The 112376-nt window shown below is 57.1% G+C and carries 110 protein-coding genes, 1 other RNA gene and 1 riboswitch (2 of these 112 only partly in view); of the genes, 63 read left to right on the top strand and 48 right to left on the bottom strand.

Annotated features, from left to right (window positions below; translation table 11 throughout):
• Together QOL67_RS10095 and QOL67_RS10100 are read right to left on the bottom strand one after the other, a co-directional pair.
• Positions 1 to 1000, bottom strand: the 5' portion of a protein-coding gene (locus QOL67_RS10095; protein WP_283425838.1) for a valine--tRNA ligase. The gene continues 2156 nt to the left of window position 1, outside the view; only the first 1000 of its 3156 coding nucleotides appear in the window; its start codon is at positions 998 to 1000; its stop codon lies off the left edge, out of view.
• Between the two features lie 321 nt (positions 1001 to 1321).
• Entirely contained in the window at positions 1322 to 1759 is a 438-nt protein-coding gene (locus QOL67_RS10100; protein WP_283425839.1) for an Lrp/AsnC family transcriptional regulator, read from the bottom strand.
• Positions 1760 to 1866: 107 nt separating this feature from the next.
• On the opposite strand from QOL67_RS10100, the gene QOL67_RS10105 reads away from it, so the two are divergent.
• From QOL67_RS10105 to QOL67_RS10115, 3 genes are all read left to right on the top strand, one after another.
• Positions 1867 to 2997 (top strand): type III PLP-dependent enzyme, encoded by a 1131-nt coding sequence (locus QOL67_RS10105; RefSeq protein WP_283425840.1) that lies wholly within the window; start codon positions 1867 to 1869, stop codon positions 2995 to 2997.
• A gap of 78 nt (positions 2998 to 3075) precedes the next feature.
• Positions 3076 to 5373, top strand: coding sequence for a xanthine dehydrogenase family protein molybdopterin-binding subunit (locus QOL67_RS10110; RefSeq protein ID WP_283425841.1), 2298 nt, complete (start codon positions 3076 to 3078; stop codon positions 5371 to 5373).
• Entirely contained in the window at positions 5360 to 6418 is a 1059-nt protein-coding gene (locus tag QOL67_RS10115; protein ID WP_430458949.1) for a T6SS phospholipase effector Tle1-like catalytic domain-containing protein, read from the top strand. Before QOL67_RS10110 ends, QOL67_RS10115 begins: the two co-directional genes overlap by 14 nt.
• Before the next feature lie 6 nt (positions 6419 to 6424).
• Here QOL67_RS10115 and QOL67_RS10120 read toward each other — a convergent pair whose 3' ends face one another.
• The 7 genes from QOL67_RS10120 to QOL67_RS10150 form a co-directional block, all read right to left on the bottom strand.
• The gene (locus QOL67_RS10120; protein WP_283425842.1) at positions 6425 to 7096 is read right to left on the bottom strand and encodes a nitroreductase; all 672 of its coding nucleotides are present in this window, start codon (positions 7094 to 7096) and stop codon (positions 6425 to 6427) included.
• Between the two features lie 18 nt (positions 7097 to 7114).
• Positions 7115 to 8221 (bottom strand): TFIIB-type zinc finger domain-containing protein, encoded by a 1107-nt coding sequence (locus QOL67_RS10125; protein ID WP_283425843.1) that lies wholly within the window; start codon positions 8219 to 8221, stop codon positions 7115 to 7117.
• Between the two features lie 72 nt (positions 8222 to 8293).
• Positions 8294 to 9424: an SPFH domain-containing protein gene (locus QOL67_RS10130; protein ID WP_283425844.1), complete on the bottom strand. Its 1131-nt coding sequence runs from the start codon at positions 9422 to 9424 to the stop codon at positions 8294 to 8296.
• A gap of 36 nt (positions 9425 to 9460) precedes the next feature.
• Positions 9461 to 10357, bottom strand: coding sequence for a DUF2927 domain-containing protein (locus QOL67_RS10135; protein WP_283425845.1), 897 nt, complete (start codon positions 10355 to 10357; stop codon positions 9461 to 9463).
• Between the two features lie 20 nt (positions 10358 to 10377).
• Positions 10378 to 11574 (bottom strand): toxic anion resistance protein, encoded by a 1197-nt coding sequence (locus tag QOL67_RS10140; protein WP_283425846.1) that lies wholly within the window; start codon positions 11572 to 11574, stop codon positions 10378 to 10380.
• A gap of 35 nt (positions 11575 to 11609) precedes the next feature.
• A complete protein-coding gene (locus QOL67_RS10145; RefSeq protein WP_283425847.1) occupies positions 11610 to 12491 on the bottom strand; it encodes a 5-bromo-4-chloroindolyl phosphate hydrolysis family protein in 882 nt (293 codons plus the stop codon).
• Positions 12492 to 12689: 198 nt separating this feature from the next.
• The gene (locus tag QOL67_RS10150) at positions 12690 to 13568 is read right to left on the bottom strand and encodes a pseudouridine synthase (protein ID WP_283425848.1); all 879 of its coding nucleotides are present in this window, start codon (positions 13566 to 13568) and stop codon (positions 12690 to 12692) included.
• Positions 13569 to 13630: 62 nt separating this feature from the next.
• Here QOL67_RS10150 and QOL67_RS10155 point away from each other — a divergent pair, with 62 nt between their 5' ends.
• Positions 13631 to 14080: a nucleoside deaminase gene (locus QOL67_RS10155; protein WP_283425849.1), complete on the top strand. Its 450-nt coding sequence runs from the start codon at positions 13631 to 13633 to the stop codon at positions 14078 to 14080.
• 4 nt (positions 14081 to 14084) lie between these two features.
• On the opposite strand, the gene QOL67_RS10160 is transcribed toward QOL67_RS10155, so the two are convergent.
• On the bottom strand, positions 14085 to 14777 hold the full coding sequence (locus QOL67_RS10160) for a metal-dependent hydrolase (RefSeq protein WP_283425850.1): 693 nt from the start codon (positions 14775 to 14777) through the stop codon (positions 14085 to 14087).
• Positions 14778 to 14967: 190 nt separating this feature from the next.
• Here QOL67_RS10160 and gatC point away from each other — a divergent pair, with 190 nt between their 5' ends.
• The 9 genes from gatC to QOL67_RS10205 all read left to right on the top strand — a co-directional run bounded on the left by gatC (position 14968) and on the right by QOL67_RS10205 (position 22197).
• Positions 14968 to 15255 (top strand): Asp-tRNA(Asn)/Glu-tRNA(Gln) amidotransferase subunit GatC, encoded by a 288-nt coding sequence (gene gatC, locus QOL67_RS10165; protein ID WP_283425851.1) that lies wholly within the window; start codon positions 14968 to 14970, stop codon positions 15253 to 15255.
• Positions 15256 to 15318: 63 nt separating this feature from the next.
• The gene (gene gatA / locus QOL67_RS10170; RefSeq protein WP_283425852.1) at positions 15319 to 16806 is read left to right on the top strand and encodes an Asp-tRNA(Asn)/Glu-tRNA(Gln) amidotransferase subunit GatA; all 1488 of its coding nucleotides are present in this window, start codon (positions 15319 to 15321) and stop codon (positions 16804 to 16806) included.
• Between the two features lie 35 nt (positions 16807 to 16841).
• Positions 16842 to 17663 carry a hypothetical protein gene (locus tag QOL67_RS10175; RefSeq protein ID WP_283425853.1) on the top strand — a complete coding sequence of 274 codons (822 nt, stop codon included), beginning with the start codon at positions 16842 to 16844 and terminating at the stop codon, positions 17661 to 17663.
• A gap of 3 nt (positions 17664 to 17666) precedes the next feature.
• A complete protein-coding gene (locus QOL67_RS10180; RefSeq protein WP_283425854.1) occupies positions 17667 to 18332 on the top strand; it encodes an N-acetylmuramoyl-L-alanine amidase in 666 nt (221 codons plus the stop codon).
• A 33-nt stretch (positions 18333 to 18365) separates the two neighbouring features.
• Positions 18366 to 18743, top strand: an RNA gene (gene rnpB, locus QOL67_RS10185) — RNase P RNA component class A.
• A gap of 72 nt (positions 18744 to 18815) precedes the next feature.
• Positions 18816 to 19490: a lysoplasmalogenase gene (locus QOL67_RS10190; protein ID WP_283425855.1), complete on the top strand. Its 675-nt coding sequence runs from the start codon at positions 18816 to 18818 to the stop codon at positions 19488 to 19490.
• Positions 19491 to 19538: 48 nt separating this feature from the next.
• Entirely contained in the window at positions 19539 to 20633 is a 1095-nt protein-coding gene (ftsY, locus tag QOL67_RS10195) for a signal recognition particle-docking protein FtsY (RefSeq protein ID WP_283425856.1), read from the top strand.
• A 28-nt stretch (positions 20634 to 20661) separates the two neighbouring features.
• On the top strand, positions 20662 to 21567 hold the full coding sequence (locus QOL67_RS10200) for a DMT family transporter (protein WP_283425857.1): 906 nt from the start codon (positions 20662 to 20664) through the stop codon (positions 21565 to 21567).
• Positions 21568 to 21576: 9 nt separating this feature from the next.
• A complete protein-coding gene (locus tag QOL67_RS10205) occupies positions 21577 to 22197 on the top strand; it encodes an inner membrane-spanning protein YciB (RefSeq protein ID WP_283425858.1) in 621 nt (206 codons plus the stop codon).
• A 75-nt stretch (positions 22198 to 22272) separates the two neighbouring features.
• On the opposite strand, the gene QOL67_RS10210 is transcribed toward QOL67_RS10205, so the two are convergent.
• Together QOL67_RS10210 and QOL67_RS10215 are read right to left on the bottom strand one after the other, a co-directional pair.
• On the bottom strand, positions 22273 to 22956 hold the full coding sequence (locus QOL67_RS10210; RefSeq protein WP_283425859.1) for a glutathione S-transferase N-terminal domain-containing protein: 684 nt from the start codon (positions 22954 to 22956) through the stop codon (positions 22273 to 22275).
• 38 nt (positions 22957 to 22994) lie between these two features.
• Positions 22995 to 23906 carry an alpha/beta fold hydrolase gene (locus QOL67_RS10215; RefSeq protein ID WP_283425860.1) on the bottom strand — a complete coding sequence of 304 codons (912 nt, stop codon included), beginning with the start codon at positions 23904 to 23906 and terminating at the stop codon, positions 22995 to 22997.
• Positions 23907 to 24025: 119 nt separating this feature from the next.
• Positions 24026 to 24103, top strand: a riboswitch (SAM riboswitch).
• A gap of 65 nt (positions 24104 to 24168) precedes the next feature.
• On the opposite strand from QOL67_RS10215, the gene metZ reads away from it, so the two are divergent.
• The 4 genes from metZ (at position 24169) to QOL67_RS10235 (ending at position 29853) form a co-directional block, all read left to right on the top strand.
• Entirely contained in the window at positions 24169 to 25356 is a 1188-nt protein-coding gene (gene metZ, locus QOL67_RS10220) for an O-succinylhomoserine sulfhydrylase (protein ID WP_283425861.1), read from the top strand.
• A gap of 181 nt (positions 25357 to 25537) precedes the next feature.
• Positions 25538 to 26638, top strand: a complete 1101-nt coding sequence (folE2, locus tag QOL67_RS10225) for a GTP cyclohydrolase FolE2 (RefSeq protein WP_283425862.1) — start codon at positions 25538 to 25540, stop codon at positions 26636 to 26638.
• 126 nt (positions 26639 to 26764) lie between these two features.
• Positions 26765 to 28213 (top strand): TrkH family potassium uptake protein, encoded by a 1449-nt coding sequence (locus tag QOL67_RS10230; RefSeq protein WP_283425977.1) that lies wholly within the window; start codon positions 26765 to 26767, stop codon positions 28211 to 28213.
• Positions 28213 to 29853 carry a thiamine pyrophosphate-binding protein gene (locus tag QOL67_RS10235; protein WP_283425863.1) on the top strand — a complete coding sequence of 547 codons (1641 nt, stop codon included), beginning with the start codon at positions 28213 to 28215 and terminating at the stop codon, positions 29851 to 29853. Before QOL67_RS10230 ends, QOL67_RS10235 begins: the two co-directional genes overlap by 1 nt.
• A 74-nt stretch (positions 29854 to 29927) precedes the next feature.
• Here the strand turns inward: QOL67_RS10235 and QOL67_RS10240 are convergent, their stop codons facing one another.
• Positions 29928 to 31712 carry a trypsin-like peptidase domain-containing protein gene (locus QOL67_RS10240; RefSeq protein WP_283425864.1) on the bottom strand — a complete coding sequence of 595 codons (1785 nt, stop codon included), beginning with the start codon at positions 31710 to 31712 and terminating at the stop codon, positions 29928 to 29930.
• Positions 31713 to 31877: 165 nt separating this feature from the next.
• On the opposite strand from QOL67_RS10240, the gene QOL67_RS10245 reads away from it, so the two are divergent.
• The gene (locus tag QOL67_RS10245; RefSeq protein WP_283425865.1) at positions 31878 to 32807 is read left to right on the top strand and encodes a glycine--tRNA ligase subunit alpha; all 930 of its coding nucleotides are present in this window, start codon (positions 31878 to 31880) and stop codon (positions 32805 to 32807) included.
• A 5-nt stretch (positions 32808 to 32812) separates the two neighbouring features.
• Here the strand turns inward: QOL67_RS10245 and QOL67_RS10250 are convergent, their stop codons facing one another.
• Entirely contained in the window at positions 32813 to 33451 is a 639-nt protein-coding gene (locus QOL67_RS10250) for a MarC family protein (protein ID WP_283425866.1), read from the bottom strand.
• A 107-nt stretch (positions 33452 to 33558) separates the two neighbouring features.
• Here QOL67_RS10250 and QOL67_RS10255 point away from each other — a divergent pair, with 107 nt between their 5' ends.
• The 8 genes from QOL67_RS10255 to glmM all read left to right on the top strand — a co-directional run bounded on the left by QOL67_RS10255 (position 33559) and on the right by glmM (position 44416).
• The gene (locus QOL67_RS10255; protein ID WP_283425867.1) at positions 33559 to 34086 is read left to right on the top strand and encodes a DUF6446 family protein; all 528 of its coding nucleotides are present in this window, start codon (positions 33559 to 33561) and stop codon (positions 34084 to 34086) included.
• Positions 34087 to 34090: 4 nt separating this feature from the next.
• Entirely contained in the window at positions 34091 to 35302 is a 1212-nt protein-coding gene (gene gltS / locus QOL67_RS10260; RefSeq protein WP_283425868.1) for a sodium/glutamate symporter, read from the top strand.
• Between the two features lie 9 nt (positions 35303 to 35311).
• Positions 35312 to 37537 carry a glycine--tRNA ligase subunit beta gene (gene glyS / locus QOL67_RS10265; protein WP_283425869.1) on the top strand — a complete coding sequence of 742 codons (2226 nt, stop codon included), beginning with the start codon at positions 35312 to 35314 and terminating at the stop codon, positions 37535 to 37537.
• 137 nt (positions 37538 to 37674) lie between these two features.
• Positions 37675 to 40167 (top strand): putative PEP-binding protein, encoded by a 2493-nt coding sequence (locus QOL67_RS10270; RefSeq protein WP_283425978.1) that lies wholly within the window; start codon positions 37675 to 37677, stop codon positions 40165 to 40167.
• Between the two features lie 15 nt (positions 40168 to 40182).
• Entirely contained in the window at positions 40183 to 40956 is a 774-nt protein-coding gene (locus QOL67_RS10275) for a cell wall hydrolase (RefSeq protein WP_430458947.1), read from the top strand.
• A 127-nt stretch (positions 40957 to 41083) separates the two neighbouring features.
• Positions 41084 to 42022 carry a dihydroneopterin aldolase gene (locus tag QOL67_RS10280; protein ID WP_283425870.1) on the top strand — a complete coding sequence of 313 codons (939 nt, stop codon included), beginning with the start codon at positions 41084 to 41086 and terminating at the stop codon, positions 42020 to 42022.
• Between the two features lie 38 nt (positions 42023 to 42060).
• Complete coding sequence (gene folP, locus QOL67_RS10285; protein WP_283425871.1) at positions 42061 to 43080, top strand: dihydropteroate synthase; 1020 nt, start codon at positions 42061 to 42063, stop codon at positions 43078 to 43080.
• Entirely contained in the window at positions 43070 to 44416 is a 1347-nt protein-coding gene (gene glmM / locus QOL67_RS10290; protein ID WP_283425872.1) for a phosphoglucosamine mutase, read from the top strand. The genes folP and glmM overlap by 11 nt, the downstream gene beginning before the upstream one ends.
• Before the next feature lie 16 nt (positions 44417 to 44432).
• Here the strand turns inward: glmM and QOL67_RS10295 are convergent, their stop codons facing one another.
• The 3 genes from QOL67_RS10295 to ilvC all read right to left on the bottom strand — a co-directional run bounded on the left by QOL67_RS10295 (position 44433) and on the right by ilvC (position 46847).
• Complete coding sequence (locus QOL67_RS10295; protein ID WP_283425873.1) at positions 44433 to 45341, bottom strand: DMT family transporter; 909 nt, start codon at positions 45339 to 45341, stop codon at positions 44433 to 44435.
• The gene (locus QOL67_RS10300) at positions 45338 to 45691 is read right to left on the bottom strand and encodes a hypothetical protein (protein WP_283425874.1); all 354 of its coding nucleotides are present in this window, start codon (positions 45689 to 45691) and stop codon (positions 45338 to 45340) included. The genes QOL67_RS10295 and QOL67_RS10300 overlap by 4 nt, the downstream gene beginning before the upstream one ends.
• 133 nt (positions 45692 to 45824) lie before the next feature.
• Positions 45825 to 46847 carry a ketol-acid reductoisomerase gene (gene ilvC, locus QOL67_RS10305; protein WP_283425875.1) on the bottom strand — a complete coding sequence of 341 codons (1023 nt, stop codon included), beginning with the start codon at positions 46845 to 46847 and terminating at the stop codon, positions 45825 to 45827.
• Positions 46848 to 46978: 131 nt separating this feature from the next.
• Here ilvC and QOL67_RS10310 point away from each other — a divergent pair, with 131 nt between their 5' ends.
• From QOL67_RS10310 to QOL67_RS10320, 3 genes are all read left to right on the top strand, one after another.
• Positions 46979 to 47434, top strand: a complete 456-nt coding sequence (locus tag QOL67_RS10310) for an Lrp/AsnC family transcriptional regulator (protein ID WP_283425876.1) — start codon at positions 46979 to 46981, stop codon at positions 47432 to 47434.
• Positions 47431 to 47886 (top strand): Lrp/AsnC family transcriptional regulator, encoded by a 456-nt coding sequence (locus QOL67_RS10315; RefSeq protein WP_283425877.1) that lies wholly within the window; start codon positions 47431 to 47433, stop codon positions 47884 to 47886. The genes QOL67_RS10310 and QOL67_RS10315 overlap by 4 nt, the downstream gene beginning before the upstream one ends.
• Before the next feature lie 99 nt (positions 47887 to 47985).
• Positions 47986 to 49104: an aminotransferase class V-fold PLP-dependent enzyme gene (locus tag QOL67_RS10320; protein WP_283425878.1), complete on the top strand. Its 1119-nt coding sequence runs from the start codon at positions 47986 to 47988 to the stop codon at positions 49102 to 49104.
• Between the two features lie 106 nt (positions 49105 to 49210).
• Here the strand turns inward: QOL67_RS10320 and QOL67_RS10325 are convergent, their stop codons facing one another.
• From QOL67_RS10325 to QOL67_RS10340, 4 genes are all read right to left on the bottom strand, one after another.
• Positions 49211 to 49909 (bottom strand): M50 family metallopeptidase, encoded by a 699-nt coding sequence (locus QOL67_RS10325; RefSeq protein ID WP_283425879.1) that lies wholly within the window; start codon positions 49907 to 49909, stop codon positions 49211 to 49213.
• 3 nt (positions 49910 to 49912) lie between these two features.
• Positions 49913 to 51115, bottom strand: a complete 1203-nt coding sequence (locus QOL67_RS10330) for a UbiH/UbiF family hydroxylase (RefSeq protein ID WP_283425880.1) — start codon at positions 51113 to 51115, stop codon at positions 49913 to 49915.
• 62 nt (positions 51116 to 51177) lie between these two features.
• Entirely contained in the window at positions 51178 to 51384 is a 207-nt protein-coding gene (locus QOL67_RS10335) for a hypothetical protein (protein WP_283425881.1), read from the bottom strand.
• Positions 51385 to 51600: 216 nt separating this feature from the next.
• Positions 51601 to 52245, bottom strand: coding sequence for a pyrimidine 5'-nucleotidase (locus QOL67_RS10340; RefSeq protein ID WP_283425882.1), 645 nt, complete (start codon positions 52243 to 52245; stop codon positions 51601 to 51603).
• Between the two features lie 126 nt (positions 52246 to 52371).
• Between QOL67_RS10340 and QOL67_RS10345 the strand changes: the two genes are divergently transcribed.
• On the top strand, positions 52372 to 53010 hold the full coding sequence (locus QOL67_RS10345) for a GntR family transcriptional regulator (RefSeq protein WP_283425883.1): 639 nt from the start codon (positions 52372 to 52374) through the stop codon (positions 53008 to 53010).
• A gap of 1 nt (position 53011) precedes the next feature.
• On the opposite strand, the gene QOL67_RS10350 is transcribed toward QOL67_RS10345, so the two are convergent.
• Together QOL67_RS10350 and carA are read right to left on the bottom strand one after the other, a co-directional pair.
• Positions 53012 to 54979, bottom strand: a complete 1968-nt coding sequence (locus QOL67_RS10350) for a glycosyltransferase family 2 protein (protein ID WP_283425884.1) — start codon at positions 54977 to 54979, stop codon at positions 53012 to 53014.
• Between the two features lie 110 nt (positions 54980 to 55089).
• Positions 55090 to 56244: a glutamine-hydrolyzing carbamoyl-phosphate synthase small subunit gene (gene carA / locus QOL67_RS10355; protein WP_283425885.1), complete on the bottom strand. Its 1155-nt coding sequence runs from the start codon at positions 56242 to 56244 to the stop codon at positions 55090 to 55092.
• Positions 56245 to 56426: 182 nt separating this feature from the next.
• Here carA and QOL67_RS10360 point away from each other — a divergent pair, with 182 nt between their 5' ends.
• A complete protein-coding gene (locus QOL67_RS10360; protein WP_283425886.1) occupies positions 56427 to 56894 on the top strand; it encodes a GatB/YqeY domain-containing protein in 468 nt (155 codons plus the stop codon).
• Between the two features lie 64 nt (positions 56895 to 56958).
• Here the strand turns inward: QOL67_RS10360 and QOL67_RS10365 are convergent, their stop codons facing one another.
• The 5 genes from QOL67_RS10365 to QOL67_RS10385 form a co-directional block, all read right to left on the bottom strand.
• The gene (locus tag QOL67_RS10365; protein ID WP_283425887.1) at positions 56959 to 57495 is read right to left on the bottom strand and encodes an invasion associated locus B family protein; all 537 of its coding nucleotides are present in this window, start codon (positions 57493 to 57495) and stop codon (positions 56959 to 56961) included.
• A 44-nt stretch (positions 57496 to 57539) separates the two neighbouring features.
• Positions 57540 to 58130: a hypothetical protein gene (locus QOL67_RS10370; protein ID WP_283425888.1), complete on the bottom strand. Its 591-nt coding sequence runs from the start codon at positions 58128 to 58130 to the stop codon at positions 57540 to 57542.
• A gap of 87 nt (positions 58131 to 58217) precedes the next feature.
• Positions 58218 to 59018: a phytanoyl-CoA dioxygenase family protein gene (locus tag QOL67_RS10375; protein ID WP_283425889.1), complete on the bottom strand. Its 801-nt coding sequence runs from the start codon at positions 59016 to 59018 to the stop codon at positions 58218 to 58220.
• A gap of 64 nt (positions 59019 to 59082) precedes the next feature.
• Positions 59083 to 59907 carry an IclR family transcriptional regulator gene (locus QOL67_RS10380; RefSeq protein WP_283425890.1) on the bottom strand — a complete coding sequence of 275 codons (825 nt, stop codon included), beginning with the start codon at positions 59905 to 59907 and terminating at the stop codon, positions 59083 to 59085.
• 40 nt (positions 59908 to 59947) lie between these two features.
• On the bottom strand, positions 59948 to 61600 hold the full coding sequence (locus QOL67_RS10385) for a long-chain-fatty-acid--CoA ligase (RefSeq protein ID WP_283425891.1): 1653 nt from the start codon (positions 61598 to 61600) through the stop codon (positions 59948 to 59950).
• 190 nt (positions 61601 to 61790) lie between these two features.
• Here QOL67_RS10385 and QOL67_RS10390 point away from each other — a divergent pair, with 190 nt between their 5' ends.
• Genes QOL67_RS10390 through QOL67_RS10400 form a run of 3 tightly spaced genes read left to right on the top strand, consistent with a single transcriptional unit; the run spans position 61791 to position 66140 of the window.
• Positions 61791 to 63875, top strand: coding sequence for a 3-hydroxyacyl-CoA dehydrogenase NAD-binding domain-containing protein (locus QOL67_RS10390; RefSeq protein WP_283425892.1), 2085 nt, complete (start codon positions 61791 to 61793; stop codon positions 63873 to 63875).
• Between the two features lie 4 nt (positions 63876 to 63879).
• Complete coding sequence (locus QOL67_RS10395; RefSeq protein ID WP_283425893.1) at positions 63880 to 65067, top strand: acyl-CoA dehydrogenase family protein; 1188 nt, start codon at positions 63880 to 63882, stop codon at positions 65065 to 65067.
• A gap of 2 nt (positions 65068 to 65069) precedes the next feature.
• Positions 65070 to 66140 (top strand): acyl-CoA dehydrogenase family protein, encoded by a 1071-nt coding sequence (locus QOL67_RS10400; RefSeq protein ID WP_283425894.1) that lies wholly within the window; start codon positions 65070 to 65072, stop codon positions 66138 to 66140.
• A 53-nt stretch (positions 66141 to 66193) separates the two neighbouring features.
• On the opposite strand, the gene QOL67_RS10405 is transcribed toward QOL67_RS10400, so the two are convergent.
• Positions 66194 to 66643, bottom strand: coding sequence for a hypothetical protein (locus QOL67_RS10405; protein WP_283425895.1), 450 nt, complete (start codon positions 66641 to 66643; stop codon positions 66194 to 66196).
• A 69-nt stretch (positions 66644 to 66712) separates the two neighbouring features.
• Here QOL67_RS10405 and QOL67_RS10410 point away from each other — a divergent pair, with 69 nt between their 5' ends.
• A complete protein-coding gene (locus QOL67_RS10410) occupies positions 66713 to 67156 on the top strand; it encodes a MarR family winged helix-turn-helix transcriptional regulator (protein ID WP_283425896.1) in 444 nt (147 codons plus the stop codon).
• Here QOL67_RS10410 and QOL67_RS10415 read toward each other — a convergent pair.
• Positions 67153 to 67608 carry a YHS domain-containing (seleno)protein gene (locus QOL67_RS10415; RefSeq protein WP_283425897.1) on the bottom strand — a complete coding sequence of 152 codons (456 nt, stop codon included), beginning with the start codon at positions 67606 to 67608 and terminating at the stop codon, positions 67153 to 67155. The genes QOL67_RS10410 and QOL67_RS10415 overlap by 4 nt on opposite strands.
• A gap of 255 nt (positions 67609 to 67863) precedes the next feature.
• Here QOL67_RS10415 and QOL67_RS10420 point away from each other — a divergent pair, with 255 nt between their 5' ends.
• Positions 67864 to 68619: a substrate-binding periplasmic protein gene (locus QOL67_RS10420; RefSeq protein WP_283425898.1), complete on the top strand. Its 756-nt coding sequence runs from the start codon at positions 67864 to 67866 to the stop codon at positions 68617 to 68619.
• A gap of 71 nt (positions 68620 to 68690) precedes the next feature.
• Here the strand turns inward: QOL67_RS10420 and QOL67_RS10425 are convergent, their stop codons facing one another.
• The 3 genes from QOL67_RS10425 to QOL67_RS10435 all read right to left on the bottom strand — a co-directional run bounded on the left by QOL67_RS10425 (position 68691) and on the right by QOL67_RS10435 (position 71662).
• On the bottom strand, positions 68691 to 69893 hold the full coding sequence (locus QOL67_RS10425) for an acetyl-CoA C-acyltransferase (protein WP_283425899.1): 1203 nt from the start codon (positions 69891 to 69893) through the stop codon (positions 68691 to 68693).
• 76 nt (positions 69894 to 69969) lie between these two features.
• Positions 69970 to 70452: a MaoC family dehydratase gene (locus QOL67_RS10430; RefSeq protein ID WP_283425900.1), complete on the bottom strand. Its 483-nt coding sequence runs from the start codon at positions 70450 to 70452 to the stop codon at positions 69970 to 69972.
• A 196-nt stretch (positions 70453 to 70648) separates the two neighbouring features.
• Positions 70649 to 71662, bottom strand: a complete 1014-nt coding sequence (locus tag QOL67_RS10435) for an adenylate/guanylate cyclase domain-containing protein (RefSeq protein ID WP_283425901.1) — start codon at positions 71660 to 71662, stop codon at positions 70649 to 70651.
• A 216-nt stretch (positions 71663 to 71878) separates the two neighbouring features.
• Here QOL67_RS10435 and QOL67_RS10440 point away from each other — a divergent pair, with 216 nt between their 5' ends.
• From QOL67_RS10440 to uvrC, 7 genes are all read left to right on the top strand, one after another.
• Complete coding sequence (locus QOL67_RS10440) at positions 71879 to 72415, top strand: SRPBCC family protein (RefSeq protein ID WP_283425902.1); 537 nt, start codon at positions 71879 to 71881, stop codon at positions 72413 to 72415.
• A 162-nt stretch (positions 72416 to 72577) separates the two neighbouring features.
• Positions 72578 to 73501: an ABC transporter ATP-binding protein gene (locus QOL67_RS10445; protein ID WP_283425903.1), complete on the top strand. Its 924-nt coding sequence runs from the start codon at positions 72578 to 72580 to the stop codon at positions 73499 to 73501.
• Positions 73498 to 74259 carry an ABC transporter permease gene (locus tag QOL67_RS10450; protein WP_283425904.1) on the top strand — a complete coding sequence of 254 codons (762 nt, stop codon included), beginning with the start codon at positions 73498 to 73500 and terminating at the stop codon, positions 74257 to 74259. Before QOL67_RS10445 ends, QOL67_RS10450 begins: the two co-directional genes overlap by 4 nt.
• Before the next feature lie 114 nt (positions 74260 to 74373).
• Entirely contained in the window at positions 74374 to 75171 is a 798-nt protein-coding gene (locus QOL67_RS10455) for a S49 family peptidase (protein ID WP_283425905.1), read from the top strand.
• A 172-nt stretch (positions 75172 to 75343) separates the two neighbouring features.
• Complete coding sequence (locus QOL67_RS10460; RefSeq protein ID WP_283425906.1) at positions 75344 to 76294, top strand: calcium/sodium antiporter; 951 nt, start codon at positions 75344 to 75346, stop codon at positions 76292 to 76294.
• Between the two features lie 17 nt (positions 76295 to 76311).
• Positions 76312 to 77064: an SDR family oxidoreductase gene (locus tag QOL67_RS10465; protein ID WP_283425907.1), complete on the top strand. Its 753-nt coding sequence runs from the start codon at positions 76312 to 76314 to the stop codon at positions 77062 to 77064.
• 361 nt (positions 77065 to 77425) lie between these two features.
• Complete coding sequence (gene uvrC / locus QOL67_RS10470) at positions 77426 to 79300, top strand: excinuclease ABC subunit UvrC (RefSeq protein WP_283425908.1); 1875 nt, start codon at positions 77426 to 77428, stop codon at positions 79298 to 79300.
• 23 nt (positions 79301 to 79323) lie between these two features.
• Here the strand turns inward: uvrC and QOL67_RS10475 are convergent, their stop codons facing one another.
• Positions 79324 to 79653 carry a hypothetical protein gene (locus QOL67_RS10475; protein ID WP_283425909.1) on the bottom strand — a complete coding sequence of 110 codons (330 nt, stop codon included), beginning with the start codon at positions 79651 to 79653 and terminating at the stop codon, positions 79324 to 79326.
• Between the two features lie 153 nt (positions 79654 to 79806).
• Between QOL67_RS10475 and pgsA the strand changes: the two genes are divergently transcribed.
• Genes pgsA through QOL67_RS10490 form a run of 3 tightly spaced genes read left to right on the top strand, consistent with a single transcriptional unit; the run spans position 79807 to position 81173 of the window.
• Positions 79807 to 80466, top strand: coding sequence for a CDP-diacylglycerol--glycerol-3-phosphate 3-phosphatidyltransferase (gene pgsA, locus QOL67_RS10480; protein WP_283425910.1), 660 nt, complete (start codon positions 79807 to 79809; stop codon positions 80464 to 80466).
• Between the two features lie 5 nt (positions 80467 to 80471).
• Positions 80472 to 80717 (top strand): molybdopterin converting factor subunit 1, encoded by a 246-nt coding sequence (moaD, locus tag QOL67_RS10485; protein ID WP_283425911.1) that lies wholly within the window; start codon positions 80472 to 80474, stop codon positions 80715 to 80717.
• A gap of 12 nt (positions 80718 to 80729) precedes the next feature.
• Positions 80730 to 81173, top strand: coding sequence for a molybdenum cofactor biosynthesis protein MoaE (locus tag QOL67_RS10490; protein WP_283425912.1), 444 nt, complete (start codon positions 80730 to 80732; stop codon positions 81171 to 81173).
• A 138-nt stretch (positions 81174 to 81311) separates the two neighbouring features.
• Here the strand turns inward: QOL67_RS10490 and QOL67_RS10495 are convergent, their stop codons facing one another.
• Positions 81312 to 82694: a pyridoxal phosphate-dependent decarboxylase family protein gene (locus QOL67_RS10495; protein WP_283425913.1), complete on the bottom strand. Its 1383-nt coding sequence runs from the start codon at positions 82692 to 82694 to the stop codon at positions 81312 to 81314.
• A 72-nt stretch (positions 82695 to 82766) separates the two neighbouring features.
• On the opposite strand from QOL67_RS10495, the gene QOL67_RS10500 reads away from it, so the two are divergent.
• Positions 82767 to 83072: an ArsR/SmtB family transcription factor gene (locus QOL67_RS10500; protein ID WP_283425914.1), complete on the top strand. Its 306-nt coding sequence runs from the start codon at positions 82767 to 82769 to the stop codon at positions 83070 to 83072.
• 80 nt (positions 83073 to 83152) lie between these two features.
• On the opposite strand, the gene QOL67_RS10505 is transcribed toward QOL67_RS10500, so the two are convergent.
• The 3 genes from QOL67_RS10505 to ubiA all read right to left on the bottom strand — a co-directional run bounded on the left by QOL67_RS10505 (position 83153) and on the right by ubiA (position 86649).
• Positions 83153 to 83479, bottom strand: a complete 327-nt coding sequence (locus QOL67_RS10505) for a hypothetical protein (RefSeq protein WP_283425915.1) — start codon at positions 83477 to 83479, stop codon at positions 83153 to 83155.
• On the bottom strand, positions 83466 to 85622 hold the full coding sequence (locus QOL67_RS10510) for an OmpA family protein (RefSeq protein WP_283425916.1): 2157 nt from the start codon (positions 85620 to 85622) through the stop codon (positions 83466 to 83468). Before QOL67_RS10510 ends, QOL67_RS10505 begins: the two co-directional genes overlap by 14 nt.
• Positions 85623 to 85683: 61 nt before the next feature.
• Entirely contained in the window at positions 85684 to 86649 is a 966-nt protein-coding gene (ubiA, locus tag QOL67_RS10515) for a 4-hydroxybenzoate octaprenyltransferase (protein ID WP_283425917.1), read from the bottom strand.
• A 12-nt stretch (positions 86650 to 86661) separates the two neighbouring features.
• Between ubiA and QOL67_RS10520 the strand changes: the two genes are divergently transcribed.
• From QOL67_RS10520 to QOL67_RS10535, 4 genes are all read left to right on the top strand, one after another.
• Positions 86662 to 87480 carry a 16S rRNA (uracil(1498)-N(3))-methyltransferase gene (locus QOL67_RS10520; RefSeq protein ID WP_283425918.1) on the top strand — a complete coding sequence of 273 codons (819 nt, stop codon included), beginning with the start codon at positions 86662 to 86664 and terminating at the stop codon, positions 87478 to 87480.
• Positions 87477 to 88328 (top strand): GNAT family N-acetyltransferase, encoded by an 852-nt coding sequence (locus QOL67_RS10525; RefSeq protein WP_283425919.1) that lies wholly within the window; start codon positions 87477 to 87479, stop codon positions 88326 to 88328. The genes QOL67_RS10520 and QOL67_RS10525 overlap by 4 nt, the downstream gene beginning before the upstream one ends.
• Before the next feature lie 171 nt (positions 88329 to 88499).
• Positions 88500 to 89009: a hypothetical protein gene (locus tag QOL67_RS10530; RefSeq protein ID WP_283425920.1), complete on the top strand. Its 510-nt coding sequence runs from the start codon at positions 88500 to 88502 to the stop codon at positions 89007 to 89009.
• Positions 89010 to 89072: 63 nt separating this feature from the next.
• The gene (locus QOL67_RS10535) at positions 89073 to 90443 is read left to right on the top strand and encodes a glutamate--cysteine ligase (protein WP_283425921.1); all 1371 of its coding nucleotides are present in this window, start codon (positions 89073 to 89075) and stop codon (positions 90441 to 90443) included.
• A 28-nt stretch (positions 90444 to 90471) separates the two neighbouring features.
• Here the strand turns inward: QOL67_RS10535 and QOL67_RS10540 are convergent, their stop codons facing one another.
• From QOL67_RS10540 to QOL67_RS10580, 9 genes are all read right to left on the bottom strand, one after another.
• Entirely contained in the window at positions 90472 to 90912 is a 441-nt protein-coding gene (locus tag QOL67_RS10540; RefSeq protein WP_283425922.1) for a hypothetical protein, read from the bottom strand.
• A gap of 66 nt (positions 90913 to 90978) precedes the next feature.
• The gene (locus tag QOL67_RS10545) at positions 90979 to 91233 is read right to left on the bottom strand and encodes a hypothetical protein (protein ID WP_283425923.1); all 255 of its coding nucleotides are present in this window, start codon (positions 91231 to 91233) and stop codon (positions 90979 to 90981) included.
• Positions 91234 to 91306: 73 nt separating this feature from the next.
• Positions 91307 to 91747, bottom strand: coding sequence for a hypothetical protein (locus QOL67_RS10550; RefSeq protein ID WP_283425924.1), 441 nt, complete (start codon positions 91745 to 91747; stop codon positions 91307 to 91309).
• 114 nt (positions 91748 to 91861) lie between these two features.
• Positions 91862 to 92308 (bottom strand): hypothetical protein, encoded by a 447-nt coding sequence (locus tag QOL67_RS10555; RefSeq protein ID WP_283425925.1) that lies wholly within the window; start codon positions 92306 to 92308, stop codon positions 91862 to 91864.
• Between the two features lie 90 nt (positions 92309 to 92398).
• Entirely contained in the window at positions 92399 to 92854 is a 456-nt protein-coding gene (locus QOL67_RS10560; protein ID WP_283425926.1) for a hypothetical protein, read from the bottom strand.
• A gap of 115 nt (positions 92855 to 92969) precedes the next feature.
• Complete coding sequence (locus QOL67_RS10565) at positions 92970 to 93425, bottom strand: hypothetical protein (protein ID WP_283425927.1); 456 nt, start codon at positions 93423 to 93425, stop codon at positions 92970 to 92972.
• A gap of 167 nt (positions 93426 to 93592) precedes the next feature.
• Positions 93593 to 94033 (bottom strand): hypothetical protein, encoded by a 441-nt coding sequence (locus QOL67_RS10570; protein ID WP_283425928.1) that lies wholly within the window; start codon positions 94031 to 94033, stop codon positions 93593 to 93595.
• A gap of 108 nt (positions 94034 to 94141) precedes the next feature.
• A complete protein-coding gene (locus QOL67_RS10575; RefSeq protein WP_283425929.1) occupies positions 94142 to 96514 on the bottom strand; it encodes a 1-deoxy-D-xylulose-5-phosphate synthase N-terminal domain-containing protein in 2373 nt (790 codons plus the stop codon).
• 69 nt (positions 96515 to 96583) lie between these two features.
• The gene (locus tag QOL67_RS10580; protein ID WP_283425930.1) at positions 96584 to 97798 is read right to left on the bottom strand and encodes a methionine gamma-lyase; all 1215 of its coding nucleotides are present in this window, start codon (positions 97796 to 97798) and stop codon (positions 96584 to 96586) included.
• A 118-nt stretch (positions 97799 to 97916) separates the two neighbouring features.
• On the opposite strand from QOL67_RS10580, the gene QOL67_RS10585 reads away from it, so the two are divergent.
• On the top strand, positions 97917 to 98372 hold the full coding sequence (locus QOL67_RS10585) for an Lrp/AsnC family transcriptional regulator (protein ID WP_283425931.1): 456 nt from the start codon (positions 97917 to 97919) through the stop codon (positions 98370 to 98372).
• On the opposite strand, the gene uxuA is transcribed toward QOL67_RS10585, so the two are convergent.
• A complete protein-coding gene (gene uxuA, locus QOL67_RS10590) occupies positions 98367 to 99572 on the bottom strand; it encodes a mannonate dehydratase (protein ID WP_283425932.1) in 1206 nt (401 codons plus the stop codon). The two genes, QOL67_RS10585 and uxuA, sit on opposite strands and share 6 nt — an antisense overlap.
• A gap of 663 nt (positions 99573 to 100235) precedes the next feature.
• Here uxuA and uxaC point away from each other — a divergent pair.
• The 11 genes from uxaC to QOL67_RS10645 form a co-directional block, all read left to right on the top strand.
• Positions 100236 to 101651 (top strand): glucuronate isomerase, encoded by a 1416-nt coding sequence (gene uxaC, locus QOL67_RS10595; protein ID WP_283425933.1) that lies wholly within the window; start codon positions 100236 to 100238, stop codon positions 101649 to 101651.
• A gap of 783 nt (positions 101652 to 102434) precedes the next feature.
• A complete protein-coding gene (locus QOL67_RS10600; RefSeq protein WP_283425934.1) occupies positions 102435 to 103583 on the top strand; it encodes a polysaccharide biosynthesis/export family protein in 1149 nt (382 codons plus the stop codon).
• A gap of 46 nt (positions 103584 to 103629) precedes the next feature.
• Complete coding sequence (locus QOL67_RS10605; RefSeq protein ID WP_283425935.1) at positions 103630 to 104331, top strand: IspD/TarI family cytidylyltransferase; 702 nt, start codon at positions 103630 to 103632, stop codon at positions 104329 to 104331.
• Positions 104324 to 105028, top strand: coding sequence for an SDR family NAD(P)-dependent oxidoreductase (locus tag QOL67_RS10610; RefSeq protein WP_283425936.1), 705 nt, complete (start codon positions 104324 to 104326; stop codon positions 105026 to 105028). The genes QOL67_RS10605 and QOL67_RS10610 overlap by 8 nt, the downstream gene beginning before the upstream one ends.
• A 4-nt stretch (positions 105029 to 105032) precedes the next feature.
• Entirely contained in the window at positions 105033 to 106319 is a 1287-nt protein-coding gene (locus QOL67_RS10615) for a hypothetical protein (protein WP_283425937.1), read from the top strand.
• A 179-nt stretch (positions 106320 to 106498) separates the two neighbouring features.
• Positions 106499 to 107692, top strand: coding sequence for a KpsE/RkpR family capsule polysaccharide export protein (locus QOL67_RS10620; protein ID WP_283425938.1), 1194 nt, complete (start codon positions 106499 to 106501; stop codon positions 107690 to 107692).
• A gap of 10 nt (positions 107693 to 107702) precedes the next feature.
• Positions 107703 to 108470: an ABC transporter permease gene (locus QOL67_RS10625; protein WP_283425939.1), complete on the top strand. Its 768-nt coding sequence runs from the start codon at positions 107703 to 107705 to the stop codon at positions 108468 to 108470.
• A 2-nt stretch (positions 108471 to 108472) separates the two neighbouring features.
• A complete protein-coding gene (locus QOL67_RS10630; protein ID WP_283425940.1) occupies positions 108473 to 109123 on the top strand; it encodes an ABC transporter ATP-binding protein in 651 nt (216 codons plus the stop codon).
• Complete coding sequence (locus QOL67_RS10635) at positions 109123 to 109980, top strand: endonuclease/exonuclease/phosphatase family protein (protein WP_283425941.1); 858 nt, start codon at positions 109123 to 109125, stop codon at positions 109978 to 109980. The genes QOL67_RS10630 and QOL67_RS10635 overlap by 1 nt, the downstream gene beginning before the upstream one ends.
• A 197-nt stretch (positions 109981 to 110177) precedes the next feature.
• Complete coding sequence (locus tag QOL67_RS10640; protein ID WP_283425942.1) at positions 110178 to 111176, top strand: aldose epimerase family protein; 999 nt, start codon at positions 110178 to 110180, stop codon at positions 111174 to 111176.
• Positions 111173 to 112376 carry the 5' portion of an NAD-dependent succinate-semialdehyde dehydrogenase gene (locus tag QOL67_RS10645; protein ID WP_283425943.1) on the top strand. It continues 245 nt past the right edge of the window, so the window shows 1204 of its 1449 coding nt (coding positions 1-1204); the start codon lies at positions 111173 to 111175; the stop codon falls past the right edge of the window. Before QOL67_RS10640 ends, QOL67_RS10645 begins: the two co-directional genes overlap by 4 nt.

Below are 112376 nucleotides of genomic sequence, written 5' to 3' on the forward strand. Positions count from 1 at the left end.
CCATCAGGCGGTACATTGGGATGCCGCCGCGCTTGGCGACTTGGTAGTCGTTGAAGTCATGCGCACCGGTGATTTTCACCGCACCGGAGCCGAAGTCTTTGTCCGGGTATTCGTCGGTGATGATCGGGATCAGGCGGCGGTGCTCTTTCGGGCCCACCGGGATTTCGCAGAGTTTGCCTACGATGGGCGCGTAACGTTCATCAGAGGGGTGCACAGCCACGGCGCCGTCGCCCAGCATGGTTTCCGGGCGGGTGGTCGCGATGGAGATGTAGTCGCGCTCTTCTTCGAGGATGACGTTGCCGTCTTCGTCTTTCTCGACATAGGTGTAGGTTGCGCCACCCGCCAGCGGGTATTTGAAGTGCCACATGTGGCCCGCAACTTCGATGTTTTCCACTTCCAGGTCGGAAATTGCGGTTTCAAAATGTGGGTCCCAGTTTACCAGGCGCTTGCCGCGATAAATGAGACCTTTGTTGTACATCTCAACAAAGACCTTCAGCACGGCGTCGTGAAAATTGCCGCCAGCCACGTCGTCAGGGGCACCGGGGGCGCCGGACATGGTGAAAGCTTCGCGGGAGAAGTCACAGGAGGCACCAAGGCGCTTGAGCTGGTTGATGATGGTGCCGCCGCTTTCGGCCTTCCAGTCCCAGATTTTCTCAAGGAATTTCTCGCGGCCGAGTTCAGCACGGGAGGGCTGTTGGGTTTCGGCCAGCTTGCGCTCTACAACCATTTGGGTGGCGATGCCCGCGTGGTCGGTGCCTGGCTGCCAGAGGGTGTCAAAGCCCTGCATACGTTTCCAGCGGATCAGGATGTCTTGCAGCGTGTTGTTGAAGGCGTGGCCCATGTGCAGAACGCCTGTGACGTTGGGCGGTGGGATCATGATGCAGTAGGTGGAGGCACCTGGTTTTGCGTTTGCGCCTGCAGTGAAGCAGCCCGCTTTTTCCCATGCGTCAAACAGCCGGCCTTCGGCCTCGGCTGCGTTGAAGGTTTTTTCCATCGCCATTGGTGTGATCCCTTGTGTCGGTTCGCGCCCGTTATCAATCGGAGTTGTCTCTATCGAATGCGGAAACAAAGGGGAAGCGGGAAGAGATTGTTTAGCAAGGTGGAGAAATCTTAAATTTATTCACTCAAGTTGGAAAAATTCAAAAAAGATATGGTTTGTTAAGGTTCTGTTAACGCTTTTGGCGGCATAAGCTGGATGTGGCGCAAGACGCCTCCACGCTAGAAAGCGATGAGATGTACATCCTGCGTGCCAGAACGGCACGCAAATCATCCCCCCAATTCCCGACAATGAAATAGGTTTTAGCGGCTCTTATGAGTGCAGTCAGCCGCGTGGACGGTCCAGCTTGGTGGATAGGTGAATCAGGCTTTCGGAGCTTTTCACACCTTTGGCCTCACCGATGTTGTCAAGCGTGTCGTCCAGCTCCGAGGTGCTGTCGGCGGCCAGTTGCACAATCAGGTCAAATCGCCCGGAGCAGGTGTTTACGCTCTCCACGGCAGGCAGCGACTTGAGGCGGTCCAGCACTATGGGACCGCTGCGCAATTCGATGGACAAGAGTGCCGTGGCGCGCAGTCTTGGGCGGGCAGCATCGCCGAGACGCAGAGTGTAGCCGGCGATTGCGCCGGAGGTCTCCAAGCGGTCAATGCGGGCTTGTACAGTGGTGCGTGCCAAGCCCAATTTGCGCGCCAAAGTGGCCACAGGCGCGCGGGCGTTTTCGCTGAGCAGGGCCAAGAGTTGTGTGTCGGTTTCGTCAAGTTGCATGGTTTTGCCGCCTATTTGCCGAGTTTCTCATGCATTTCTACCAGAGTGCCACGTGGAATCGACCGGGAACTCCCTCAAACTGAGAAAAAACAGGATTGAGGTAGGAAATGCGCAACGATCCGGCCCTGTGGCCGTCCCCTTCTTGGCATCTGACGAAGTTTTCGCCAGACGCGCCGGTTTTGTATTTTGCCCCTGAGGTGCTGCAAGCCACGGCGCGGCGGTTTATTGATGGCTTTGCTGGGCTGGTGACCTATGCGGTGAAAGCCAATGACGATGAGGCGGTGTTGACCAATTTGGTGAGCGCTGGGCTTACCGCGTTTGATGTGGCTTCACCGTTGGAAATGGTGCGGGTGCGGCGGGTGGCGCCGGATGCGGTGCTGCATTACCACAATCCGGTACGGTCTGTGGCGGAGATCACCGAGGCGGTGGGACATGGGATCGCCAGCTGGTCTGTTGACTGTCCGCGCGAGTTGCAGAAGCTGGCAGATGTGCCGCGTGCGGGGACGGAAATCGCCGTGCGGCTGCGGTTGCCTGTCGCTGGTGCGGCCTATGACTTTGGCGAGAAATTTGGTGCGGACCCCGATCAGGCGGTGGCCCTGTTGCAGCAGGCGCGGGAGATGGGGTTTGAGACCTCGTTGACGTTCCATCCCGGCACACAATGTGCCGATCCGCAGGCTTGGGCGGTTTACATTGTTGAGGCAGCGGATGTGGCGCGGCGGGCTGGTGTGACGCTGAAACGGCTGAATGTCGGTGGAGGCTTTGCCGCGCATCGTAGTGGGGCTGCGCCTGACTTGGAGGCGATTTTTGATCGCATCGCGGCAGAAACTGTGCGGGTTTTTGGTGATGAGGCGCCTGCGCTGGTCTGTGAACCGGGCCGTGCGATGGTGGCCGAAGCGTTCACTTTGGCGGTGCGGGTGAAAACCGTGCGGGACACGGCGGTATTTCTGAATGACGGAATTTATGGCGCACTGACCGAACTGCGTGACATTGGCGTGCCGGATCGGATTTCCGTGCTGCGGCCTGATGGGACCGTTGTGGATGGGGAGATGGCGCGTAAGGTGGTTTACGGACCGACCTGTGATAGTCTCGATCGATTGCCGGATCCGGTGGCCTTGCCTGCGCAAATTGCTGAGGCCGATTTTGTGATGATCAAGGCCATGGGCGCCTATTCATCGTCCCTGTCCACCGGGTTCAACGGCTATGGACTACAAGAAATGGTAACTGTCGCCACGTTGTAAGCCGCAACAGGCTCTGGACACCCTCGGAATGCGCGATAGAGTTGCTCTTCGGAGCGACGCGCAGGAGAGCCAGTAGCCATGGATAAGTTTGGAAAAAGCCAACCGGTCAAACGGGTTGAAGACACGCGGTTTTTGACCGGCAAAGGCCAATACGTGGACGATATTGCGCCAAAAAATGCGCTGCATGCCTTTTTTTTGCGCTCCCCGGTTGCGCATGGCGTTGTGACCGAGCTGGATGTTTCGGACGCGCGTGAGGCGGATGGCGTGGCCTGCGTTCTGACCCAGGCGGATTTGCTGTCGGCGGGGCTTGAGGCCAACTTGCCAGGCACGCAGGTGGACAATCGCGACGGCAGCAAAGGGGCCAAACCGGAACGTCCGCTGCTGGCGGCCGAACGGGTGCGCTACGTCGGTGAGCCGATTGCTGTGATTGTGGCGGAGAGCATGGATCAGGCGCGGGATGCGGCCGAGATGATCCTGTTCGACTATGACGATCTGGACGCACATTTGGCCTTGGCACGGGGCGGCGAGCAGCTGCACGGCGAAGCGCCTGAGAACCTTGCGTTTGATTGGGGCTTAGGGGACGAGGCGGCGACGGAGGCGGCCTTTAAAGCGGCGGCGCATGTGGTGAGCCTTGAGGTTGGCGACAACCGGGTGATTGTAAACGCGATGGAGCCACGCGGCGCTTATGCGGAATGGGATGGCAGCCGGTTGCATGTCGCTAGCAATGGTCAGGGCGTTTGGGGCACCAAAGGGCAAGTGGCACGTGTTCTGAAGATGAGCGAAGACGATGTGCGCGTGACCAACCCGGACACTGGCGGTGGCTTTGGCATGAAGGCGATGATCTATCAGGAGCCGCTGATTGTGGCTTATGCCGCCAAGATGCTCGGCAAGCCGGTGCGGTGGATTGCGGATCGCACCGAGTCGATGTTGTCAGACAATGCGGGACGCGATCTGGTGTCGCTGGCTGAGCTGGCGTTTGACGAGAACTTCAAGGCGACGGCCTATCGAGTGAAGTCTGTGGCCAACATGGGCGCGTATAACTCGCAGTTTGCCCAGGCGATCCAGACGCAGCTGTTCAGCCGTGTGTTGATGGGCGTGTATGATGTGCAGACCACGTGGTTGCAGGTGGATGGCATCTACACAAACACCACGCCGGTGGATGCCTATCGTGGTGCAGGGCGGCCGGAGGCGATTTATGTGCTGGAGCGCCTGATGGATCGTGCGGCGCGGGAGTTGGGCGTCAGTGGCTATGAGCTGCGGCGGCGGAACTTTATTCCGACCGAGGTATTTCCCTATAAGTCGGCGACGGATGAGACCTACGACGTTGGCGACTTTGATCGGGTGTTGAGCCGGGTGGAAGAGTTTGGCGATGTGGCAGGGTTTTCAGCGCGCAAGGTTGCGAGCGCCAAGGCAGGCAAGCTGCGCGGGGCGGGGCTGTGCTACTACATCGAGAGTATTCTTGGCGATCCCAGTGAAAGTACGCGGGTGGAGTTCAATGACGATGGCACCGTGTCGATTTATGTGGGAACGCAGTCCAACGGGCAGGGGCACGAGACAGTCTATGCGCAGTTCTTGAGTGACCAGACCGGCATTCCAACCGAAATGATTGAGGTGGTGCAGGGCGACAGTGATCGCATCAAACAAGGCGGTGGCACCGGTGGGTCGCGCTCTGTGACGGTGCAGAACACCGCCACTTTGGCGACTGTGGAAACGATGATTAAAGCCTTTATCCCTTATCTTGCAGAGAAGATGGGCGTGGATGCCGCGGATGTGAGCTTTGATGATGAGCAATTCCGGTCGGAAGGCTCTAACTTACATCCTACCTTCCTGGAAGCCGCGGAAATGGCGCGCGCGGATGGGCGGACGGATTTGATGGTGCATGAGGAGCGCACCACGTTGCCAGCGCGCAGCTTTCCAAACGGGGCGCATCTGGCGGAGGTTGAAGTGGACCCAGAGACGGGACAGGTCACATTGGAGAAATACACCGTGGTGGATGATTTTGGCAATCTGATCAACCCGATGCTCGCTGAAGGGCAGGTGCATGGTGGCGTGGCGCAGGGCATTGGGCAGGCGCTGATGGAACATGTGGTGTTTGATGACGATGGCCAGCTGTTGACCGCGACCTTCATGGATTACGCGATGCCACGAGCCAGTGATATGCCGATGATTGGATTCACGACTGAAGCCGTGCCGTCCACGGCGAATATCATGGGCATGAAAGGCTGTGGCGAAGCCGGCACCGTTGGGGCCATGGCAGCTGCGTCCAATGCCGTACAAGACGCACTTTGGGAGGCTGGTGTGCGTCAGGCGGACATGCCGTTCACGCCCCATCGCGTGTGGCAAATGTTGAAAGAGGCAAAACATACGGCTGCATAGACGCATATCAGAGTGGCTGACTGGGAAGTTCACCAGCAGCCATACTCCGGCGGTTCCGCGCCGGGGCGCGGTCACCCACGTGATTATTCTGGATGGCACGATGTCCTCGCTCGCGCCGGGGCAAGAGACCAATGCCGGACAGACCTATCTGTTGCTGCGCGAGATTGGTGCGGAGGTGTCGGTTTACTATGAGGCGGGTGTGCAATGGCGGTCTTGGCGGCAGACCCTAGACGTGCTGATGGGGCGCGGGATAAATCGGCAGATCCGGCGGGCCTATGGTTATTTGGCGAGCCGGTATCGGCCTGGCGACAAAATTATCTTGATGGGCTATTCGCGTGGGGCTTTTGCGGTGCGATCACTCGCTGGGGTGATCGACCGTGTCGGCTTGCTCAGGTCGGAATGCGCGACGGAGCGTAATATCCGCACTGCTTATCGGCATTATGAACTGACGCCTGACAGTGATGCGGCACAGGCATTTGCAGCAGCGCATTGTTACGACACTACTGAAATAGAGATGGTTGGTGTTTGGGACACAGTGAAGGCGCTGGGCGCGCGAGTTCCGGTGTTGTGGCGCATCACCGAGAGACGCCATGCGTTCCACAACCATCAGCTTGCTCCAGTGGTGCGGCATGGGTTTCATGCTTTGGCGCTGGATGAAACTAGGCAGGTGTTTGAGCCGGAGCTGTGGCGCTGCCCCGATGATTGGGATGGCCGGGTAGAGCAGGTGTGGTTTCGCGGCGCGCACAGTGATGTGGGCGGGCAACTGGTGGGATTTGAAGAGGCGCGGCCGTTGGCCAATGTGTCTCTTGTATGGATGTTGGAACGCTTAGAGATCTGTGGCGTGAACTTGCCGGAAAGGTGGCGGGATCGGTATGTCACCGATCCGGATGCGCCGATGGTTGGCACCTGGCGGGCGCTGGGCAAGTATTTCCTTTTCCGCGCCCCGCGGGTGGTCTGTGCAGATCGATCTGAGAGTATTCATCCAACGGCCTTACCCTATGTGACTGCCGGGGACATCAAGGGGCAGGTGCTGCAACAGTCTTAAGGTGCGTCAGTCGCGCCAATCCACAAATTCGTCCAGCGCTGCGCGGTCGGTGCGGAAAGTGTTGATTGGCGCCTCGTCTTCTGGAAAGCCAAAGGAGATGGCGGCGAGCACATTGCGATCTTCGGGGATGTCAAAGTGCGTGCGGATCGTGTCGGAAAAAAGTGATAAGGCCGCTTGGGGCACGGTGCCGATGCCTTGCGCCTTGGCAGAAAGGCAGAAGGCGGTGATAAAACCGCCGCAGTCGAGCACGCCGTAGGGGCCAAGCTCTTTGGGGCAGGTGATCACCGCGACATGTGGTGCGCCAAAGAGTGTGTAATTTTCGCGCATTTGGCGGGCGCGGCCTTCGCGGTCTCCACGCCCGATGCCTACAGCTTCATAGAGCTGAAAGCCGCAAGTGCGACGGCGTTCAAGATGAGCGCCGGTGTAGGTGGCCGGAAAAGGGTAGTCGGGCGCGGGGGCGCCTTTGTCAAAGGCTGAGGCCATGGCTTCGCGAAAGGTCTCCGTCTGAGTACCCGAAGTGACAATGACCTTCCAGGGCTGTGCGTTGCACCAAGACGGGGCTCGACCGGCGTCATGGAGAATGTGTGAAATCACATCGTGTGGCACGGCATCGGATTTGAAAGCCCGACAGGAGTGACGAGTATGCAGAAGTTCTTGCAGCGCAGCGTGATGAGACATCGCGGATTTCCCCAATTCTTATTGGTTTTGGGCGATGATATAGCCAATCACGCCCGCTGCAATAGCGGCGAGCAGCACGGCGAAAGCGATTTTCCACTTGGAGTAAGGACGCTCGCCCTGTACGCGGCCGGTTTGTCCATTCACAACAAAGCGATAAGACTTGCCGCGATATTTATAAGCGGCCATCCAGACCGGCAGCAGGATGTGTTTGAACGTCACGTCGCTGACTGCTGTTGAGATGTTGTGGATGCGCTGGCGGTCGCCGCCGATGTCAAAGGCCACGTCGCGGCGGATCACACGGTCCATGTGATCGCGGGCCTCGTCATAGCCTTCTTCGAGCTTGATGGAATACCCCTCAGCCTGAAAGCCAGCGAGGAATTCAGGCGTATAAGGCTCAAGCGCGGAGAGATCCCAAGGCTGAAGGTTATCGGTGTATTTTTTTGGCAGGGCTTTGGAACCGAGCACCAGAATATCGTCAAACCAACGCTTTACGCGGCCTGACGCCGGAGACCAGCGAATTTTTTGCACCTGTCGCTGTTCCCGCTTGCCGTCCACCACGACGGTTTCAGTCACGTAATAGATGGTGCCACGCTCGCCGAGGTAGGAGGATTTTGTATCGGCGTCATAGGTCCAATATGGGACATAGATGCCGTCCATCTTGCGGCCCTTCTTGGCGTACTCCTGCAAGCCATTGGGCGCAAACCAGAGTTTGCCCAGCCAGTCATTCATAGATTGGTGGGCAACCTTTTCGGCAATTTGGAACGGCAAAACGGCACGCGGTTTGATCAGGCGATGTGTGCCTGTGTCGACCACCACCGGCGTGGCGCAGAATGGACATTCGGTGGCGTGAGTGTCGCCTTCAAACACCACATGCGCGGCGCAATTGGGACAAGAGGTGGTGCGGGCCTCGACCATTTCGGCGGCCGGGAGCTGTTCCGCAAGCGCGGATTTGAAATCCAATTCTGCTATGGCGGCAGTGCGGTCGCCCTGCTCAGTGGCCTCTTCATGGCCACAGTGATCACAGATCAGTTTGCCTTCGTTAGGGGCAAAACGATAGTCGGCGCCGCATTGAGCGCAGGGGAAACGGGTGGTCTCTTTGGGCGCAGGCGGTGGAGTGGCTGACATGAGAGGCTGCTTGCTTTGAAATGGCTTGGGAAAAACAGGTGAAGCCCCGGCCTGAAAGCCGGAGCAAGAGAGTTAAGCGCCCGGAGGAGGTGGCGGCAGGATGGTGAAGAGCTGGGCCAGTTCGGCCACATCTTCAGCGTGTTTCCAGCCGTCCTGACCGGCGGTCCAGACATGGGTTTCGCGGGTGATTTCCCCAGCGGTGGCCATGCGGCCGAGCGCAGCCTTGGAGAATGGGCCTTTGGTTTGGCCGTTTTCAGCGATGTGCCAGACGTGCTCGACAGGTGGGGGCGGAGGTGGTGCGGCGGCGGCTTGTGGGGCAGGTGCCGCCTGTGGCGCCTGGGCAGCGCCCCATGGGCCGGTTTGCGACATCTGTTGGGCCATCGCCATGCCCATACCCATGCCCATACCGGCGCCCATGCCGGAGTTTGGCGTTTGCGCGGCGGCGGTCATGGCTTCGGCGGCAGAGAACTGCGTATATTTGCCCAAATCGCCGACAATGCCCATGGAGGTGCGCTTGTCCATGGCGGCCTCGACCGCGGGGGGCAGCGAGATGTTTTCGATATAGAGTTCAGGGATCGCGAGGCCGTATTCTGCGATGGTGCCGGAAATTTCGGCGGCGACCAGCTTGCCCAGATCGGCGGTGTTGGCCGCCATGTCGAGCACTGGAATGCCAGAGCCTGCGACCACGCGAGAGAATTCCTGCACGATGATATTGCGGATCTGGAAGGAGATCTCATCCATGGTGAACTCGCCGTCGGTCCCAACGATCTCCGTAAGGAAGCGTGCAGGGTCCACAACGCGGATTGCGTAGGTGCCATAGGCGCGCAGACGCACGGGGCCAAACTCGGGGTCCCGCACCATAATTGGGTTTTTGGTACCCCATTTCAGATCGGCAAAGCGCGTGGTGTTGACGTAGTAGATTTCGGATTTGAACGGGCTTTTGAAACCGTGATCCCAGTGCTGCAACGTGGTCATCACCGGCATGTTGTTGGTTTCCAACATGTAGAGACCGGGAGTGAAGACGTCGGCCAATTGGCCTTCGTGCACAAACACGGCTGCTTGGCCCTCGCGCACGGTCAGCTTGGCACCGTATTTGATCTCATGTCCTTCGCGTTCAAACCGGAACACCAGCGTGTCGCGGGTGTCGTCAACCCAATGGATGACGTCGATAAATTCGCCGGTGAGAAAATCAAAAATACCCATGAAGTGGTCCTTTCAAAAGGCTGGTCTCGAGGCTGCTCAGAAGTTCTGAGCGGTCTGCTCGCGGGCCAGAATGTAAACAATGGGGCGGGCTTCGCCCACGCTCATACCGGTGCTGAGCCGGTCGTCGTAGAGCATGGAGAGCAGTTTTTCGTCATGCGTAGTAAGGAGTGCAAACTCCTCGTCGTCGTTGAAGATCGAGGGGCGGGCTTCGGGGCTATCATTGGCCAAACCGAGGCCCTGAGCGATCTCTTCGTGAAAGCAGGATTTGCGCAGCAGATCAGGGTGTTCCGCACGTACAAGGGCAACGGCGGACGTGTAAACGTTGGGATTGCTGTCTGAGGCCAGCGCCACCACGAAGCAATAGATATTGCGTGGTGGGTTGGCGAACAGCGCACGGGTTTTGGGGGAGGCGTTTGGTAACAAGCTGTCGAGGCGGCTGTTGACAGTGTTGCGGTCGTCCGCGCCCATAACCAACACATGGAAGTTTGGCTTGCTGCCGCTTTGGCGAACGGCGTGACCGGTGGTATTTGCAAGACGCGGCACATAAGCGGCCACGGTTGCGCGGTCTACGGCCCTTTGTTCCTCAGGAACGGAAGGGCCAAACTCAACGTTTATCTTTATGGGCCCATTCCAGCGGCGTAGCTGACCCGCTTGACCTGATGACCTCTCCAACCCTCCGCCACTGCTATATTCATCGTAAAAGGCGATGCGTTCGAAGTTTCGGGCGAGAATGTCCGGTGTGAAGGGCGTGTCGGGGCCACCGCCGTCAGTGCGCAGCAATCCACGCGTCAAAAGGTCAGCCTGAACTTTACTGTAGTAAGAGCGTAGAGCAGCGCTGGCTTCAGATGGGGGGGCAGGCGTTGGTTTTAGAGCCGGCGGCTTGGTGATGCCGCCGGTGTCTCCACAGGCTGCCAAGGTGATCAGCAGTGCCAAACCTATGCCTGCAAACTGCCTCACGTTGTGGGCACTGCGGTGGCGGTGGTGTCGCCGAGGCCGTCCTTGCGCGCTTTGGCGGAGGCCAATGTGTCGCGCAGGTCAGCCTCCATTTTCTTCATGTCATCCTCAGCCGCGGCACGTTTGGCTTTGCCTTCGTCGGCAATTTGCAGTGACTCGTTGATAGTGGCGATCAGCTCGGCGTTGGCGGTTTTCACAGCCTCGATGTCGAACACACCGCGTTCCATTTCGGTTCGTACCACACGGTTGGTTTCCCGCAGGTTTTTAGCGTTGGCGGTCAGCAGCTCGTTGGTCAGATCATTGGCGTCACGTACTGCGGCGGCGGCCTCTGCGGAGCGTTGGATGGTGACGGCCTGCGCCAGTTGGGTTTCCCAGAGCGGTACAGTGTTGACTAAGGTCGAGTTGATCTTGGTAACCAGAGACTTGTCGTTTTCCTGCACCAAACGTATGGACGGCAGCGACTGCATGGTAACCTGGCGGGTGAGTTTCAGGTCGTGCACACGGCGTTCCAAATCGTCGCGCGCAGCGCGTAGGTCGCGCAACTCTTGCGCCTTCATGACCTGAGCGTCTTCATCCGCTGCAGAAACCTCAGCTTCTTTAGCGGGGATGTCGTTGGCATCTAGATCGGCAATCTTGGCTTCACCAGCGGCGATGTAGAGCGCGAGTTCGTCGTAGAAAGCCAGAGTCTTTTCGTAGAGCACATCCAGAGACTTGATGTCTTTCAGAAGTTTGTGCTCATGGCCTAGGAGATCGTCGGTGACACGGTCGATCTGATCCTGCACGTCTTCAAAGCGGGCAGTGAACTTGGCAAATGGCGCGGCCTTGCCAAACAGTTTCTCCCAGAAGCTGCGCTCCCGGCGGACATCCAGTTCGGAGACCGAAAACCCACGGATCGTGGTGACGATGTCACGCAGGCTGTCGCCCGCTGGGCCGACGTCCTTGTTGCGCACATCCTGCAACATGGCTTGGGAAATAGTCTGTAGTTCTGCCTGAGCACCGGAGCCAAAGGACACAATCGAGTTGGTGTTGGCCATGTCCAACTCGGCCATGCGTTTGGTGATCTCTGCAGACACTGGTGCGTCTGCTTCGGTCAGAGGTACAATGGCGTTGGCTTCAACCGGTTCGGGAAGCGCAACGGTGGCTTCGGTGATTTCCGCCAATGCCGCTTCGGCTTTTTGTTTTACAATCTCAGACATTTAAATCCACCCTTCCCGGTAGGTCACATGTGTTATCAGCTGTCGCGGCGCAGGCCTTCGCGCTCCAGGCGCTCGCGTAGCACGTCAATTTCGATGGTCAGGTCGCCGCGGTCCTCAAGCAGGAGCTTCTGCGTGCGCGCGGCAAAGTTTTCTTCCAAGTCATCCAACAGAGTGAGGTAATCAGCGCGGGCTTGGCTGTCTTGGGTGCGGCTGTAGATGTCGGCAAACTTCACGGTCGCGTCTTTGGCACCTAGCAAATAGACGCTGAGGTAGCGACGCGCTGCGGTCAGGTCGCGCGGATCCTCTTCGACTGTGCGAAACAAGTCGCGGGCGGTGGTTTGGAACGATTGAACACGACGCTCCACATCGCGGTCACCAGCGCGTGTTACGGCATCACTCATGGCGCGCAGATGTTCTTCGGCTTCTTCTACGGCACGGGCAACGCGGTCGGTTTGGTGGCGGTTGGTGCCTTCCATGCCTTTGTCCGACATCGGGTCGAGACCAAAGGCAAAGCTGTGCAACAGCCCGCCAACAGCGGCAAAGATGCCGGCTCCTATTAGGCCATGGCTCGCAAGACCTGCAATTGCCAGACCGAGGCCCGTTAGAACAGATCCGAGCAGTTTGCGCGGTAGGGCGGGGCGACGGGCCACTTTGCGCGCGTCAAAGGCCTCTTGGGCAAACATGCCCTCGCGGGTCATCCAAGCGGCTAGAAGCAGGGTACCAAGGGCCGCCAAATACTGTGCCATCACAATCGGCTCAGAGGTGAAGGCTTTCCAGATCAGAGGCAGCGGGGCGATGAAAAGCAGATTGATGCGGCCCCCAGCGCGACTGCGTTTTGCATTGCGAAAGCCGTCGTCGGATGCGGAGGAAGATTGCCCACCGCCTGGGCTATATTTGCCACCAAATTTCTGAGCCATCACACACCTCCCGTGAAAGAGACGTAGAAGATCAACAGAACCAATAGGCCGAAGGCCAGCTTCTGCAAACCAGTTGATGACATAATGGCTCCACCCTGCGCTAAGTTATGGAGAAATCTAAGAACTCTACCGCAAGATGGCTAGGGGGAAGTTTTGGTAAAGCGGTGCATCGCCGAGGCAGGAAACCTGCGCAATTGCTTAGTTGCGGCGGCGGACCGGTTTGCGACGTTTTTCTTCGGGCACTGCGCCTTCGAGGCCCAATTGATCTCGTACAACACGACGGCGCACTTCTTCAACTTCACCGGATTTCAGCTGGCCAAGCTGAAATGGGCCATAAGACACACGGATCAGACGGTTCACTGTCAGGTTGATGGCCTCCATGGCGCGGCGAATTTCGCGGTTTTTGCCTTCGCGCAAGCCGATGGTCACCCAAGCGTTGGCGCCTTGTTGGCGATCCAAAGTGATCTCCATCGGTTGAAACCGCTCTCCCTCCGCCACGATGCCTTTGCGCAAGGGCGCAAACGTCTCTTCCGTCGGGCGACCGTTGATTCGTACGCGGTATTTGCGCAGCCAACCTGTGCTCGGCAATTCCAGCTTACGTTTCAAGTCACCGTCGTTGGTGAGCAGCAGGAGGCCTTCGGAATTGAGATCGAGCCGTCCAACAGTCATCACGCGCGGCAGATTTTCAGGCAAGTGATCAAAGATTGTCTCGCGACCTTTTTCGTCACGGTTTGTTGACACAAGGCCTGTTGGCTTATGGTAGAGCCAGATGCGTTCCGGATCAGGCTCGCCAATGGGTTTACCGTCCACGGTGATGCGGTCTTTTGCCGTTACGTTAAGGGCCGGGCTGTCGAGTTTATTCCCGTTCACCGATACGCGCCCTGCTTCGATCATACGCTCTGCATCACGGCGTGAAGCTACCCCTGCGCGTGCCAGCACTTTGGCGATGCGATCGCCTTCGCGTTTGGGCGCGTCGGATGCCGGTTTTGCAGTTGTGCTACGCGGCTTGGGCGGGCGCGATTTGGACGCGTTTGGTTTCGCAGATGGGCGACGGGAGGAGGGAGGCTTTTGTGACATGTCCCCGTGTACCTGCGAAACGGGGATTGCGAAAGGGGGCTTGGCAGGGCAAATCATACAACATGATGTTCACAACCCACATGGATCTGGCGCTTGAGGAAGCGCGGGCGGCCGCGAGCCGGGGGGAGGTGCCGGTGGGGGCTGTGATTGTAGGGCCGAATGGGGCTGTATTGGCAACGGCGGGCAATCGGACACGAGAGGATTGTGACCCGACGGGGCACGCGGAAATCCTGGCGATGCGAGCGGCTTGTGCCAGAATCGGCAGTGAGCGGCTTGTCGGCTGTGATCTCTACGTGACGCTGGAGCCGTGCCCGATGTGTGCCAGCGCGATCAGTCAGGCGCGGATCGCGCGGGTATACTACGGCGCGTCTGATCCGAAATCCGGCGGGGTGGCGCAGGGGCCTCGGGTGTTTGCACATCCGCAAAGCCATCACGTGCCGGAGGTCTATGACGGCATTGCGTCGGTAGAGTGCAAGGCCTTGTTGAAGGCGTTTTTTGCAGAACGTCGGTGACGCTTTAGAGGTCGATGGAGTGCATTACCTCGGGTTCGACTACGTCGACGTTGGGAAGTGCTTGGATTAAAACATCGGCGGATTGCTCGAGCATCGGAAACGTCTTGTAGTGACAGGGAATCACCGTTTTGAAGTTGAAGAACTTGTTGGCAGCGTAGGCGGCCCGTCGCATGTCCATGGTGAAGTATCCGCCGCAAGACAGCAGGCCGATGTCTGGACTGTGAAGGTCGTTGAAGATTTCCATGTCGGCCATCACATCCGTGTCACCGCTGACATAGATGGTCTTGCCTTCGCCGGAGATCATAAAGCCGGCTTCGACGCCAACGTAGTGGCGTTGGCCGTCTTTATGTGTGGAGGAAGAATGCACGGCATTCACCAAAGTAACCTCAACTCTGCCCAGTCGAATAGTACCGCCTTTTCCAAAGCCAATCCCGGTTAGTCCATGGGATTTCTCCATCCACTCCGCCAATTCATAGACACCAGCCACCGGTGCGCCGGTTGCGGAGGCAATGGCGGGAATGTCTTCGATATGGTCCGAGTGTCCATGCGTCATGAGGATTGCAGTGGTTCCTTGGATAGCGCGCTCACGTTCTTCATCTGGAAAAGAAGGGTTGTTTGAAAGCCAAGGATCGATCAGCAACACTTGGTCTTCGATTTCGATGCGAAATCCAGAGTGTCCGAGCCAGATAATCTTCATAGTCAAACTCCATTTGCAATGAAGCGACCCTAGCGATGTGGCCAAAATTGGTAAATGCAGGAGATGCGCCACCTACTTTCATATGCGGGACGAAAGTTTGTGAGTCTCGATTCCACGTCGCGTGGCTTGCACCATATTCCCGTGCACGATAAAGGCTGAGAGCACGTCCGCAACGAGAGAGTCTTGCCCCATGTCGATTGACGAAAGCACCGCCGCCAAAGTGGCCAAACTGGCCCGTATCAAGGTTGAAGAAGATGCCCTGCCTGCGCTGGCACAGGAATTCAATGCCGTGCTGGGTTTCATTGAGCAACTGAATGAAGTTGACGTGGAGGGTGTGGAGCCGATGGTGTCTGTCACCCCGATGCGTTTGAAGCGTCGCAAGGACGTGGTGACTGATGGTGATCAGCAAGACAAAATTCTGAGTAACGCGCCAGATGCGCGCGAAGGCTTCTTTGCTGTTCCCAAAGTGGTGGAGTGATCCGGCCCCTGTGCCGTTGATCCCCTGACAATAGAATTTGCCCCACATAGAGAGGCGCCCGATATGACTGATCTGACCAAACTCACTCTGGCCGAAGCCCGTGACAAGCTGCGCGCCGGTGACGTGACTTCCGTTGAACTGACTGAGACCTTTCTGAAGGCGATAGATGACGCGGACGCGTTGAACGCCTTTGTGCATAAGACACCTGAGCTTGCGCTGGAACGTGCCAAAGCGGCGGATGTGCGGATTGCTCAAGGCGATGCACCCGATATGTGTGGTCTGCCAATTGGCATCAAAGACCTGTTCTGCACCAAAGGTGTGCCGAGCCAGGCCGCCAGTGCCATTCTGGAAGGCTTTAAGCCGGAGTATGAGAGCACGATCTCGCAGAAGCTGGAAGACTCCGGCGCAGTTATGCTTGGCAAGCTCAACATGGATGAGTTCGCGATGGGGTCGTCCAACGAGACGTCGGTTTACGGCAATGCCATCAACCCCTGGCGTCGTGGCAACGACGATGCGGCGCTGACACCGGGTGGCTCGTCGGGCGGTTCAGCTTCGGCTGTGGCGGCTGATCTGTGCCTCGCGGCAACTGGTACTGATACTGGTGGGTCTATCCGCCAACCTGCCGCGTTTACTGGCATCACCGGCATCAAGCCAACCTATGGGCGCTGTTCCCGCTGGGGCGTGGTGGCGTTTGCGTCCTCGCTGGATCAGGCGGGTCCAATGACCAAAGACGTGCGCGATGCGGCGATCATGCTCGAAGCAATGTGTGGTCACGACGAGAAAGACAGCACCAGCGTTGATCTTGCGGTGCCAAATTTTGAAGCCATGCTGACTGGCGATATTCGTGGCAAGAAAATTGGTATTCCAAAAGAGTACCGTATGGACGGCATGCCAGCGGAAATCGAAAAGCTCTGGGCAGACGGCACAGAGATGCTGAAAGCGGCCGGGGCGGAGATTGTTGATATCTCCCTGCCGCACACCAAATACGCGTTGCCAGCATATTATGTGATTGCGCCTGCGGAGGCCTCTTCGAACCTCGCGCGTTATGACGGTGTGCGTTACGGCCACCGCGCCACTTTGGCGGCGGGTGATGGCATCACTGAGATGTATGAAAAGACCCGCGCCGAAGGCTTTGGCCATGAGGTTCAGCGTCGTGTGATGGTGGGCACCTATGTGTTGTCCGCTGGTTTCTATGACGCGTACTATAACCGCGCACGCCGTGTGCGGACGCTGATCAAGCAGGACTTTGAGAACGTCTTTGCTCAAGGCATCGATGCGATCCTGACGCCGGCAACGCCATCTGCCGCCTTTGGTCTGGGCGAAATGACCGACGCAGATCCGATCCAGATGTATCTGAATGACGTGTTCACCGTGACTGTGAACCTTGCTGGCCTGCCGGGTATTTCGGTGCCCACTGGGGTTGACAGCCAGGGATTGCCGCTAGGTTTGCAGCTGATTGGCAGGCCATGGGAAGAGGGCGATTTGCTAAACACCGCCTACGCGTTGGAACAGGCCGCAGGATTTGTGGCCAAACCAGGCAAATGGTGGTAAAGCTGCTGCAAAACTAAGAGCAGTTAAGGCAAATCATGAAACGTAGCATTGGGGCCATTTGTGCGCTGGTAACGCTTAGCGCGTGCCAGCCGCCCGTACCGGACAGCGCCGCAGGCGTATTTTATGACGAGGTAACGGGGGAGCATCGAAATACCGCGTTACCTCCGGCAAAAGCAGTGTCTCAAGAAACCATTCCGGACGCGCCGCAAGTGGCGACAATTCAGCCTGTGGTCCCCGTCCAAACAACGACTGCCACGCCGCTGACAACCACAACGACAGCAAAGCCGCGCCCCACTGCAGCGGTGAATGCAGTGCCGCCTACCGGCTCCGTACCTGCTATAAACAGTGACGCCGCCAGTATTGCCAGCGAAACCACAGCTGCGCTGGCAGCGGCATCTGCCAATTCTGGCGAGCTACCGCTGGATGCAAGCCCAAGCAACCCTGCGCCGCAGGTGTTTTCCAACCCCGGCATCTCGGATGAGAATGACTTTGCTGCTGTGGATGGACGTCGGACGATTGAAGCGGATGCGGCGCGGCGTCAGCAGAACAAAGCCAATTACACGGTGATTCAACCAACTGCCGTGCCGGTGCGCACAGGGGACGCCGGGCCAAATATCGTGGCCTATGCACTGGACACCAAACACCCACGTGGGACCAAGATGCACAGCCGCCTGAAAATTGGCGGTGCGTCACGCTACGACAAAGCTTGTGCCAAGTTTTCCAGTGACGAAGCCGCGCAACGGGCATTCTTAGAAAAAGGCGGACCGAAGAAAGACCGTCTTGGCGTCGATCCGGATGGTGACGGCTATGCCTGCAAGTGGGATCCAAGCCCGTTCCGCGTGGCGGCTGGCAACTAATCAATGCCCCCAATTTTGGACATGTCGCATCAGCCCTCGCCGAACTTTGGCGAGCGGCGCGATGGCCAGCGGCCTGAGTTGATTGTGATCCACTACACCGCGATGGACTGCGCCCAGGCGGCCATTGATTGGCTGTGCAATCCAGAGGCGGAAGTGTCGGCGCACTACGTGATTGCACCGGATGGGCAGGTGACGCAGCTGGTGGCGGAAGACATGCGGGCGTGGCATGCGGGTGTTGGAAGCTGGCTAGGCCGCGACGATGTTAACTCGCGTAGTATTGGTATTGAGCTGTCAAACAAGGGTGACCATCCGTTTGCTGCAAAGCAGATGGCTGCGCTGGAAACTCTTTTGGAAGGTATCATGCAGCGCTGGGACATTGGCCCGGACGGTGTGATTGGGCACTCTGATATGTCGCCGGGACGCAAGATTGATCCGGGTCCGAAGTTTGACTGGTTGCGTTTGGCACGTCAGGGACTGGCGGTTTGGCCAGATCAAAAAGCGGAGAACGCAGATTGGGCGAGTTGTGCGGCGCAATTTGGTTATGATCTTGAGAACCCGAATTGTTTTGACGCATTTCGGGCGCGGTTCCGACCTTGGGCCAACGGGCCTCGTGACGCTGAGGACAGCCGTATCGCCGCGCGGTTGGTGCAGCTGTCACGCAGTGATTGACCCGGTTGCGCCAAGCGCTTATTGCGGGCTTGCGCAGAGAGCTGGATGGCCGCGGGGGCGTATGCTCGCGAGGAAAGTCCGGACTCCACAAAGCAACGGTGCCGGGTAACGCCCGGCCGGGGAAACCCGAGGGAAAGCGCCACAGAAAACAGACCGCTCTCGCTTGCGGGAGTAAGGGTGAAACGGTGGGGTAAGAGCCCACCGCGCGGCTGGCAACAGCGGCGGCACGGCAAGCCCCACCGGGAGCAATGCCAAATAGGGACCGCGTGTGCGCAAGCACAGGAGCGCTTTGCTCCGAGCAGGTCCGGGTTGGCAGCTTGAGACGTCTGGTAACAGGCGTCCTAGATGAATGGTCATTGAACCGCAGGCGACTGCGGGGAACAAAATCCGGCTTATAGGCTCTCTGCGCGTCACCTTCCCATTTTGCACAAGACAAACAGCGACTTGCCGCCTTAGGGTGTGGGCGAAACGGAAGAGGCCGCCATGAGTATTGTCGAAGAAATTGCCCTGCGTCAGAGCATCCGGCTGGGTTTGCTTGTCGTTGGGATTTTGGCGGCGTTGATTTATGCGGTGGCCTTTTGTCACCGGCCGCCAAGTGTATGGAAAACGGTGGTGAAAACCATCCCGATGCCCGCCTTTGCGGTGGCCGTGGCGGTGAGTTTTGGCTCCTGGGCGGTGGTGGTGGCGCTGTTGCTGTCTGCGCTTGGAGATTTGGCCCTATCGCGGGACGGTGAGAAAGCCTTTTTGGTCGGCTTGATCTCTTTTGCGGCGGCGCACGTGGCGTATGTCGTCTACTTTTGGGACATTGGTGCGGGACCGCTAGCGATGCCTGTGTTGTTGGCGGCACTGGTGGTGTTTGCACTGTCGACTGAGCGCTGGTTGAGCCCATTTACGGGTGATCTACGGTGGCCGGTGAGAGCCTATGTGGTGATCATCTGCGCTATGGGGGCGACAGCTTTGGGGTTGGTGGATCGTCCATTGGCTGTAGCGGGGGCTGTGGCTTTCATGGCGTCTGATACGTTGTTGGCGATCCAACTGTTTCGCATGAAACCGGATGCGGCTCTGCAACGCATGGTGTCCGTTGCGCTATGGGTGCTTTATGCGGGCGGACAGTTTCTGATTGTGGCGGGCGTGGGCTGGGCGACCCCGCTCTTTTAAATCCCGCAAAATCAGACTAACTGGAAGCAAGCAGTTCCGGAGGCCACTATGGCGTTTTTCTCAAAGCTCAAAGACAAGTTGTTCAAATCGTCGTCCAAACTGGACGAGGGGCTTGAGGCGATTGTCGAAGATGGCGGCGAGGAGACCGCTGCGGTTGCGGTTGAGAGCGTTGCAGTTGAGCAGCCCGTGCCTGCAGTGGTTGAAGTGGAAGCTGCACCGGTCGCTGAGGACAAAGCCCCTGTCGAGGCTCCCAAGTCCGGCATCTTTGCGCGCCTGACTGGTCAGAACCAGAGCGGTCCAGTTGTAAAACGTGTGCTGGATGATGACATGCTCGAGCAGCTCGAAGAGTTGCTGATTGCCTCAGATATGGGCGTTGATACCGCGCTGCGCGTGACCGCGAATATCGCAGAGGGCCGTTTGGGCCGCCGGGTTTCGTCACAAGAGATCAAGGAAATTCTGGCCACGGAAGTGGCGCGGATCATGGAAACCGTGGCGCGCCCGATGCCGTTGTATCCATCCAAGCCACAGGTTGTGCTGGTAGTGGGCGTAAATGGCTCCGGCAAGACCACCACCATTGGTAAGCTGGCAAGTCAGTTTCGGTCTGCAGGTAAGTCCGTGGTGATTGCAGCGGGAGATACGTTCCGCGCAGCAGCGGTGGAGCAGCTGCAAGTATGGGGCGAACGCGCTGGTGTGCCGGTTCTGACGGCACCAGAAGGCTCGGATCCGGCAAGCCTGGCGTATGATGCAATGACCAAGGCGGAAGCTGAAGGCGCGGACTTGTTGATGATCGACACAGCAGGGCGTTTGCAAAACCGACAGGATCTGATGGAAGAATTGTCGAAAATTGTGCGCGTGATCCGCAAGAAAAACCCGGATGCGCCGCACAACACTTTGTTGGTGTTGGATGCGACCACTGGGCAGAATGCGATCAGCCAAGTTGAAACTTTCCAGAAGCTGGCTGATGTGTCTGGGTTGGTGATGACCAAGCTCGATGGCACCGCCAAGGGTGGTATTCTCGTGAGCCTTGCGGACAAAATTGGCCTGCCTATTCATGCGATTGGTGTGGGGGAACAGATTGACGATCTGCAACCGTTTGACCCAGAAGAGTTTGCCGCGGCCTTGATCGGCCTGGATCAAAAGTGAGCTTGCACCGCTCCTGTGAGGGCATGACGTGAGCGCCTGGCTGGTCTCCTTAGAGGGCACAGCGTCTGGGCAGCAATTGGCCTTAACGTTGGCCTTACTCGCCGCTTTCTTACATGCGGTGTTTGGTGCGCTACAGAAAGGGCGGCATGATCCCTGGCTGACTCGCGGCGCGATTGATTTCAGCTATGCAGCTATGGCTGCGCCGTTTGCGCTGTTTGTTGTGCCTTGGCCGGAGCCACATATGTGGCTGATTTTTGCGGGCGCGTTTGTGATCCACACTGGGTACAAGCTGCTGCAAAGTTGGGCCTACACCAAAGGCGCGTTCACCGTTGTCTACCCGGTGGTGCGCGGAGTGGGGCCGTTTTTTACGGTCATTGGCGCCTATCTGATTTTTGGCGAAACCTTCAGCGGTCTGCAATGGTTTGGCGTGGCGGTGTTGATGGCCGGCATTCTCGGCCTGGCGATCTACAACATGGTGTTTATGACCGACGGGCGTGAAACCTTGGTGGCGGCGATGGTCATCGCAGTCTTCACCGGCTTTTTTGTGGCGCTCTATACCACGTATGACGCTTATGGCATTCGTGCGACAGCGGACCCGTTTACTTTTCTCGCGTGGTTTTTCCTCGTCGACGGGCTGGTGTTCCCGGTGTTGGCGGCGTTGCGCTACCGCGCCATGGTCAATCCGCCCACACTTGGTCCGTTGATGACGCGTGGGTTTATTGGCGGGTTGGTGGCTTTTGCGAGCTTTGGCTCTGTGATGTTGGCCACTCGATTGGACAACGTGGGGGAGGCGGCCGTGTTGCGGGAAACCTCACCCGTTTTTGCCGCACTGATTGGCTGGCTGGTCCTCAAAGAAACCGTTGGCCCGCGCAGGATCGCCTTGATGGCATTGATTGCGCTGGGAGCTGTGATAGTGGAAGTGGGCAGGCAATAGGAACGCGACATGGCTGAGACAACTTCTGAGAAAAAAATCAATCCGATGCTCAAGATGGGTTTGGAGCTGGGACCCATTGTGGTGTTTTTTGTCGCTTATCTACGGCTACGAGACCAAACCATTGAGATCGGTGGCACCGCCTATGACGGTTTTATTGTCGCGACAGCCGGGTTTATTCCGCTGTTGATCCTGACCACGGGTATTCTGTGGAAGCTGACCGGCAAGCTCTCAAAGATGCAGGTGGCCACTTTGGTGTTGGTGATAATTTTTGGCGGCCTATCGGTGTGGCTCAACGATGAGCGGTTCTTCAAAATGAAACCTACCATGATCTATCTGTTGTTTGGCGGTGCGCTGGGCGTGGGCTTGTTGCGGGGGCAAAGCTATTTGAAGATTGTCATGGAAGAGATGATGCCTCTTAAAGAAGAGGGCTGGTTGTTGCTCACGAAGCGGTTGACGGCCTTTTTCATTGGGCTTGCGGTGCTCAACGAAATTATTTGGCGCACCCAGAGCACGGACACCTGGGTATATTTCAAGACTTTTGGTCTGACCGCAGCGGTTTTCGTTTTCTTCATGACGCAGGGCAAAATTTTTCAGGACTATGCTTTGGAAGAAGAAACCGAAGAAGGCTAGAGGATCTACTCCCGCCGTCGTTCGGGGAGTCTTCTCTGGAGTATTCTTTAAATGAGAAAATGGCGATTTGAGGAATCACACCCCAAACAAGTCATTTTGAACCCATGTGTCGGAACGGTCGGCGCGTAGGTCGGCGTGCAGCGCACGTCCGCGTCTAAGCGCGGGCCGATCCCAAAGAGCTTTGAGCCAACGGGCCATGTGAGGTTTGTCGTCGAGAGTTTGCTCCTGGCCTTGCCAAAGGGACGACCATCCCCATGCAGCCATGTCTGCAATCGAATAGAAATCTCCGGCGAGATATTCGTTTTCAGCTAGGCGGCGATCTAGAACGCCATATAGGCGGGCAGTTTCGTCGCGATAGCGCGCCTTGGCGTAAGTAATGTCTTCGGGTGCGTACTTCAGAAAATGGTGGTTCTGCCCTGCCATGGGACCAAGCCCGCCCATTTGCCACATGAGCCATTCTTCGACGGCGACGCGATCCTGCTCTGTTGTGCCCAGAAACTGGTCGGTTTTGCGGGCGAGGTAGAGCAGGATTGCGCCGCTTTCAAATACGGAAATCGGTTTTCCGTCTGGCCCGTGCGGATCGACAATTGCCGGCATCCGGTTGTTGGGGGCAATCTTCAGGAAGGCTTCGGCAAATTGGTCGCCTTTGCCGATGTTGATTAAGTGAGTGCTGTAAGGCAGCGCCATCTCCTCCAGTGCGATGGAGACTTTCCAGCCGTTTGGTGTCGGCCAGTAGTAGAGATCAATGGGCTGTTGCATGGTTGGTCCTCAAAGTGCGAGCAGCCATGATGCCGGTTTCAAGCTGTGCTGCAAGAGGGTGCGTTGGAGCTCGGGCGCACGGCTGCCAAATAGGTGCGCGGTGTCAGCTGTGCTTGGAGTGTATGTAGTGGTAACGCCGCGGGGTTGCGCAGCAGTTCCGCGTAAAACGCCATGGCACCGGGGCGCAGGTAGGGCGACCAGTGGCAGAGCCAATGTGCAGGCGGGTCAATGACATGCCCAAGGGCTGCAAGCCGTTTCAGGCCCGGTCGGTCGTCCAGCCGAATGGTCAGCGCGTTTGGCGCGTCAAAGCCACGCCCGATTGTGCGGTCATGTGCGCGACTGCGCCCGAGGAGTTGTTCAAAGAGGATGTCGTAAAACGCGTTTTCGCCGCTGACCACGTTGAAGAGTTCGGCACCATGCCCGGCGTCCGTGCGCAGGGCAGCGGCGACGGATGGGCGAAAGACCGCGCCGTTCAAAAGGATGATACGGCCTATGTCACCCACCGTGAGGCGATGCAGAGCTTGAAGCGCAACGTAGGCGCCCATTGAGTGGGCCACCACATTCACTGGTCTGTGCGGGTCTTGCATACGGAGCTGTTGGACCAGCGTCGCCAGCGCATGAGACGCGCGAATCGCAGAGCGCAGGGCTTGTTTCAGGGAACCTCGTGCATTCCAACCAAAGGCAACCCCGACACCGCAGTTGGAGGTTGGGGAAAGGTATCCCAGACGTTTGGGCCAGCTCACGACTTTGGAACTGGAGGCGTCCAGCGGCGCAAAGATATGCGCGTGGGGGCAGCGGCCGAGATCATACGGGCGGAATTTGTACCCATGCAACATGACGGTGATGGGGCCATCTGTGTCTAGTGCACGGTTGAGCACAGGTAAAAGTGGGGCATCAGTACCGTGTAGTACCGGTCTGCGGCCATCTGCGTTGATCCGAATGAGCGCCATTGCTGCTCTCCCCTTCACCTTCAGACAGTGTTGCGCAAAAATGTGCAGATTGGGTAAAGCAGGCGTAACCGAGTAGCGAATGGGCCCGCGTGGCTTGACGTTTTGGGCGTTGCGGCGTAATTCGCATCTGTGGCGATTTGTTACCGGATTGCGGGCCACGTTAAAGATACCGCTAAAGAGGTCAGGACGAAGGAGCCCCTTCCGCTTGGCCGGAACGGGGCTTTTTATTTGGGTCGATCAAGTGTGACCCGGGAGAGATGACATGAGCGATTGGAACAAGCGCACAAAGCTGGTGCATGGCGGGACACGGCGCAGCCAGTACAACGAGGTGAGCGAGGCGATTTTCCTCACACAGGGCTTTGTGTACGAGAGTGCGGAACAGGCTGAAGCACGCTTTATCGAGACCGGTGAAGATGAGTTTATCTACGCGCGCTACGGCAACCCAACTGTGGCAATGTTCGAAGAACGTATTGCGGCGTTGGAAGGCGCAGAGGATGCCTTCGCCACGGCCAGCGGTATGGCGGCGGTCAGTGGCGCGTTGACCTCGATGCTAAAAGCTGGTGATCATGTTGTTTCCGCCAAGGCGTTGTTTGGTTCTTGTATTTACGTACTGCAGGATGTTCTGGGCCGCTACGGCGTGGAAGTGACCTTTGTGGATGGCACTGATTTAGCGGCCTGGAAAGCAGCGATGCGTCCGGATACCAAGGCGGTGTTCTTTGAAAGCATGTCCAACCCGACGTTGGAGGTGATCAACATCACAGCCGTGGCGCAAATCGCCCACGAAGTTGGCGCGACAGTTCTGGTAGACAATGTATTTTCCACGCCAGTGTTTAGCGAAGCGATTTCGCAAGGTGCCGATGTGGTGATCTACTCGGCGACCAAACACATTGACGGTCAAGGCCGCGCGCTGGGCGGAGTGGTCCTGGGCACCAAAGACTTCATCCGTGGCACACTTGAGCCTTACATGAAGCACACCGGTGGCAGCATGAGCCCGTTTAATGCCTGGGTGATGCTGAAAGGTCTTGAGACTATTGATCTGCGCGTACGAGCGCAGGCTGAGAGCGCGTTGGCGATTGCCGCGGCTTTGGAAGGACACTCAGCATTGGAGCGCACGATTTATCCTGGATTGGATAGTCACGCACAGGCCGCTTTGGTGAAAAAACAGCTTGGTGGTAGAGGCGGCACTGTGCTGTCTCTGGATATTAAGGGCGGTCGCGAGGCGGCGTTCAAGTTTTTGAATGCATTGAAAATTGCCGTGATTTCTAACAACCTTGGAGACGCGAAATCGATCGCAACTCATCCGGCGACCACCACCCACCAACGTCTCCCTGACGACGTGAAAACGGACTTGGGTATTACGTTGGGATTGGTGCGTTTTTCTGTTGGATTGGAAGACACCAACGATCTGATCGCAGATATTCAACAGGCTGTAGAGGCCTCGCAAGCTTAAATCCTCAGTTTGACAACGAGTGTACTGCGAGGCGCCCGGCAAATTGACCGGGCGCCTTTTGCGTCTCTCGAGAAGAGTTTGACCCAAGGTGTCGTTTTTCACGTACAGGTTAACGATATTAGCATTTTGTCGACGGACTGACTAAGTTAGTTTTGCGACAACAGGGAAAAGGCGCTTGGCCATGAACGTTCAAACTTCCAAGACCCAAACACAATTGACACGGAAAGACGCTAAAGAGGCGCTCTCGCGGTTGCGGGCTTGGGCGCAAACGGCGTCTGTCACCGAGATTGCGGAACTTGACCCGGTTGTTGCACGGTTGCTGCCCGATCAGCCCTTGGCAAACTATCCGGAATTGTCACGCCAGTACCCCGAGGATTTTGAGGCGACGCCAGAGTATCGGGCAACCCTGCCAGATTTGCAAAACGGTCCTGAGAGCCTGATCAAAGGCGAGAAGCAGCAGATTCAGCACGTCGGAATCTCGAATTTCCGCCTGCCAATTCGATTCCACACTCGTGACAATGGTGACATCGCGCTGGAAACCAGTGTGACAGGAACAGTGAGCCTAGAGGCCGACAAAAAGGGCATCAACATGTCCAGAATTATGCGGTCGTTTTACAAGCACGCCGAGAAGACGTTTAGTTTCAGTGTGATGGAAGCCGCTTTGGCGGATTATATCACGGATCTGGAAAGCTTTGATGCCCGGCTTCAAATGCGGTTTTCTTACCCGATGAAGATCAAATCTCTGCGCTCTGGGCTCGAAGGATATCAATATTATGACATAGCGTTGGAAAAGGTGCAGCAAGGCGGCGTGACACACAAGATCATGCACTTGGATTATGTTTATTCGTCAACGTGTCCGTGTTCGTTGGAGCTGAGCGAACACGCACGCATGTCTCGTGGTCAATTGGCTACACCACACTCTCAACGGTCCGTGGCACGGATTTCAGCAGAAATAGTCGACCGTCCCCGTGTCTGGTTTGAAGACCTGATTGACCTTGCGCGGGAAGCCGTACCCACTGAGACACAAGTCATGGTTAAGCGCGAAGATGAGCAGGCTTTTGCGGAGTTGAATGCTGCCAATCCAATCTTTGTGGAAGATGCGGCGCGGCTATTTTGTGAGAAGTTGAAGGCGGACCCGCGGATTGGGGATTTCCGCGTTATTGCGAGCCATCAAGAGAGCTTGCACAGCCATGACGCAGTGTCGGTTCTAACCGATGGGCCGTTGTTTGCCTCACAAAGCATTGATCCAAAACTGTTCACAACGCTGTTTCACGTCGGGTAACGTGGTGACGTACCTGTAACCACCACGTTGTTTTCGCACTAGAACAGAGGGTTAGCGGACGTGCGTTGACACAGAGCCCGTCAAACGCGCTTGACAGCGGCTGGCCCAACCGCCAACCCTGCGCCCATGCTGGATTTACGACCCGTTGGATATGTGATCGGCCTTTTGGTGGCGATGTTGGGCGTGGCCATGTTTGTGCCCATGTTCGTTGATCTGTTGGATGGCACTGCCCATTGGGAAGCCTTCTTTGTGAGTGCAACCGTCACTTGCCTGTCTGGCGGCATGGTGGCGTTGTCGTGTCACAATGGACGGGGCGACGGCTTGTCTTTGCAGCAGACCTTTTTGCTGACCACTGGCGTGTGGCTTGCGCTTCCGATGTTTGGGGCTTTGCCATTTATTCTGGGCGCGACGGAAGCGCGGGTGGTGGATGCCTTTTTTGAAGCGATGAGCGGGTTGACCACCACTGGCTCCACTGTGTTCTCCGGGCTTGATGAACTGCCACGCGGGATGTTGTTGTGGCGCGGATTGCTTCAGTGGTTGGGCGGCATTGGTATCATTGTTGTTGCTATGGTATTCTTGCCGGAATTGCGGGTTGGCGGTATGCAGATTTTCCGAAGCGAGGGGTTTGATACGTTTGGTAAAATCCTACCACGTGCCACGGAAATCAGTAGCCGTATTTCGGTGATTTACATAACACTCACCGTGGCATGCGCTCTGGCCTATGTCATTACTGGCATGAACCCGTTTGATGCTGTTGTGCATGCGATGACCACCATCGCGACAGGTGGGTTTGCCAACTACGATTCGTCCTTTGGCGCTTTTTCCGTTGGGACAGAATATGTCGCTGTGATTTTTATGCTGCTCGCGGCGCTGCCGTTTGTGCGGTTTGTTCAAATGACCGCGGGCAGTGCCAAACCTCTTCTGCAAGACACGCAGATCCGGGCGTTTTTTATGACCGTTGCCGTGATTGTGATTATGCTTACCAGCTGGCAGGTGCTGAGCAATGGGCTTGGCAGTGAGGCTGGCTTTCGCAAGGTGCTGTTTAACACCACCTCAATTGTGACAGGCACAGGCTATGCGAGCGCCGACTACATGCTGTGGGGGGGCTTTCCCGTTTCAGTTCTGTTTTTTGCCGGCCTGATTGGTGGCTGCGCGGGGTCGACGGCCTGTTCGATCAAAGTGTTCCGCTATCAGCTACTGTTTGCCACCATCAAGACACAAATTCTCAAAATCCAGCACCCAAGCGGCGTGTTTACACCAAGTTTCCAAGGGCGCAAAATTGACGATGACGTGTTGAATTCCGTCATGAGCTTTTTTGTGTTCTTCACAGTGACACTGGGTGGACTCGCGGTGCTTTTGGGCATGACAGGGCTGGATTTCACAACAGCGCTCTCAGGCGCGGCGGCAGCGCTTGCCAATATTGGTCCAGGGTTGGGTGACATCATCGGCCCTGCGGGAAACTTTGCGACGCTAAATGATGCGGCCAAATGGCTGTTGGCGGCAGGCATGCTGATCGGCCGGCTGGAGCTTTTGGCGGTCTATGTACTCTTTACGGTTCAATTCTGGAGGGCCTGATGGCGGCAATTGATCAGGAAATGCGTCCGTTGGGCGCGCAGATATCCCACATGCTCAAAGCGCGTGGTGTGGATGTCATTTTTGGCATTCCAGGTGTGCACAATGTGGAGCTGTATCGCGGTATCGAAGAGGCAGGGATCACTCATGTTTTGGCGCGTCACGAGCAAGGTGCCGGTTTCATGGCGGACGGCTATGCGCGGGCCAGCGGCAAGCCAGGGGTGGCTTACGTCATCACTGGGCCGGGGGTGTGCAATATCATGACCCCGCTAGGTCAGGCCTATTCCGACAGTGTTTCAGTGCTGACACTGGCGAGTTGTCTGGATGACCATGTTGGCCGTCGCGGACAGTTACATCAGATGCAGGATCAACGTGCGGCAGCCGCATCCGTTTGTGATTGGGCGGAGGAAGCGCGCAGTGCGCGTGCGGCCTATGATCTGATCGATCGTGCCTTTGTAGAATTTAAGAGGAAGCGGCAGAGATCGAAGTACATTCAGGTTCCAATTGGCCTATTGGGCAGTATGGTAAGTGATGCCCCCAAGAAGGCGCCGGGGGACCACGCCAGCAGCGGTGGGCAGCAGGTGCCTGTGTCCTTGGGTGGCCTTGAACAGGCTCTGGTAGATGCGCAAAAACCGATGTTTGTGTTTGGGGGAGGGCTTGTTCAAAACGGTGCGCCAGCCGATCTGACGCCAATCGAAATTCTGGTGCGTGATCTGATGCGGCGCAGTGGTGCGGCTGCCTTCATGACCTATGCTGGGTGCGGGCTGTTGAGTGCGGAGGAGTCGCTGAGCTTTGGCACTTATTTGGGTCGCGGAGACAGTAAGCGCATTATTGGTGACGCTGATCTTGTGATTGTGATCGGGTCAGAGTTATCTGAATGTGACTTGTGGCGTGATGAGTTGGGCCACAAAGGAGTGTTGGTACGGGTAGATATCGATGCCGAAGTTTTGGCAGATCGTCATCGTGCCGATATCACCTTCCACTGCGAAGGGCGTGCATTTGTAGAGGCTTTACTGGCGGCGTTGCCTGCCGAAACCGCGGAACCACGGTGGAGCATAAGGGACATCGCAGCCGTCAAATCACGCTTTCGCGCGGAAACGGATGCAGAGCGGCCAGGTATTGCGGGCATTTGCGATGTCCTGTCGGAGGTCATGCCGGATGATGCGATGATCTACTCGGACATGACGCAATTTGCCTATGTTGCTAAAGAGGTTTGGGACATGACGCGCCCTGGCCACTGGCATCATCCCAGCGGGTTTGGCACGCTTGGCTACGCGCTGCCGGCCTCGATTGGTGGCGCGATGGCCCGCCCAGAAAAGCCGACGGTGTGCATCGCTGGCGATTATGGCTTTCAATATACCGTGCAGGAGCTAGGCGTTGCCGTGGAGATGAAGCTGCCGATACCGATTTTGCTTTGGGACAATCACAAGCTCAAGGAGATAGAGGACAGTATGGTGGCTAGCCAGATTGCGCCAAATGCGGTGATCGCACTGAACCCAGATTTCTGTAAGTTGGCGGAAAGCTATGGCTGCTTGGCAACGGAACCAAAGACTGTTGATGAATTGCAAGCGGCGCTGACGCTGGCCTTTGGCGCTGATCGCCCGACGTTAATCCGGATGACTTCGTCACTGTCGGCATCCTGAAACATCATCGGTCACAAATGCAAAGGGCGGCTCCGTTGAGAGCCGCCCTTTGCCGTTTTCATTGAGATGAGAATTTACCAGCAGCTCACCAGCACGGTCATGTCGCTGGCCTGTTTGGTCAAGTCTTCGGGTGCCAGAGAAGCGCCGTTGGACGACATGTCTGCTTGAATGCCTTCTTGCGCCAGGAGTGTGCGGATGGCGTCGCTGTTCACGGCAAAGTTCACCTCCTCTGGCAGTTGCTGAGCAGACTGTGCGTCGCGTGGCAGTAGCATACCAAAGACAGAGCCACCTGCGTCAAACACAGGCCCCCCCCAGTCGCCTGGCTGTACGTTCAGCGCCAGACGGGTGAGCTCCTGCTCGCCACGCAAGCCCTTTACATCAGAGAGTTGGCCAAATGTCAGAGTTGGTGCGCCAAGCGCACCTTCGTAGGAATAGCCAGCAACAGCCACTTCTGACTGGATGCGCGGCGCACCTTCACGCAACGTGGCCACATCGATTGGGGCCAGCGCGGAAGTTGGGCTCAGGATTGCAATACCAAGCGCCTCGTCGATGACCGCAACCTGCGCGTCGTAGTCTTCTTCAATGGTGACTTTGGCGCAGTTTTGCACAGCTTCGGCAGTGGTGACCACGTGGCCTTTGCGGTCGATGAAAAAACCGGACCGTGAGTGTTTAGGTTTGCGCACTTGCAGGCCCGAGATCAGGTCGATGTTTTGAGCAGTGCTGTCTCCCGCAGCAGGATCAAGCACGCCGCCAATGCGGGTGAAGCTGGCCTGCATCTCCCCCAGAATTCGAGTGCGGCGCTCTTCGTCGCCAGCGGGCCAGACGAGGGTGAAACCTTTGATTTGGCCTTCTTTCAAGGAGACCTCGGTGTGGCTGACAATGCTGGTGTTTTCACCCGTCAAAACGAAGCTGGATTTCTTGCGCTCGCGTGGGCCATTCAGCGGCACAACTTCAAGTGTTTGCATGATGTCGTAGAGGCCAAAAAGAGTGTTCTGGTCGCCTTCTTGACTGATCAGCAGAACCTTGGCTGGAATGTTGCCGGAAGCTTCGTATTGCACAAAAGGATACTCGGAGGCCGTTTTCTGCACTGCGCCCATTGGCACTATCATCTCAATGCCCGCATCCAGATCGCTGACCAGTTGCAGGTTCATGCCTTCCAACACGGCAAAGAACTGTTGGCGCAAGGTGTCGCGTTGCAACGTGGTCATTACGCCCGTCACGTCAAAGCCATTGTCGGCCTGCCAGTTGGACATGGAGGCACGTGTACCCCGTCCATAGGACCCATCGATGGCGGAATTGTAGTAACCTGCCCACTTCAGCCACTCTTGCAGAGTTTTCTTTTCGTCACGCGACAAAGCCGCTTCGCTTGCGCGGGCTTCGCGGACGGTTTCATCCGGCTGCTGAGGAACAACCGGGGCCACTTCCGGCTCAACCGGTGTTTCCACAATCACAACCTGCATGTCTTGAGCCGCGTTTTGCACCGGTTGCTGCCCGGAAAGCGCAGCTTGTGGGTTAGTCAACTGGTTGGCACCTACTGGCCAGAACTGGCTGCGGTACTCTCGTGCGGTTGCCAAATACGCATCCACGGGAATCACGCCCTCGGCGCGGTAAACGCGCAACACATTCTCCGCATCTGCGCGAAGGTATGGGCCAAGTGCGACGGCATACCAGCCGCCACCAAGGGCAAAGCCGTTTACATCGTCCATACGTTGGGCATAGGAGCGGATGTTTTCGCTGGCTTGCGTCAAGCTGGGTTGAGCCTCAAGCTGTACCCAAACGATGTCATCTGAGGATTGAGCGGTGGCGGGGGTGACACTGAAAAGCAGTGCCACAAAAAGCGACAGAATAGTGCGCAGCATATTTGAGGTAGTCCCTAAAACGCGTGACAATTGTTAATTAGCCGCCCTTTTATCAGGTTCGGCGCGGCTTGCACTCATAATTTGGTGAACTCTGACTTGGACGTTGTGTTGACCCCGTGCGAGCTTGCGCATAAGCAAGACCCGCGTTTGGAAAGGGCTTTCACCATGGCACATAACGACAGCAAACCACGTAGCTTCCAAGAGATCATTTTGCGGCTTCAGAATTATTGGGCTGAGAAAGGCTGCGCAGTGTTGCAGCCTTATGACATGGAAGTGGGCGCTGGTACCTTTCACCCGGCGACAACTTTGCGGTCGTTGGGCAGCAAGTCCTGGGCGGCGGCTTATGTGCAACCGTCGCGTCGACCGACAGATGGCCGCTATGGCGAGAACCCCAACCGTTTGCAGCACTACTACCAGTATCAGGTGCTGATCAAACCAAGCCCGCCCAACCTACAAGAGCTGTATCTCGGTTCCCTGGCCGCAATTGGCATCGACATGGAGATGCACGACATCCGTTTTGTTGAGGATGACTGGGAAAGCCCAACGCTTGGTGCGTGGGGTCTTGGCTGGGAAGTGTGGTGTGACGGCATGGAAGTCAGCCAGTTCACCTATTTCCAGCAGGTTGGTGGGCACGACTGTCACCCAGTGTCCGGTGAACTGACTTACGGTCTGGAACGTCTGGCGATGTATGTTCTGGGAGTCGATCACGTGATGGACATGCCCTACAACAATCCACAATCAGAGATCGCTCTGACTTATGGCGATGTGTTCAAGCAAACTGAGCAGGAATACAGCCGTTGGAATTTTGATGTGGCCAACACTGATGTGCTACTAAAACAGTTCGAAGAGGCGGAAGTGGAGTGCGAGAAGATCCTCGCGCAAGAGCATGTGGACCCAAAAACCGGCAAGCGCATCATCATGGCGCATCCGGCCTACGATCAGTGCATTAAGGCGTCTCACCTGTTCAACCTACTGGACGCGCGTGGTGTGATCTCTGTGACAGAGCGTCAGGCCTATATTGGCCGCGTGCGCGCGCTTTCAAAGCAATGCGCAGACGCGTTTGTGCAGACAGAGGCCGGTGGCTACGCGGCGTGAGCCAACTAGGCCAAACCTGGCAACAAAACTTTGGCGCCGTCGGCCACCATACCGACGGCGATTGCAATCAGCACCATACCCATTAGGCGCGTCATGATGGTGCGGGCGGTGTTGCTCAAGTAGCGGCCTATGTTGCCGGCGAAGTAAAACACCACGGCGATCATCAGCAGAACCAGAAAAACGCAACCAGTGTAAATCCCCCAATCGGAAGGCTGTTTCACTTGTTGGGCATAAAGGATCAGTGTGGTGATTGTGCCAGGGCCTACCAGCATCGGGAAGGTCATGGGATAAAACGCAATACTATCGGCGTCGGCTTTCTGCATGACCTCACGTTCGCGTTCTGTGCCGTGGTGGGCCGTGCTGCGCCGTCCATTGAGCATGACAAAGCCAATTTGCACCAGAACCATGCCACCCGCCACGCGAAAGGCATCAACTGAGACCCCAAAGAAAGAGAGAATCGCGGTGCCCGAGATTGCAATGATCACGCAGGACACGGCAGTGTAGGTGAGAATCTTAGTGGCCGCGCTGCGTTGTTCGGATTGGTGAAGGTCCTCTGTCAGGCCAAGGAACACCGGCAGGTTGATGAAGGGGTTCATAACCGCAAACAAAGCACCGAACATGGCGATGGCGAAGCTCTCGGACATGTATCCCCCTTTGAAGATCTCGCAAAATCACTTAGATCAGCGCCAACAGTGCCGTGGTCTTGTACATCACGCAATAGAAACAATACCCGTTGGGGGAAAGTATGAACATGACAGGAAAACTGTTTGGAGGGCTTATTGTGCTGACAGCTTTGGTTGGTGGCGTCGCCATGTATTGGTTGCAGGTCTATGGCTACTACGACGCGGTGCCCGCGTCGGATATGCAAAATGACGTGCAATTGACGCTTTTGGTAAATGGTCAGGCCGAGCCGATCTTGTACGAGGATTTTGAAGCCATTGATAGCGAGAGCTCCCCAATTCGCTACCGCGCCTGTTTCACCACGTCGATGAGTGAAGCCCTGCTGACGGAAACCTACGAAATGCTGGAGAAAGCTGAGCCGCGCAATGCGCCGAAGTGGTTTGAGTGTTTTGATGCAAAGGAGATCGGGCTGTCGCTGGAAAACGGCGAAGCATTGGCCTTTTTGGGTGAGAAAGACGTGTTGTATGGCATCGACCGCATTGTTGCGATCTTGCCTGATGGTCGTGGGTTTGCCTGGAATGAAATTAACGCCTGCGGCGAGATTGCTTTTGACGGCAAGCGCTTGCCCGCGCATTGTCCTCCACGACCTACGGAGTAAGTATATGGAACAGGTGTTTGTCGTCCCGGAAATGATCACGGCAACCTTGGGGTTTGCGGTGTTTTTGTTGGGTGCGCGTCTGACGCGAAAAGTCGCTTTCCTGCGGGAGTTCAATATTCCTGAGCCGGTTACAGGCGGCCTACTCGCGGCTGCGATCTTCGCGATCTATACGGCCGTGTCAGGGGTTGGGTTGAGCTTCGAAACTGGCGCGCGAGACTACTTTTTAGTGCTGTTCTTTGCTGGCATCGGGTTGAACGCGCGTCTATCCGATCTGCTTTCGGGAGGTAAAATCCTGGCCCTACTGTTGGTGCTGACTCTAGGTACAATCATTGTGCAAAGTGTTGTTGGGATCGCTGGCGCCACCCTCTTTGGGCTCCCTGCGCAGTCCGGTGTGTTGCTGGGGTCCGCCTCCTTGATCGGAGGGCATGGGACCGCTATTGCCTGGGCACCCAATGTGGCGGCAGCCACTGGATTAAATAGCGCGTCGGAGCTGGGCGTGGCAATGGCTACGCTAGGACTGATTGCTGCCTCGCTTGTGGGCGGGCCGATTGCCAAGTTTTTGGTGGGGCGGCATGGTTTGACCTCCACGCACCAAGGTGACGGCGACGTTGTTGGGGTGTCGTTTGAGGACGAACATGAGACCTCGGAAATCTGTCATGTGTCTTTGATGCGCGTAATGCTGAGCCTGCATATTGCGATAATTCTGGGCTATGTCTTGCACGGTATGCTTAAGGAAGCAGGTCTGATGTTGCCGCTTTTTGTGCCCTGTCTGATTATGGGCATCCTCTTGGGTAACCTGCGTCTGTTGATTGCGCCCAAAGCGCCGCCGGTGGCACGCACGCCAACTTTGGCGGTGATTTCAGAGTTTGCCCTAGGCGTGTTTTTGGCGATTTCCTTGATGACACTGGATTTTTCCACATTGAGTGGAGCCGGTTTGGCGATCATGGCCACGGTGGGCGTACAAACGCTCATCACCGTGGTTCTCGTCATTCTTGTCTTATTTCCAATTTTGGGGCGTAACTACGACGCGGCGGTTCTCGCCTCGGGATTTGCTGGCTTTTCCCTAGGCGCGACCCCCACGGCCATTGCCAATATGACAGCTGTCACCAAACGTTATGGCCCTGCGCCTATCGCCTTTGTCGTTTTGCCCTTGGTTTCAGCCTTTTTTGTCGATATCGCGAACGCGATTGTCATCCAATCCATCGTGAACTTCTAAGGACCCGTCATGCCTGATCTGTTGATCGAACTTTTTTCTGAAGAAATTCCCGCGCGTATGCAGGCGCGGGCTGCTGCTGATCTCAAGAAAAAGGTCACGGATGGTTTGGTTGACGCCGGTCTGACCTATGCCCATGCGCGGGCGCTTTCCACACCGCGCCGTTTGACGCTGGTGATCGAAGACCTGTTGGCGGAGAGCCCAACGGTGAAAGAAGAACGTAAGGGGCCAAAGGTCGGCGCACCAGAGAAAGCCATCGAAGGTTTCCTGCGGGGCGCTGGTGTATCCCGCGAGGATTTGGAAGAGCGCGACACGCCCAAGGGGGCGGTTTACTTTGCGAGCATCACTAAGCCCGGTCGGCCGGCGGCGGAGATCGTCTCGGAAGTGTTGGAAGACGCCATTCGCAACTTCCCATGGCCCAAATCGATGCGCTGGGGCACAGGGAGCCTGCGTTGGGTCCGTCCATTGCACTCCATTCTGTGTGTTCTGAGCGCGGAAGATGGGCACTCTGTGGTGCCGCTTGATGTTGATGGCATCAAGGCGGGTGATACCACGGAAGGTCACCGTTTTATGGGCAGCGGTCGTTTCACCGTACACGGTTTTGAGGACTATGAAGTCAAACTCAGACGAGACCACGTGATCCTGAACGCCGAGGAGCGGGCAGACATCATTTGGAACGATGCGACCAACATGGCGTTTGCCCAGGGGCTTGAGCTTGTCGAAGACAAAGGCTTGCTTGCCGAGGTGGCCGGTCTGGTTGAATGGCCGGTTGTGCTGATGGGCAACATTGCCGAGGATTTCCTTGGTCTGCCACCTGAGGTTCTGCAGACCTCGATGAAAGAGCACCAGAAGTTTTTCTCTGTGAAGAACCCAAAAACCGGTCGCATCGAGAAGTTTGTGACGGTGGCAAACCGTGAGACCAAAGACAATGGCGAGACCATTCTTGCTGGCAACCAGAAGGTGCTGTTTGCGCGTTTGTCGGACGCGAAGTTCTTCTGGGAGAACGACATTCGCGTGGCCTCTTCCGGGGCAGACGATTGGCTCGACAGCCTGAACAATGTGACCTTCCACAACAAGCTTGGCAGCCAAGGCGACCGCATCGCGCGCATCGCGGCGCTGGCAAGCGAAGTTGCACCGGTGACTGGCGCGTCCTTTGGTGAGGCGGATAAGGCCGCACGGTGGGCCAAGGCCGACCTGAGCTCGGAAATGGTCTATGAGTTCCCGGAATTGCAGGGCCTAATGGGTCGGTATTACGGCGAAGCAGCCGGTCATTCCGCCGCTGTGGCCGCGGCGGCAGAAGAGCACTATTCACCACTTGGCCCGTCTGATGATGTGCCATCCGCACCGGTGAGCGTGTCTGTTGCGATGGCAGATAAGCTGGATACGCTGACCGGCTTCTGGGCCATCGACGAAAAACCAACCGGTTCCAAAGACCCGTTTGCGCTGCGTCGCGCTGCGTTGGGTGTGATCCGTCTGGTTCTGGAAAACAACTTGCGCCTCTCATTGGATACGCACTTTGAGCGTCAACTTCTGCGTCACAAAGCGCATGAAACTCAGGACGATAAGCTGGCAGCAGCTCTGGCGAAAGACTTGGAACAGGAGATCGCGGACCATGGTGTGCTTGGTGCCGTTGTGCACACAGTGAAAGCGGCTATTGATGGCGAGTTACCAAAGCACATCGATGCTTTGCGGGAGACATTGCCGAACACTTCAGCGGATCTGCTGTTGTTCTTCCATGATCGTTTGAAGGTTTATCTTAAAGATCAAGGCGTGCGCCACGATGTGATTGACGCCTGTATCGCTATGCCAGGCAATGATGACCTTGCACTGCTGGTGGCGCGGGCAAAAGCACTGCAGGATTTTGTCGGCACCGAAGATGGTGAGAACCTGTTGCAAGGCTTCAAACGTGCCAACAATATTTTGAGCCAAGCGGAAGAAAAAGACGGCGTGGAATACTCCTTTGGCGCTGAAGTGAAGTTTGCAGAAGATGATAGTGAAATTGCGCTGTTTGCCACGCTGGATACTGCGGAAGAGGCAATTGCGTCGGCCCTTAAAACCGAAGATTTTGCTTCTGCTATGGGAACAATGGCGACGCTTCGCGCGCCCATCGATGCGTTCTTTGAGGCGGTGCAAGTGAACAGCGACAACGAAATTGTGCGCCGCAATCGACTTAACCTGTTGTCGCGCATTCGCGTGATCTGTCTGCAAGCCGCAGATCTGACCCGCGTCGAAGGCTAACAGCCTCAAAATTGTCGCGGCGGAACAGCAAAGGCTTGTTTCGCCGCGACGGCTGGCTATGCTGCGTTGCACAACAAAAAGGTGCCGCAGTGCAGCAAAGCGATCCGCATATCACCCTGATCACCCCTGATGCGCCTATGAGCGCTGCCACACATGGTGGACGGGCTAAGTGTTTGCAGCGACTTGTGCGGCTGGATTTGCCGGTGCCAAAGACTGTTGCGCTGTCCTTTGATGCGGTGCACGGGCTCGCTGCTGGTGATGTGCCGGATATGACAAGTGTGCTCGCGGCGTTTTCGGAAAGTCAATTGCTGTGCGTGCGCCCAAGCTCGGAAGATCCCGATTGGGGTGGCCCAGGCGCCATTCTGAACATTGGGATGAATGATATGCGTCTCTCAGAATTGAGCGACAGCATCGGAGCTGAAGCTGCAACGAAGCTCTATTTGAAGTTCATTCAATCTTACTCGATCCATGTGGCAAGGCTTGACCCGGATATCTTTGATGATCTGGACAGTGGCGCGCCGGACGCGGTTTCCGATTTTCTTGCGGCTTATGAAGATGAGGCCGAAGAGGCCTTTCCGCAGGATTTGGATACCCAATTGGCTGGTGTGCTGCGGTCTATGGCGCGGGCCTGGGAAGGCACCACCGCGAGATTGTTGCGCCAGGCCAAAGGTGCCCCGGCGGATGCTGGGTTGGGGTTGGTTATTCAAGCAATGGCGCTAGGTGTTGGTCGTGGCGAAAGCGGTAGTGGTGTTTTGCAATTGGTCAATAGCGACACTGGGCTGCGGCAGTTCACCGGACGATATTTGAGCCAGTCGCAGGGGCGTGATGCCTTGCAGACAGGTGCGGCCGCTCTGTTCCTGCAGAAAGACGACCGTGGGCCTTCGTTGGAAGAAAAAGCGCCAGCGGCATTTGCGCAGCTGACCGAACATGCAGCGTTGATGCGACGAAAGTTGCGCGAAGAAATGCAGTGCGAATTCACTTTGGAAAATGGCGAAATCTGCATTTTGGATGGCGTGCGCGTGCAACGGAGCGCTCGGGCTGCGGTGCGGATTGCGGTGTCATTGGCAGAAGATAAAATAATTCCACGCGAAGAAGCGGTGATGCGGATTGAGCCCCGTGCGCTTAATGAGCTGTTGCATCGACAAGTTGACCCCGAAGCGGAGCGCGACGTGGTGGGCACAGGAATTGGCGCGAGCCCAGGGGCCGCGACAGGCAAAATTGTGTTCACGGCCGCCGAGGCGCAAGCCAGCGCGGCACGTGGCGAGGCGTGTGTGTTGGTGCGCCGGGAAACCAACCCTGAAGACATCCGCGGCATGCACGCTGCAAGTGCCGCTCTGACCGAGCGTGGAGGCATGACCAGCCATGCAGCGGTGATTGGTCGAGGGCTTGGGTTGCCGTGTGTAGTTGGGGCAACATCAATGCGGTTTCAAACCCGTAAGAAGCGGATTGTGGCGGCTGACGGCCGTATCTTCAAAGAAGGCGATGTGATTACCGTGGACGGCACCAACGGGCAAATTTTGGGCGGAGAACCTCGAATGCTCGAAGCGGCGTTGGACGATTCCTTCCAAACTTTGATGGATTGGGCGGACGAAAGCCGTGACATTGGCGTGCGTGCCAATGCGGATACGCCGGCAGATGCAAGAACAGCTCTGGCATTTCAGGCAGAAGGCATCGGACTGTGCCGCACCGAGCATATGTTCTTTGAGGCCGATCAACTGATTGCCATGCGTGAAGTCATTTTTGCCAATGGGCCAGAAGACCGTAGTGTGGCGTTACAAGCTTTGTTGCCGATGCAGCGCGATATGTTTGTTGAGCTGTTTGAACTCATGGCAGGGCGTCCGCTGTGCATTCGTCTGTTTGACCCACCTTTGCACGAATTTCTCCCGACAGACCGGTCCGGCCTGCGTGATTTGGCTGAGGCGTTGAATCTGCCATTGTCGGATGTAACACGGCGCGTTGAAGCCTTGGTGGAATACAACCCAATGCTTGGCATGCGCGGGGTTCGTCTTGGAATCACGGTTCCGGAAATTCTCGACATGCAGGCGCGAGCCATATTTGAAGCCACGTTGGATTCCTGCGGCGAAAATGATCCGGTTGTTCCTGAAATCATGATCCCATTGGTGTCAGCCAAACGGGAGGTTGAATTGGTCAAGACACGCATTGATGCAATTGCGGCCGCCGTTAAGACAGAGCGGGGGCGGGAATTCGAGTATCGCCTAGGCGTTATGGTGGAGACCCCACGGGCCGCGTTGCGGGCTGAGGACATTGCCCCGCACTGTGAGTTTTTCAGTTTTGGTACTAACGATTTGACCCAAATGACCTATGGGCTATCGCGCGATGATGCAGGGCGTTTCATGAGCCCCTATGTGCAACAGGGCGTGTTCCCAGAGGATCCTTTTCATACGCTGGATCAGGAAGGGGTTGGCGAATTGCTGCGATTGGGAGCCGAGCGAGGCCGTCGCGCGCAACCGAACTTAACCTTGTCGGTGTGCGGGGAACATGGCGGGAGCCCCGAATCGATTGCCTTCTGTCGGGAGATTGGATTGGACTATGTGTCCTGTTCGCCGTTTCGAGTTCCTGTTGCCCGCTTGGCAGCAGCACAGTTGGCAATTTCGGATAAGCTGCAATAAAATAAGGGAAAATTTGTGAAGTTTGGGATGGGCCTGTGCCGCGCCATTGGTGCGGCATCGTGCGTTAGTGGACCATTTATGCTTTTTCCTTTAAGAGACGGTTCGTTGAAAGCTGCCAAGGGTATTTTGCCCCGTTACGAGGTTCAGATGCGCCAACTAATTGTTAGTGTTATTGTATTTGCTTTGACGGCTGGAATGGGTGCCGCGGAAGCGACACCATCCAACGTCAAAAACAGAGAAAAACCGCGCCAGTTGGTACTGTTTGATGGCAAGTCGTTGCGCGATATCTTTACCTCAAAGAAAACCAAGCCAACTGAGATCAGCTACAGCCGCGCGTTTATTGATAGCCTGCCGAAGGTGGGTGACGAAAACCGCAGCGCGGAATGGCAGTGCCTGTCGGAGGCGCTCTATTTTGAAGCGCGTGGCGAAAGCGTGAAAGGACAGTTCGCTGTGGCGGAAGTCATCATGAATCGCTCAACTCACACGTCTTTTCCAGACAGTGTTTGTGGTGTGATCAACCAGGGCACTGCCAGTGGTCGCAAATATCAGTGCCAGTTTACCTACAACTGCGATGGGATCACCAACAAGGTTCGCGAGCGGGATGCGTATGAGCGTGTGGGCAAGGTTGCACATTTGCTGCTCGACGGCGCGCCAAAGCAGTTGACGGATGGGGCGACCCATTACCACACCAAAGCTGTTAATCCCCGTTGGGCACGCACCTTCCCGCGAACCACAACAATTGGTGTGCATCATTTCTACCGTATGCCCACACGTCTTTCCAAAAACTAACGTTTTCCGAGAGAATAGGCGTTTCAGCGGCGCATTGTGCCGCTTTCCCCTATGGTCCGAGCCGAATTGGCCTGCTACTTGCTGCGCATCCGTCGTTGAATGTAGCTAAACTGCGTGGACCAAACACATGACTAACGAAATTCGTCTGGCATTTGCCCATCCCTCGGAACGTGCGGAGGCGACATCCGGGGGGGATCCTTTAGATCGGATCTCTCTGCGGGACCATATCGTTGAGGTCGAGATTGGCGCTTTTCAGGCGGAGCGGGGCGCAACACAACGTGTGTGTTTCAACGTTGTTGTTGAGGTACTGCCGACAAGTGCCGCTGTTGCTGACGATGACGTGGATCGCATCCTATCTTATGACAAAGTCACAGATGCCATTGCCTTTGAACTGGCTGCGGAACGCTTGAACTTATTGGAAACACTTGCCGCCCGTGTGGCTGATCGCGTGCTTTTGGAGCCCCAAGCGCAGCGGGTTTTTGTGCGGATTGAGAAGCTGGACCGTGGTCCGGGTGCTCTTGGGGTAGAAATTGTGCGCTCCCGCAAGGCGCATTTGGCGCCGGTTGAGACATTGGTTGAGGAAGAGCCACCAACGCCTCGAGTTGTGTTTCTGACCAATGAAGCACGGAGTTCCGAAAATCTGAATGGTTGGATTGACCAATTGGAAGCCGGTGAACACCCGTTGATTTTGTGTGTGGGTGCGCCCGAAACAGAGACACTGCAGACGGGTCTGGATCCGACACAGCGGCGGATAGATCTGTTGTCCATTGAGCAAAATGCATGGATGTTGGCGACCCGCGACAATCGGTGCGTGGTTGTTGCTACACGGACAGAATTTGATTGGGCCATGAAAAATGGCCAAATATGCGTGTGGGCACCCTCAAAAATCGTGCTGGATGCGGTGGATGGGCCAAGCGCTCCGCCAAGTGATGCCTTAAGGCTTGCAGGTTGGTTCGCGGCCGAGATGCAAGCTGCTGATTTCTGGGTGATTGGTGAAACTTCTGATGATGCGTATAAGGTTGAGACCGCGACGCGCCTAATTAGCTGTACTCAGAAAGTGCTTTGACACTTGCTTTTTGACCAGTGTTTTCGCAAGCAGCGGACATGAAAATCTATTATCGCCCAATTGTTCAAACCGATGTTGCCCGCCCTGCAAATGCCAAGACACTTGCGGGCGGATGGTGTTGGTTTACCGAGGTAGAGGCGCTCATGCGTGGTCAAGGCGCTCAGGTGTTGCCGGCAGACGCGGTGCCGTCAGATGTCTTGGCACGCCTTTGTGCGCCGCGTTCCTCGATTTGTGATCTGGACATGTCGATGCCTCATTTCATGGGGATTTTGAATGTTACGCCTGACAGCTTCTCGGATGGTGGGCGGTTTGAAGAGGCTGAAGCGTCGCTTAAGCAGGCCCGCAGCATGGTTGAGGCGGGCGCCGGTATGATTGACGTTGGGGGGGAAAGCACCAGGCCTGGCGCGAAGTTGGTCCCAGTTAGTGATGAAATCGCGCGCACGAATCCCGTCATTAATGCGATTGCCAACAAATTTAGCGTCCCAATCAGCATCGACACCCGAAAAGCGGAGGTAGCAAGAGCCGCTGTGGCTGCAGGGGCATCTCTGATTAACGACGTATCCGGCTTCACCTATGATCCTGAACTGGCGCAAGTGGCGGTTGAGGTGGGCCTACCTGTATGTGTCATGCATGCACAGGGTGATCCGGCTACGATGCAGCAAAAACCGACGTATGACGATGTGTTGCTCGACGTTTATGACTTTCTTGAAACACAAGTTGAGCGGCTTGCTAACTTGGGGATTGCACGTGATAAAGTTGTTATTGACCCGGGTATTGGGTTTGGAAAATCGCTTGCGCATAACCTTGCTTTATTGGCGCGTTTGAGCCTGTTTCATGGTTTGGGCTGCCCAGTCCTTATCGGGGTATCACGAAAGAAATTCATCGGTACAATCGGCAAGGCTTCGCTTGCTCAAGATCGTGTGCCGGGATCTGTGGCGGTTGCGCTTGAAGCAGTTGCGCAAGGGGCGCAGATTGTCCGCGTGCATGATGTGGCAGAGACCCGTCAGGCGGTGAACGTGTGGCAGGCAATGACAACAGGAGACTACAATGGCGCGTAAGTTTTTCGGGACCGACGGGGTTCGCGGAACCGCCAATATCTATCCGATGACAGCAGAGATGGCGCTTCGCATTGGCGCGGCGGTCGGGCGATACTTCCGCAACGACGGCACCAATCAGCACCGGGTGGTGATTGGCAAAGACACGCGGTTGTCTGGCTATATGTTTGAGAATGCGCTGACCGCGGGTTTGACCTCCACCGGGATGAACGTGTTTTTACTTGGTCCTGTTCCAACGCCGGCTGTGGGGTTGCTCACAACGTCGTTGCGGGCAGATTTGGGTGTAATGATCTCCGCCAGTCACAATCCAGCGGATGACAATGGCATTAAGTTTTTCGGTCCCGACGGATTCAAGCTGTCGGATGAAGTTGAGCTTGAGCTTGAGAAATTGATTGAAAGTGGCGTGGAGCCAGCTCAGGCTCCAAATATTGGACGCGCGCAGAGGATCGATGACGGGCGGTTTCGTTACATTGAGCGGGTGAAAAGCTCGCTACCACGCGACTTGCCGCTGCGTGGCGTGAAAGTAGTGATTGACTGCGCCAATGGCGCGGCTTATCGCGCCGCACCAGAAGCCCTGTGGGAACTCGGGGCAGAAGTGATCACCGTTGGTGTCACGCCAAACGGTTACAATATCAACGAAAACTGTGGATCCACCAGCCCCCGTACCGCACAGGAAACGGTAGTCGCGCATGGCGCAGACGTTGGTATCTGTCTTGATGGCGATGCAGATCGGGTGATGATCATCGACGAAAAAGGCAAGGTGGCCGATGGTGATCAGATCATGGGGCTTCTGGCCAGCCAATGGGCTGAACAAGGCCGTTTGAAGGGTGGAGCGCTTGTCGCGACGGTGATGTCTAACTTGGGCTTGGAGCGGTTTTTGGACAGCAAAGGGCTGCGCTTGGAGCGCACGGCTGTGGGGGATCGCTATGTGGTCGAGGCGATGCGCAAAGGTGGCTTCAATCTCGGCGGGGAGCAATCTGGCCACATCGTGATGACCGACTATGCGACAACCGGCGACGGCCTAATGGCTGGCCTGCAATTCCTGGCCGCTATGGTGGAAAGCGGACATAAGGCATCCGAATTAGCGCAGGTGTTCGAAACTGTGCCGCAGATGCTAAAAAACGTACGCTACGGCAATGGTCAGACGCCGCTGGATGAAGCTTCAGTTAAATCGGCGATTGCGGACGCCGAGGCAGCTTTGGTTGGGCATGGTCGCCTTTTGATCCGCAAGTCCGGGACAGAGCCGTTGGTACGGGTTATGGCTGAATGTGAGGATGCACAGTTATTGGAACGCACCGTCGATAGCGTAGTTGATGCGGTTCAGGCAGCAGTGTCCTGAGCCATCACGTCCTTCTTTAGCCAAACAGACGTCGCAAGGCACCCAGCTGGCTCAAAGCGACACCAGACAAAATCAGAACCGTTGCCCAAACCATGGAACCGGGCAGCGGTTCGCCCATCAGCGTGACGCCAAACACCACCGACCACAGCGGCACCTGATAGTTGGTGAGGCTCATGAACACGGGGCCAGCTGTGCGGATCACCACGATGCGCAGCAACGTGGCGCTAGCCGTGGGCACGAGGCCAAGCAAGGCAACCAATGCGAGGCCCTCAAGCGGGGGCATCGGGGGAGGGCCATGCTGAATGAACGCCAACGGGATGACCATACAGCTGCCAAAAATCAGGGTTGCCGCAGCCAGGCCAACGGGATCGAGCGGTGGAAGTCTACGCAGCACAATTGAGGAAACGCCGTAACAACTCGCGGCCGCGAGGCAGGCAATCTGCCCTGCGGTTTCCAATGGGCTGCCGCTGGAAGCAAAGGCTGCAGGTCCAATCAAAACAAGCACACCCGCAAAGCCGATGAGAAAGCCGAAGGTGCGGCGCAGGGTCATGCGTTCGCCAGGAACAAAGAAATGCGCAAGCGGCAGGACAATCAAGGCGACAGCGGCCATAGACACGCCGGTGAAGGCAGAAGTGACGTATTGTTGCGCCCAGGCGAGCAGCATGAACGGCACGGCTGCGCTAAAGACCGAGACAAAACCTAATCTTGTCCAATCTGTTTCCTGGGTGGTGAACATACGCCCCCCGCGCACTTGCCAAATGGCGATGGTGATCACTGCTGCAAAACTGATTCGGCCAGCGGCAACCCAAAAAGGCGGTATGTGGCCAAGCGCGAGTTTCTGCACCATGAAGGTGCCTCCCCAGATCAGCCCAAGCAGGGCAACCATTATCCAACTTTTGAGCGAAATCTCGGGGGAGGAGGTCATGTGATGCCTGCAAAAAGCGACAGTGCGAGAAATGTAAAAAGTGCGGCATGTCCTAAGGTGATGAGGATGCCCGCGATTTTCCAGCCCAAGGGCGTGGGGACGCCGGGACGAGACCGGGTGACGGCAACTGTCAGGGCAATCTGATACAGTGCTAATAATGCTGCCAATATGCCTGGAATGGCTTCGTTGATTGGCAGCACCAGTAAGAGCGCCATGAGAGGTTGATGGAACAGAGCGGTCCCGTAGTTGCCGACCCAAAAAGTTTCACCAGAGGGGCGCTCTCCGCGTAGAACGGCGCCCAGCCATTTAGGAGTAAACAGCGTAAGTTTTTCGTCAATTTCCTCGGCCATATCCAAGTTCCCTAAAACGTTGGCCGGACCATGCCTTTGGTAGCATGAAAGGTCAAACCAGTGGTCCGCAATTGGCCTGACTTGACACAAAAAAGGGGAGCCGAAGCTCCCCTTTTCCGAAGCGGTGCCTCGCTTAGTTCTTCGCTTTGTCGACCATTTTTCCAGCGGAAATCCACGGCATCATGCCGCGCAGTTTAGCGCCGGTTTCTTCGATCTGGTGCTCGTCGTTTGCGCGACGGGACGCTTTGATGGTTGGCTGGCCAACCGCGTTTTCCAGCATGAAGTCACGTACAAATTTGCCGGACTGAATGTCAGTCAGAACGTCTTTCATGCGCGCTTTGGTTTCGTCGTAGTTCAGGATGCGCGGACCAGTGACGTACTGGCCAAACTCAGCTGTGTTGGAGATGGAGTAGTCCATGTTGGCGATGCCGCCTTCATAGATCAGGTCCACGATCAGCTTCACTTCGTGCAGGCATTCAAAATATGCCATTTCAGGGGCATAGCCGGCTTCCACCAGGGTTTCGAAGCCACAACGGATCAATTCAACCAGGCCACCACAGAGAACGGCTTGTTCGCCGAACAGGTCGGTTTCACATTCTTCGCGGAAGTTGGTTTCGATGATACCGGAGCGACCACCACCGATTGCGGAACAGTAGGACAAACCGATTTCCAGCGCTTTGCCGGTTGCGTCGTTGTCTACAGCAACCAAGCAAGGCACGCCGCCGCCCTTGGTGTATTCGCCGCGCACGGTGTGACCTGGTCCTTTTGGCGCCATCATGATCACGTCCACACCTTCTTTAGGCTCGATCAGGCCAAAGTGAACGTTCAGGCCGTGGGCGAATGCAATCGCGGAACCCGGCTTGATGTTGTCGTGGACGTATTTCTTGTAGGTTTCAGCCTGCAGTTCGTCGGGCATAGTGAACATGATCACGTCACACCAGGCAGCAGCCTCTGCAATGCCCATAACCTTCAGGCCTTCGCCTTCAGCTTTCTTGGCTGATGCAGAACCTTCGCGCAGAGCAACAACGAGATTCTTGGCACCTGAGTCACGCAGGTTTAGTGCGTGCGCGTGACCTTGCGAGCCGTAGCCCAGGATGGCTACTTTTTTGTCTTTGATCAGGTTGATGTCGCAATCGCGATCGTAATAAACGCGCATGATGGGCGCTCCTTTGTCTGGTTTCTGGAGGCAGAATACGGGTTTGAGTGTGGTGCGCGACCATGTTGTGGTGGTTTTTGCGGGTAATTTGCGTGTATGTATGCGTGCAGATGGCCAAAAGGGGAAAAATCATGCTTGATGATCTTGATCGCCGCATACTCCGCTACATGCAGGGGGATCCGACTCAGTCTGTGCCGGAGTTGGCGGATCGCCTGTCTATGACGACACCCCGCCTCACACGGCGTATTGAGAAGCTTAAAGAGGCGGATGTCTTACGTGGGCAACGGGCGGTAATAGATTGGCAGGCTTTGGGCTATGCGGTCGAAGTTTCGCTACGAGTGACGCTAGATAAGACACAATCGCGGGCGTTTGATGAGTTTATAGAAGCGGCGCGAGACATTCCGGAAGTCACGGAAATTCAAACGTTTCTGGGGCGTGTGGATGTGCGTTTATCGGTGATTGCAAAAGATATGGGCCACTATCAGGAGGTGTACCGCAGTCGTATTCTGACCTTGCCGCATATCGCAGATATTGAATCGTTGATGCATGTGGCGCGGATCAAGTCGGATGAAAGCCTGCCGATATGATTGAGTTGGATGAGATAGATCGCTGCCTTCTCAAGGCGTTAGCGGAAGATGCGACACAGAACGCAGGCTCGTTGGGGCGGCGGTTTGGGCTGTCGCAACCGGCGACGTGGCGGCGGATCAAGCGATTGCAGGACAGTGGGGCGATTGCCGGACGTAAGCTGGATCTAGATTATGAGAAGCTGGGTTTTGGCGTGACGGTGTTTCTTGGGGTGAAGTTGGCCACCAAAGGTCGGGTGAGTTTGGACGACTTTGAGCGGGCTGTGTCGGCCATTCCGGAAGTCCAGACGGTGGAGCACGTGCTTGGGCTTTATGACTACCGGCTGCGGGTCACAGCGCGCGATATATCTGATTTTGAACGGGTTTTGCGGCGTCGGGTGATGACATTGCCGGGCGTTGGCAATGTGGAAGCCAATGTTTTGTTGAGCGAGGAACGACGGCCGGGACCGTTGTAAGCGCTTGATGGAAATGACGAAGGGTCTTGAAGGCTTTGGGTGATTGGTTGGCGGGCCACTTTGGGCTACACCGTAGGTAACATGATAAGGAGTTTCCCGATGGCACATGACATCGATCCCGGTGGATTGAGCGAGTTTTCCGTGGTGTTCACGGACCGGTCCCTAAACCATATGTCCAAGACTTTTCAGCAGGTTATGCGGGATATATCCGACCTTCTGAAGGAGGTCTATAACGCTGAAGCGGTGGCCTTGGTGCCCGGTGGTGGGACCTATGGTATGGAAGCTGTGGCGCGGCAGTTTGCGGCGGGGCAGAAAACGCTGGTGGTGCGGAATGGCTGGTTCTCCTACCGTTGGAGCCAGATTTTTGAGGCGGGCGGGTTTGCCGCGGAAAGTACTGTGATGAAGGCGCGGCAGACTGGGAACGGGGCCACTGCGCCGTTTGCGCCAGCGCCGATTGCGGACGTTGTGGCGGAAATTCATAAGCAAAAACCGCAGGTTGTCTTTGCGCCACATGTGGAAACCAGCGCAGGTGTGATCTTGCCGGATGACTACATCAAAGCCATGGCTGAGGCCGCGCATGAGGTTGGGGCCTTGATGGTTTTGGATTGCATTGCCTCTGGCTGTGTCTGGATCGACATGAAGGCGCTGGGTGTGGATGTGTTGTGCTCTGCACCGCAGAAGGGCTGGAGTGCGTCGCCGTCGGCTGGTTTGGTGATGATGTCGGATAAGGCTTTGGCGCGGTTGGAAAATACCACGTCTGATAGCTTTGCGCTCGATCTGAAAAAATGGCGTGACATCATGGTGGCCTATGAGAATGGCGGCCATGCCTATCACGCGACCATGCCAACGGATGCGCTGCGGGCGTTCCGCGATACGATGCTGGAAACCAAAGAATACGGCTTTGACAAGCTACGTTTGGCGCAGTGGGCGCTGGGCGATGGTGTGCGTAACGTACTGAAAGAAAAAGGCATTCAGTCTGTTGCAGCGGAAGGTTTTGGCGCGCCGGGGGTGGTGGTGAGCTACACCAGTGATCCGGGGGTTCAGAACGGCAGCAAGTTTGCGGCTGAGGGTATGCAGATTGCTGCCGGTGTTCCGTTGGCCTGTGATGAACCAGAAGGTTTCAAGACCTTCCGGCTTGGGCTGTTTGGGTTGGACAAATTGTACGACGTGGACGCGACAATAAATCGTTTACGAAATGTGCTTGATACGGTGCTTTAGCACGTCGGTATCGCGTCTGTATTACGACTGTTTTGCGGAGGTGGCGTTTTTGGCGCTGCCTCCGTTTCATTTTGGAGTTTGTTTTGCAGAAATAGCCGAATGGGGGCTAAATCGTCTTTGCGCGGCGCAGCACAATGTTGCTGTTTTGAGGCAATCCGTAGCGCACGGTCAGGGCAATCACTGCGAGGCTGATCGCTAACCAAAGGCCGCCCCAAAGAAGTGTGGAGCCGCCAATTTGTTCGGCCAGTATGCGGGCGTCAGAGCGCAAATGTGCGCGGCGGATGGTGTCGTCAAATATGTCGAGCGGCGCGTAGATCATGCTGCTGATGCCAATGGTGCGCAGGATCATGTCGTTGATCTCGCGGCTCATGTATCGGCTTGCCGCCAGCATGGCTGCGCCTGTCGCCAGTGTGAAGCCCAAGGCAAAGAGGTCGCGGACGTAGAAGGCGGCCACGGCTAGGGTGATTATGCCAAATCCTGCAAGGATTACGCGGTCCCAATGGGTGCGTAGGGCTAATACAAAAAGTGCGGCACCAATCAGCAGAGACCCGAGGTATCCGGCGGAGGTGATCCAGAACGGGCTGCCGCCGCGTGCGGTAACCAGACCGCCTTCGTTGGGGCTTACTGACAGGCTGAGGACTTCGCCTCCGGTTACGATCGCGGCGAGTGCATGGGATAGTTCATGCAAGAACACCGTGAGGATGCGCAGCGGCAATAACACATCGGTGTTCCAGAGGAGCGTGATCAGCAACGTCAGGGTTAGAAGCTGCCAATGGTTGGTGACAAACGTGTGGAGGGCGCGCATCGATTAGCGCACGCCCAGCCCCATTTGCATCAGCGTTTTGCGGACAGGTCCAAGCGAATAGAGCGCGTTCAAGCCAAGTGCGCGGGCGTTGCGCAGCGGTTGGGCTTCGGCCATGGAGGCGCGGTTGAGCAGGTCGATGCCTTTCACGCGCAGTTTGACCTCGGTGAAGCGTTTGCGGTGGTAGCGCTCCAACATGCGGTCGCTGCCCAGATCAGCTGGGTCGGCCTTGGCCAGTTCCAAAAGAACCCGCATGTCGCCAAGGCTCATGTTCAGACCCTGCGCACCGATGGGTGGCACCACATGGGCGGCCTCCGCCACGAGGGCAAGGCGCTGACTGTAAAGCCGGTCTGCAGATTGTGAAATGATGGGCCAGATGGTGCGGTTGGAGGCCAACGTGAGCGGGCCAAAAAGGGCACAGCTGCGCTCTGTCATTTCCGCTTCAAAGTCTGCCTTCTCCATGGTGAAGAGTTCTTGGGCCCGTGGGCCACGTTCCATCCAGACCAAGGCCGAGGAGGGCATGCCGTTGTGGTCCGGCAGGGGGACCAAGGTGAACGGGCCGCCTGAGCGGTGGATTTCGGTGGAGACATTGGCGTGCGGGATTGGGTGCGTCACGGCCAGCGCAAGCGCTTTTTGCCCGTAACGCGTGGTTTTGGTGCCGATGCCTGCGGCTTCGCGCATCGGGGAGTTGCGGCCATCAGCGGCAATCACCAGACGGGCGCGGGTTTGGCTGCCATCCGACAGGCCAACGCGGGCTTCATGTGTGCGGGTGAACAGCGTGGTGGTGCCACAGCCCATGCGCAGATCAACGTTGGGCAACTCTTCCAGGCGGGCGATCATTTCGCGACGCAGGAGCCAGTTGGGCAGGTTCCAGCCAAACGGCTGTTCAGAAATGTCGGAGGCGTCGAAGTCTTTCACGATGCGCGGCTCGGCCACTTCGCCACTAGCATCGACGATGCGCATGATTTGCAACGGCGCTGCGTGGGCGTCTAGACGTTGCCACAGGCCGGCGTCTTCAAGAAGAGTTCGGGCTGGTTGTAAGAAGGCGGTGGTGCGCATGTCGGCGCCTTTGGCGTCCCGCTCTGTGATCGCGGGCGCAGGGTCGACACATTGCACGGAAAATCCAGCAGCGCCAAAAGCAGCGGCGGCAGTCAAACCGGCGATGCCGCCGCCGGAAATCAGGATGTCCACTTGGGTTGTCTCAGTCATGGCAAAGGCCTCCTGCGCGGCACCTTACGCCTGGCTCAAACCAGTTCCAAGGGGATGAAGTGTCACCCTCGGGAAATCAGGATCAGAGCAAGATAAACCACGGGGACTAGGGCCACGGCGGGGATGTAGAGACCCGGTACGCCAAACATGGCAATGGACGTGCCCCAGAGGGCAGCAATCAGCGCAATGAAGGACCAAACCCAGGTTTCTGGGCTGATTTTGGATGTGGTTTTGGTGGCGGGGATTTCAGATGCAGAGGCAAGGCTCATGGTGGCAGTCCTTTACAGGGCCCGCGCCGGGGAGGGCGCAGGGGAACGGGGAGGATAACGCTATAAGATAGCACTGTGGGACACGACACTGCCGCGCTTTCCCGATCCCTCAGATCTGTCAGAAAGGCTCTCCTGCCGCGCGGTTTAGATATTCATCTGGGCTGCATCTTTAAACCGGCACCTTGTCGCACTGCGACCACATGCCCGACCCGACTTTTAGCGTAGTTTTGACAGAAAAGCCGTGAGATCGTCAGTGTGGAAATGGATGTGGTTGTGATCCAGCGGATCCGGGGCGACGTGCACAGTGCACATGCCCATGTCGTGAGGGGCCTGCAAATTGCGGGGATCGTCTTCGAACATGGCGGCGGATTTGGTTTCCACGCCGTCTTTTGCAAAGATGGTTTCAAACGCGGCGCGTTCCGGTTTGGGCAGAAAGTTGGCGTGTTCAACGCCGTAGATGGCATCAAACAAACCATCCAAGCCGCGAGAGGCCAGCACACGTTCGGCATAAGGCGCGGTGCCGTTGGTATAGACAATGCGGCGGCCGGGCAGATCTTTGATGTATTGTGCCAGCAGGTGATCGGGCTGCATGTGATCCAGCGAGATGTCGTGCACATCAATCAGGTAGGGTGCCGGATCAACATCATGCTCGCGCATCAGGCCGGTGAGCGTAGTGCCGTAGCGTGCCCAGTAGTCTTGGCGCAACTGATTTGCCTTGGGGCGATCTACGCCAAGGGCTCCCATCACATAGTTGGTCATCCGCACTTCGATCTGATCAAACAGACGGGCTTCGGGCGGATACAGGGTGTTGTCGAGATCAAACACCCAAGTTGTGACATGTGAGAAAGACTGCTTTGGCATGAGGGTGTGATACGCGGCGGGGTGGTCTGGCGCAACGGGGAAAGAGTTTTCCCAGTGTGTCGTGGGGGTTGCATCAATTGGCGCAGCGCGTAGTCTGGCCTGCAAGACAATAAAGGACCGCGCCAGATGTCGCAGACGACCCGCCCAAACAAAGACGCCTATACGCTGATTCTCGAAGCGATTGATGTGGGGGTGTACAAACCCGGTGACCGGTTGGTGGAGAGCGATTTGGCCGAGCGGTTTGGCATGTCGCGCACTCCCATCCGGGAGGCGTTGCAGCGGTTGGAAACCCAGTCTTTGTTGGCGCGGGACGGGCGCAGCTTGATTGTAAACTCACTGGATCACAACCAGATGGCGGAGCTGTATGTTGTCCGTGGTGAGCTGGAAGGGCTGGCAGCGAGACTGGCGGCGCATCACGCAACCAACGAAGAGGTGCGGGTGTTGCAGGACATGGTGGAGGCGGACAAGGCGCGGGTGGATGATCCCTCTGCGTTGGCACGCTCCAACCGGCGGTTTCACAAGCAGATCCATCTGGCGAGCCACAACCGCTATTTGGTGCAGCAATTGGATCTGGTGCATCGCTCCATGGCGTTGATGGCAACCACGTCGATTGCTGTCGAAGGGCGCGGCGAAGACACGTTGGTGGAGCATCAGGCGATTGTCGATGCGATCACCGCGCGGGATGGCGATGCGGCGGATGCGGCGTTGCGGGCGCATATTTCGACGGCGTTTGTGACGCGGTTGAAGCAGGAAAATTCAGAATAATCTAGCTGTCGGCCTGTTTGGATTTGGTCGGTGCCGAGAGGTCGTGGTCGATGGCCTCGACGGTTTTGCCATGGCTGGTTTTGTCCCAGTAAAACGGGGCGACCAGCATTTCGACCAATCCTTTGTAGGCCGCAAGTGTGGCCAGCGGGAAATACAGCCACATGGACAACACCCACGGATAGAGGCGGGGGCGGTTGCTGATGTGGGCGGCCGCGATCCAGAGGGCGCCGTTGGTGGTGCCTGACAGCAGAAGGGTTGTGACCAAAACCAGCATCGCGTTGTGGCTGAGAATGTCGGTCATCGGGTGAGGCAGGCCAAAGGCGGCCCCCCAAAGCAGCCAGAGAAACGGGGCCAAGAGAAACTGGCTGATGGTGCAGAGAAACAGCACTTGAAAGCCAAGAAACTGCCGAGGGCCAAGCTCACGCAGCAGTTGGCGGGGGCTGCGCATGTGCACAAGGTAAGTTGCCATATACCCCTTGAGCCAGCGAGAGCGTTGCCTCACCCATGCAATGGGGCGGCAGTTGGCCTCTTCTTGTGTGATGGTGTTGATCAGCTCGGTCCGGTAGCCGCGACGGGCCAGGCGCATGCCCAAATCAGCGTCCTCGGTGACGTTGTGACTGTCCCAACCGCCTACCTCTTCGATCACTTCGCGGCGCAGAAACAGCGTGGTTCCCCCCAACGGCACCGGAAATCCAAGGCGGGTGAGGGTGGGTAACACCAGTCGAAACCACGCGGCATATTCGATGGCAAAGCAGCGAGAGAGCCAGTTGGTATAGGGATTGTAGTAATCCAGGACGCCTTGCAGGCAAGCCACATCTGGTGTGGCGTGGGCGAAGTGATAGGCGACATGTTCAAGTTGATCCGGGGCGGGGGCATCTTCGGCATCCCAAATGCCAATAATCTCACCTCGGCAAAATGGGAGTGCGTAGTTGAGGGCACGGGGTTTGGTGGTCAATCCGGAGCCGGCGGGTACTTCGACCACACGCATCCATCGCGGCAAACGTGTGCGGGCGATGGTGTCTTGGGTGAGATTGTCATTTTCTTCGAGGACCAACACCACGTCGAGTAAGGCGCGGGGATACGACAGGCGGGTTAGGCGGCGGATCAGTGCGGATGCAATTTCAGTTTCGTGTAACAGCGGCACCATCATAGAGATGCGCGGAAGACGCGCGCGTCGGCCGTTGCGGGTGAGATGCGCCGGTAGTGTAAAGGGAGCCGCTGGGGTCCATCGCAGAGGTGGCACGGGAGGCGCGCGGCTGGTGGGCCATAGGTGGCGGAAAAGCGCAGCGACCCGGAGGCTTGTTGCTGCAATGAGGGTGACAACGGTCCACCATGTCAGCAGGTGGAGCCCCATGTTTGGGATCGGGCATGCGGCAAAAAACAGTAAAAATGCCAAGCCGACCAGGAGGCATTTTTGCAGTGCGGCTTGTTTGGTGAAGCCGCGGCAACTGTCTCTGTCTGCCACCGAGGTTTCTGCGGCGTTGGTTAGAAAACGGCGATGGTGCAGGGTGAGGTGGTCCTGAAGTTGGCACTCGTCGGCGAGAGCAAATAAGACGTCTTTTTGGTCATTGGGCAAGGCGGCACGCAGGTCGTCCAGATGGTCCGCGCGGCCGGTTACCAGAATGGCGGTTGTGCCAAGCTTGGCCCATGGCAGCACGCTGTGCTTGAGGCAAAATTCTGGTGTCAGCAGATCAGCGGTGTCTTTGGAAGGTGGTGTCCGTGCCAAATCCACCTGTCTGAGGTTGTTGCTGTGCGCTTTGAAGGCGTTGAGATCGGAGTCTGTCACCCAGCCTTGAGCCGCGAGAATTTCCGTGAGTGTGGCGTTCCATGAGGATTGACAGCGCAACGCAAAGAATAGCTGCCACGGGGTCACCAACCCATAGTCGATTAAGGCGCGGGCCAATGGTAGACGCGCCTTGTCTTGGGGGGCGGATCGTCTGGGGTGTTCGTGAAGTTGTGTGGTGCCCATACCGTACACCTACTCGCCAAAATACCGTTTTAGCCTGTGCGTGTATGGTTAATGCAAAGTTAACGTATGGCGGGATTTCCGCCATACGTCTGGATTTCCAGACCTGTTAATCAGGCGCGCGCAGCCATAGCGGCGGCGAAGTTCTCAAACAGGTAGAAGCTGTCTTGTGGACCCGGGGAGGCCTCCGGGTGGTGCTGTACGGAAAACACCGGACGGTCAGCCATGCGGATGCCGCAGTTGGACCCATCAAACAGAGACACATGCGATTCCACTACACCTTCAGGAAGGGACTGGCCGTCCACTGCAAAGCCGTGGTTCATCGAGGTGATTTCCACTTTGCCGGTGTCATGGTCTTTCACCGGGTGGTTGGCACCGTGGTGACCGTGGTTCATTTTGATGGTCTTGCCGCCCAGCGCCAGTGCCAGCATTTGGTGCCCAAGGCAGATGCCAAATACCGGAATGTTGGCTTTCAGAACGTCTTGGATCATCGGCACCGCGTATTCACCGGTGGCGGCAGGGTCGCCTGGGCCGTTGGACAGGAACACGCCGTCTGGCTTGTGCGCGAGCACTTCTTCGGCGGTTGCGGTGGCTGGCAGCACAGTCACATCACAGCCCACGGAGGCAAGGCAGCGCAGGATGTTGCGTTTGGCACCAAAGTCGATGGCCACAACCTTGTGTTTCGGGTCGGCCAACTTGGGGTAGCCATCGGGCCAGGCCCAGCGCATTTCGTTCCAGTGGTAGCTTTGTGTGCAGGTGACTTCTTTGGCCAGATCAAGGCCTTCCAGCCCGGAGAACGCGCGGGCTTTGGCAACCAGCGCTTCTGTGTCAAAGTTGCCGTCCGGATCGTGCGCCAGGGCGACGTGAGGGGCGCCTTGTTGGCGGATCGCGCGAGTCAGGCGACGGGTGTCGACGCCGCCAATGGCGATGCGACCGCGGGAGGCCAGCCAGTCAGACAGGGTGTTCAAGGAGCGCCAGCTCGATGGGGTGGTGGGATCCCATTTCACCACCATGCCTGCCGCCACCGGATCGGCGGTTTCATCGTCCTCCGGGGTCACACCGGTGTTGCCGATGTGCGGGAAGGTGAAGGTCACAACCTGGCCAGCGTAAGATGGGTCGGTCATGATCTCCTGATAGCCAGTCATGGCGGTGTTAAAGCAGAGCTCCGCCACTGTTTCGCCGGTGGCGCCAAAGCCACGTCCGTAAAACAGGGTGCCATCAGCAAGAGCGAGGCAGGCGGTCGGGTGATCGGGGGTCGAGGCGGTCATGGGCGAGTCTCCGGCTGGCAAATTGGCCGATCCATATGTCGGCGCGTCTCGGGCGTCAAGCAGATGTGTGATCTCAGTGACCCCTTATTTTAAAGGGCTTCTTCAAAAAATGCGATGGTTGCGAGTCGCTGGTCGTTTATATAAGGTCTCATGCTTATGTTTGACAGCAATTGGCAAGAAGAATGGCACTTAGAGAAGACATCAACAGCGCGCTGAAACAAGCGATGCGTGACCGCGCAGCGGACCGGCTCTCCACTTTGCGCCTGATCATGGCCGCAATCAAGGACCGCGACATTGCGGCCCGTGGTGAAGGCGAAGAAGGTGGCGGTGTGTCCGATGCGGATATCCTGTCGATTCTCGCCAAGATGGTGAAGCAGCGCCAGGAAAGCGCACGCACCTACGAAGAAGGTGGGCGACTGGATTTGGCAGAACGGGAACTATCCGAGATCACGATCATCGAAGAGTTTCTGCCCAAGCAGCTGGACGCAGACGAGATTGTCGAGGCCGTAAAAGTTGCTGTGGCAGAAGTTGGCGCAGAGTCCATTCGCGACATGGGCAAAGTGATGGGCGCGCTCAAGGCAAAGTACACTGGCCAGATGGATTTTGGCAAAGTGGGCCCGATGGTGAAAGATCAGCTCGCCAACGGCTAAGAGCCACATTGGATTTTTTAAACGGCCTCGCCAAAACGGCGGGGCCGTTTTCTTTGAGGCTGGCTTACAAAACGCCGGTACTGGAGTGACCACACTCATCCATGGCTTTGACATAGGCAGCTGTAAAACCGCGTAGGTCGACATGGATGAAGGGAGCGCCGTCGACATAGATCGACATGGTGTCACCTTGGCGCATAGCGCGCATGGCGTATAGGCTGTCCGGGTGCCCCACACCGGCGTAGGCTTGCAAGATACCTTCGTTGTCGTAGTAGCTGTGGGCCTGCGTGTAATAATCCCAGTAATTGTCGACCACCAAAGCCACCTTTTGGCCCTGACGCATGGCGGTGGCATAGCCACGAGGCGCGTGTTCTTGCACATAAAGGGCCGGGTAGTTGGCAGGTGGCCCAACCTCGGAGCTGGTGATGGAAATGCGCACAAGCGGATCTCCATCGCCGCCGGTGTAGGCGGTGCAGTTCTCGTGCAGGTAATTCCCTGCATTCACGGTTTCGGTGTAAACTTGCCAGGCGCCGTAGGTCCAATAACCTTCGGCAGTGACCGGCGATGCGAGTAAGGCCAGCAGGCCTGCTGTGTACGGCTTCAAGATACGCGTCTCCAGAATGGTGTTGGAAAATGGGCGGAGGTGGATCAGTCCACGACACCCGCGCCGGAGAAACCACATTCATCCATGGCTTTCACATAGGCCGCGGTGAACCCGTCCAAAAAGAAGCTGGAAAACACATGTCCCCCCACAACCGCGTCGAGTTGGTGGTTCTTGCGCATGGCGCGCAGCACCCATTGGCTGTCGGGATGGTCAAAGCGGAAAAAGGCGTGGGCAAAGCCGTCTTCGTCAAAATATCCGCTGACAACAGCGTCCATGCTGTCTTCGTCATCAAAGCGGATGTAAACAGCCTGTCCGTCCTGCATCACGGTTGGGTAGCCACGGATGGCGTGCTCGCTGATTGAAACACCCGGAAAATAATGGGGAGGACCGCCGTCGCCGTTGCTGATTTCGATACTCAGGGACGGCTCACCGTCACCGCCGGTTAGGGCCGTACACGTGCGCCGCAAGTCTTCGCCGGTGTCGATGGTTTCGGCAAACACGCGCCAGGAGCCGTATTCCCAAAAGCCACTGTCAATGGGGGTGGGGGCTGGCGGTGGTGCGCTGTTGGTTGGCGCTTGGGCCGGGGCGGTGGTGTTGGCGGTAAAGGCCAAAAGGCCAGCGGCAAAAAGCTTCATAAAATGTGTCCCTGTTCTGTCTGGTGTCAGGGTTTCAGAAAAGCCCTGACAAACCTTTGACGAGAATAGAGCTTTAGATATCTTTGCCTAGGATTGTTTTTTGGTTCGCGGCCACAGCGTGGGGAACCAGTCTTCGCGGAGCTTCTGACCTTCGATCATGTCGTGGCCCGGGAAGGGCGGTGAGGTTGGGCCGGGGCGCGCAACATAGCGGGCATCATCGCCAAGCAAACGTAAAGAGAAAGCGCGGCGGCGGTGGGTGGCTGTGTTGCCTCGGGCGCCATGTAAAATATGATAGTTGAAGGCCACCGCGTCGCCAGGCTCCATTTCCCATTCCAGCACGCGCATGCCCTCGGCATCCGGATCAGGGATCGGCATGTAGGCGTCTTCGTTGGGGAAGAAGCTCTCCTCGCTGACCCAGCGGGTGGGCAGCACAGGTTTTTCCCATTTGTGGCTGCCAGCCACCATGCGCAGGGTGGCGTCTTTCACCGGATCAAGCGGCGACCAGAAGCTGATGGTTTGCTGACCTTCGACAAAATAGTACGGCCCGTCGGTGTGCCACGGCGTGGCCATGGACGTGCCGGGCTCTTTCACCAGCACATGATCGTGGAACATCTGCACGGTGTTGGATTGCATGAGTTGGGCTGCGACTTCGGCGGCTTCAGAGGTTTCGATCACTTCCTGAAATTCCGGGATGCGCTGCCAATTGCAGTAGTCGTCAAAAAAGCGGCCGGTTTGGCCTGCTTTTTCATTGTTGGAGGCGTAAGGCCCGGGCTCGGCCATGTTGCGCTCCACCCCTTTGCGCAGGGTGTCGACATGATCCGCAAACAGACCCCGGATCAGGACAACGCCGTCCTGCTGATAGGTGTCGATGTCTTTGGCTGTGACCATGATGTTGTCTCCCCAAAACTGCGACAATCACGGTGGGGTGGGACAGGAAAACCGTCAAGTGATTTTAGACTTGGGTGGCGTGCAGACGTAGCGACTGTGCGATTTGGAGCAAGCGCGGGCCAAGGTCGTTTTCCATGCGGTCTTTGGTCAGGAACGGGGCAGGGCCACCAAGGTTGAGGGCCATGTCCGGTGCGGCATCGCTTGCCAATGGGAAGGGAACCGCAAGTGAGTGCACCCCTTCGTGCCAGTCGCCGTAGTTCACGTAGAAGCCTTTCTCAGTGATCTGTGCAGCGGCGGCGTTGATGCCATCAAGAATTCCGGGCCAGCGCTCGGGGCCGTGGTGCGCCGCCAACGCCTCCAGGATCTCGGCACGCTCGTCTGGTTTGCAGCCTGCGATATAGGCGCGGCCCATGGCGGAGCGGGCGAGAGAAATGCGGGAGCCAACGCCGAGTTGCAGCGACATCATGCCTTGGTCAGCACGGGCGCAGGCGAGGTAAGTCACGGTGTGATCGTCACGCGCGCCAAGGGCCACTTGCACGCCATCCCCTGCGTAGTCCGCAAGGCGTTGCATGTGGTCTTTTGCGGCGTCGCGGATTGGCAAGGAGCCAAGGCAAGCAAAACCGAGGCTCAGTGCGGGCACGCCAATGCGGTAGCGGCCGGTTTGCTCGTCATACAGCAGGTAGCCGGTTTGCAGCAACGTGTAGGTCAGGCGCGAGATTGTCGAGTTGGGCAGGCCGGTGCGTTCGGCAATGTCGCGATTGGACAGGCCCGCGCGGTCACGTGGGCGGAAGCAGCGCAGAACTTCGAGGCCACGCGACAAGGCGGTCACAAACTGGCGGTCTGTTTCAGGGGCTTGGGTGTCGCTGGCGACAGGCGTGCGTTTTCTCATTGGGTTGTGTCTATTTCCGCATGGTGGAATTTTCTATGCGTCATGAGAGCTCTTTCCACAAGACCTTGCCGACGCCGGATTTTGGCAGTGCGTCGATGAACTCCACAATAGTGGGGCATTTGTAGGCGCTCATTTGGGTTTTGCACCACCTGATGATGGCGTCCTCTGTAAGCGTGTCGCGGGCCTCGGTCTGAGGCACCACAAAGGCTTTTACACATTCGCCGCGCCGGGCGTCTTTGGCGCCGACCACGCAGCATTCGGCAATGTCCGGATGGTGCAGCATCAGCATCTCGATCTCGGCGGGCCAGACTTTGAAACCGGCGGCGTTGACCATGCGTTTCACGCGGTCGACCATATAGAAATAGCCGTCTGCGTCACGGTAGCCAATGTCGCCAGAGCGGAAAAACGGCACGCCGTCGATTTCGACAAAAGCCTCCGCGGCGGCTTCGGGGCGCTGCCAATAGCCGGTGAAGTTTTGGGGGGCGTGTATGACGATTTCGCCAACTTCGCCGTGGGGCAGTTCGGTGTCGCCGCCAATTTCGAGCACACGGCTGTCGACTTCATAGATTGGTTGGCCCAGGCACTGGCGCTTGGGGGCGTCAATCGGATTGATGTGGGTGGCTGCCATGGTTTCGGACAGGCCGTAGCCTTCGATGTAGTCCAGCCCGGTCATGTCTTTGAGCCGTTTGGCAATGGCGTCTGGCATGGCGGCGCCACCGCCGCCAATCATCTCCAACGTGGAGAGGTCGTAGCTGTCAAACTCAGGATCATTCACCAGATCAATCGCCATGGTGGCAATCGAGCGCCAACGGGAGATTTGGTAACGTTTGATCAGGGCTGCGGCCAGTTTGGAAGACCAGCGGGGCAGGATCACATTGCGCCCACCGGTCAGGATCGGTCCGCACATGCCGCCCACCAATCCGGTGACGTGAAAAAACGGCAGTGCGGCGAGGTGCACGGTGTCCTCATTGGGTGGGTTCCAGATCACGCTGGCGTAGAGCGAGGCCAAAAACGTGCGGTGGGTGTGCATGCAACCTTTGGGTTGGCCGGTGGTGCCGGAGCTATAGGGGATGACCGCGAGGTCATCGCTTGTGGTGTCGCGTGGGGCAGGTTCCTGGCCTGCGTCCAATGCTGACTGGAAGCCGGTGATGCCGAGTGGCGCGGCTTCCTGTTCGGACATGGCATGTACCTGATTTGCTGGAGCCAGGTCGAAATCCTTCTTGCCCATGTCGGTCATGCGGGTGCCGATCAGGGTGGTGAGGTCGCCGCGCTTGAGGGCCGGCAAAATGTGCTCGGAAATCTCCAACGCACAGATCGCGATTTTGGCGCCGGTGTCGGCGACCAGATAATCGATTTCAGCCTGCTTGTTCATTGGATTGACCGGCACCACCGCACCGCCTGCGCGCAGGATGGCAAAGAAGCTGATGATGTATTGCGGGCAGTTTTGGGTGTAGAGCAGCACCCGGTCGCCTTTGCTCAGGCCGACGTGCTGTAGATAACCTGCAAGCGCCGTCACGCGGGCGGCGATGTCACGGTAGGTATAATCCGCGCCGTTGTAGGTGACGGCAATTCGGTCGCCCCATTTGGCCACGGCTTCGTCCATGCTGACATCAATTGGCTGATCGGGCCGCGCAAAGGTCCAGTCTTTGCCGGTTGGCCAGAAATCCGGAATGCGGGCGTTTGGGTGGGGCATTGTGCCGTCCTTTGATCTTGCATTTCCGCGCGGGGCGTAAGGTAGCCTAGCGCGGCTTGTCAGGTTTTCAGCGGGAAATTTTGCGCAAGTGTCGTCGCGTCGTTTTTTCCGCGGGGGAGCGAAACAGATGTTCGTGTGACTGAAGCCGCCGTAGACTAAGGACAACATATGTATGCGAGGGAGGCTCACGATGGGCGAGAACAAGGTCACCGTGGAATTTGTGGAAGATGTGGCGCTGATCTGCATCAACAACCCGCCAGTGAACGCCAGCGGTGTGGTCGTGCGGCAGGGCATTGTCGATGCGTTGGATGAGATCAAGGCGGCCGGCTCAGCCAAGGCGATTGGTCTTTACTGCGCTGGGCGGACCTTCATTGCCGGTGCGGACATCACCGAATTTGGCAAGCCGCCACTTGAACCGGGCTTGCCTGAGGTGTGTAACATCCTTGAGGACAACGAGATCCCGATTGTGGCGGTGATCCATGGCACGGCGCTGGGCGGCGGGTTGGAAACCGCGATGGGCTGTCACGCGCGGGTGGCTGTGCCGACGGCGAAGGTGGGATTGCCAGAAGTGCTGCTTGGTATTCTGCCGGGCGCAGGTGGCACGCAACGCGCGCCACGTTTGGCGGGGATTTCCAACGCGCTGGATCTGATCCTGTCTGGCCGTCATGTGCCTGCTAAAGACGCGCTTGAGATGGGTCTAGTAGATCGCATTGACGACGGTGAACCGCGTGAGGTGGCTTTGGCGGCGGCGAAAGATGTCGTGGTGGGCACGCTGGCGACACGTCGGACCGGTGAATTGACCACCACGCCCGATGACGCGGCGATTGAGACCACGATGGCCGCGGTACAGAAGAAGCATCCACATCTGATTTCTCCGCAGAAATGTGTGGAGTGTGTTGCGGCCTCGACCGGGGATTTCAAAGAGGGTCTGGCGTTTGAGCGGGCGCGGTTCATGGAGTGTTTGCCCTCGCCACAATCCAAAGGCTTGATCCACGCGTTCTTTGGGGAACGGGCTGTGGCCAATATCCCGGAGAGGAAAGCGCAGGCGCGGGACATCGCGAGCGTTGGTGTGATTGGCGGCGGGACCATGGGGTCTGGTATTTCCACATCAGCGTTGATGGCGGGGCTGCCGGTCACGTTGATTGAGGTCTCGCAAGAGGGGCTGGATCGCGGTGTGGCAACCATCACCGGCAATCTGGATGGCGCGGTGAAGCGTGGCAAGATGAGCCCAGAAAAGCGCGACGCGGCGCTGGCCAAGCTGACGGCGTCTACCGAGATGGAGAGCCTCGCAGAGGTCGATCTGGTGATCGAGGCGGTGTTTGAGAAGATGGAAATCAAGAAAGAGATTTTCACCAAGCTGGACGCGATTTGCAAAGACGGCGCGGTGCTGGCGTCCAACACGTCATATCTCGACGTGAATGAGATTGCGGCGATGACACGCCGACCGCAGGATGTGCTGGGGCTGCACTTCTTCTCCCCGGCGCACATCATGAAACTGCTGGAAGTGGTTGTGGGGGAGAAGACCGCGCCGGAAGTTGTGGCAACGGGTTTTGCGCTGGCCAAGAAGATGCGCAAAGTGGCTGTGCGCGCGGGCGTGTGTGATGGATTCATCGGCAACCGCATTCTGGGGCATTACCTGAAAACCGCGAGTTACCTTGTTTTGGACGGGGCGCACCCGGATCAGGTGGACAAGGCGCTGGAAGGTTTTGGATTTGCCATGGGGCCACATCGTGTGGGCGATTTGGCTGGGTTGGATATTGGTTACATGACCCGCAAGCGGTTGGCGGCAACGCGTCCAGCGGAAGAGCGCTATGGCGGGGCGATTGCTGATCGGTTGAGCGAAAATGGCTGGAACGGACGTAAAACCAGCAAGGGGTATTATGTCTATGAAGGCCGTGACACGCTAGAGAACCCGGATCTGAACGCGATTATCGACGAGGAACGTGCCAGAGCAGGCATCACGCCACGGGTGTTTAGTGATGAGGAAATTGTTGAGCGCTACATGACTGCGATGATTTCTGAAGCCGCGCGGGTGGTTGAAGATGGCATTGCGCTGAGGCCGGTGGATGTGGACGTGGTGTTCCTGTCTGGCTATGGCTTCCCGCGCTTCCGGGGTGGGCCGCTGCATTACGCGGATACCATTGGCGCGGCGGAGCTGGTGAAGCGCATTGAGGCCTACGCCCAAGAGGACGCGCATTACTGGAAAGTGCCGGCGCTGCTTCGGAAAATGGCCGAGGATGGCGGCAGCTTTGCGGATTTAAACAAAGGGAAGTGATGCCATGGACCTGAGGTATTCCAAAGAAGATCTGGCGTTTCGCGATGAGGTGCGGGCGTTTCTGGCCGAGCACCTGCCGGAAGAGATTTCCAGCGCGGTGCGCTCCGGGGGCGAACTGACCAAAGCGACGATGGAAGACTGGCACGCCATTCTGAACACGCGTGGGTGGTTGGCGACAATCTGGCCGAAAGAGTTTGGTGGGCCGGGGTGGTCACCGGTGCAGAAACACATTTTTGAGGAAGAATGTTGTCGGGCTTACGCGCCGCGGATTGTGCCTTTTGGGCTCAATATGCTGGGGCCGGTGCTGATCAAATTTGGGTCCAAAGAGCAGCAAGACCATTACCTGCCGCGCATTCTGGACGGCACGGATTGGTGGTGTCAGGGCTATTCAGAACCCGGCGCGGGGTCGGATTTGGCCTCGCTCAAAACCCGGGCGGAGCGGGATGGCGATGAGTGGGTCATCAACGGTCAGAAGACCTGGACCACTTTGGGGCAGCATGCCGATTGGATTTTCTGCCTGTGTCGGACCGATCCCGATGTGAAGCAACAGGCGGGCATCAGCTTTATCCTTGTGGATATGGCGACGCCAGGCATCGAGGTGCGTCCGATCAAGCTGATCGAAGGTGGGCATGAGGTGAACGAGGTGTTCTTCACCGATGTGCGGGTGCCAATTGGCAATCTGGTTGGCGAGGAGAACAAAGGCTGGACTATTGCCAAGTTCCTGCTGACCCATGAGCGTACCGGCATTGCGGGTGTTGGCTTCTCCATGCAGGCGTTGGAAGAGGTGAAAGCGATTGCCCGCAAGACGATGCGTGGCGGTAAACCGTTGATTGAAGACCCACTGTTTGCGGCGCGGATTGCGCAGGCGGAGATTGACCTTGAGGCGATGAAAATCACCAACCTGCGGATGTTGTTTAAGGCGCAGGAACAGGGCGCGCCGGGGCCAGAGACGTCGCTCTTGAAAATCAAAGGTACGGTGATCAATCAGGAACTCAAAGACCTTGCGCGGCGCGCACTTGGCCCGGCGGCGGCACCGTTCCCCGGCCACGTGAGTGAAGGCAACCTGATGTTTGGGCCAGCCGATACCGAGCACAATGCCGGGCGGTATTTCAACAACCGCAAGACGTCGATTTTTGGTGGGTCCAACGAGATCCAGCGAAACATTGTGACCAAAACCATGCTGGAGCTCTGACGATGGATTTTAATCTGACCGAAGATCGCCAGATGTTGGCAGATACCTTGACCCGGTTTCTGGGGGAGAAGTACCCGGTCGAACACCGGATTAAGGTGGCATATGAGGCGCCATATCACGATCCCGCGCTGTGGGATCAACTGGTGGAGTTGGGTGTGCTTTATGCGCTGGCACCGGAAGAAGCAGGCGGCATGGGGGGCAGCGGATTTGATATTTCCGTTGTGTTTGAGGCGCTTGGCAAGGCGTTGTGCCCGGAGCCCGTGTTGGGCGCGTTGATGTCCTCGCGGATTTTGGCGGCAGCGGGAGCGGATCAAGAGGCGTTGCTGACGGGCGCGACCAAATATGCCGTAGGGATCACCGAGATTGATGCGCCGTATGAGCTTGATCAGATTGCCACGGTGGCCACGGCCAAGGGTGATGGCTTCACCCTTTCTGGGCGCAAGTCGACGGTCTATGGCGGGCAGGTGGCGGATGTCGTGCTGGTGGCGGCAAAACACGGCGATGGTTTGGCTGTGTTTGCGGTCAATGTGAACGACGTGAACGTGACCGGGTACGGCATGATGGATGGCGGGGGTGCTGCGGAAGTGCTGCTTGATGACACGCTAGCGACTTTGGTCTTGGCGGACGCGGCTGCGGCGCTGAAAGACGCCGTAAACGCAGGGATTGTCGCTCTTTGTGCCGAAGCTGTGGGCGCGATGGATGTGACACATGCGACCACGGTGGACTACCTCAAGCAGCGCAAGCAATTTGGTATTCCGATTGGCAAGTTTCAGGTGTTGCAGCACCGTGCAGTGGACATGCTGACCGAGATTGAACAAGCGAGGTCTATCACGATCAAGGCGGCGGCGGAGCTGGGTGGCGTGGATGCTAGCCGGTATGCGTCGATGGCAAAAAATATGATTGGTCGGGCGGCGCGTTTGGTGGCGGAAGAGAGCATTCAGATGCATGGCGGAATTGCCATGACCTGGGAATATGCGGTGAGCCACTATGCCAAGCGGTTGATTATGCTTGATGCGCAGTTGGGCGACACGGATTATCACCTGAGCCAAGTGATGAAAGGCTATGCGGCCTAGGCTGAGGGCAGAAGAATGAGAAAACGCCCCACAATGTCGGGGCGTTTTTTGCTTTATGCTTTGGCGCGACGACGTTTGCCAGCGGTGAGTTTACGGCCGTCGCGAATGTTGAGGCCAAGCAGAGTTAGGTTGAGGGCGCCAGCGATCAACTCGAGAATTTGCACCACGTAAAAGGGGGTGTCGAAGCTGCCTGCCTGCGCCTTGGTTGCCAGGAACAGCGCTGCGGGGATCAGGATCAGGATACCGTTGGCGGCCACGATTGGCGTGCGTTTGGATTTTTTGCCTAAGACGCCACCTTTCCGGGCTTTTGCCAATTTGAAGCCAGTTGCCCCCGCAACCGCCATGGCTGGGATCAGGATGAAAAAGCCGTAGGGAATCGTGGTTTTGACAGCTGTGATAGCGGCGTGATCCAGGAAGACTTCGGAAATCAAGGTGGAAATCCAAAAGGTTGCAATGGTGACGGTGGCCAAGGCGGCAGCGGCTTTGTGAACTGTGGATAGCATGGGAATCTCCATTTACATAGCTTGCTATATTATATTGTATAGCGTGCTATGTAATGCAAGGGTGTTGGTATGGATTTTCGAACGGAGACCTCATTGGGCTATGTGGTGAACCATTTTGCGCGGCTTATGGCGCGTGACTTGGAGGCGCGCATAAAACCACATGGCATGGCGCTGGGCGCGTTTCCGGCTTTGTTGCATTTGTGGGAGAAAGATGGGCTGACCCAAAAGGAGCTGGTCGCAAAATTGGGCATTGAGCAACCGACTCTGGCGGCGACGTTGACCCGCATGGAGCGGGACGGGCTGGTCACACGTCAGCGCGACGCGGGCGACGGGCGGGTGCAGCGGATACGGTTGACCGACAAGGCCCGCGCTTTGCGTGAGCTGGCCTATGCTGAGGCAACAGCGGTCAATGCGCGGGCTGTGGCTGGGCTAACGGAGGCAGAGCAACAACAGCTTCTGACACTCATGGGACGTGTGATCTCCTCTTTGGAGACCACACCGGGGAGCGATTAGCCCAAGACGTCAGGCCAGTTGGCAAGGCCCTTCTTGATGTTGCCGGGGATGTCCTGACGCCAGAGTTCCTGTGCGCGCAGGTTGGCGTTGAGGTAGAGCACGTCCTCGTGGATGGTCCAGGCCTCGGGGATTGTCGGTGCAAGGTAACCCTTAGAGGCCGCATAGGCGCAGTAGCCGCCAAAACGTGGGGCGTAAATCTCTGGATTGGCTTGAAATTTCGCCGCGTTTTGGTCGGAGGCAAAGCGCCAGGTCGCGCCGTTCCAGTCGACAAGGTTTGCGGCTGAACCTTCGACCGGTTTTTGCTCGGCGAAGTATGCCACTGGGTCATATCCATTGATTGCGATGGGGTTTTGAAACACTTCCGGTTCGCGGGCCAATGCGACCTGAGATGTGAGTGCGTAAGCCAAAGGCGTTGCAGCAAAAAGGCCTAGGGCGGCGCGGCGTGTGAGCATGATTGTTCCTCCTATGTTGGAGGCAATATACGGGTAAGTCGGGATTTAGGGAGCAGGCTTCACCGGGCTGTGATTGTCTGTGAGGGGGCAAGTTTGCCTGATATCGTCTGAGTAGTGACAAAATCACAAATGTGAATGATGAGTCCAGACTGGGGCCCTGCATAAATCCAAACCCAGAAATAAATATCAATTTAACCCTCTCAGCAGAGCGTTTTAGCCAGCTTTGAAACGCTTTCACAACTGGAGGACTTTGAATTGTTGAAACGTGTTATCTACGCCGCCACTCTGGCCTGCGCGACCGCGGCGACCGCTGCGCCTATCAAGCTGGTTCAGGATGAGGCTTACGCGCCCTATATGGGGCTGGAAAACGGTCAGCCAACCGGCATTTGGGCTGAGTTTATTGATGAAGCAATGTCGCGCGTCGGAGGGGAGTACGACGTGGTGGTGGAGGCCGTACCCTGGTCGCGTGCGGTGAATCTGGTGGAGTCCGGTCAAGCACACGGGCTTATTGGCACATATCACCGCCCAGATTCCCGCCCCTGGATTGGCACCTATTCGACATCACCAGTGACTGAGAAAGTGTCGGTGTATTGTCGCGAAGGTGTGGCGCAGTCAGACTGGGCCTATCCCGCGGATTTTGCAGGGCTGACCTTTGGCAACAACGCCGGTTTTGGCACGCCAGGGAAAGCCTTCTTTGAGATGGTCGATGCCGGCTCCATCACGCTGCAAGAGGCGCAGACCACCGAGCAGAACCTAAAGAAACTCGAGAAAGGGCGCATTGATTGCTATGTGCAGGAGCAGTTGGCTGCTGAAATGGTGATCAACGGCAAAGGCCTAAAAGGCGTGGTGCGCGTGTTGGATGCGTCCGCGGAGACCGCACATATTGGGTTTCGTGCCGATTGGCAGGATGAAGAATCCAAGAAGTTCATTGCAGATTTCAATGCCGCACTGCAATCCATGATGGATGACGGCACCGTGGCGGAGATCGTGTCAGCCACGGTTGGCGGCTGAGCTGGTATTACCTGACATTGGAGCGCAATGCCTGACGGAGGCGCTGCGCTTTTTCTTTTGACATTAAGAAGTTACAGAACTTCGAACAAACCGGCCGCGCCCATGCCGCCTCCGACACACATGGTGCAGACGACATATTTCGCGCCACGGCGTTTGCCTTCGATCAGGGCGTGGCCGACCATGCGGGCGCCGGACATGCCGTAGGGGTGGCCAATGGAAATGGCACCGCCGTTGACGTTTAAGATCTCGTTGGGAATGCCCAACACGCGGGCTGAGTGTAGCACCTGACAGGCAAAAGCCTCATTGAGTTCCCAGAGGCCGATTTCATCCATTTGTAGGCCGTGGGCCTTGAGGAGTTTTGGCACAGCATGGATCGGGCCGATGCCCATTTCATCCGGTTCAAGGCCAGCTGCCATCACACCAACATACCGGCCAAGCGGCTCAAGGCCTTGTTTTTCCGCTATTTTGGCTTCCATGATCACCGAGGCGGAGGCGCCGTCAGACAGTTGACTGGCATTGCCTGCGGTGATGTGTTGGCCTTCTTTGACCTGCTGTCCGTCTTTGAAGACAGGGGGCAGGCCTTGCAGGTTTTCTAAAGTGGTGGACGGGCGGTTGCCTTCGTCTTTTGTGAGGGTAACCTCCTGAAAGGAAACCTCTTTGGTCTCTTTGTCCATCACACCTTTGGTGGAGGCCAAGGGCACAATCTCGTCGTCAAACTTGCCAGCCGCCTGTGAGGCGGCGGTGCGCTGTTGGGATTGCAGGGCGTAGGCGTCTTGGTCTTCGCGGGTCACGCCGTAGCGGGCGGCGACGATCTCTGCGGTCTCCAGCATGGTCATGTAGAGCGCCGGTTTGTGTGCTTTGATCCAGGGATCAACCCGCCGGTCCATGCGCATTTTTTCGTTTTGTACCAAGGAGACAGACTCAACGCCGCCCCCAATGGCCACGTCCATACCGTCATGCACCACCTGTTTCGCAGCCGTGGCGATGGCCATCAATCCGGAGGCGCATTGGCGGTCAAGTGACATGCCTGCGACGGTTACGGGCAAGCCCGCGCGGATCACGGCCTGGCGGGCGATATTGCCGCCAGTGGCGCCTTGCTGAAGCGCGGCGCCGATGATGCAGTCCTCAACCTCATGGCCTTCCAAGCCGGCACGGGAGACAGCATGGGAGACTGCGTGTCCGATCAATTCCTGCGCCTGGGTGTTGTTGAACGCACCACGGTAGGCCTTGCCAATGGGCGTGCGGGCGGTGGAGACAATGAGGGCGTCGCGCATGTTCAATTATCCTGTTTTCTCACGCCGGTATTGCGTCTGTATCGCGTCTGCTTTGTGGAGGTCCGATTTTGCGCCCTTAGCTGGCCTGTGCGTAGGTCTCGACGCCTTGCTCAAAGCGCAGGTTTTTCCACTGCGCGACCAGTGCAGGCTTGTCCTCACCTTTGATCTCGACAGTCACATTCCACTGCATTTCGATCACACCCGGCTGTGGCTCCGAGTATTTGGCTAGCGTGAAGCGGCCACGAATTTCGGCACCCGCTTTCACCGGGGCCACGAAGCGCACACGGTCAAACCCGTAGTTGATGCCGGTGCTTTCTGCCTCGGTGCGTGGCACCGCGTTGGCGATCATCTGGCTGAGCAGGGACAGGGTCAGAAAGCCGGGCGCAACGGTGCCGCCATATGGCGTGTCTTTGGCCGCATCTGGGTCTGTGTGAATAAGCTGCGCTTCGCCGGTGGCCTTGGCAAAGGCGTCGATCATGGCCTGGTCAATTTTGACCCATTTGGAGAGGCCAAATTCGCAACCCACGCCGTCTTCGAGTTTGAGGATTCTGGAAATCATGCCTCTGGCCTCCCAACCTTTGTCCGCGCGTTAACGCATTCCGCTATGCGGAAAAGCTTTCCGCTCTCTTCCTAAGAGACGGGATTCGGCGCCATCTGTCAATAAGCGGAAACTGATTCCGCATAGCGGAATTAGTGGCGGGGCGTAGCAAATTGTGCCTTCAGGCGAGGGGGCAGAAGTTAGGTGATCGGGGTGGTTAGGTGCGTTTGCGCCTGCCGCGCATCACGTGGACAAAGAGCAACGCGCCAGCAGGCCAGATGACCCAAAAGAAGCCGCTCCAAGAAAACAGGTTGATCATAACCAAGGCCGCTACAACGATGGCACCGCGCACAAAGGGGAGGCTTCTGCGTTCAGTGACCCACAGCGGGGCGGCTTGCCAAAGCCAAACGGTCAGCAAGACGAGGCCCGGCCAATGTGCCCAAATCCCGCGACCTGAAATCATGTCGATCAAACATAGAGCTGCAAAAATTATGCCAAATTGTTTAGCGCGGCTTCGAAGGGTTTGTTCGAAATCGTTGTCCAGAGTCTCTGGTGCATTGGTCTCTGGCCGCTTTTTGTTGAGCACTTCGTCAAACTCGTCCTCCGGCCAGTCGCTGGCCTTGGGCTTGGCGGCGGGCTGTGTTGGCTGTTTGCGCGGCGTGGCTGTCTCCGGACGCTCCGGCTCTGGGATGTGCATTTTGGGATGGGAGTGCGCCAATGACGCGACGCAATAGACCTGCACGCCTTCGGAAAAGTTCTTGGGGTGGCGTTCCCCGATGTAGTCAAACCCAACCGTGAGTTTGCCGCGCACCTGATCGTAGACCTGCTGCGACAACAAAATCCCGCCTGGTTCCGCCATGCTTTGAAGCCGGGCTGCGAGGTTGACGCCTTCGCCAAGAAGATCTTCGCCATCCACCATCACATCCCCCAAGTGAATGCCAATCCGGAAGTTGAGCGCTGTATCGGGATTGTGTTGCAGGTCGCTGAGCTCGCGTTGGACTTCAATGGCGCATTGCACAGCTTCGACCACCGAGGGAAATTCCGCAATCAGACCATCGCCTGCGGTATTTGCGACCCGGCCGTGATGGCGGGAGATAAATTTTTTGAATACGGCGCGCGCCGCTTTGAGAGACCGGAGGCCTTCCTCCTCATTCAATTCCATCACACGGCTGTAGCCAGCGGCATCTGCTGCAAGAATGGTGGTCAGCTTCCGTTGAATGTCGGAGGGCATATCAAAACTCTCATGTTAAAACGATTAACTTCAGTGCCACACATATGGGGCGAAGTAAGAAAGGATCAAGTCCTAATATACACAGGTTTGCCCAGGATTTTCTGTGTAAGACCGTCACAGAGTGTTCTTGAGACGTGGCGTACGACCTTGGTGCGCTTGCGGCGGTTTGCGCATGTGCCTAGGTTGGCGAACAACGCGGACAGGAGGAGAGCTGCCATGCATATGAGTGATCAACGCGAAATTGCGGCCCCGGTGGCTGAGGTTTGGGCCGCATTGCTGAGCGCGGATAGCCTGTTGAACTGTGTGCCAGGCGCCAAAGAGGTGACCGGCAATGCAGAGGACGGCTTTGAAGCAACTGTGGTGCAGAAGGTTGGACCGGTAAAGGCAACGTTCAAAGGCAAAGTGGTGTTGTCTGACCTGGTGGAGGGGGAGAGCCTGACGTTGACTGGCGAAGGCAAAGGTGGCGCGGCTGGCTTTGCCAAAGGTGCGGCGGATGTGACGCTGGGCGCCAGTGAGGCAGGTACGCTGTTAAGCTATGATGTGGACGCCAAAGTGGGTGGCAAGCTGGCGCAGCTGGGCAGCCGGTTGATTGATGGGTTTGCCAAGAAGATGGCGGATCAGTTTTTCACCAACTTGCAGGCGTCTTTAGAAGGGCCGGTCGAAGAGGTGGAAGACGCAGTGGAAGAAGGGGCAGGCGACGTCGAAGAGGCCGCGCCCAAGAAGAGCCTTTTGAAGCGCATGACCGGCGGCTGACCTAAGCGCGGGATCTACTTTTCTCTAACAGATTGCGCCACCGGGCTTGTAGAGCCGTGCGGTGGTGCACATATCCCTCTGAAAATTTGCGCACTTGGCGCTGACTTGCCACCTGTTAGGGTGGCGCGCTCAAGATGTGCAGCCCGGAAGAGGGAGCCGGCAGTGATTGTAGACATAAAAGATTTGCGCAAAACCTACAAAGGTGGGTTTGACGCGCTCAAAGGCGTGACATTGGGCATCAAAGAAGGCGAGATTCTCGCGCTTCTGGGTCCCAATGGTGCGGGAAAAACCACACTTATTTCCACCATTTGCGGGATCACCAACCCGAGCTCTGGCTCGGTGACAGTTGGCGGGCATGATGTGGTGAAAGATTACCGCGCGGCGCGGTCGATGATTGGTTTGGTGCCACAGGAGATCAACCTGGAGCCGTTCAACAAGGTGATTGACGTGGTCACCTATTCGCGCGGCTTGTTTGGCAAAAAGGCCAACCCGGCGAAGATTGAAGAGATCCTGAAGCAGTTGTCTCTGTGGGACAAAAAAGACGCACGTGTGATGATGCTGTCTGGGGGTATGAAGCGGCGTGTGTTGATTGCGAAGGCTTTGAGCCATGAGCCTCGGGTTTTGTTTCTGGATGAGCCCACAGCGGGCGTGGACGTGGAGCTGCGCAAGGACATGTGGGATATCGTGGCCAAGCTCAAAGAGCAGGGCGTGACCATCATTCTGACCACCCACTACATCGAAGAGGCCGAGGCCATTGCGGATCGTGTGGGCGTGATCAACGGTGGTGAGCTGCTGCTCGTTGAGGAAAAGGCCGCGTTGATGCAACGCTTGGGGCAGAAGACGCTGCAAGTGGACCTGCAAGCGCCGGTAGATGCTGTGCCTGAGAGCCTTACGAGCTACGATCTTGAGCTTGCAGAGGATGGCCATGCGTTGCGCTACCATTACGACACCACCGGCGAGAGCACGGGCATCACCCGGCTTTTGGGCGACATCAGTGCGGCGGGATTGCAGCTGAAAGATTTGCAGACGGATCAGTCGAGCCTTGAAGACATCTTTGTCGGGCTGGTGAAGGAGGACGCGGCATGAACTATACGGCTGTATGGGCAATCTACTCCTCGGAAATGGTGCGATTTTTCCGAACCATCGCGCAGAGCTTCATTTCGCCGGTGATCTCAACGTCACTGTATTTTGTGGTGTTTGGCGCCGCGATTGGCAGCAGGATTGATCAGGTGGAGGGCGTGAGCTATGGCGCGTTTATTGTGCCGGGTCTGATCATGTTGTCGGTGATGACGCAGGCGCTCTCAAACGCGTCTTTTGGCATCTACTTTCCCAAGTTTATTGGCACTGTGTACGAGCTTTTGAGCGCCCCCATCAGTTTCTTTGAGATCGTGCTTGGGTTTGTCGGGGCCGCCGCCACCAAAGCGCTGTTCATTGGTGTGGTGATCCTTGTCACGGCGTCGCTGTTTGTGGATGTGCCGGTGACACACCCTTGGGCGATGGTGCTGTTTTTGGTGCTCACCTGCGTGAGTTTCTCGCTGTTTGGCTTCATCATTGGGGTTTGGGCGGGCAACTTTGAGCAATTGCAGTTGATCCCACTGTTGGTGGTGACACCGCTGGTGTTCCTCGGTGGGTCGTTTTATTCGATCTCCATGCTGCCGCCGATCTGGCAGAAAATCACCCTGTTTAACCCCGTGGTGTATCTGATTTCCGGCTTCCGCTGGTCCTTCTTTGGCACCGCAGATGTGCCAGTTGGCCTGAGCCTGTTGGCGATCTTTGGCTTCACGTCGCTGTGCATGGTGATCATCTGGTGGATCTTCAAGACCGGTTGGCGCATTCGGGCGTAAAGACAACCTGTGACGCGGGGTGACTCGCGTCACCCCAAGCTTTTTGATCACAAACATCGCTTTCCTAGGGTGCTTGCCTTGTGAAACGACCATGCGCGTTCTAAATGCCATGGGATGAAACGCTTAAACCCCTTTGCCAAAAAAGCGCCCACAGTGGCGGTTGTGCGTCTGCAAGGCATGATTGCCGCAGGCGGCCGTGGACAATTGAACGACGCCATTCTGGCGCCGTTGCTGGAAAAAGCCTTTGCCAAAGGCAAGCCTGCGGCTGTGGCTTTGGAAATCAATTCTCCTGGTGGCAGCCCGGTGCAAAGTGCGCTGATTGGCAGCCGCATTCGGCGATTGGCCGAGGAAAAGAACATCCCTGTCATTGCTTTTGTTGAGGATGTGGCCGCGTCTGGTGGGTACTGGCTCGCAGCGGCGGCGGATGAGATTTACGCAGACGAAAGCTCGGTTGTGGGCTCGATTGGGGTCATCTCCGCCGGGTTTGGTGCCAATGTGTTCTTGTCGCGTCAAGGCATTGAACGGCGGGTCTATACCGCAGGCGAAAGTAAATCGATGCTTGACCCGTTTAAGCCGGAGCAGGCCGAAGACGTGGCGCGATTGAAGCGGATGTTGGAGCAAATTCACCAAAACTTCATTGCCCATGTGCAATCTCGGCGGGATGGCAAACTTGCCGACAATGATGATCTGTTCACTGGAGAAATCTGGATTGGGTCTCAAGCCAAAGAGGTGGGCCTGATTGATGAGGTTGGCCATTTGGTGCCGGTGCTGAAAGCACGCTTTGGCGACAAGGTAAAGCTGCGTCGGTATGGAATAAAACGCTCTATGTGGCAGCGTTTTGGGGCGTCACTCGCCCAAGATGCTGTATCTGGCATTGAGGAACGCGCGCAGTTTGCGCGGTTTGGACTCTGAGGTGCTGGTAAAGATTGTCACTCTGTTCCTGGTTGGCATGGCGGTGCTTGCGATGTTTGGCAAACTCCGGTTTCCCGGGCAGAAACAGCTGCAATCCAAGAAATGCGCCAACTGCGGGCGGTTTAAAATTGGCAAGGGGCCATGCCCCTGTCGGAAGGACATGGGGTAAACTATGGAATGGCTGCTGGTATCGCTGGGATTGGTGATCCTGCTTTTGGCCGGGGACGCGCTGGTACGTGGCGCTGTAAACCTGTCGTTGCGGATTGGGATTCCGGCTTTGATCGTCTCCTTGACGATTGTGGCCTTTGGTACCTCTGCGCCTGAACTTCTGATTTCGCTGCAAGCGGCGCTGAAAAACGCGCCGGGCATTGCCATTGGTAATGTTGTTGGCTCCAACATTGCCAACATCCTACTTGTCTTGGGTATTCCGGCTATTTTGGCGCCGATCCACACCAGCCACTGCAACTCCAAACGCAACTTCATCATGATGATCGCAGCCACTTTACTGTTCATCGCGTTGGCGGCGGATGGGTTCTTCCGCATGGGCAATGGATTGGTTCTATTGGGCGCGCTGGCTGTGGTTTTGAGCAGTGCTTTCTATCAAGCGCGCTGTCACAAAAAGGCGGAAGCCGCCATGGTGATGGAAGAGGAAGAAGTTGAGGGCGCGGACCCGGACATGCCGTGGTGGCGCATCATTGTTTTCCTTCTCTTGGGTCTGATCGGCCTGCCGTTGGGTGCGGATCTGATGGTGGACAACGCCGAGATCATTGCCCGCCGCTACGGGGTGAGCGACACAGTGATTGGTCTGACGCTGATTGCGTTGGGCACCTCGCTGCCGGAGCTGGCAACCACAGTGATGGCAGCGCTGCGGCGTCAGGCGGATGTGGCGCTTGGCAACGTGATTGGCTCCAACATGTTCAACCTGTTGGCCATCATCGGCATCACATCGATTGTGCATCCGATCCGCGTGGACCCTGACTTCTTCGATTTTGATTTCTGGGTGATGCTGGGGGCCTCGCTTCTGTTGATCCCGTTTGTTTTCCTCAAAAGAGACATCACACGCATTTGGGGTGTTGTTCTCACTGCGCTCTATCTAATCTACATTCTGATTACCCTGACCTGACATAATCGGAGGCTGACATGGCGCGGGCATTGGTGACTGGCGCCGGACAGCGGCTTGGACAAGCGATGGCGATGGCGCTGGCGCAGCGTGGCTATGACGTGGCGGTGCATTATGCGACCTCTGAGGAGGGCGCAGAGGAGACCGTGGCAGCAATTGAAGCCTTTGGGCAAAAAGGCGTCGTTGTACAAGCGGACCTGCTGGACGAGGCGCAGACCGAAGCTCTGTTTACGCAGAGCGTAGTGGCATTGGGTGGGCCGATCACCTGCTTGATCAACAATGCGTCGATCTTTGAGGACGACAGCTTGCAGACTTCAACCAGAGAGGGGTGGGATCGGCATATGGAGAGCAACCTGCGCGCACCGTATGTTTTGACACAGGCGATGGCGCGACAAGGCCTCAAGGCGTCTTTGGACGCGGCGGGCGAGCCTGTGGCAGCCGGCCTTGTGGTGAACATGCTGGATCAACGTATTCGCAACCTGACGCCGGAGTTTTCGACCTACACCTTGGCCAAGATGGGGCTGTGGGCGTTAACGCAAACAGCCGCGCAGGGATTGGCTCCGGATATTCGGGTTAATGGGATTGCGCCAGGGCCGACGTTGCAGGGCGCGCATCAAAGCAACGCGGAGTTTTCGGCAGAGCGCCATGGGACGGTGCTAAAGCGGGGCGTGGGCTCTCAAGATATTGTCGCTGCCTTGGGGTACTTGCTCGACGCACAGGTGGTCACAGGGCAGGCAATCTGTGTTGATGGCGGGCAGCATTTGACGTGGTGACCTGCCGGTACTGGGTCTGTCGCTAGGTTTGCTGGTTGCGGTAACGATGCGCTAACTTCGGAGCGAAACACGCATGTCAGAGATAAGTTTTGCACCGGTCACGGTTCTGTTACATAAATTTTACTTTTTCTTAATGATTTCAACGATTTGCCGTTTGGTCAAAAAAGTTTCCTTTTAAATCAATGAGTTAATTTTGTGCCTATTTTTTAGGCGACGCGATGAAAGTGGCCAAAAACAAGGGAAATCCGCGGAAGCCGGAAAGATATCTCCAGACTTATCCACAGTATCCGTGGATTTGTTTACCCTTGCGTCAGAACCGTCAAGATTGCAGCCAGAGGAAAAGAATCATAATTGAGAAGACATGAGTGAAGACAGCCCAGTAGCTCCCGACGGCCCGACGGGACACGAATGTATACATAGCTATCTGAAAACACTGGACGGTTCGCCCGGCGTCTATCGCATGCTCGATGCGCAGGCGCGGATTCTCTACGTTGGCAAGGCGCGCAATTTGCGGGCGCGGGTTTCCAATTATGCGCGGCCCTCTGGGCATTCCGGGCGGATCGCGCGGATGATCTCCGAAACCACGTCGATGATGTTTCTGACCACCAAGACGGAAACCGAGGCGCTGCTGCTTGAACAGAACCTGATCAAACAGCTGAAGCCGAAGTACAACGTGCTGCTGCGGGATGACAAAAGCTTCCCGAATATCTTGGTCAGCCGCGCGCATGGGTTTCCGCAGATCAAGAAGCATCGCGGGGCCAAGAAGGAAAAAGGCAATTACTACGGTCCGTTTGCCAATGCCGGGGCGGTCACCCGTACGTTGAGCCAGCTGCAAAAGGTGTTTTTGCTGCGCAACTGTTCTGATGCGCAGTTTGAGAGCCGGACACGACCGTGTTTGCTGTTCCAGATCAAGCGCTGCTCTGGCCCGTGTGTGGGGCGGATCTCGGAAGGCGACTACGCTGAAAGCGTGCGCGATGCGGAGCGGTTCCTGTCTGGGCGGTCGACGCAGATACAGGAGACCTTGGCCAAGCAGATGCAAGCGGCGTCTGAGGCGATGGAGTTTGAGAAAGCGGCGACGTTGCGGGATCGCATTCGGGCGCTGACCTCGGTGCAGCAAACGCAAGGCATAAACCCGCGAGGCGTGGCAGAAGCGGACGTGATTGCGCTGCATCTGGAGAAGGGGCAGGCCTGTGTGCAGGTATTCTTCATCCGGGCAAATCAGAATTGGGGCAACCGGGATTTCTACCCGCGTGTTGGGGTGGATGTGGAGGCTGCGGAGGTGCTGGAGGCCTTCATTGGTCAGTTCTACGACGGTAAGGAGCCGCCGCGGCAATTGATCCTGTCACATGCGATCGAGAATGCGGCGCTGATGGCGGAGGCGCTGGGGTCCAAGGCCGGGCGCAAGGTTGAGATCACCGTGCCCCAGCGCGGCGAGAAGGCGGAGCTTGTCTCAGGCGCGGCAAGGAATGCGCGGGAAAGCCTGGCGCGCAAGATGAGTGAGACAGCGACCCAAGCAAAACTGTTGCAAGGCGTGGCAGAGGCGTTTGATCTGGACGGGCCGCCGCAGCGGATTGAGGTCTACGACAACAGCCACATTCAGGGCACCAATGCGGTGGGTGGCATGATTGTGGCTGGTCCCGAAGGCTTCATGAAAAACAGCTATCGCAAGTTCAACATCAAGGGGGATGACATCACGCCGGGGGACGATTTTGGCATGATGAAAGAGGTGCTGAACCGGCGGTTTAAGCGGCTGCTCAAGGAAGACCCGGATCGTGACAAAGGCATGTGGCCGGACCTGCTGTTGATTGATGGCGGCGCGGGGCAGGTGAGTGCGGTGCGTGAGATCATGGAAGAGTATGGCGTGGAGGACGTGCCGATGGTGGGGGTGGCCAAGGGGGTGGACCGCGACCACGGCAAGGAGGAGTTTCACCGCGTGGGTAAAAGCGTGATGGCGCTGCGCCGGAATGATCCGGTGCTGTATTTTGTGCAACGCCTGCGCGATGAGGCGCACCGATTTGCGATTGGCACGCACCGCGCAAAACGCGCCAAGGCCGTGGGCGCAACGCCGCTGGATGACGTGCCAGGCGTAGGCGCGACGCGCAAGCGGGCCTTGTTGGCGCATTTTGGCAGCGCCAAAGCGGTGAGCCGGGCCAATTTGGCGGATTTGAAAGCCGTGGATGGGGTTTCAGACAAACTGGCGGAGACAATCTACGACTTTTTCCACGAAGGAAGTTAAAAGCAGCGCGCGTTGGGGGTTGCCTAGGCTGGTATTTTGCCACGCAGCACCAAGTTTTCGACAATCTGCTCGACAAAACCCACCATGCCGTCTGGACCGGAGGCACGGTCTTTGAGGTGAATACACAGGTCAGGGCGGCGGGTGGCGATCAGGCCAATCAGGTCACCGCGCATGTCATCACCCATGCTGGCGCCCATAATGACGCAGCAAATACGGGGCTCCGTGTCCAACTGGCGGATGACTTCGCCGTGGTCATGCGCCCCAAGCCATTGAATGGGCAGGTGGTCGAGTTGGCGCGGAACGGCGCCAATCACGTTGGGTAGTTTCCCAACAAGCAATACAACAGGTTGCATAGGGGTATCTCCTCTTTGACGGTCTGCGGCCGAGGGGTTTGCCTGCTTTGCCTTGTGCCAGTGTAGCACAGATTTGTGACGGGAGGGCCATGGTCGCATTGCCGCATCACAATGCAGCTTCCCCTGAGCCGGGAGACAGGCTAAATCAAGGTCATGACCTGGAATATTCCCAACATCCTTTCTGTGATGCGCCTGTTTGCAGCCCCTATGGTTGCCGTAATGTTTCTCTATTTTGAAAGGCCTTACGCGGATTGGTTTGCGCTGATGCTGTTTTTGGTCGCGGCCGCGACCGATTGGTTTGACGGCTATCTGGCACGGTTGTGGAAGCAAGAAACCCGCATGGGTGCCATGATTGATCCAATTGCGGACAAAGCGATGGTGGTGATCGCGCTGATGGTGATTGTGGGCTACAGCTCTATGTCGCCGTGGCTGGTGCTGCCGGCAACGGTAATCCTGTTCCGGGAAGTGTTTGTTTCCGGACTGAGGGAATTCCTTGGCGATACGGCCGGAACGCTTAAGGTCACCAAGTTGGCAAAATGGAAAACCGCTACGCAAATGGTTGCGATTGCTTTCCTTTTTGGACAAGGCGTGTTTGAGCATTACCTTGGCATGTCGGCTTGGGGCATGGATCTCGCGCTGTTTGATCAGATCATGGCGGGAGAGGTCGAAGACCTGCAAGGGCTGCGCTGGAAGCACACCGGCATGGTGTGGAACGGCTGGGTCGGACTTTTGTTGCTGTGGATTGCTGCCGGTTTGACGGCGATCACCGGACTTGACTACTACGTCAAAGCAAAGCCTCACCTAAAGGATTGATTGCCATGGATGTTCTCTATTTTGCTTGGGTGCGCGAGCGCATTGGTATCCCTAAAGAAAAGGTGGAAACCGGCGCGGCAACGGTGATGGCGTTGGTTGAAGAGCTGAAGGCGCGGGAAGAGCGTTATGAGGTGGCCTTCTCGGATTTGAGTGCCTTGCGTGTGGCGGTGGATCAGGAATTGACCGACTTTGACGCGCCGCTTGAAGGCGTGCGTGAGGTGGCGTTTTTCCCTCCAATGACAGGCGGTTAAGAGGTTTTGACCATGCGGGTTGTTGTTCAGGAAGAGCCGTTTGATTTTGGCCGTGAGGCGCAGGAATTTGCGACCGGGCACAGCAATATGGGCGCGATTGTCACCTTCACCGGTGTGGTGCGCGACGCTGACCAAGGCGGCATGGATCGGATGGTGATTGAGCACTATCCCGGCATGACCCAGAAGGCGCTGGAGAAGATCGCGGCAGAGGCCGTAAGCCGTTGGGATCTTGGAGATGTTTTGGTTATTCACCGACACGGTGAGCTGCGTCAGGGCGACATGATCATGATGGTGGCAACCGCGTCGCGGCATCGGGTGAATGCCTTTGAGGCGGCAGAATATCTGATGGATTACCTGAAGTCTCGCGCGCCGTTCTGGAAGAAAGAATACACCGCAGACGGGGCCGAGTGGGTCGCCGCAAAAGACGAAGATGAGGACGCGCTGAGCCGCTGGTAATGCCTACTCGTTAACCGGCGGATTTGCCCCGTTTGGGACGTCGGTATTTGGTCTGTATCGCGACTGTTTTGCGGAGGTGCGTGTTTTTGCGGCCGCGCGGCGGGCGAGCGTAAACCCACCGCGCGGCGCAACGCCGCTTTAGGCAACAGCTTTTGAGGTGAGAACCGCCTCGCGGGCTTTGGCGATGGCGGCGACCAGTCGGTCGATGTCCATCTCTGTTGTGGCCCAGTTGGAGACACTCAGTCGGAAGCCGTTTTGGCTTTGCCAGGCGGCGGCACCAAACCAAGCTTCACCGGATGCCTGAACCTCTGCCGTTATTGTGGCGCAGAGGTCGGGGGTGTCGGGCAAGGTCACAAACACCTGATTGAAGTGCACCTGATGTGGCACGCTAAAGCCTTCATTGCGCAGCGCCGCTGCGAGGCGGGTGGCTTTGCTGTGAAACCCCATGATCATGTCATTGAGGCCGTCGCGACCAAGGGAGAGCAGGGCGGCGTAAGTTTCGGCACCGCGGGCGGCGCGGCTGAACTCTGGTGTCAGGTCGGCAGGTGAAGGATCGGTGGGCGGCAAGTAGGCGGCACCGATGGCCATGGAAGCACGCATCTCTTCGGGATGGCGACAGAGGGCCAGACCTGAATCATACGGCGCGTTGAGGGTTTTGTGGGCGTCCACCACCCAGCTGTCAGCTTTCTCCAGTCCCGTGAGGGCATCGGAGAGCTCGGGCACGGCGCGCGCCCAGAGGCCAAAGGCGCCATCGACATGCAGCCATGCGCCTGCGGCCTGGCAGGCCTCGGCGATCTCGCCAATCGGATCAAACGCGCCGGTGCAGACGTTGCCAGCCTGTGCCAACACAATGCAGGAGGCATCAAGCTTGGGCAGCTTGTCGGCACACATGCGGCCCTGATCATCGGTGGGGACGCGTTCGATGTCGTCGGAGCCAAGGCCAATCAGGCGCAGGGATTTGAGCACTGTGGCGTGGATTTCGGCGCTCGCGATCACGCGCAGGGCAGGGGCGCTGAGCAGGCCTTTGCCGCGCGGGTGGCCGAGCCGGGCCAGCAATGTGTCGCGCGCGGTGGCCAGCAGCGTCATGTTGGCCATGGTCGCACCGGTGGTGAAAGCGCCTTCGGTTTCTGCGGGAAGGTTTAACAGGTCGATGATCCAGCGCACGGCGGTTTGCTCCATCTGCATCACCGATGGGCCGGTGTCTGCATTGGCGCATTGGTCCCAGGCGGAGAGGAGCGCGCGGGCACCGGAGGCGGCAGGCAGCGCGCCGCCGATGACATAGCCGAAGTAGCGCCCGGCGGCGGTGGCACCGGTGCCGGGGCCACCTGCGTCTTGCATCAGGGAGAGCACGTCGTTGGCGCGCTGGCCGTGTTGAGGGAGCGGGATGTCGAGCGCGGGGAGTTGCGCTGTATCTGCGTTCACGGCGCGCTCGGAGAGTGATTGCAGGTAGGCCTCGCCAAGTTTCGCGCCTTGGGCAAAGGCTTGGGCTTGGCGGGCGAGGGGATCTGAGGCTATGGTCATATCGAGATCAGTCTATATAGGGAATCATCTATATTGATAATTGACGATATAAGCCAAGAGTCAACTGAGTCGGTGACGGCGCAGGCAAACGTCTTTGCCGCGCTGTCCAGTCCTGTGCGCTTGCAGATCATGCTCTGGCTGCTGGACCCGCGCCCGCATTTTGCGCCGCAGGTGGATGGGGATTTGGTAGAGGATGGCGTTTGTGTGGGGCGGATTGTCAACAAGCTGGATCTGTCGCAGCCCACGGTCAGCGCCCATATGAAGAAACTGAGCGCCGCCGGATTGGTGCGCGGCAAGAAGATCAACAACTGGATTTTCTATAAACCGCGGCGGGAGGTGCTGAAGGCGGCCGGGGTGGTATTGGGGGTGCCAAAATAGCGACCAAAACTCCCGGGTAAGAAAAGGGCCAGCCCCTTGCGAGACTGGCCTTTGATGTCTTGGGCGGTGTGTCGCGCCGTTTACGCCCCGCCGAGGTGCTCTACGTGGTTGCGCAGTTCTTCGGCTTCCTGGCGGGCGTCGCGCAGGCCATCCATGGCGGCGCGCAGCTCGGCTTCGGTCTGGGCCAGTTGATTGGTCAGCTCGGCTTCGCGCTGTTGCAGGTAGGTGATCGCTTGATCGCGGGTTTCCTCAGCTTCGTGCAGCTCTTGGGACATGCGCTCCAGCTGGTCGACATCTGCTTGCGCGACGCGGGTGAAGCGGTGCACCAGCCAATTGGCAAACCAGCCCATGCAGAAGGCCACAAACAGAATGACGGCGGTGGTCAGGATGAACTCAATTCTGGTCATTTGTCTCGTCCTCTGCGCCGTCTTGTGGTGCGGCGTTGTCTGTAGGTGTCTCTGTGGCGGCGTCTTCAGCCGTGTCTGTCGTCGCTGCGTCTGCCTCAGTGGTGGCGGCTGCATCAGAGACCGCGCTAGAGGGTGTGTCTTCGGTGGCCGGTGTGGCGGCGTCTTCTGGCGCTGTCTCAGTTGCGTCTTCCGCTGTCGCCTCAGAAACTGCTGTTCCGCCTTCCGCCGCGCCTTCGGTGGTGGCGGCTTCGGCTTCGGCTTCTGTTGCTGCTGCCTCACCTGCAGATGTTTCTGCAGTAGCTTCTGTCACGGCTTCTGACTGTTCTTCTTCAGGCACGATGCGGACAAACTCGATGCGGCGGTTGGCTTCGCGGCCTTCAGCGGTGTCGTTGTCAGCAATGGGTTGGCTCTCGCCATAGCCCAATGCAAGGAAGCCTTTGGTCAGAACGCGCCGGTCTTGCAGGGCTGTGAGAACAGCCAGAGCGCGGGTTTGTGACAGCGCCTGGTTCATGCTCTCGCGGCCTTGGCTGTCGGTGTGGCCCTGGATCTCGATTTGCAGATCAGGACAGGCGTTGAGCTCTTCGGCCAGCTTATCGATGATGGCGGCGGCGCTGGCGTCCAGCGTGCCTTTGCCCGGTTCAAATGCAATTTTGGTCTCATCCTGAAGCGTCTGGATGTTGGCCATGCACTCTTCGTTGGTGGGCAGGCCGGCCAGCGGGTCCAAAGCCTCAACATAGGTCACATTGATGGCGAAGTGATCGGTCTGGCTTAACTTTGCGGCTAAAAGCTGTGCGATTCGGGCATTGGTCTCGGTGTTGCCGGTTTTGCCGGTGATAGACACAGACTCCGGCGTGACCAGCAGGGACCCGTTGTTGAGCATCGATAGCGCGTCCAGTCCGGCCATCACGCGGAAGGGCCAGGTGGGGGGCAGGGTCTCGTCCAGTCGGGTCGCCATATGCACAGTTTCAGTGCCAAAGCGGGCGCGGGCGTAGGCGTCGGTGGTGTCCCGTGCGATGTCGTTGGGTAGGCGGCCGCGCAGTTGCACCAGACCTTCGGGGCTGAGCGTTGCGGTGAATTCCTGCGCCACGGCGCCGTCGTCGTCAGCCTCGGGCGTGGGGGTCAAAATTGCCAGCAGAGCAAAAGCTTCGGGCAGGGTGCCTTCAAGCTCGCCCACGACGCGATCAAACAGGGCCTGGTCGGTGCCCATTTGTGCGGTCAGTGTGATGTCGGCGTCCGAGATGGTCAGGGTGCCGCCACCGAGTTCCGACAAGCCACGCATGGAGGCGGCAACAGCGTCTGCCCAGCGGGTGGAGGGCACGCCAAGGCCAATCACACATTCGGTGTTGCCGGTTAGGCCAGCGGAGCGCGCGGCAGTCAAGATCCGGGCGCGGGCTTTGTCGGTGTCGGCGGAACAAGCGTCAAAGCGGGCCCCATCCTCGTCCACCAGGAAACGCAGTGTAAACGGGGTGATCACCGGGCGCGGGGCGGAGATGTTCAGGTGGATTTCAAGCCCTGTTGGTGCGCGACGGGTCAGGTCGATCTCCAGTTCGGCGCGCTCTTCGGGGCTGTCGGCCATGGCGGTCACGTCAACACGCCCGGCTTTTACCGAGATTTTGGACCGCGGCAGATCTTTCAGCGCGGCGATGGCAAAGCGGGTGGCCGAAGACCAGCCAGACGGCGCGGCGTAATCGGCGGTTTCCAAGAGGTCGGCAACTTCGCCATTGGCGGAGATGTTTTTGAGTTCGCGCAGCATGCGGTCGCGATCCGCGCTTCGTGGGATCAGGCCAATCAATGAGATACCCGCGTCGTTGCGTAGGATCTCAACGGAGAACCGGGGCGGTGCGATGGCGGCAGTGGCAGGCACTTCCATATTATCGATCACGCGGGCGGCATCGACAATGCGGCCCGCGGCAGAGATGGCTTTGAAGCGGTCCGCTTCTGAGGGCGCCACGCCCGCGAGGAAGATTTGCAACCCTTCGGCATGTACCTCGGCCCAGTCCATGCCGGACTTGGAGAGTTCATGCTCCACAGTGGTTCTGGAGGTGTCTTCGATCAGGTCGGCAGACAGGCTCGCGGCGACAAGGCTCAGAAGCCCCGCCGTGGCGAAGGTAACAAACAGGATGAGGAGGGAAGAAAGTCGCATTTAGAAAGTGTGGTCCGTCCAGTTGTGCATGGTTGATACGGGGTTATGCGTCGGCTTGCAATCACAGGAAAAATGCGACGGCGAAAAACAGCAAAGGGATAAGGCCGGTGTCACGGTTGGCGCGGAACAGGCGCAGGAGGACTGCATTGTCGTCCGTGTCCAGCTGGCGCAATTGCCACTGCATGTGCCAGCCCATGGCCAATGGCCCAAGCAGCGCCACGGCCATGGAAGCTGGACTGCGTTCTATGGTGACCATCAAAACGGCAAAGCCAAACAGCATAATGGTGAGGGTCAAAAAGCCTTGCAGCCATTTTGGGCTGTTTTTGCCAAACAGGCGGGCGGTGGATTTCACCCCAATCAATGCGTCGTCTTCGGTGTCTTGATGCGCGTAAATCGTGTCATAAAACAGTGTCCAGATGATGCCGGCGACATACAAGACTACGGCGGGCCAAGCTAAGCTTCCGGTGTGGGCGGTCCACGCCAAAAGCGCGCCCCAGTTGAAAGCAAGACCCAGGAAGACCTGTGGCCACCAGGTGAAACGTTTGGCAAAGGGATAGATCGCCACGGGGATCAGTGAGGCGATGCCCAGCAGGATGGCGTTTACGTTGAAGGTCAGCAGGATGGCGGCGGAGATCAGGGTCTGGAGGCCCATCCAGATAGCGGCCTGTTTGGTGGTGACCTGGCCTGACGGGATAGGGCGGGAGCGGGTGCGGGCGACTTTGGCGTCAATGTCGCGGTCGGTGATGTCGTTCCATGTACAGCCAGCGCCGCGCATCAGGAAAGCGCCCATAGCGCAACCAAAGGCAATCCAGAGGTCAAAAAGTGTGGCTTGGCCGTCGCTCAGAATGGCCAGCCCAAGGCTCATCCAGCAGGGCAGAAGCAGCAACCACGTGCCAATGGGACGGTCGGCGCGCGAGAGGCGAAGGTAGGGGCGGGACCAAGCTGGGGCCAGATGGTCGACCCAATTGCCTTTCACAGCGTCAGAAACTTGCCCCTTGGGGTCTTCCTTTGCGGGCGTGTCGGCCATATGTCGGTTCCCATGAAACAGGCAAAAGTCAGACTGTATGTAGAGCAGGGCTTGGGGGAAGGGCAAACCATTCCTCTGACCAAAGAGCAGGCGCATTACCTTTTTGGCGTGATGCGCATGGCGGTGGGTGATCCGGTGCTGTTGTTTAACGGGCGGGACGGCGAGTGGCGCTGTGTTGTGACCGTGGCAAACAAGCGCAATGGCGAGCTGGTGTGTGAGGCACAGACCAAGCCGTTGCAGATGCCGCCGGACCTGTGGCTGTGCTTTGCGCCGATCAAGAAGGCGCGCACAGATTTTATTGTTGAGAAAGCGGCAGAGATGGGCGCGGCGCGGATTGTGCCAGTGAACACCGATTTTACCAACAGCGAGCGTATCCGGCAGGATCGTCTGCAAGCCCATGCGGTGGAAGCGGCGGAGCAATGTGGCGGGACCTATGTGCCGGAGGTCAGCGATCTGGTGAAATTGGATCGGTTGCTGGCGGAGTGGCCCGAGGGGCGGCAGTTGATGTTCTGTGACGAGGCCGAAGTGGGCGAACAGCTTTGGCTGGAAGCGCTGCCCAGCGACCGAGCCGAGGGTGGACGCGAAGCGCCCGCCCGTAGGGGCGGATCGGGCGCTGATCGGATCGCAAGCGATCCGATTCCGGGGAGAGACGGTCGGCCTTGGGCAATTTTGATTGGGCCGGAAGGTGGGTTTTCTGAGGCCGAGCGAGCCCGGTTGAAAGCCTTGCCGTTTGCACATGTGGTGAGTCTTGGGCCGCGGATTTTGAGGGCGGATACGGCGGCTGTGGCGGCGATGACCTTGTGGCAGCAGAGCCTTGGGGATTGGCAGTGAGCTGGCGCGCGGTCACGGAGGCGGACCTTGGCTGGATTGAGCCGTTCCTGCGGGACCATGTGCAGAGCTCGATGTTTTTGCTGGGGAATCTGGAGCAGCATGGCTTGGGCAGTGATGCTCCTAGAGGTCTTAAGATTTGGGCCTTGGACAGTGGGCGGCAGGGCATTTTGGGTGTGACCAATGAAGGTATGGTTTTACCACAAGCGCCCATGATGACCGACGACGAGTTGTCTCAGTTGGGGCCAATTTTTGATGAGCGCAGTTTGATGGGCTGTTGTGGCGAGGCCGCTCAGGTCGCGCAGATATTGGCGATTCCTGAGGTGCGTGCACAGAAGCTGGTGTCTCATGACACACAGCCACATTTTGTCATGTCACTTGAGGATTTACGCCTGCCCGAGATTGGTGGATTGACTTTGGTTCCGTTGGAAGCTGCGCCTCGGGACCTCGCGACGTCTTGGCGCGAAGCGTATCTGACGGAAGTGCCCGGTCTAGCGGTGTCGGATCCGGTATTGACGGCTCAAAAGGACATTCACGGGTATCTGGAACGCAACAGCCACCGCGTTGTGATGCGGGATGGTCATCCGGTGGCGATGACTGGGTTTAATGCGCAGACCTCGGATGTCGTGCAAATTGGCGGAGTGTTTACGCCGCCGGAATTGCGCGGGCAGGGTTTGGCGCGGGCTGCGGTGGCGCTTCATTTGGCCGAAGCGCGAGATGCAGGAAAGACCCATGCGACCCTGTTTGCGGCCAGTGAGGCTGCGGTTAGAGCTTATGAATCTATTGGATTTAAGCCATGCGGACGATTTGCCATGGCGTTTTTTGATATGAACGTTGAGGCCACGGCATGAACATCGCAGCATTTTTGGCGAGGAACTAAGGGCGGCGACTGACCGCGGGCGGAAAGGGAAGCGCCCGCCCAGGAGGGCGGTCCCTATCGGGAGCTTTTCTATGAAAAGCCCCTTCCGGCAATGGGGCGCTGCCCGAACTGTCGTCCGGGCGAAACAGGAGAGGCAAGTGACATGACATTCATACGACCCGAGGCCCGCGCGGCGGTGGCGCAGTGGCGGGAAGCTTTGGTGGGCGGCGCGGTGCTGTTGCTTGGCCTATGGTGGGCCAGTGGCTTTGGCGTGATGAAATGGCTCGGGATCGGTTTGGTTGCTGTTGGCGCAGTGCTGATTGTCAGCGGTCTGCAACGTGGGCGGTTTCGGATTGGCAAAGGTGGTCCGGGCGTGGTTCAGGTGGACGAGGGCGAGGTGGCCTATTTTGGTCCGCTCAACGGCGGCAGCGTGGCCATTCGCAGCCTGAGCCGATTGGTGCTGGATGGGCGCAGCACGCCTTCGGTCTGGGCGCTGTATCAACCCGGACAGGCGCCGTTGCAGATTCCTGTAAATGCGGAAGGCTCCGATGCGTTGTTTGATGCCTTTGCGTCGCTTGAGGGCATTCGCACGGAACACATGTTGGCTAAGCTGAAAGCCACACCGGATCAACCGGTCGTGATCTGGGCCAAATCAGACCCCCGGTTGCATTGACACTGCCCAAATTTACGATCACGACTACTGTCCCAAGCGAGTTTGCAGGAGCGGAGCAAGCCTATGTCTATCCCACAGTCCGGCGGCGGGCCGATCGAACATCACGATCAGCTGGCTGAATATCTCAGCGATGGCTGCAAACCCAAAGAAGACTGGCGCATTGGCACCGAGCACGAGAAGTTTGGCTATTGCAAAGACACGCATAAGCCGCTGCCTTATGAGGGCGAACGCTCCATTCTGGCGGTGCTGGAAGGCCTGCGTGACGGGCACGGTTGGGCCCCGGTGGAAGAAGGCGGCAAGCTGATTGGGCTGGAAAAAGACGGCGCCAATGTGAGCCTAGAGCCCGGTGGACAGTTGGAGCTGTCCGGTGCGCCGCTGGAGAGTATTCACCAGACCTGTGATGAGGTGAACCAACACCTGACCGATGTGAAAGACATCGCGGACAAGATAGGTGTGGGCTTCATTGGGCTGGGTGCTGCGCCGATTTGGAACCACGAAGACATGCCCCTGATGCCCAAAGGCCGCTACAAGCTGATGGACAGCTATATGGGCAAGGTCGGCACCATGGGCACAACCATGATGCGCCGTACCTGCACGGTGCAGGTGAACCTGGATTTTGCCAGTGAGCCGGACATGGTGCAGAAGCTGCGCGTGGCCTTGGCGTTGCAGCCGGTGGCCAATGCGCTGTTTGCCAATTCGCCGTTTCTGGATGGCAAACCCAATGGGGTGAAATCCACCCGTGGCCTGGTCTGGCGCAATCTCGATGACGCGCGCACCGGCATGTTGCCGTTTGTATTTGAGGAAGGTTTTGGCTTTGAGGCTTGGGTGCAATATGCGCTCGATGTGCCGATGTATTTTGTCTATCGCGAGGGCACTTACGTCAACGCGCTGGGCATGTCGTTCCGCGACTTTCTCAAAGGTGAGCTGCCTGCGTTGCCCGGCGAGAAGCCAACGCTGAGCGATTGGGCGGATCATCTGACCACGGCTTTCCCTGAGGCGCGGATCAAGAAGTACATGGAGATGCGCGGCGCCGATGGTGGCCCGTGGCGGCGACTCTGTGCGCTGCCCGCGTTCTGGGTGGGGCTGATGTATGATCAGTCCTCGCTGGATGCGGCCTGGGATTTGGCAAAAGGCTGGGATGCGGAAACCCGCGAAGCCTTGCGTGTGGCGGCCAGCGAAGACGGGCTTCAAGCGCAGGTTGGGACCATCAAGATGCACGATCTGGCGCGGGAAGTGTTGAAGATTTCCGAAGCGGGATTGGTGGCACGAGGCATGGCTGGAGCTGGCGGGTTGGTGCCTGATGAGACACATTTCCTGAACGCGCTGAAGGAAAGCGTGGAGAGTGGCAAAGTGCCAGCGGATGAGTTGCTGGAGCGTTATCACGGTGATTGGAACGGGGATCTGAGCAAGATCTACGGCGAATACAGCTATTGATTTTGGCGAAGGGAGCGCCGCCGCTGGCTTAGAGCAGGTGGCGTTCCTGGTGACCAAAATCGGGAAAATACTTGAGGCACTCTTCTGGCAAGTTGAGTGTCGCGAGCATTTCTGGATACCCGGGAACAACATGCAAGCGGATCGGGATGTTCTTTGCCGCGATGAGGCCCTCATACATGAGGATCGCCGGCTCAGACACTTTTGTGCTGCCAACAAGACAAATGTCGATAGGGCTATCTAAGCTGCCGTGTGTTTCGTTTGAGCGCGTGGTGAATTTGTGCATCTCGTCATAGCCAATCTCAAACGATGTCACTCGAAAAAAGTCGCTGACCTCGGACATGCCGGGTTGGTAGTCGGGGCGCTGATAGCAGGCCTGTGTTTCGACAAACAGTTCCTGAGGTGTGACCCGTCCCGAATAGACAATGTGGACGAGGTCGAGTTCAGGAATGATCGTTAGGCTGACAGGCATCGCAATCCTTTTTGATTAGTTTGCGATGCATCTTTTTTAAGGGCAACCCTGTGTCGCACTCTCCAGCTAGGTTTTTGCTGCCAGCGCTTCCACTGCAACGGCTGTGCGCCGGGTGTTGTCATAAATGCCGAGTGCCAAATAGAGCATGCCCCCCATGATCAAGACGTAGATCCCGCCAAAAACCCAGATGGCAAGGCCCGCCAGAAGTCCGCCTTGTGCATTGAACATGGCACCAAAGCCGCTCAGCACGACGCCGATCACCATGAGGATGATGATGACGGTGACAATTTTTTCCAAAGAGTTGATAAAGAAATCGCGCATTAAACTGTTCCCTGTTTGATGAATGGGATCAGCATGGGCGGATCATTTGCATCTGGCAACAGGCAGGTCTCATTTAAAGCAGATGGCTTTCCTGTCGACAGAAGTCAGGCAAGTGTTGGAGGCCATCTTCAGGTAAGTTCAGCATGGCCAGCACTTCGGGGTAGCCCTGCACAACGTTGACATAGAACGGGGCGTTGCTGGCGGCGGAGAGGTTTTCATACATGGCCATGGCAGCCGCGGTGGCCTGTGTTTCGCCTACGAGTACAATCTGAATCGGCTCGGTCACATCGCGGTAGGTTACCAGTGTTTTCTTGGCGTAGGTCATCATCTCGTCAAAGCCGATGTCCACTTCTGTCACCTGAGACAGGTCGTTCACGGCCGGCATGCCCACGACAAAGTTGGGGTTTTGATGGCGTTGGATTTGTTCGTCAAAAAGATCCTGGATCGTCACGCATCCCAAATAGACGTTATGCACGATATTGAGTTCGGGGATGACTGAAACGCTGACCGGCAACAAATAAATCCTTTTTGGAAGTTTGCGGCGCATTGGATACAATTTCAAGTATCGCTCATCACAAGATCGGGAGCGGTTAGCTGAAGTTGGGCGACTGGAAGTGTCCAAATGGCCTTAGGAGGACAGGTGGGTGAGCAAATGGGCTTCGGTCTGACAGTCCTCAGGGAAGAGGCCGATGCTCTCAGAGGGAAGATCCAAGAGCGCCAAAACCTCAGGGTATCCAGCCACTTGCTGGAGCACGTACGGTACCGAGATTGCGCTGGCCAAACCGGAATAGAGGTCGATACCAGCTTGCATTTGGTGAGGCGTGCCAACCACCAGCAAGGGAGTTTCACGCATCACTTTTGTTTGTTGTTCTCTGGATCTTGTGATGAAATTGCGCATCTCGCCAAATCCGATGTCGTAGCCGGAGACACGTGAAACGTCGGCAACCTCAGCCATGTCAAAGTGGTAAAGCGGGTGGTCGTAGCTGTTGATCTGTGGGTCGTCGACCGTGATGTTCCCGGAATAGACGTAGTGCACGAGGCTGAGCGCGGGAATGACTTCAAATGTAACCGGCATCAAAAAATATCCTTAGGGGCCACGTGAATATTTGTGTGGCCGCACCAGACATGATTGAAAATTTCAGGGGTAGTCGTCAACCTTACGGTGTTAGCAGGACCGACGGCTGAGTAGGTGGGCCTCAGATTGGCAATCTTCGGGGAAGAGTTTGATGGTGTCTCGGGGAAGATCCAGAATGGCGAGGATGTCGGGGAAACCTTGCAGGATGTGCACACTGGCCAAGCCGTCTTCCACTTCAGAGAGCGACCGGAACATTTCCGCCAGCCAATTGCTTTGCTCGGTGCTGCATACGATGAAGATGAACACCGCTTCGCCACGCTCTTTGTGGCGTTTTTGGATATTGGCGGTGAACGTCTGCATTTCGTTAAAGCCAACGTCAAAATCGTCAAGGCTACGCATATCCAAAACCATATGCATGCCCGGGTAGAAGTCCGGATTGCCATGTAAGGTTTGAGAAGAGGCGGCAAATTCGTCTAAGGTGACGCGCCCTGAGAACCGGCTGTAAACAAGCGGAGCGGGGCTTAGAATTTGAACTTCGATAGTCATGGTCATTCCAAGATGAAGAGAACATCTTTGTGGGTCAAGTGTCGTGTGGTGTTGTTTTTCTGGCGTAATGTCTGGGCTGGCAAAAGCCGGCAGTGGTTTGCGCTTTTCAGCAAGGTTAGGAACTGAGGCGGTTCAGCAGGTGGGACTCGGTTTGGCAATCCTCTGGAAACAAGGACAGGGTTTCCGCTGGGAGATCAAGCAGGGCGAGGATTTCTGGAAAGCCGTGCAAGATTTCAACGCTGGCCATGCCGGGGGCGAGATCGGCCAATGCACGGAACATTTCGGCCAACCACCGGCCTTGTTCGCTGCTACAGACAATAAAGATGTGCACCGGTGCGCCACGGTCGCGATGACGGTTTTGTGTCAGGGCCGCGAATTCTTTCATCTGGTCAAAACCAATGTCAAAATCGGTGACATCCAGCATGTCGACCACAGTGTGGGTGCCGGGGACAAAGGCAGGATCGGCGTGCAGTGCCAAGGAGGAGGAGGTGAGTTCGTCCATGGTGACGTGGCCGGAAAACCGGCGGTAGGCCAGGGGCGCGGGACTTAGAATTTTGTTCTCAATCGGCATGAGCATCCTTGGTCGTTTGGTCCATGCCTGTGCGAAACACAGGTGTTACAGCATGAAATGAACCCGTCTGGGGATCAAGTGACGCCTGCGTCACTGTGGCGTTTGTTGGCATCACTTCAAGATAACATTCCAATTATGGAATGCAATGGATGGAGTGCAAGAAGACGTCAGAGCAAGTAGGCTTCGTCCAGGCAGTGGGCCGGAAACTCTGCGATTTGTTCTTTAGAGAAATCCAATGCCGTAAAAATCTCCGGATAGCCCGGCATCACATTGATATTAACCGTACTGCCCATGGATTCCGCAAAGGCGATATACATATCCGCCATAGAAAACCCGAGTTCGTTTTGATCTAGCAAAAACAGGTTCAACGGATTGGGGTTGGCATTGTGAAACACCGTGTAAACCTTGGTGAACTCCAGCATATCGTCGTATCCGGCCTGCATGTCCGTGATACCGCGGAAATCCCCAATTTCAGGCATGCCGCGGATGTAATCCGGACGATGATACATACCATTTAAAGCTGCCCAAAGCTGACCCGGCTCCACGGTGTCGTGAAGTTGAACATGCAGAACCGAAGCTTTTGGCAAGAGTTTGGCTTTGACAGGCAAGCTGGACCCTTCTGGTATTCGCGCGCGTATGTGTCCTGTCAGAATGCGGGAAAGGTTAACGAGCCGTCAAGAGGGGAGCCGCGCGCCTTTGGGGCGCACGGCTTGGTGTTAGGCTAGGGGTTGCAGGCGGCGGCCTGAGGTGAGCGCGTTGATACGGGACACGATGGTTTCGGCGTCCAAGCCGTGGTGGCGATAAAGATCGCCAATGGTGCCGGTTTGGCCAAAGTGCTCCACACCAAGCGGCAGGGTTTGGTGGCCCTGCACCGCGCCTAGCCAGCTGAGGCTGGCGGGGTGGCCGTCGATCACCGTCAACAGGCGGCAATGCGGCGGCAGCTCACCCAACAGCCGCTCGATGTGGCTTTGGGCCGACATTTGCCCGCGCGCACGGGCGCGTTGGGCGGCGGTCCAGCCGGCGTTGAGGCGGTCGGCGGAGGTGACGGCCAACACGCCAATGTCACGGCGGTCATTGGCAATTTGACCGGCGGCTTTGATCGCCTCAGGCGCGACAGAACCTTGATAGGCAATCACAACTTCGCAGTTCGGGCCGGGTTTGCGCAGCCAGTAAGCGCCATCAATGGCGCCTTGTTTGAAAGCGTCATCATGACGCTTGCCGGGCTGCTCGATGGGGTTGGTGGTTAGGCGCAGATAGACAGAGCCGCCGGTTTCGTCGCGCAGCCATGTGCGCTCATCCGGGTCGCCCTCGCCGTCGCGTTGCAGGTAGTCAAAGGCCCATTCCATGATCACGGCCAGTTCGTCCGCAAAGGCGGGTTCAAAGGAGGCCAAACCGTCCTGAGACATGCCGATCAAGGGCGAGGCGATGGATTGGTGCGCGCCACCTTCGGGGGCGAGTGTCACGCCAGACGGGGTGCCGACCAGCAAGAAGCGGGCGTCTTGGTAGCAGGCGTAGTTGAGCGCATCGAGGCCGCGGGAGACAAAGGGGTCATACACCGTGCCGATGGGAATGAGCCGTTTGCCAAACAGGGAATGGGAGAGGCCTGCCGCGCCCAAGAGCAGCATCAGGTTCATCTCAGCTATGCCCAGCTCGATGTGCTGGCCTTCGGGGGTGAACTCCCATTTTGCGGTGGAGGGAATGCGGTGCTCGATGAAGGCGTCTGCTTGGGCTTCGCGTGCAAAGAGTTTGCGGCGGTTGACCCATGGGCCGAGGTTGGTGGTGCCGGTCACGTCTGGTGAAGTGGTCACGATGCGCGCGGCAAGGTCGCTGTCGCCTTTGGAGAGATCGTCGAGGACCTTGCCAAAGGCCATTTGCGTGCTGGTCTCGCGGTCGCTGTCGAGAGCGATGGCCGGAACAGGCAGTTTGGCGTCGGAGAAGCGGCGCGGGCCTTGGGCAAAGAAAGGTACTTCAGAGAGGAAATCGCGCAGGGCAGTGGGGTCGGTGACGGTGGCCATCGGCTCCCATTCCTGACCTTCGGCCACACCCATGTGTTTTTGCCACGTGGCCATCTGCGTCTTGTTCATCAACCCGCCGTGGTTGTCTTTGTGACCGGCGATGGGCGTGCCCCAGCCTTTGATGGTGTAGGCAAGGAAACAGGTCGGGCGGTCGTGGTCGATGGCGGCAAAGGTCTCAGCCATGGTTTCCACGCAGTTGCCGCCGAGGTTTTCCATCAACTCGGCCAGTTCGTCGTCGCTGCGCCGCTCCAGCAGTGCGGTGACATCGCCTTGGTCGCCGAGATCGTCCATCAGGTGTCTGCGCCAGACTGCGCCGCCCATGAAGGTCAGGGCGGAATAGTCTTGGTTGGGGCAGTTGTCGATCCAGTCGCGCAACTTGTCGCCGCCGGGTTCCGCGAAGGCTGCGCGTTGCAGGGCGCCGTATTTTACGCGCACCACATCCCAGCCGAAGGCGTCAAAGATCTTTTCAACCCGTTCAAACAGGCCTTCGCGCACAATGCCGTCCAAGGATTGGCGGTTGTAGTCGATGATCCACCAAGTGTTGCGCAGGTCGTTTTTCCAGCCTTCCTGCAAGGCCTCATAAACGTTGCCTTCGTCCAACTCTGCATCGCCCACCAGCGCGACCATCCGGCCTTGCGGGGCGTCCGCGCCCCAGGCTTTGGCAGTGATGTAGTCCTGAATGAGGGAGGCAAAAGAGGTGATCGCGACGCCAAGGCCGACGGAGCCGGTGGAGAAATCCACATCGTCAATATCTTTGGTTCGGCTGGGGTAGCTTTGCACGCCGCCAAAACCGCGGAAGTTTTCCATCTTCTCACGTGTCTGATTGCCCATCAGATATTGCATGGCGTGGAAAATCGGCGAGGCGTGCGGTTTCACGGCAACCCGGTCTTCGGGCTTAAGCGTGGCAAAGTAGAGCGCGGTCATGATCGAGACCATGGAGGCCGACGACGCCTGATGGCCGCCGATCTTGATGCCGTCTTCTTTGGCGCGGATGTGATTGGCGTTGTGGATCATCCAATGGGACAGCCACAGCAGGCGTTGTTCGATGGTCTTCAGGTGCTGGGTGTCGGTCATTGTCTGACTCCGGTGGGCAATAGAGGAGGGTGGCCTTGGCATGAGTGTATCACGCCAAGGCAGATGGGTTTACTCAGCCGCGATGCGGGTGGGCAGGGCGTCGAGGGCGGCGGAGAGATCTGCGAGGATGTCTTCGACTTCCTCAAGACCCACCGACAGGCGCACGAGGCCTTCGGTGATGTTGTGCGCGGCGCGCTCTTCTGGCGTGTAGGTGGAATGCGTCATGGAGGCCGGATGCTGGATCAGGCTCTCGGCGTCGCCCAAAGACACGGCGCGCTGGATGAGCGTGAGGTTGTTCATCAGGGCGATGCCCGCGTCGTGGCCTTCGACCAGTTCAAAGGCAATCATTGCGCCTGGCTTGTCCATCTGGCGGGTGGCCAGATCGTGCTGTGGGAAGCTTTTCAGGCCGGGGAAAGACACGGAGGCAATGGCCGGGTGGCTCTCGAGCCATTCTGCGACGGTGATGGCAGATTGCACGTGACGGTCCAGACGCAGGGCGAGGGTTTTCAGGCCGCGCAGGATCAGCATGGCATTAAACGGTGCCATCACTGCGCCGGTCATGTCTTTCATGCCAACAAGGCGGATGTCGGTGATTTGTTCGACGGTGCCCACCACCAGACCGGCAACAACGTCACCATGCCCACCGAGGTATTTGGTAGCGGAGTGCAGCACGATGTCGGCCCCCAGCTCGATCGGGCGGGTCAGATACGGCGTGGCATAGGTGTTGTCGACCACCACGGTGGCGTCCACGCTGTGCGCGATCTCGGAGGCGGCGGCGATGTCGACCAGACGCATGTTGGGGTTGGCTGGGGTTTCAAAATAGACCACGCGGGTTTTGTCAGAGACAGCTTTGCGTAGGTTTTCGATGTTGGTCATGTCGACGTGGGTGATGGTCACGCCCCATTTGGCCAGACCATGCTGCATGAAGGCAAAGGTGCAGCCGTAGAGGGTTTTGTCGACAATGAGTTCGTCGCCAGGAGAGAGCAAGGTCCAGAGCGTGGCGGTGATGCCGCCCATGCCGGAAGCCAAGGCCAGGCCAGCTTCGGCGCCTTCAAGTGTGGCGATGCGTTGCTCCAGCAGGTCGCAGGTTGGGTTGGAGATGCGGGAATAGATGTGACCCACACGATCTCCGGCAAACATCTCGCCACCGGCCTGTGCGGTTTCAAAGGTGAAGGTGGAGGTCAGGTGCAAAGGTGGGGTCAGCGCGCCTTCGTTCTCTTGCGGATCATAAGCGTGGTGAATGGCACGGGTGGCGAAGCCTTGCGGTGCGTTGCGTTTTGTCATGAGAGGGTCCTCGCGTGAAGCTGTTTGGGGTCAGTTTGGGCGAGGATGTCGGGCATGTGATTGCGAAAAATAGCTCGATTGGTTAGAATGTTGGCATAATCTGCCAAGGAGTCGCGGAGTGGATGCCAAAGATCGTCAGATCATTCGGGCTTTGCAGGCCAATGGGCGTATGACCAACCAAGATTTGGCGGAGGCGGTGAATCTGTCGCCAAGCCCGTGTTTGCGGCGGTTGCGCAATCTGGAGACCTCTGGCGCGATCACCGGCTATGGCGCGGAGGTGGATGCGAAGGCTTACGGGCTGCCAGTGACGGTGTTTGTGCGTATCAAGCTGGAGCGGCACAATGAAGAAGATGTGCAGCGGTTCGAGCGGGCCGTGATGCGCATTGAGGAGGTGCTGGAGTGCCACATTTTGACCGGAGCCACAGACTATCAGCTGCGGGTGGTCGTCAGCGATTTGGAGGCGTACGAGCATTTTGTGCGCGCGCGCATCCATCCGATTGGTGGGATTTCGAGCATTGATACGACGTTTGTCTATGGCACTGTGAAAAAGACGGCGGTCTTTCCAGCTTTATAAGTTGGCAGTGAGCGCGGCCATCACGCCACGCAACTCGGCAAGGCCACGGGTGCGGCCAATGAGTGGATAGCCCGGCAGGCTGTCGCCATGCAGATCATGTAAGATGTTCTGCCCATGGTCGGGGCGCATGGGGATTTCCCAATCGGTGCGACCTTGCGATTTGCGACGGCTTTCTTCCTGAAGCAGGGCTCGGATCGCAACCACCATGTCGGTTTCGCCCTCAAGATGCATGGACTCATGAAAGCTGATCTTATCGCCATCAGCAGGGCCTTGGCGCAGAGTGTTGCGCAGGTGGGCAAAGTGGATACGCGATCCGAGGCGCTGCACAAATTTGGCAATGTCAAACTCCGGGTTCACACCAAGTGATCCGGTACACAGGGTGGCGCCGTTGGCAGGGCTGTCGATCGCGGAGAGAACGGCCTCATAATCTGCGGTGGTGGACATGACGCGGGGCAGACCAAGGAGAGAAAACGGGGGATCATCGGGGTGGCAACAGAGGCGAATGCCATGTTCTTCGGCCACTGGGACCACTTCGGATAAAAAGTCGATCAAGTTGGCGCGCAGCTGGTTGGTGTCGATGTCTTTATAAAGGTCGAGCAGCGTCATAACATCGGCCAGAGTCCAGCTGTCATTGGCGCCGGGTAGGCCGGACACAACGGTGTTCACCAGACTTGCATGAGCGGTGTCATCCATGGCGTTGAAGCGCGCAGATGCCGCTTGTCGGATGTCAGGACTGTGATCGTCTTCAGCGGAGGGGCGGGCCAGTAAGAAGAGATCAAACAGGGCAAAGTCGACCACATCAAACGCCATGGCGGTGCCGCCGTGGGGCATGCGCGCTGCCAGATTGGTGCGGGTCCAGTCCAGCACCGGCATGAAGTTGTAACAGACGGTTTGAATGCCGCAGCCCGCAAGGTTGTGCAGGCTCTCTTTGTAGGCAGCAATATGTGCAGCGTAGCCGGTGCCTTTGGTCTTGATGACTTCGGACACAGGTAAGCTTTCGACAACATCCCAGTTGAGCCCTGTGGGTTGCGGCGTGGGCTTGGCAATTTCGGCCTGACGTTGGCGGATCTCGCTTTTGGTCCAAGGGGTGCCCGGTGGGATGTGATGCAGAGAGGTGACCACGCCTTGCACGCCCACCTGTGGCAGGTCGTAGATATCGATGGGGTCAGCCGGACCAAACCAGCGCCAAGTCTGCTTCACACGAAGGCTCCTATGTCAGGCTGCGGGGGGCAACCGGGCGTTTGGCGAAAGGTGCAATCTGAAAGCGGTCTCGGCAAGGGAAAATTTCGCGCAATTGCAAATGGTTGGCCTACTGGCGGTTGTAGGAGCTTCCGTTAGGACAAGCTTGGCCCAATGGTTGTGACCATAACGGACACGCCCAAAGAGCATTTGAGTAGGTTGTTGGCTGAGATGGCATTGATGTTTTGTCATCGCATCACCGTCAAATGTGCGGATTCTTTGATACGATTTGAGCCAAAATGTCCGTGATGGCAGGTATGTGAGAGTGGGCTCGATTGAGAGGGGAATCTCGCGCTCACAACCCTGTGTTGTGCCCGTGTGAGTATCTCTGAGAAAAAATGCGAATTTTCAAAAGGTTGGTGAAGGTGCCTGGTGAGTGCACCTTTGCTGAATTTGTGGAATGCACGGCGAGGGAGATTGTGGGTTGGGCGGTGCAGGGGTGTCCCATGTGAAAAGAGCCTAAGTAAGGAAAGAGCGCCGCGCTCATGTTAGGGGAACATCAACGTATCTATGTGTCTTTGGGGAGGAATGACTTGGGCCTGGTCTGAGCACGTCGCGTGTTTTGTGCCGGTCCTTTTGGGCCCTTTGAAGACAGGGCTGCCAGCACAGAAAGACGTTTGACCGATGAGCCAGCCTTTGACTTCTCTTAGTGGACACACCACGCCAATTCTGACCTTGCCAGATGCTGCACAGGATATTTACGACGGTGTGCGTGACATGCCGATCATTTCGCCACATGGTCATTGCAACCCGCGCTGGTTTGCAGAGAACCCGGCCTTTGCCGATCCAGCGGAGCTGTTGATCATTCCGGATCACTACATTTTGCGGATGCTCTACAGCCAAGGTGTTGCGTTGGAGGATCTGGGAATCGGTGTGCCGCCGGAGAAGCGGGATGCCCGAGCGATTTTTCGTATTTTTGCCAACCATTGGCATAAATTCCGAGGCACCCCCAGTGACGCTTGGTTCGCCACAACTATGGCGCGGACCTTTGGCATCACAGCGACGCTGAACGCCGAAAATGCAGATACGTTTTTTGATAAGATTGACGCGGAACTGAAGGCGGCGCGGTTGCGGCCACAAGCGCTGTTGGAGGAATTCAACATCGAGGTGCTGGCCACAACGGACAATGCGTTGGATGATCTGAGCCATCACAAAGCGGCGCGGAAGCAGAAGTTGAGTGGCAAGATCATTCCGACATTCCGTCCGGACAGTATTTTGGACCCAAAGCATCCGGACTTCAAAGCGGACATCGTGAAACTGGCTGAGGTGACTGGCCAGGAAACCGAGAGCTTTGGCGGATATCTGGAAGCACTGCGCGACAGACGGGCGTATTTTATGGCCTATGGCGCAACAGCGACTGACCACGCGGTGGCAGATCTGATGACCTGTTATTTGACCGAGAAACGGGCAGCGGCGTTGTATGCCAAGGCGTGCAGCGGCAAGATTACCCCAAAAGAGGCGCAGGTGTTTTACGGGCACATGCTGACCGAAATGGCGCAAATGTCGGCTGAAGATGGTCTGGTCATGCAGATTCATGCGGGCAGCAAGCGTAACACCAATAGTGCGCTCTATAACAAGTTTGGCGCACACAAGGGGGCCGACATGCCTGTGCAGGTGAATTGGGTAGAGGGCATGGATGCGCTGCTCAATCGGGTTGGCAACGAACGGGACATGAACATCCTGTTGTTCACCTTGGACGAAAGCGCCTATGCGCGTGAGTTGGCGCCGATGGCAGGGCATTGGCCCGCATTGCGGCTTGGGCCTCCGTGGTGGTTCCACGACAGCGCCAATGGCATTGCACGCTACCTGGATCAGGTGGTGGAGACCGCAGGCTATTGGAACCTGGCAGGTTTTAATGACGACACGCGGGCCTTGATGTCGATCCCGGCACGGCATGACATGTGGCGGCGCGGCGTGAGCCTGCATCTGGCCCAGCAAAGAGGACGTGGCATTCTGGGTCGCAGTGATGTCGACGAGATTGCACAGCTCCTGTGTCGAGACCTCGCGATTGATGCCTATAAATTGGGAAAAGTTGTTTAACGCAGCTTTTCCGAGGGTAAAATAATACCAATTTGCGTGATGCAAACGCCCCGCAGCCGGTTTGGTTGTGGGGCTTTTGACGGTTTTTGCGGTGGGATAATTACGGCGCATTTGCCACAATCGCGGTCTTGTGCACGGAAATTGTTGCTTTTTTACGACTTTGAAACATGAACGTGAAAATGGCGGCGGAAAGTTGCCTGTGAACCGAATCCTGTTTTGTTTCAGCGGCGGGAGCGGAAAGCTTCGGGGAAGTTTCTCAGTTGATGAAATTGAAGATTGGATAAAATTTTCCGTAAATCAGAAGCGCTGCGTTAAGGTTCGGGCCCTTTTGGGGGGAGGTTCCTAACGGCGTTATGGGGCGTGCAAATATGTCATACCTTCGTGGGTTGCAGGCCCTGGTTTATGTTTATTTTATTGACTTTCTCTTTGTTTTTGGGCTTTTATCCGCGCAGCGCCTGGGAGCGTTAAAAATAATTTTTGGGCAAATATTCACTATGTGTACTCTCGTTTGCGCTCAGCCTGAGCTCGGCAGCAAAGTTCAATTTTGTAATTGGTCCAAAGATCCATAGGGCGTCCGCAGCAAATATTGGCGTGACAGCATTATTAGATCGGTAACCACTTTCGCAAATACAGTCCACTCAAGAGCACCAAGAACAGGTGCTGTCCTTGGCATTGTCACAGAACATGCGGTGGGAACCGGTGGAATGCCCCTGTATTCAGGGAAACTCCATCTGTATTAAGGGCGCGAGCCTAGGTGCGAATAACAGGAAGTTGAAGACCAGAATGGTTGTGAAGGCGAAGCTAGAAAAAATGCGGTGGGGCCGGGCAATTGTCGCGGCTGTTGCTGTGTTGGCTATTGCGGGCTGTTCTACCTTGCCGGGCCAAGGCACCAGCAAGGCTATGATCACCATGACAGATGAGGTGGCGAACAACGAAAACGTCACCCGAAACTTTGCGCTTGTGCCGGTTACACCGGCAGTGATCGGGAAGATCGGCGCGCCAATGAAAGCTGGTTTTGCAGGCAGTCTCAGTTCGCGCAGCACGTCAAGCGCGGGCACAAAAATCCGTGTTGGTGATCGGCTGACCGTGCGGATTTGGGAAAGCTCACCTGAGGGGCTCTTCTCGACTGTTGAGCAAAAGTCCTCAGCGATCCCGGTTATTGTTAGCAACGATGGCAATATCAATATTCCGTACGTTGGAAATCTGCCGGTGGCGGGTTTGACGGTGGATCAGGTGCGCACTGATGTTGCGGACGGTCTGCGCGGCAAAGCTGTTGATCCAGAAGTTTCCGTCATTCTCGAAAAAGGTGGCGCACAAAGTGTGACCGTCGTGGGTGATTCCCGTGCTCCCGGACGGTTTGATATTCCGGCCAGCGGCCTGCGTCTTTTGGATGCGGTGGCCATGGCTGGCGGAGCAACGCAGCCAACCCATGATATGGAAGTGAGTCTGGTGCGGGGCAGCTCCGTGGCGCGGGCACGTTTGGATGAGGTCGTCTCGACCGGAAATGCCAATGTGTGGTTGCAACCGCGCGACACAGTTCAGTTGCTACATAGCCCACGCTCGTTCTCGGCTTTTGGCGCAGTGAAGAAGCCGTCTCAGTATCCGTTTAACACAGAGAACGTCACTCTTGCTGAAGCCATAAGCAAAGTGGGCGGCCTAGATGACAAAACAGCAGATGACAGCGGTGTGTTCCTTTTTCGGTTCGAAAACCGTGATCGGGTAAAAAGTACTGGGGTAACTTTACCAGATTTAACCTATTCCAAAGGTGTTCCGACGATTTATTGGGTCGACCTGAACTCACCGGAAGCCATTTTCATGACTCAAGCCTTCAATCTGCGGGACAAGGACGTGCTTTTTGTCGCAAATGCGCCTTCCACCGATCTGGCCAAATTCGTCGCTATTGTGGCGGCAACATTAGCGATAGCGAGTTGACCTGATGAGTTTACATCGACTGACACGTCCCCACCCCGAACCTCAGGTGTCTTTCCTGTTGTTGTCTGGTGGTGTGGGTGCGCGTTCAAATCACCACGAGCCAAAACAATTTTATAAATTGGCCGGCCACCCGATGGTCGCACATTCGATTATTGCCGCTGTGCGTACCCCAAATGTGGTTGAGATCGTGGTCAATGCACCAAAAGGCTATGAAGAGCGGACCCGCGAAATCATGGAAGCCTATTGTGCCGGCCTGCCGTACAAAATTATTCCAGCAGGTGAGACGCGGCAGGAGAGTTGTGAAGCTCTGGTCGCCGCCGCCGAAAAAGACATTGTGGTGCTACATGAGGCAGCCCGCCCCTTTATAAAATTCGATATGCTGTCGGAGCTGATCGAGAATGAAGCAGAGAATGCAGGTTATTGTCTTGCGATCTCTTTTTCGATGTGTCGGATCAACACGGAAACACGCCTCGTTAAGCGGGGCGTGTCACGTGAGAAGGTTTTTGATATACAGTTGCCACAGAAGTTTGCGCGGGAAACCCTGCTTGCGGCGCACGCCAAAGCTCGGAAGAAAGCCAAGTCCTACAATGAGGATTCTGTAATGGTGGTGAAAATGACCAAACAGCCGGTCCTCTCTTTGGAGGGCTCTAGCCGCAACATCAAAATAACCACTCCAGAAGATTTCATTATAGCGGAAGGCATGATGAAGGATTTCCACAGCAAAGGAAAAGTGCCTGCCCATGACTAAGACTGTTTTAATTAGCGGAGCCTCAAAGGGTATTGGTCTTGCAACGGCTCGCCGTTTCGCGCGTGGTATCGACGATGTGAGCTGCATTGTCATGGTGGCACGGAAATCTGACGCTTTTGACAGTGCTTTTGCGGAAGTCCGCGCCATCTCTGGCAATCGCCAGATTTTCCAAGTTGAGGCAGACTTGTCCAATCCGGAAGCTGTGAAAGACGTGTTTGACCGGCTGGATGCGGAAAACGTTGCCGTGAACTACATCGTGAACAATGCAGGCTATGCCAAACCGGCGTCCATCAACGAAACCCACATGGTGGATTTTGAGATGACCATGCGGGTGAACGTCTATGCACCGTTCCGCTTCGTTCAAGAGGCGCTGTTGCGCAACCATCCGTTGGAAAAAGTGATCAACATTGCCTCCACTGCGGGCACCAAAGGCCGTTCCGGCTGGATGTCCTATTCGACCTCCAAGGCTGCGGTGATCAATATGTCCGAAGTGATGCGTGACGAGTTGGCACCGTATGGTGTCGATGTTGTGTGCCTGTCGCCCGGTCGCTGTGCCACCGACCTGCGTAAGAAGCTGGCGCCTGATGAAGACCCAACCACAATTATGCAACCGGAGCAGGTTGCCGACGTGATTGCGATGATGTCTTCGCCAACCGGCAAAATGCTGTTGAGCGAAAACTTGGTGGTGCGCTGCTAAACCCATGTTGAAAGTTCAGGACACAAATAGTTTGGTGACGCGGGAAGAACCCACTGGCAATAGCTCTGAGGCCGCGCCGCAAGAGCGAAGCGTACCGATTGCGTCGCGAGATGTGGAAGCTGTGCCTGATCAAGCGGTCTATCTGGACAGCCCGGTGCTATCTGCTGTCAACCAAATCCGTCCTTTCTTTGAGAGTGGTGCCTACGGCAAATCTGACACGCCGCTGTTGCTGCGCCACAGCGCTTTGATCCGCATGCAGCGGTTGTTCAGCCGGTTGCCGACAGATCTTGATGTACGACCGGTCAAGGGCCGCAACGGTTCACGGTTCCCACTGCGTCCGGGTGGGGTTTTGTTTTATCCGTTCAATTCGCTGTCCAACCTCCAGACCGTGGCCAATCGGTCTTTCCGTCACGTGTTAACCTTGCACGGGGAGAGCAACAAGAGCGCGTCGATGCGACCGGCGTCCCGGATGTATGACTACGTGTCCGTTGCGGGCCCGTTGGCGCGGGACCGGTATCTGGACGCAGGTATTTTCACCGCGTCAGACGTAGACCAGGGCCGCCTGGTGATGATGGGTGACACATTTGTGCAATCCATGCCCTGGATCAAACCGACGCGAATTACAGACACGGCGCCGGTGATTTTTTATTCGCCCACTTGGGAAGGCTATGGCAGCGAAGCCGACAACTACAGTTCGGTTGTTGGTATGCGCGGGTTTATGGCGGTTCTAAAGGCGGCGCGCGCCCTGGACCTGCATCGAGTTGTCGTTAAGCCGCATCCCTATTTGGGCATGCTGCGTCCCGCGATGGTGCGGGAATTTATCTCTGGCATCCGGCTGTTGCGGCGGTCCGGGCTGCAAGTGTCGGTGGCCATGCGCCATGCCAGCCTGCAGTTGAAATTTGGCTGCCATACCCAATTGAGCCGTTTGGCGACCATCGAAGAAGATGACAGCGCGCCAACTGCAGTGGCGCTGGCACTGTGTGATATCTCCGGCATGGAAGCGATCTTCCTCAAGCAGCGCATTCGCCACGTGGTGTTGGTGCGGGAGAGTGACGTGCCAAAAGGCCTTGAAACGATTTACAACCGCAAGTCCATCATGTCGCACCAGGATCCGGAAACTGCGGTGATGGATTACTTGGACTGTGCTGAGGACATTGATGCGGCGCATCGAAAGATGGTGTTTGGCTGGCAGAATCCTGAGTTGGAGGGCGTGTCGGCGAGTTCAGCACGGCGATGGCTGATTGATTATGTGCGCAGAGACCCGTTCTGGTCGCAGGCAAAGTCGATATGACCTGCCCCGGCTTTTCCTGATGTGGGGAGGCTGCAGGTGTTAGGTAAACTTGTTTAGGGTGTCTCTCACATTAATTAGAACGATGCGTGACATGAGTGTTGCGCGGCCACTCTACCGCAAAGCAGTGGTATTGTGACGAAAGCAGAAGACGGTGCCAGAAGGCGCATGAAAGGTAAGACATGGCAAAAGTCAAAGCATTGAAGACGGCCGCAAAGACTGACGGCCCGACCGGTGTTATGCAGGCGCCTCCCAAATTGTCACCGCTCAAACACAAGCGGTGGGGTTTGATACTGTCTTTCCTGATGCTGTTTTGGGTGCCAGTTGGGCTGGGCGGGGCGTATTTTGGGGTCATTGCCTCTGATCGCTATGCTGCCGGAGCCAGTTTTGTGATCCGTGGTCTTGAAGGCGGCGGGACACCTGATTTTGTGACCTCTTTTACAGGGCTTTCGCCCAGCGGAAGCACCACCTCCGACAGCTATGTCGTGCGCAATTTTCTGGAAAGTGCAGATCTGTTGCGCCAGTTGGATGCGGAACTGGATATGCGCGGGCATTATTCGCAAGAGTTTATCGACCCAATTGCCCGGTTCCGCCCGGACAGCACGTTTGAGGAACTTGTGAAATACTGGCAATGGCGGATCAAAACCACCTACGACAGCACCACTGGAATTGTGACATATGAGGTGCAGGCGTTTGATCCGGAGATGGCAGAGCGATTGGCACAGGTGGCCTTGGCAGCTGCGGACCGATTGGTGAACGAGTTGTCGGAAAAAGCCCGCCAGGACTCGGTGCAGTTTGCTGGCAAAGAAGTGGAACGTGCCGAGGAACGCGTACGTAAAGTGCGCCTGCAGCTGGTGGATTTTCGGGCGGAACGTGGCACGGTGGATCCGGTGATCAATGCCCAACTTGATGCGGAGTTGATGTCCTCGCTTGAGACCAAACTGGTGGATATTCAGGCGCGGATCAACGCGCTGTCTGGGTCCGTGGATGCGGACTCGCCGATGCTTGTTCAACTCAACCGCCAAGCTGTTGCGCTGGAAGAGCAAATTCTGCAACGCCGGGCGTTGATTGGGCGGGTTGGAGATGCGGACAGCAAAAGAAACACAGCTGAGGCGCTGGCCGCCTATGAAGGGCTGTTGATTGAACAGAACTTCGCACAGCAAAGCTATGCCTCCGCCATGGTGTCTTTGGAAACGGCACGTATGGATGCGGACCGTCAGCAGCGGTATCTTGCTGTGTTCGCGCGCCCATTTGTGCCTAACGAACCTGCCTATCCGGTGCGTGTGCGTGACTTCTTTCTTGTGATAGTCGCTTCGTTTGCGCTTTGGGCGATCTCCATGTTGATCGCTTACACCATTCGGGATCACATGCGCTGAGGTCGGGCTGATGTTTTATGCCATCTGGCTGCAAATTCGGGTCATTGCCGCGTTGACCCTGCGCGAAACGCGCATGACCTTTGGAACCTCACATTCCGGGTATTTTTGGGCCGTGTTTCAGCCAATTTTCTCGGTGTCGTTTCTGATGACATTGTTTTACCTCATCGGGAGGCAGGCCCCGTTTGGGCCGTCGTTGGCGTTGTTTTTTGCCACGGCTGTGTTGACGTTGGAGTTCTATAACAAACTGTCTGCATCGCTAATGCGGGCGTTTCGGTCCAACAAATCGCTGTTGTCTTACCCCATGATCAAAGAGCCGGACACGCTGTTTGCACGCCTGTCGCTGATTGCCTGTACCTTTATTGTGATCAACGTGGTGTTCTACAGCGGGCTGATTGCCTTTGGTTTGGGTCAGTTTCCGGCGCACCCAGAGCTGGTGGTATTTGCATTTTTGACCACGTGTTTGTTTGGGTTCGGAGTTGGATCGATAAACGCAATTCTCTATCAAAAGAACCAGGCTTGGCAGCACATCGAAAAGATTTTCGCGCGGCCGCTCTTCTTTTTGTCGGGTGTGTTTTACATCCCCTCGACCATGCCTCCAGAGGCGGTGGCCATCATCAAATGGAACCCGATTTTGCACATTGTGGAGCTGACTCGGGAAGGGTTTTATTCGAACTACCGCAGCGATGTGCTCAATATTGCGTATCCGATTGGGCTTGGGGCGGCGTTGGTGATCATTGCGCTATTTGCCGAACGTATCACCCGTAAACAGAGGGCCTGACCATGATTGCCTTTGAAAACGTGACCAAGATTTACAATGTGAAGGGTGTCAAAAAGGTGATCCTGGATGACGCGTCGTATCGGTTTGAAGATCGTAAGAATGTCGCGCTGATGGGACACAATGGTGCAGGCAAATCGACCATGATGCGGATGATTGCCGGGATTGAGTTGCCAACCTCGGGCCGGGTGCGCCGCACCGAAAAGGTAAGCTGGCCGATGGGGTTTGCACGCGGGTTTAACGGCATGATGACCGGTGTGGAAAACATACGTTTTGTGTCGCGTGTCTACGGATGCCACACGGAAACGGTATTGGAACAAGTGCAGGAATTTGCGCAGTTGGGTAAATCGCTTGACCTGCCGATTCAGACCTTTTCCAGTGGGATGAAGGCGCGTCTGGCCTTTGGCTTGTCCCTGGCGATTAGCTTTGAGTGCTACTTAATCGATGAGGTTACGGCAGTTGGAGACCGTCGATTCAAAAGGAAAAGTCGAAAGGCGCTCAAGGACAAGATCAAAGATGCGCGCGTTGTGATGATTTCGCACTCCGAGAAAACCATCAAAGATTACTGTGACTGCGGCGTGTTTGCCTATGGCAGCAAACTGTACCACTACGATGACGTCAATGAATTGCTTAAGGACTACAGAAAGTTTTGTTGATGGTGCGTTGGGGTTTGGGAGGGGCGGTCTTGGCCGCCGTGTTGGGGTTTGGTTTTGTGTCAGGCGGCTCCGCGGACCGAGCGGCACGGAGCTGTGGTGATGCACAGGGCACCCTTCGGGTGATGACCTATAACATCCGTACCGGCCTTGGGACCAAGAACCCCGGTAAAAACCCTCTGCACCAGCTGTTTGATAAACATGACGTGGGGCCAATTGTGGCAGCGATCACAGCGGCTGATCCGGATGTGGTGGCGCTGCAGGAAGTTCTGGGCTGGGGGCAAACCGAGCGCATTGCCCGTGCGCTGAATATGGACAGCACCTTTGCCTTTCATCCAAGTCCCCTGCCGTGGTGGGGCAATGCGGTGATCAGTAAGTGCCCAATTACAAATACAAAGCGTGTGGTAACCAGCCGTGGCAAAGGCAATGGCAAGGCGATGCCAGTTGCCTATTTGGATGTGGGCGGGCGTGACGTGCTGGCCACGTCAGTGCACCGGGACCGCGACGACAACACGGGCATTCAGATCCAAAAGATGATGGCTCCGTTGGCGCAACAAAATGCGCCTGTGTTGTTCATGGGGGATTTCAATTTCAAACCCAAAGACAAGCGGTATGCGGTTGTGTCCCAGGCGTTTGATGACAGCGCGCTTATGGCGCAGTCAGGCGCTGACTATGTGCTGGGGCGCGGAACGTATCCTGTGATCGCAGGCACCAAGAAGCACCGTCGGATTGACTATGTCTTCCTTTCCAGCGGAGATTTTACAGTCTCTGATGTGCGCGTGATTGAGGGCGACCACGCTGAGGCGTCTGATCATTTGGGCTATATTGCGGATGTGGTCCTGACTTCAGGCGCAGACTGACATCTGCGTCGCGTTTTGTGCCTTGGGTGCGTGGCAGCTCCGGGCGGCGCGAAAAAATTTGATCATATTTCCGGAAGTCCTTGCAGGCAGGCGTCGCACGTGATTGCATCTGGCGTCAGCATCAGTGGTCTCTGGCTCTACTCTTAGGCCTCTGGTGGTAGGAAAGACGCAGGTGCACAACAGGGCAGGGGGCTTTGGTGACAGAGATCTGGGGGCATATGCCGGATGGCCGCGAGGTGCATCGCGTGACGCTAAAAGGCGGCGGGCTTGAGGCCCATGTGCTGACCTATGGCGCGGTGGTGCAGGATTTGCGGCTTGCCGGTCATGACGCGCCACTGGTGCTTGGGTTTGCGGAATTTGCGCCGTATCTGACGGAGTCACCGTATTTTGGCGCCACGGTCGGGCGGTTTGCCAATCGTATCCGCGACGGGCATCTTGAATTGGATGGGCAGGTCTATCAGGTCGACACCAATGATGGCGACCGGCACACGTTGCATGGTGGTGCAGAGGGCTTGGGTGGCCAACTTTGGGAGATTGCCGAGGTTGCCGACGATTGCGTGACACTCAAGGCGGTGCTGCCGGACGGGCATATGGGGTTTCCCGGTACACTTGTAGTTCGGGTGACGTTTGCGCTTGTGGAAGGTGGCACATTCGACATTCAGCTGCGGGCGGAAACGGATCGGACAACGCTTTGCAGCCTGGCGCACCACAGCTACTTCACACTGGATGATGCCGCGAGCATCGCGGACCACCGGTTGCAGATTGAAGCAGACAGCTATCTGCCGGTGGATTCAGGAGCGATCCCAACAGGACGGGTTGCACCGGTGAGGGACACGCGCTTTGATTTCCGCGAAGCCGCGCCTGTGGCAAAGGCGCATCCGCTGGACCACAATTTCTGCCTGTCACAGGACCGCGTGCCGATGCGCCGTGTCGCGACGCTTTCAAGTGACCTGTCGGGGCTGCAAATGACCTGCTTGACCACGGAACCGGGGTTGCAGGTCTATGATGGCGCACCAATCTCAATTGAGCGCTCTGGACTAAATGGACTGCCAATGGGCGCCTGTGCAGGGATCGCGATAGAGCCGCAGGTCTGGCCGGACGCCCATCACCACACGAATTTCCCTCAGGCCGTGTTGCGGCCGGGGGAGAGTTATCATCAACACACACAATTTGTCTTTTCGAGAGGTCAGACATGAGCAACTTCAATGGACTGCTGCTGGAAACCAACCTAATTGGCGGCCAGTGGGTCGGGGCCGACAACGGCGCGACAACGGAAATCACCAACCCGGCCACCGGCGCGGTGTTGGGCACGGTGCCGGAAGCGGGCGGCACGGAAACGCAGCGCGCAATTGCGGCCGCGAGCGCGGCGTTTAAGACTTGGTCCAAGACCAATCTGATGGAGCGCGTGAGCCTGCTGCATAAGCTGCATGACGCGTTGATGGACAATCAGGAAGACCTCGCGCAGCTGTTGACGGCCGAACAGGGCAAGCCGCTGTTCGAAGCGCGGGGCGAAATTGGCATCGGCGCGGCCTATGTGCGCTGGTTTGCCGAAGAAATCCGTCGCTCCAAAGGGGAGATCATTCCGTCGCCCACCAATGATAAACGTCTGATGGTGACGCACCACCCTGTGGGTGTGGTGGGTATGGTCACGCCGTGGAACTTCCCAAGCTCGATGCTGGCGCGCAAGATTGCACCAGCACTGGCGGCGGGCTGTACCGTGGTGGCCAAGCCTGCGCCACAGACACCCTATAGCGGATTGGTCTGGGGCAAGTTGTGTCAGGATGTGGGCTTCCCAGATGGGGTTGTGAACATCGTAACCGGCGATGCGCCTGCCATTGGTGGCGCGATCATGGAAAACCACGACGTGCGCAAGGTGACCTTCACCGGTTCCACTGGAGTGGGTAAATTGCTGCTGCGTCAGGCGGCGGATCAGGTGAAGAAGGTCTCTATGGAACTGGGCGGCAATGCGCCGTTTATCGTGTTTGATGACGCCGACCTGGATGCAGCTGTCGAAGGCGCGATGATCGCGAAGTTCCGCAATATGGGGCAGACCTGTGTCTGTACCAACCGTTTCTATGTGCAGGCGGGTATCCATGATGCGTTTGTTGCCAAGCTGAAGGACGCTGTGGCGGCGATGAAAATTGGTGATGGCTCTGAAGAGGGCGTGGTGCAAGGCCCGCTGATTGATGAGAACGCTGTCAAAAAGGTCGAGGGCATGGTGGCGGATGCCAAAGCCAAAGGAGGCACCGTGGAGTTGGGTGGCAATCGCCATGCGCTGGGGCAGACCTTCTTTGAACCAACCGTGATCAGCGGGGCAACGGCAGAGATGTCCTTCGCAACAGACGAAATCTTTGGCCCGCTGGCGGCAGTGTTCAAGTTTGAGGACGAAGCTGACG

The sequence above is a fragment of the Shimia sagamensis genome (assembly GCF_900182745.1).
Classification (GTDB): Bacteria; Pseudomonadota; Alphaproteobacteria; order Rhodobacterales; family Rhodobacteraceae; genus Shimia; species Shimia sagamensis.

Coding starts and splice junctions, on each gene's coding strand:
- QOL67_RS10100 (WP_283425839.1), bottom strand. CDS start 1,759: ATGCAACTTGACGAAACCGACACACAACTCTTGGCCCTGCTCAGCGAA.
- QOL67_RS10105 (WP_283425840.1), top strand. CDS start 1,867: ATGCGCAACGATCCGGCCCTGTGGCCGTCCCCTTCTTGGCATCTGACG.
- QOL67_RS10110 (WP_283425841.1), top strand. CDS start 3,076: ATGGATAAGTTTGGAAAAAGCCAACCGGTCAAACGGGTTGAAGACACG.
- QOL67_RS10120 (WP_283425842.1), bottom strand. CDS start 7,096: ATGTCTCATCACGCTGCGCTGCAAGAACTTCTGCATACTCGTCACTCC.
- QOL67_RS10125 (WP_283425843.1), bottom strand. CDS start 8,221: ATGTCAGCCACTCCACCGCCTGCGCCCAAAGAGACCACCCGTTTCCCC.
- QOL67_RS10130 (WP_283425844.1), bottom strand. CDS start 9,424: ATGGGTATTTTTGATTTTCTCACCGGCGAATTTATCGACGTCATCCAT.
- QOL67_RS10140 (WP_283425846.1), bottom strand. CDS start 11,574: ATGTCTGAGATTGTAAAACAAAAAGCCGAAGCGGCATTGGCGGAAATC.
- QOL67_RS10145 (WP_283425847.1), bottom strand. CDS start 12,491: ATGGCTCAGAAATTTGGTGGCAAATATAGCCCAGGCGGTGGGCAATCT.
- QOL67_RS10150 (WP_283425848.1), bottom strand. CDS start 13,568: ATGTCACAAAAGCCTCCCTCCTCCCGTCGCCCATCTGCGAAACCAAAC.
- QOL67_RS10155 (WP_283425849.1), top strand. CDS start 13,631: ATGATGTTCACAACCCACATGGATCTGGCGCTTGAGGAAGCGCGGGCG.
- QOL67_RS10160 (WP_283425850.1), bottom strand. CDS start 14,777: ATGAAGATTATCTGGCTCGGACACTCTGGATTTCGCATCGAAATCGAA.
- gatC (WP_283425851.1), top strand. CDS start 14,968: ATGTCGATTGACGAAAGCACCGCCGCCAAAGTGGCCAAACTGGCCCGT.
- gatA (WP_283425852.1), top strand. CDS start 15,319: ATGACTGATCTGACCAAACTCACTCTGGCCGAAGCCCGTGACAAGCTG.
- QOL67_RS10175 (WP_283425853.1), top strand. CDS start 16,842: ATGAAACGTAGCATTGGGGCCATTTGTGCGCTGGTAACGCTTAGCGCG.
- QOL67_RS10180 (WP_283425854.1), top strand. CDS start 17,667: ATGCCCCCAATTTTGGACATGTCGCATCAGCCCTCGCCGAACTTTGGC.
- QOL67_RS10190 (WP_283425855.1), top strand. CDS start 18,816: ATGAGTATTGTCGAAGAAATTGCCCTGCGTCAGAGCATCCGGCTGGGT.
- ftsY (WP_283425856.1), top strand. CDS start 19,539: ATGGCGTTTTTCTCAAAGCTCAAAGACAAGTTGTTCAAATCGTCGTCC.
- QOL67_RS10205 (WP_283425858.1), top strand. CDS start 21,577: ATGGCTGAGACAACTTCTGAGAAAAAAATCAATCCGATGCTCAAGATG.
- QOL67_RS10210 (WP_283425859.1), bottom strand. CDS start 22,956: ATGCAACAGCCCATTGATCTCTACTACTGGCCGACACCAAACGGCTGG.
- QOL67_RS10215 (WP_283425860.1), bottom strand. CDS start 23,906: ATGGCGCTCATTCGGATCAACGCAGATGGCCGCAGACCGGTACTACAC.
- metZ (WP_283425861.1), top strand. CDS start 24,169: ATGAGCGATTGGAACAAGCGCACAAAGCTGGTGCATGGCGGGACACGG.
- folE2 (WP_283425862.1), top strand. CDS start 25,538: ATGAACGTTCAAACTTCCAAGACCCAAACACAATTGACACGGAAAGAC.
- QOL67_RS10230 (WP_283425977.1), top strand. CDS start 26,765: ATGCTGGATTTACGACCCGTTGGATATGTGATCGGCCTTTTGGTGGCG.
- QOL67_RS10235 (WP_283425863.1), top strand. CDS start 28,213: ATGGCGGCAATTGATCAGGAAATGCGTCCGTTGGGCGCGCAGATATCC.
- QOL67_RS10240 (WP_283425864.1), bottom strand. CDS start 31,712: ATGCTGCGCACTATTCTGTCGCTTTTTGTGGCACTGCTTTTCAGTGTC.
- QOL67_RS10245 (WP_283425865.1), top strand. CDS start 31,878: ATGGCACATAACGACAGCAAACCACGTAGCTTCCAAGAGATCATTTTG.
- QOL67_RS10250 (WP_283425866.1), bottom strand. CDS start 33,451: ATGTCCGAGAGCTTCGCCATCGCCATGTTCGGTGCTTTGTTTGCGGTT.
- QOL67_RS10255 (WP_283425867.1), top strand. CDS start 33,559: ATGACAGGAAAACTGTTTGGAGGGCTTATTGTGCTGACAGCTTTGGTT.
- gltS (WP_283425868.1), top strand. CDS start 34,091: ATGGAACAGGTGTTTGTCGTCCCGGAAATGATCACGGCAACCTTGGGG.
- glyS (WP_283425869.1), top strand. CDS start 35,312: ATGCCTGATCTGTTGATCGAACTTTTTTCTGAAGAAATTCCCGCGCGT.
- QOL67_RS10270 (WP_283425978.1), top strand. CDS start 37,675: ATGAGCGCTGCCACACATGGTGGACGGGCTAAGTGTTTGCAGCGACTT.
- QOL67_RS10280 (WP_283425870.1), top strand. CDS start 41,084: ATGACTAACGAAATTCGTCTGGCATTTGCCCATCCCTCGGAACGTGCG.
- folP (WP_283425871.1), top strand. CDS start 42,061: ATGAAAATCTATTATCGCCCAATTGTTCAAACCGATGTTGCCCGCCCT.
- glmM (WP_283425872.1), top strand. CDS start 43,070: ATGGCGCGTAAGTTTTTCGGGACCGACGGGGTTCGCGGAACCGCCAAT.
- QOL67_RS10295 (WP_283425873.1), bottom strand. CDS start 45,341: ATGACCTCCTCCCCCGAGATTTCGCTCAAAAGTTGGATAATGGTTGCC.
- QOL67_RS10300 (WP_283425874.1), bottom strand. CDS start 45,691: ATGGCCGAGGAAATTGACGAAAAACTTACGCTGTTTACTCCTAAATGG.
- ilvC (WP_283425875.1), bottom strand. CDS start 46,847: ATGCGCGTTTATTACGATCGCGATTGCGACATCAACCTGATCAAAGAC.
- QOL67_RS10310 (WP_283425876.1), top strand. CDS start 46,979: ATGCTTGATGATCTTGATCGCCGCATACTCCGCTACATGCAGGGGGAT.
- QOL67_RS10315 (WP_283425877.1), top strand. CDS start 47,431: ATGATTGAGTTGGATGAGATAGATCGCTGCCTTCTCAAGGCGTTAGCG.
- QOL67_RS10320 (WP_283425878.1), top strand. CDS start 47,986: ATGGCACATGACATCGATCCCGGTGGATTGAGCGAGTTTTCCGTGGTG.
- QOL67_RS10325 (WP_283425879.1), bottom strand. CDS start 49,909: ATGCGCGCCCTCCACACGTTTGTCACCAACCATTGGCAGCTTCTAACC.
- QOL67_RS10330 (WP_283425880.1), bottom strand. CDS start 51,115: ATGACTGAGACAACCCAAGTGGACATCCTGATTTCCGGCGGCGGCATC.
- QOL67_RS10335 (WP_283425881.1), bottom strand. CDS start 51,384: ATGAGCCTTGCCTCTGCATCTGAAATCCCCGCCACCAAAACCACATCC.
- QOL67_RS10340 (WP_283425882.1), bottom strand. CDS start 52,245: ATGCCAAAGCAGTCTTTCTCACATGTCACAACTTGGGTGTTTGATCTC.
- QOL67_RS10345 (WP_283425883.1), top strand. CDS start 52,372: ATGTCGCAGACGACCCGCCCAAACAAAGACGCCTATACGCTGATTCTC.
- QOL67_RS10350 (WP_283425884.1), bottom strand. CDS start 54,979: ATGGGCACCACACAACTTCACGAACACCCCAGACGATCCGCCCCCCAA.
- carA (WP_283425885.1), bottom strand. CDS start 56,244: ATGACCGCCTCGACCCCCGATCACCCGACCGCCTGCCTCGCTCTTGCT.
- QOL67_RS10360 (WP_283425886.1), top strand. CDS start 56,427: ATGGCACTTAGAGAAGACATCAACAGCGCGCTGAAACAAGCGATGCGT.
- QOL67_RS10370 (WP_283425888.1), bottom strand. CDS start 58,130: ATGAAGCTTTTTGCCGCTGGCCTTTTGGCCTTTACCGCCAACACCACC.
- QOL67_RS10375 (WP_283425889.1), bottom strand. CDS start 59,018: ATGGTCACAGCCAAAGACATCGACACCTATCAGCAGGACGGCGTTGTC.
- QOL67_RS10380 (WP_283425890.1), bottom strand. CDS start 59,907: ATGAGAAAACGCACGCCTGTCGCCAGCGACACCCAAGCCCCTGAAACA.
- QOL67_RS10385 (WP_283425891.1), bottom strand. CDS start 61,600: ATGCCCCACCCAAACGCCCGCATTCCGGATTTCTGGCCAACCGGCAAA.
- QOL67_RS10390 (WP_283425892.1), top strand. CDS start 61,791: ATGGGCGAGAACAAGGTCACCGTGGAATTTGTGGAAGATGTGGCGCTG.
- QOL67_RS10395 (WP_283425893.1), top strand. CDS start 63,880: ATGGACCTGAGGTATTCCAAAGAAGATCTGGCGTTTCGCGATGAGGTG.
- QOL67_RS10400 (WP_283425894.1), top strand. CDS start 65,070: ATGGATTTTAATCTGACCGAAGATCGCCAGATGTTGGCAGATACCTTG.
- QOL67_RS10405 (WP_283425895.1), bottom strand. CDS start 66,643: ATGCTATCCACAGTTCACAAAGCCGCTGCCGCCTTGGCCACCGTCACC.
- QOL67_RS10410 (WP_283425896.1), top strand. CDS start 66,713: ATGGATTTTCGAACGGAGACCTCATTGGGCTATGTGGTGAACCATTTT.
- QOL67_RS10415 (WP_283425897.1), bottom strand. CDS start 67,608: ATGCTCACACGCCGCGCCGCCCTAGGCCTTTTTGCTGCAACGCCTTTG.
- QOL67_RS10425 (WP_283425899.1), bottom strand. CDS start 69,893: ATGCGCGACGCCCTCATTGTCTCCACCGCCCGCACGCCCATTGGCAAG.
- QOL67_RS10430 (WP_283425900.1), bottom strand. CDS start 70,452: ATGATTTCCAGAATCCTCAAACTCGAAGACGGCGTGGGTTGCGAATTT.
- QOL67_RS10435 (WP_283425901.1), bottom strand. CDS start 71,662: ATGCCCTCCGACATTCAACGGAAGCTGACCACCATTCTTGCAGCAGAT.
- QOL67_RS10440 (WP_283425902.1), top strand. CDS start 71,879: ATGCATATGAGTGATCAACGCGAAATTGCGGCCCCGGTGGCTGAGGTT.
- QOL67_RS10450 (WP_283425904.1), top strand. CDS start 73,498: ATGAACTATACGGCTGTATGGGCAATCTACTCCTCGGAAATGGTGCGA.
- QOL67_RS10455 (WP_283425905.1), top strand. CDS start 74,374: ATGAAACGCTTAAACCCCTTTGCCAAAAAAGCGCCCACAGTGGCGGTT.
- QOL67_RS10460 (WP_283425906.1), top strand. CDS start 75,344: ATGGAATGGCTGCTGGTATCGCTGGGATTGGTGATCCTGCTTTTGGCC.
- QOL67_RS10465 (WP_283425907.1), top strand. CDS start 76,312: ATGGCGCGGGCATTGGTGACTGGCGCCGGACAGCGGCTTGGACAAGCG.
- uvrC (WP_283425908.1), top strand. CDS start 77,426: ATGAGTGAAGACAGCCCAGTAGCTCCCGACGGCCCGACGGGACACGAA.
- QOL67_RS10475 (WP_283425909.1), bottom strand. CDS start 79,653: ATGCAACCTGTTGTATTGCTTGTTGGGAAACTACCCAACGTGATTGGC.
- pgsA (WP_283425910.1), top strand. CDS start 79,807: ATGACCTGGAATATTCCCAACATCCTTTCTGTGATGCGCCTGTTTGCA.
- moaD (WP_283425911.1), top strand. CDS start 80,472: ATGGATGTTCTCTATTTTGCTTGGGTGCGCGAGCGCATTGGTATCCCT.
- QOL67_RS10490 (WP_283425912.1), top strand. CDS start 80,730: ATGCGGGTTGTTGTTCAGGAAGAGCCGTTTGATTTTGGCCGTGAGGCG.
- QOL67_RS10495 (WP_283425913.1), bottom strand. CDS start 82,694: ATGACCATAGCCTCAGATCCCCTCGCCCGCCAAGCCCAAGCCTTTGCC.
- QOL67_RS10505 (WP_283425915.1), bottom strand. CDS start 83,479: ATGACCAGAATTGAGTTCATCCTGACCACCGCCGTCATTCTGTTTGTG.
- QOL67_RS10510 (WP_283425916.1), bottom strand. CDS start 85,622: ATGCGACTTTCTTCCCTCCTCATCCTGTTTGTTACCTTCGCCACGGCG.
- ubiA (WP_283425917.1), bottom strand. CDS start 86,649: ATGGCCGACACGCCCGCAAAGGAAGACCCCAAGGGGCAAGTTTCTGAC.
- QOL67_RS10520 (WP_283425918.1), top strand. CDS start 86,662: ATGAAACAGGCAAAAGTCAGACTGTATGTAGAGCAGGGCTTGGGGGAA.
- QOL67_RS10530 (WP_283425920.1), top strand. CDS start 88,500: ATGACATTCATACGACCCGAGGCCCGCGCGGCGGTGGCGCAGTGGCGG.
- QOL67_RS10535 (WP_283425921.1), top strand. CDS start 89,073: ATGTCTATCCCACAGTCCGGCGGCGGGCCGATCGAACATCACGATCAG.
- QOL67_RS10540 (WP_283425922.1), bottom strand. CDS start 90,912: ATGCCTGTCAGCCTAACGATCATTCCTGAACTCGACCTCGTCCACATT.
- QOL67_RS10545 (WP_283425923.1), bottom strand. CDS start 91,233: ATGCGCGATTTCTTTATCAACTCTTTGGAAAAAATTGTCACCGTCATC.
- QOL67_RS10555 (WP_283425925.1), bottom strand. CDS start 92,308: ATGCCGGTTACATTTGAAGTCATTCCCGCGCTCAGCCTCGTGCACTAC.
- QOL67_RS10560 (WP_283425926.1), bottom strand. CDS start 92,854: ATGACTATCGAAGTTCAAATTCTAAGCCCCGCTCCGCTTGTTTACAGC.
- QOL67_RS10565 (WP_283425927.1), bottom strand. CDS start 93,425: ATGCCGATTGAGAACAAAATTCTAAGTCCCGCGCCCCTGGCCTACCGC.
- QOL67_RS10575 (WP_283425929.1), bottom strand. CDS start 96,514: ATGACCGACACCCAGCACCTGAAGACCATCGAACAACGCCTGCTGTGG.
- QOL67_RS10580 (WP_283425930.1), bottom strand. CDS start 97,798: ATGACAAAACGCAACGCACCGCAAGGCTTCGCCACCCGTGCCATTCAC.
- uxaC (WP_283425933.1), top strand. CDS start 100,236: ATGAGCCAGCCTTTGACTTCTCTTAGTGGACACACCACGCCAATTCTG.
- QOL67_RS10600 (WP_283425934.1), top strand. CDS start 102,435: ATGGTTGTGAAGGCGAAGCTAGAAAAAATGCGGTGGGGCCGGGCAATT.
- QOL67_RS10610 (WP_283425936.1), top strand. CDS start 104,324: ATGACTAAGACTGTTTTAATTAGCGGAGCCTCAAAGGGTATTGGTCTT.
- QOL67_RS10615 (WP_283425937.1), top strand. CDS start 105,033: ATGTTGAAAGTTCAGGACACAAATAGTTTGGTGACGCGGGAAGAACCC.
- QOL67_RS10620 (WP_283425938.1), top strand. CDS start 106,499: ATGGCAAAAGTCAAAGCATTGAAGACGGCCGCAAAGACTGACGGCCCG.
- QOL67_RS10625 (WP_283425939.1), top strand. CDS start 107,703: ATGTTTTATGCCATCTGGCTGCAAATTCGGGTCATTGCCGCGTTGACC.
- QOL67_RS10630 (WP_283425940.1), top strand. CDS start 108,473: ATGATTGCCTTTGAAAACGTGACCAAGATTTACAATGTGAAGGGTGTC.
- QOL67_RS10635 (WP_283425941.1), top strand. CDS start 109,123: ATGGTGCGTTGGGGTTTGGGAGGGGCGGTCTTGGCCGCCGTGTTGGGG.